Here is a 115,343-nt window from a genome sequence, read left to right as displayed (position 1 = left end):
GTCAAAAGCCCTGTACACCTCCTCGAATGCAAGCCTTGGATGCTTGTCCAACAACGTATACAGCAGTGTTGCCGAGGGAGCTACTTCAGTGGGAATCATTGAGCCATCGGTCAGAGAGCTGATGGCTTGTTGAAAGTCAGCAAAGCCCATATACCCCCGAAGAAGCACGTCCCCCCCCTCTGCATTGCGTATCAAGAAACTTGGAAACACATCAACTCCTGCTTTCTGTGTTTGTCTAAGGTCCTCTTGGAATGCTTGTTGGGCCTCACTGCTCTTTAGTGCACTCATGAACACCGCACTATCAAGACCAACATCAGAAGCAAGCTCAATTAGAACATCCGGATCGCTTGTAACTTTGGCTTCAGTCAGGGTTGCTTCCCGAATTCTTCTGAGTAGGGCATCCGCTTTGAGCGGATCTACCATTTGGGCAGCCTTATACGCGATATTCTGGGGATAGGTGGAGGGAAATTCCTTTGAGAACAAGTGAAAACCCTCGGGCTTGACCGGCATTCCATGTTGCTGTGCTGCTTCCAGCCAATGGGAAACAATTTGGGCGTTTGCCCCATCAGAGCCTGCATCGATACCATTGCCCGGGTCGGCAAAGTTGTCGATGTCATCGACCAAGCCGCCCATTACATAGCGAAATTCAATCTGGTCAGGATAATGGGTTTCCAATGCCCTGAATACCGGTTCGGTTCCCCAGCACCATATACACACTGGGTCGGTAAAATTGGTAATGATGATATTCTTCATCGTATGATCTCCTTCATGTCCTAGTGCACCAGGCAGAATTCTGCAATAGCCTGAGCTGCAGCTGCCTGCTGTTCTTGGGCGGATATATCGGCGATTCCATCCCCTTTTTGGGGACCATAGGCACCGAATCCTGCATGATTTGCCCCTTGGAGCACCAAGGATGTAACATTGCTTGGAAGATTGCCTCCATACTTCTGATATGATTCCTTGCTCAAGACAGAATCCTTGCTGCCATAGATACTCAAAACCCGCAAGCCAGCATAAAAAAGGTCGGCGGTGGAATAGGAGGCAAGCAGGATTACACCTTCAAGGCCATCACTTTTCTTTGCAGCATAGCTTGCCGCCATGCTCCCCCCAAGTGAATGCCCTCCCACATACCAGCTCTCAATTTCAGGGTACAGGGGAATGAATCGGTCGGCAACATCGACATCAAATACCGCCAGGTTGAACGGCATCTTGGGCACGATGCACAACATGCCTTGTTGGGCGATCAGAAGCATCAACGGCTCGTACGCCCGATGGTCAACCTTTCCCCCTGGGTAGAAAATCAGGGCAGTTGTAGCATGGTCAGCTCCAACGATGAGTGCATCCTTCGTATCTGTAATGTGGAGATCGGCATGCAGGGTCCGATTCTCAGTTGCCCCATCTGCACGATAGTAGTCTGAAACATAGAGGTATGCAGAACCAAAAAGGAGGAGCATCGATAGGACAATCCCCAAGAGAACCTTATGTACCGTCTTCAACCTCTTCTGCGTATGCACCGCTTACTCCTTGGACAAGAACACCTTGGTTTGATTATGATGCCAGAGCCTGTATCAATTGCGCAAGCCTGTTGCAGTAAAAGGAAAAGTCGTATCCTTGCTTGCAATGGATTGTGTAGTACAAAACCCTGACATGGTATGTCCTGTTTAGGAAAAACAACGTTTTCTCGCTTTGTGTCGTGTACGGGAGTAAAGCAAAGCGGTACGCTGACATCGAAAGGAGGCCGCATGAATCAGAAAAAGACCGGTGCATTCTTCAAGGAATTGAGGAAAGAAAAGAAATTGACCCAGGAGCAGGTATCAGTTCGGCTCAATGTATCCAACAGGACGGTTTCACGCTGGGAGACCGGCAGTACTATGCCTGATCTGGATGTACTGATGCAGATGGCAGATTTTTATGAAGTGGACCTTCGTGAGTTGTTGGAAGGAGAAAGGAGGGAGGAGAGAATGAATCCAGAACTTGAGGAAACCGTACTGAAGGTGGCCGATTTCAGTACTACGGAGAAGCAAAAGGCGAATCGACGAATGCATTGGATCTTCATTGCGGGCTTGGCGGCATTCATCCTCTATTTCGCAATGCTCATTGTCAATGACGGAAAAGAATCAAACCTGTTTGATTTTGTGCAGGGATTATCCTTGGGAATTGCATGCAGTACAACCATCCTCGGCGTGATTATGACAAGCCGAAATGCAGCGAAAATCCGTACTTTCAAGATGAGGCTCCTGCATCGCAGCAATTACCAAGGGACAGTCTAACCACTACTCTATGCGAAGGGCTTATCAAATCTCTTATCGAAGGCCTTATTATTCTTGAGCATACCGTTCCAGAATATGCCATCCGAGAGGCCTAGTTTCCCCAAGGCCTCAAAGAGGAAGCACTTGCCTTTTGAAAGAGCTTGTATTTTCCCCAATTCCTTGGCAATTTTCTGATCAAACGAACCATTGCTCTCAAAATACGATCCCAGCTGGTTCAACTGGATAAAGAGTTTCTTGTTCATCGATTCCGGCATCATGGAGATCCCGGCAGACCCACCTCTGATCACTGTTCCCAGGTACGTATACTTCAGATCACGGGCAATTGTGGATAGATAGCGTTCAAGATACGCTGATTGTGCTGATTCCATAAAGCCCGATTGCACAATGAATCCCATAGCCTTTCCAGGCACCGGTGCGCTTTCCATGCACTCAATCAACTTCATCACAATGCCGGGCATCGCATGGATGTATAAGGGCATCACAAAGAGTACGGTGTCAGACTGATGCAGGTAGCCGGCAAGTTTGCGATAGTCTTTGTTTGCTGCATAGCACACTTCGCAAGGGACCTTCATGTCTTTCATAAACTGATTGATAATAACTTCGGTATTTCCGTGTTTGGCTTTCGGCGAGCCATTAATGATAATTGTGCTCATCGCTGTATCTCTTCTGTGGGAAATTGGGCTATGGGTTTCACGATGTTGCAGGTGCTGTAGAAATGATAAAAAACCCTATGGATATAATCCACATAGATTTTCTCATCCTCGGGGGAAGAGAATTCCCCCTCATAGTAAAGCTCAACCTCAGGGTATTTTTCATATCGGCGAACATGCATCGACTCCCCACTCTTGAAGGTCAAATACGGAAGGTAGAGACCGATCATGCGGTCGAACAGCGTTTTCAGGTTGCCGCTTACAAACCCATGGGAAACTTTCGAAAAAATGACTACCTTTTGAGCAGATAAATACGCCTTGTAGAACTCATTCAAATCAGAATGTACGCATCGCCCCGGAGTCTTAAGCCAGCATGACCAACATCCGAGACAATCCTTTATATCGGTTTTCCTCAAATCAAGCTCATACTCACAAGGAACACCAATTTCACCGCACTCTCTCACTACGACTCTATGCATATTAGATTCCGTTCTCCATCAGCCACTTCATCACATTCTCCTCTCGTTCCTTGAGCTGAGCCTGCTTAGCGTCGAATTTACCCATGTTCTTTTGTGCAACTATTCTTCCATCGAGCATATAGAGTATTCGCTCGGTTTTTGCTGCTACCTTTGCATCGTGGGTAACCAGCATCGCGGTGGTGCCTGTTTGATTGATATTCGCAAGAATTTCCATAATCTCGGCTGCCGATTTTGAATCCAATGCCCCAGTCGGTTCATCCCCGAATATGATGGCGGGATCGTTGATCAAGGCTCTACAGATACCGGCTCGCTGCAGCTGTCCCCCGGAAGCCTGTGTGATGGTATTATTCTCAAGTGTATCGATTCCAGTCATTTCCAACAGTTTCTTTGCTTTCTGATGGACCGCATCCTTATCCGCTCCCTTTTTTACGAGAGCCGGAAACATAACATTATCGATCACCGAGAGGTTCTTCAAAAGATTGATATCCTGAAAAATGAACCCCATGGTGGTGAGACGAATTTTTGCCAGCTCTTCTTCCTTCAGGCCGCCAAGTTCACGCCCTTGCACGGTGACGCTCCCGCTGGTAAGCCTGTCCATCCCGCTGAGCGTGTACAAGAGCGTAGACTTTCCACTTCCCGAGGGACCCATGACCGATACGAATTCACCCGCTTCAATCACCAAATCGATGTGCTTGAGAATATGAAGTTCATTATTATTGCCCAAAGTTACTTTCTTATTCAGGCCTTTTGCTTCAACTATTGCATTCACCAGTTCTTCCTCCGATTAGTACCTTCATCCAATGTACGCTAACTTCTTAGTACCACAGAAATATCGTCTTCTACCGTAACCCTGCAGCAAACCGATACGGTCAGGCCCACCACCACTAGCAGTATAAGCGGGCACACCAACCAGGTCTGCCAAGGGACCTCGATGAGTTGCATGCTTGCAACCCCCATTGAGGACATTGCCATACTCACAATCAGGCCGCCGAGGTAATGGGAAGCAATCACTCCTACGATGATTCCAAGGACCAGAATCGTTATCGTTCCCGTCATATAGTGGCCCCTGATGGTTTTGGTATTCAGTCCAATGCTTCTCATGATTGCGATTTGGGACATATCCTTTGACAGCAGCATTTTCAGAAAAAGTGCAGTAATCAACACGACAATGAGGATTGCAACCAAACCACCGAATAGAACTACTTTTCCCATCTGATCGATGAGGTTTCCAAGAGTCTGTCTTGTATACTCTCTGATGTCATTAACCTGAGCAGTTGCATACGATTTCTGATAGTAATCCATTTTTTCGCGTATCTCGACGCCTGGAACGACATCGATGTTCACGATGTACCACAGAATGGAGTCTTCGTTCAAACCAAGACTGCTGTGTGCTTTTGCGGTTTTTCCGCCATTGGTAATGTCCTGATAGATACCGCACACCTTCAGTCTTGTATCGACTCCGCCAACCTTTATTACCACCTCATCACCTATGTTCTTATGTAATCCATCTGCTGAGGCATTGGCATAGGAAAGTGCAATTTCTCCCTCCCTCATCGGCGCCCTGCCTTGCAAGTACTGTAAGGGGAAGACCGAGAAATCACCCGTCTCAAGCAATACATAATCCCATGCACCTTCTGTGTTCTGTATCTGGTAGTAACAGGTTACATAGGCTGCAAATGTGTGGATGTCCGAGTCATGTGCCAATTCTTCCTGCAGCCTCTGGAAATCCTGTACGATGGTCTTCGTTTTTCGTACATCAATTCTCATATCGGATTTCCCAATTCCCATGTAGGTTGAAAAATCCGGGGAATTCATGGTGTTATAGACATTCAGGGGAAGAATTACGATGAAGGTACTTACGATAAAAATCCCAAGCAGCAACCGATACAACTTGAAACGCACAGCGACATCACGAAGCGCCATGGAGAGGTTGGTGCCCAAAAACTTGTTATTCATCAGCGAGAACCTATAGTTCTTGCTCTTCCCATTCTCCCGTATATCGGAACGCAAGGCCTGGACTGCCGTGATGGCATCGATTCTTTTCAGTACTTTCTTGCAGTACAGCATGATCATGAGATAGACAAGCAGGGGGGCAACAAGGGAAAGCACAAATTTTAGGTTTCCCGTCAGGTCCGAGGAGAGAAAAAGCCGCATATTGCCGCTGAACAGCTGAACTGCACCAAACGAGAGGAGATAGCCCAGTAATCCCGCAGCGAGTGCCATGACTCTGTATTTGGTCAGGTACACACCCCTGATGTCCCTTTTACAGAGTCCCATCGCCTTCATGACCCCGATTTCTCTCAGGTCCTCATCCATGGTTGCCAAAAACGTAAGTTTGATGCAGAACGCGGAAATAACGATGAGCAGGCTCCCGATTACCACAATTACCATGGCAATTGCCACATCGGACATCGCATTGAAGAGCATGAACACCATCGCCCCGACGGTAGGACCGTTTGCCGGAAGCCCTGCTTCGATATAGGCAGTCTGAACAGCCTGGGCGCTGCCGTTTTCTTTCAGCTTGAATTCAATGATGTATTCCAAGGTACCCGTTTGCTTCTCGAGCATACCCTCATAGTCGGCCGGGTTGACGACAAATCGCTTGGAAGAAGCAATTGCGGCATTCATCTCATAGTCACGTACGTAATCGGAGATGGTGAACGCTTTCGTATACTCTTGTGTTGCCACGGTGAGGGTATCACCGACTTGTAGGTCATGCTCTACCATGAAATGGATGGGAACCGCCACTTCCCCTTCGCCCACCTCGAGCTTCTCATTGTTCAGGTCCAACAGGAAATCGAACTTCTTATTCTGCACGACAAAGAAAATATCCTGGATGGTTCCCCCAAAGGTTTTATTGTCACCATATTGGATATCGAATCCCTCGATGGGCAGAAGCGTCATCGTTTCCTGCATTGCGATATGCTCTTGGTTTTGTTCGGTAAATCTGTCCAAAGAGGCTTGAGAATATTCTCCCGCATGCATCTGAGCAATATCGGCAGGGCTGGCCTTCTCCTTCAGATCGGTTATCGACTGGATCAGGTTTGCGATGATGTTGGTCGCACTGGAGCCCAATATAACTGCCATGGTCATCAAAATAAAAACAGAGAGCGTGATTACTTTTTTTCTCTTGAAGTCATTGAGTACAATTTTCCAAAACATTCTGTTTTTCATTCCTTCCTGTAGTGTTTGAACATACCAGTATCTGACAGTCATCGCGTGGCATGACCGGTTGTTTGCACGGAAGCCGGAGGGCTTTACAAGGTATTTCCTGTGCTTTCTGTTACTTCGATTGAAACGCTCTCATACTGAATTCAAAGATGTTTCTCAATGAATCAAAAGGGGTTAAATCCAGTTCCTGGCGTAAGTATTCCTCATTATAGACGACCATCGAGACAGTTCCCAGAATGAGTGCTTTCAGAAACAAGACACCGCTTTGGACATCAACAGTACTTGCGATACTTCCGTCCAATTTGCCCCGGGATATGCAGTCGGACATGTAGCTGGACAGATTGGCATTCTTGGCAAGTATCTCATCGTAGATTCCCAGGTTCTTGAACTCTCGCAAATCCTTGAGTTGGTAGATCGACATCATTTTTGTGTAGAAAGGCTTCTTCACGGCTATTTCGGTAAATACAATCCTCATTAGATCAAGTTTCTCATACCCGGTCATAGACTCTTTCTCATCGAGCTTCGCTTTGATCATCTGATTGATTTTATTGGCGGCACGTACATAGATCGACGCCATTATTTCGTCCTTGCCCTTGAAATAGGCATAGAGCGTTTGCTTGGTAAACTCGGCTTCCTTGGCAATTTCATCCATGGTCACCGTTTCAAAGGTACCTTGTTCATAGATGCGTTCTACTGCATCCAGTATTTCATTTCGTCGATTTTCAATGTCTTTTTTCTTACGAATGGACTTTGTCATAGACTCGCCTTCCAATGTATTAGACTCTTAGTCTAATCTATCTTACTGCAAGTATTTTGTATAGACACAGAAACAGGAATGTCTATAAATATCAAAACAATTACAATCCTTGCATCAGCTTTACACCGAGCACTGTTGCGGGAATACGGGATTTCGCTGAGAGGTTTGAGAGAATCACCACAGCTATCTGACGAACAGGATCGAAGGCCAGATAGCTGTTGTACTTGCTGGTTGCACCGTTATGCCAGATAAAACCGTTCTCTTCATCGATTATCCAAGCCATTGCGATCCAGTCGAGGCGGATGCCCAGCAGCTCATACTGCTCGTTTGTGGCACCAATGTGCTGAAGGCTTTCCTGGCTTGAACCGATGTAGCCTTGCTTGCCAAGCTGCAGCTGCGCATACGCCAACATGTCTTCAATAGTTGACACCAATCCACCGGCACTCAGGTATGCATCGCCTGCCTTCCACTGCCAATAGTCGCCCAAGTCCCCGTTCTTATCAGAAATGTGCGTATTTGGCAGATGCAAATCGTCGCATGCCAATGCAGTAACCAGTGCTGCATACTCCTGATCGTAGATTTCTTCTAAAACAAGAGCCAAGGTGGCATAGCCGAAGTTTGAATACTCGTATGCATACGTTGTGTCAGGCACGGACAACGAAGCCAATCGATTTCTTACCATGGCTTTCGTAATGCCGAAAAAGTCGTTATCCCTGGTAAAGAAGTTCGCTGCCATCGGCCATGCAAAATAGAGTGACTTGTAGCCTGAGGTGTGCGTCAAAAGCTGTTCGATGGTTGGATACGTGTTGTTGGATGGCAGTGCAATATACTGATCGATGGTATCGTCCAATGAAATCCTTCCTTCCTGAACGGCTTTCGCCACCAGCGTTGCCGTAAAGGTTTTCGTCAGAGAACCAATTTCATAGGTGTGAAGCGTAGGAGGAAGAATAGCCCCATCGGGGCCGTAGACGGTATAGGAAGCTTGTCCGTCCTTGAGTAGGCCTACCGTAACAACCGCCCCTTCATTGTCCTGCAGCGTGTAGTGCAGAGCCTCATCGAATGAGAGAGCCGGAATCTTTCCCATCATTGCCTTGCCATACAACGACAAGCCAAGAAGGGCAATGACAATACTAATGAGAAGCCCTGCAATAAGACCGATTGTAATGATTGTTTTTCGATTCATGTCCAAATACGTGCTCCTCTGTATGTAGCAAACTTCAACCCTATACTACGCAAAGCAGAGAGAAAACCATACCTTGCAGCCGAGTGGGAATCAGCGTTCGCTCATCCTTGATGTACAGGAATTGAAAGAGAGCACGTCTCCCAGCGTCCCGTCATGGTACTTGTTTTCAGGGCATGAACGTCTCACTTCGTATGCCCCGTTCGTATATTCGTTGACTACTTTGTCCCAGAAATACACGGAAGGGGTATTCTTCGGATGGTAGCCTATCTCCCATGTTCCAGGGAACGAATCAAAAAGGTACTTGGCAACATACCTTCCAACACCGCCACGCCGATACGTGTACATCACAAAAAACTCTGCCAGGGAATAATCATAATCCTTATGCACAATGAGGCCTTCCTTGTCAAAGAGAACAAAGCCTGCCCACGTACCATGGACAGAGATCAGCAAGGCATGATACCCCTCTTTTGTCCAATAATCGGATGCGCATGTTTCAAAAGCAAAATTCCCATCCGCATTCACCTCAAGCGTATTGTACTGGGACCATTCATAGCAGTACATCTTCAGCAGATTTCTCAACACAAGGTGCTCATGGATGGTTTCTTTGGTAACCATACCCAGTTTGATATCGCCCATCTGCATGTGCCAACTCCTCTCTTCATAAACCTCTTGGTGCAGTTTCCATCCTTCTTTAGGCATCAAAACTCTGGCTTCACTATGAGCGCTCCGAACAAACATGTCCACCTCTAGAATGCCTCATCACCGAATTCCGTTCCCGCATCCTTGGGTTGCAGGTCAAGGTAGATTCACAGTGGAAGTTCAGCTATAGTAATTGGCATATGAGTATGAACATTCTCGTAACAGGCTCAAGCGGAGGCATGGGATTCGCAACCTGCCAGCTGTTGGCCGCATCCGGATATACCGTGTATGGTCTGGATTATCGTCAACCAAAAGGTCCGTTTTCTTTCCATTTTCTCACAGCCGATGTAACAGACAGCGCCCAACTGGAAGCTGCTTTTCAGAGGGTCAAGGAAGAAGCTGGTTCCATCCAAGCTATTCTTCACTTTGCAGGAATGTACGATTTGAACTCCCTGATCGAAATCCCCGAAGAAGAATTTGTCCGCATCTTCAATATCAATCTCTTCGGGGTGTACCGCATCAACCGCCTCTTTCTCCCGCTCTTGGAACCAAGCGGAAGGATTATTATCACAACCAGCGAATTGGCGCCGTTGGACCCGCTTCCGTTTACCGGAATATATGCAGCAACGAAAACTGCTCTGGAAAGCTATGCGTATGCACTTCGCATGGAGATTCAGCTTCTCGGGTTCAGTGTATCGCTGCTACGTCCGGGGGCTGTCAGTACCGCCCTCTTAGGGGTTTCCACAAACCGATTGGATGCTTTCTGTGAAACAACTGAATTATACTCATGTAATGCACTTCGATTCCGCACCATCGTCGACAAAGTGGAGTCGCACAGCATCCCATCAGAGAAGATTGCGAACCTGGCATTACGGATTCTGAGGGCCAGACGGCCACGGTATGTGTACACTATCAACCGCAACCCTTTACTTCGGCTCTTGAATCTTCTCCCGCCTTCCTGGCAGACGGGAATCATCCGTCGAATATTGCACTAACTGTTTTTCAGCCGGGAACACTATCTTCAGTTGCCTTCACTGCCCCAGTTGTGACACATTTGCAGTGTTTCACTTACGAAGTACTATCGGCTTCGATTCCTCATCCATAGAACGTTCCCTTGGCAATAATCGAAACATTTCCACTGACAAATATGTTTCCTGTTTCTTTCTCTTTCAAAACTCGAAGTTCACTCGGTCTTTCTAGAAATCGCCCTTGGTGAAGGATCATCTCCTCACCTTCTTGGCAGATACCATGCTCACACAGATATGCCCCCACCGGTCCGGCGGCACTGCCTGTGGCCACGTCCTCAAGCCCACTAAAATCCCATGTTCTACCTTCCATTGCATCAATATCAAAGACATAGACAAACTTTGCTCCGTAGGAGAGAACCAGCGATTCGTAGTCCTTTGCAATAATGCCTGTGTTTTCAATTCCATTGCGAATGGGAACGATAAGGTAGGATAAACCGGTTGTAACAACCTCTAAAGGATATGCTTTTGCAAGATCATCCATACTTAACCCAAGCGGCCTTATCAACTTCGCATAGTCGGATGCTGCAATGCATCCGATAGTTTGTGCTGGTCCCTGATTCATACTACAGACATATTCTTGCCCGTATTCGATGGCAACACTGGTAACGGAAACATCCTTGCAATTCAGATGAAATATGACTTCCGCTTGTTCCTTGAGTCCATGCACCAGCTGCACTACAGCAGCGGCGCCAAGGATCGGATGCCCCGCAAAATCGAGTTCTTCATCTTTGGTGAAAATTCTTGCTCTATATTCGCAATCCTGAAGCTTTCTGAGAAAAATCGTTTCATACTGCTTCATTTCCCGGGTAATCTGAAGCATCGTTTCATTTGTTGGAAAGCGGTTGCAAATTAAAACGGTTAATCCATTACCGGTAAGCTTTCCTTTTGAGAATACATCAACATGGTAGTATTGCGTATGAAACCTCCCTCTTGGTTTTCTATCAATCTAGTGCATATTCAGTACTGCCAGCGATAGCAATTCCATCGATTGCAGGAGAACTGATCACAGTAATATGATAAGCCCAACCTGAACTACGACGAAGTTTTCCCAGCCTTATGTAGTGCGATATTCCTGACGACAATCTACAATTGCATCAACATACACAGTATCACCTGAAATGAAGAATACAGCCTTGTATCTCTTTACAAATACAGCCCTTCTATACTTTCCAGCAGGAAGATTCAAATCCGCTTCCAATTGATAGAGATAAGGATTGTCTTCAAAACTTTTCAAAACAAAAGCTACCTCGTTTCTCAGGATTTTTGCAGCAGAAATACTTACCTGTGCAAGAAAACGCACATGAACAACAAGCATCTCATCTGCCTTACGAGACATGATGACTCTATACTTCATAGCTGGCTTCTGCCGCTGCAACAATCAAGTCAAGTTCTTTAAGAATATCATCTGAAGATCGCCCAACATATCCATTATTCCTCTCAGCTTCTGCTGTGAGTAAATCTGCGTACAGCGTGTTTTGAGACGAAAGGGAAAGGCTCAACGGCACTGATTTCTCCCGTACAATCTGGTTCAGCAGCATATTGAATGTTCCGTTCAGGGTCATCCCCAATTGATTCAGTATCTCTTCTGCCTGAGCTTTCAATTCGGTATCTGTTCGTAGACTTATAGTTGTGCTTGCCATCTCTATCTCCTGATACCAAGGATATCACAGTTATCATGCATTGCATATACATTGCAAATAGTATACCGAACGACAATGGGAATTGCTGCTCTCAACGTCAGTTCTACCCCCTTGTCAAAAGCACCATCGTCTCCAGATGAATTGTGACAGTAGTATTGATGCAGTTGCTTTCGGGAAACAAATCAACCCTGTTCTGAGCGTTTGTCAGTTCGTGGGAACATATCCAACAAATCTACGTTTATCGTTCTACCACAACCGTAAGGATAATAAAATCTTCATCACCTTTATTGACTATGCTATGCCGAGATCCCTTATGACACACATAGCAGACACCAGCAGACAGGGATTCTTCTTCACCATTACATAAAGCCTTTCCCCTGCCTGACAATACTTACTAGTCGGCATATTCCCATGAACACATCCGTGTCGAGTTGACTGAATAGGAATCCCAAAAAGACTGTGTGCAATTCAACAGTACCAAACTCTCAACTTGTTCAAGACTGAAACAATTATGTACCTGATACATACGAAAGAATTTTTATTTTATTCGGACCTTCCATGTACCATTCTTCTTGCTTCCTTCTCGTTCGAGGAGCCCCTTTTCCTTCAGAGTGGAAATAATCCTTTGAACAGTACGATATGAGATACTGCATTCTTTTTCCAACTCCTTCGTGGTTGATGTAGGATTCACTATCAACTGATTGACGACACTCCGTTCCTGTTGAGTAATCGAAACACCAGACGCTTCTATCTGTTGAGAGCTTTTTAATGCGCCATTTAATGCGCCACTCAACGAAGCCACTTCCTTGTCATAGGGAATGACAACATTGATGAATGAATCATGAATATCGAACACTCCCTTTCCATATTTACTTATTACAGAAGGAATCCCATGCCCTGTGTGCTCAGTAATTCCAAGTTTTGCAAAGATTTCCATCAAGGAAGAATTCCGAGGCTTACTGATTCCCATGAAGAATTCTTCTCTTGTTAGGCCTACAGGCAAACCTCCATGAGATGTTATTTCCAGTCTGTCATCATAGAATGCAATAAGGGGCTCTGTGATTCTGTAGTCATTGTGAATCAAGGCATTCATGACAACCTCATTTACAGCATCCAGATCAAATAGCCGTCTCTCCACCCTAGGTCTGACTGTAGTGTCTACGACACAAGTATTTTCTGCTTCAAGGCGATTACGGATCTTATCATATGCCAACAAGATAGAGTTATTGCCATAATCCATTCTTTCCGAGATGGAGGACTTATCCTTTCCCCTGAACCTGACTACAATAAAAGGAACAGTATTCTTGTCCGATAGAAGTTCAGCCAACTGATTGTATTGTCCTTCCAGATTACGGAGCTTAAAGTTTTGTTCGAAGAAGTTTTCGTCAAGATGGTATCCCTTTTCAGATAGGAATATCTTCAGCGTGCGGAATGTAATATTACCGAAATACGCTGGCCTTTTTATCATCAGGTCACTATCCATAAAGTTCCTCTGATACCTGACATTGATCATTTCGGAAGACAAGGATTTGCAGGTTGTTCCAACCCTGATATGGCAACCATTAGAAGACAATCCGAATTTCCTAATGCAATAGATTCCAGAACTACCTTTAGAAATATTCAATTTGATGACAATGACCTGTCCCTCATACACAACCTCAGGACGGACACAGTCAATGGCATTCGGTTCTATTTTATCTGTGATGATATCAGAGATTTCTCTCAGGGTTTCATCTATCTTCGGCACGCCAATGACTGTCCCATCATCCTTCACACCGATATAGACACTTCCCCCATCACTGTTCAGAAATGCCTCGATATCCTTTACGAGTGAGTCAGTGACCTTTTCTTTCAGTTCAACCTTTTCAGTTTCGAAGTATTTCAATAAGTCGTCCTCCACTCATAGTGTACCAAATATTTTGCCAAATATCTTTTTTATTACGCCATATTTTGGCGTAATAAAAATTTCCCTGTCTTTCTACTCATTACATCATTACATCAGGACTATAGTCTTCCCCTAGTGTATCAGAGGAAGCAATCTTGATGATAGAGAACACAACTAAGCCTTTTAAAACAATATTTTACAGAAAACATCGCTCCAAAGGCCTTTCTTCGCCATTTTGGGTTGTTTTAATTATCCAGGTCGAATCTTCTAGTCATCAAGACCACAGTCTCAAGATGCTCGGTATGCGGGAACATATCCACCGGCTGGATGCCACTGACTTCATAGTCACTGAACCTGAGTAGGTACCGAAGGTCTCGTTCCAGCGTTTTGGGATTGCAGGAAATGTAGACAATGCGCTTGGGAGCAAGCCGTATGGCCGCTGCCAAAAAGCGTTCGTCACTACCGCTGCGTGGTGGATCGAGGAAAAGAACGTCACAGCTCTGCTTTGCCTTGGACATCTCCTTGAGGTGGGCTGAGGCATCGGCACAGATAAATTCTGCATTGGTCAGGTTGTTGCGCTCAGCATTCAATTTGGCATCTTCGACAGCTTGCTCATTCGATTCTATACCAATAACTTGCTTTGCACCTTCTTTTGCGGCTATCAAAGCAATGGTTCCCGTACCACAATACGCATCCACAACAACGTCATCGTTGTCAATCTGTGCCATGCGCATAGCAAGCGTATAGAGGACTTGGGCCTGCTCGACATTGACCTGGAAGAAGGAGGAGTGGGAGATGCGGAAGGTAAGAGAGCAGAGTTCTTCCTCAATGTAGCCTTTTCCCCACAGGACTTTTATGGGAATCTCACTGAGTACCATGCTGGTCTGTTCGCGATTCATATTCAGTGCGATGGTGGTAATTTCAGGATGCTGCTGCTTCAGTGCTGCAATGAAATTATCCGATGAGGGGATCGGCCACTGAGCGCATACCAGGACCACCATGGCCTCATTCGTCTTGCGGCTGATCTTGATCAGGACATGGCGAAGGTAGCCATACCCTTCATCCTCGTCATAGGCGGTGATCTGGAACCGGGTGGCTAGGTTGCGGATTGTCTTGAGGATGCTGTCAGCAAGCGGGTGCTGCACCATGCACGTACGAATGGGTACCAACAGGTGGGTACCCTCCTGATAGATGCCGCTGACCAGGCTATCTTTCCAATCGTAGCCGAAAGTAGCTTGGACTTTGGTGCGATAGCTGGTGGGATCGTCCATACCTTGTATGGGGGCAATTGGACCAAACTGGCCCAGCAGGTCCTCCAAATAAGCCATTTTCATCTCCAACTGCTTGGAGTAGGAATAATCCATTAATTGACAGGCGCCGCAGGTGCGGGCCAAAGGACATTTTGCATAACGTTTCATACTCTATACGGTGGTGGGAAACGCATACTTTGTCAATTGTCTTTCCTAGCCCTCTTTGCTATGCTTAGCCTATGAAATACCTACGCTTCACTTACCAGGACACAATCAAGTACGGGCTTCTTGAACAGGAGACCATTCAAGTACTCGAGGGTTCTCCCTTCGAGCAATACACAATTACTGACAAGAAACTCAATCTTTCAGAGGTTGAGCTGCTCACCCCTTGTGAGTATACCAAGGCTATTTGCATTGGGCTCAACTATAAGGACCATGCCCAGGAGTTCCAGCTTCCCATCCCTACCGAGCCGGTGGTTTTCATTAAGCCCTCTACGGCTTCGCTGAATCCTAATGGGGTTATCCAGTACCCTGCAATGTGCAAGCGTCTTGACTATGAGGCCGAACTTGCCATTGTCATCGGTAAGAAAGCAAGGTTCGTTCCCATCACCGACGTCAACAAGTATATCCTCGGCTATACTTGTGCCAACGATGTCACCGCCCGTGACCTCCAACCCAAACAGGGGCAGTGGACTGTTTCCAAGAGCTTCGACACCTTCTGCCCTTTCGGGCCCTTCATCAGCGATGAGGTAGATCCCTCCAATCTGGTCATTGAAAGCCGGGTGAACGGCAAAACAATGCAGAAGTCCAATACCAGCAACCTCATTTTCTCGGTTCCCTTCCTGGTAAGCTACCTCTCACAGGTAATGACGCTCCTGCCCGGGGACATTATTCTCACCGGAACACCGGGCGGCATCAGCGGGATGCACCATGGTGATACGGTACAGATCATCATCGAGGGGTTGGGAGTGTTGAAGAATACGATTGGGTAAGCAGGATATCCTCGATGGTCACTACCAGTTTCAGGTAGTGGCCCTTGATTGCCAAGAGATTGACGATTTCTCTATCAGAGTACTTAACAACAGGAAGATGTTAAAATCCGACATCATAGGGAACACTCATAGTTCTTACTCTGAACTACAATCTGATCGAATCTTCTTCCAACAGAAACTGTTCTATCCCTAAATACAAGACACCTGCATTGTCATGCCAAGGAATGATATCATCCTTGATAATGACAATCTTCTTAAATGAATCATGTATGGTTCTAAAAGGTCTTGTCTCCTGGATTCTCTTCTTTTCGTCATCAATCGACAATGCAGACTGGATGTAACATACACGTGATCCATCATTTGCAACAAAATCAACTTCAAGCTGCTTCCTTACAGTCTTGTTTTCTGCATCCTTTTCAAAGGCCTCAAGGTTTCCCACGTCTACACTATATCCACGGAGCATAAGCTCGTTGTATATGACATTCTCCATGATATGGGTCTCTTCCATCTGACAAAATCCCAACCTGGCGTTTCTCAGTCCAATGTCTGTGAAATAATACTTCATAGGCGAACCTATATATTTTCTACCTTTAATGTCAAACCTTTTGGCTTTGGACAAGATGAATGCATCTTCCAAGTACTCAAGATACCTTGATATTGTTACATGGGAAATTTTCTGTTTTTTCAGTGACAAGAACGTATGCTCCAGTCTGGTTGGATTTGTCAAGGAACCAATTGCCGATGCAGTAAAATCCAGAAGATCTTCCAGCGTCTCCCTGTCATTCAAAATTCTGTTCCTTTCAACAACATCGGTTATGTATATCTTTGAAAACAAATCCCTGAGATATTTTGCTTTATCCTCATGGCTTCTTCTGCTAAGAACAAAAGGCATGCCTCCATATGTGATGTAATCCCTCCATGCGTGCCTTTTGTCTTCGCCATACTGAGAATAGAACTCACTGTATGACAGAGGATTCATGCGTATCTCATCCCCTCTGCCACGGAATGCGGTCAGAATATCACTAGAAAGCATTTTTGAATTGCTTCCAGTGACATAAAGGTCGATGTTCTTGATTGCCATAAGACCGAGAAGTGTATCGACGAACGTTATTTTTTCTTCATTGGAAGCAAGATATGGGTTTTTGATTTCAGCAACTTTCTGTATCTCGTCAAGAAACACATACTGCATTTCATGCGATTGTGAAGCTATCTCCCTTATATACTCACCTAGTACAAGTGGATTTCTGTATTTGGCGTTTATGTCCTGATCCAAAGCCAGCATTATGATTTGGGACTCTTTTACACCGCAGTCCAACAGATAGTCATGATATAGAGTGTTCAGAAGAACGCTTTTTCCGCTACGGCGTATGCCAGTAATGACCTTTACGAGCCCATTTTCTCTTCTCTCAATCAGCTTCTTCAGATACCTATCTCTTTTAATTATCACAAACACACTCCGTTTTTGTGTATCCACACACTTCTAGTTCACTTCAATCATATAAAACATGCCTTTTCAAAACAACAAGATTCGTACTTTTTATGTGTATTAACACAAAAACAGTTCATGAATAAAAATTCCACCGCTGCACTGGCCCAAGATGGGGACATCAAATACCCTGCGAGGTGCAAGCGCCTTGCCTGCGAGGCCGAGCTTTCCATCGTAATCGGTATGAAAGCGAGGTTTGTGCCCCCAGCCAAGTCATCGAGGGTCACTACCCGTTTCGGGTTAGTGATCCTTGATAGCCAGAAGATCGGCAATCTCTCTCTATCAGAAGCTTCAGGAAGGCTCCTGCATGCTTGAACATAAAAACCTCATACCCTCTTCTTCTCCGGATTTTTCAAAAGCTAAACTCTGAAAACCAGTGAGCCAAGAATAAGGGCCCTCACCTTGAAGGCCCTTATGAAAAGATACTCTTTCAATCGCATAGTCTATGCAGTAATAATCCTGCACTCCTTCTCGTGGGAAGAGAATGTCACCACGATACCTTGCATTGTCCGGGAAAGCTTACCGGCGGAAACTGATGCAACCTGGTCGATGTTTCTCAGACACAAAGCCCAGTTCTTCATCGCCCCTTCTACCGCAACCTCGTACACAGAGCCGCTTCTTCGTACCTTGCAAACCGCCAGCTCTGTACCATCATGTGCATGCACGCTGGCTTTTGCCTCTTTTGCGTCATCCAAAGCAAAAAGATGGAACGTAACTTGGTCGTTGTAGGCATAGTCGGGTTTCTCTGTATTGCTTCCGATAGCCAGGAGGCTGTTCGGCCTCACAAAGAGAGGAAGACTGAAATAGTCATAGTGCTCTTCTTGATAGGCACCACCCTCCACTTCCTGGTTGCTCAACAGATGGGTCCACCTACCCTTGGGCAAGTAATACACAGCCTTTCCATCGCCTTGGAAAATGGGCGCTACCAACAGACTTTCACCAAGCAGGTACTGCCTATCGAGGTATGCACAAACAGGATCGGAAGGGAACTCCAGAACCATGGCACGCAGCATCGGAAGCCCAGTCTCATGTGTTATGCAAGCTTGGGTGAAGAGGTAGGGCATCAGCGAGCATTTGAGCTCTACAAATGCTTTGAGAACCTTGCAGGCCTCTGCATCGAAGTCCCAAGGCACGCGATACGATTCGTTTCCATGCAGGCGACTATGGGAGGAAAGCAACCCGAAGGCAACCCAACGCTTGAATAAGTCAGCTGTGGCAAGCTTCTCGAAGCCTCCGATATCGTGGCTCCAATAGCCGAACCCACACAAGGAGAGCGACAAGCCTCCGCGGATGCTCTCTGCCATCGACTCATACGTAGCCGAACAGTCACCTCCCCAATGCACGGGGAACTTCTGACCGCCGACGGTTGCAGAACGGGCAAAAACCAATGCCTCGTGTTTACCGCGTTTTTCCTGGAGCAGGGTAAATACCGCTTGGTTGTAGAGGTATGTGTAGTAGTTGTGCATCAACATAGGATCAGAGTGGTCAAAATATTCAACCTGGGTGGGAATTCTCTCACCGAAGTCAGTCTTGAATGTATCGACCCCCATCTCCAGCAGTAGGGCCAGCTTGCCCTGATACCACTTCACCGCCTCGGGATTGGTGAAGTCAACCAAACCCATGCCGGCTTGCCAGCGGTCCCACTGCCACACGCTGCCGTCAGGATTCTTCACCAAATAGCCCTTTGCCATCCCCTCATCAAACAAGTACGATTTCTGGGCGACATAGGGATTGATCCATACGCAGATCTTCAGTCCCCGGTCATGCATCCGTTTCAGCATTGCCTTGGGGTCGGGGAACTGGCGTGTATCCCACAAGAAGTCGACCCACTGGAATTCACGCATCCAGAAGCAATCGAAATGAAATACATGCAACGGAATCTTTCGCTGCTGCATTCCATCTATGAAACTGTTCACCGTCTTTTCATCATAGTTTGTTACAAAGGAGGTAGAGAGCCACAGACCGAACGACCACGGCGGAACCAAGGCAGGCTTGCCGGTAAGCAAAGCATAATTCGCCATCACTTCCTTCAGGTCATCACCGCCGATGATATAGTAGTCGAGGCATTGGCCGGGCACTGAGAACTGCACCGCGGTAACCACCTCCGAGCATACCTCGAAGGAGACCTTGCCCGGGTTGGCAACAAGCACCCCGTAGCCTTTGGAGGAGAGGTAAAAAGGAATGTTCTTATAAGCCTGCTCGCTGCTGGTACCCCCATCCTCGTTCCAAATATCCACTACCTGTCCATTCTTGACAAACGGGGTAAAGCGCTCACCAAGTCCATAAATGGTCTCCCCTACACTGAGGTTGAGATACTCCACCTGATAGGGATCCTGGTCATGCAGGATGGCATGGCCGCCGAGCAGGCCGGCTGAGACGGTCAACGGTTTGCCTTTATACAGAAAGTGGACATCAGCAGGCCCGCTGGTCGCCACCTGTGCACATACATCCTGCGTCCGGGCAGAAAAACCTTCGGGATTGTGTGTTATGTTCAGCTGCCCCGGCTTATCAGCTGCAATCTCAAAGAACGGTCCCTTCTGCAAGGACCCCTTGAAATGATAGGAACGTACATGCAGCACATTCGGAAGCGGAGAGCTCAGCTCTAGGGTAATCATCGGAGTATTGAGGGTTGACCCGCGATGCTCGATCTTCTTGGTAGCAGCGAACACAGAGAGCTTTCCCTGGTTTTCTTCTATATCGACAATAGCAACCTTTGGCAAATGACGAACGTGCTTGTGGATATTCCAATAGCCGTCTCTAAATTTCATAGTCTATCTCCCGTTATGTTTTTACCGCACCGGCGATCATTCCCTTGATGATGTAGCGTTGTAAGCTCAAGTAGAACAGAATCGCCGGAAGAATGGTCAACAAAACCCCTGCCATGGCAAAGTTCCATTCGACCTTGTAAAGACCAAAAAAGTTATAGGCTGCCAATTGGAGGGTCAAGGATTTTTTCGAACCGCTGAGCACCAACAGAGGCAGTAAAAAGTCATTCCACATCCACATCGTATTGATGACGATGACTGAGACGGTCACCGGCTGCAACAAGGGGAAAATTATCTGAAAAAAGGCTCGAAGCGGCGATGCCCCATCGATAAGAGCACAGTCATCGAGTTCCTGGGGTACCGATTTTACTGCGCCATGGTACATGAAGAGGGCTAAGGATGCACCCAAACCCCAGTAAAGAACTCCCAGACCCAAGGGAGAGCCGATAAGGTGCAGTTCCTTGGCCACCTTTACCAGCGAGATCATAAAGGAATGGAACGGAATCATCATGGGAGCGATAAGGACCATGAACATAATGAAGCTGTACCGGGTCTTGGTCCTGGAGAGTTTGTACCCTGCCAAGGAACTCACCAATACAACACCGCAGACACCCACCGTGGTCGCCAGCATGGTATTCATAAAATACCGGGGATAGTTCATGATCTTGAACGCATTCTGAAAGTTCTCCCAGACCAGCCTGGTTGGGAGGGAAAGTACATTGCTGGTAATCTCACTGAACGTCTTGAATGAGTTGATGACCACCAAGAAAAGCGGATAAAGATACCCGATGGCAATCATGAAAAGAATAATCGTTGCCATGGTTGCAGGAAACGAACGCTTTTTCATACTTCCACCTCCCGCTGCTTGAACACCCTGACTTGGATGACTGAGAGGATAAGAATCATCAGAAAGAGTACAACGGACTTCGCTGTTCCATAGCCGAATCGGTTGATGACAAAGGCTGTTCGGTAGATATCCAGAGCAATAGTGGTGGTGGTATTGCCCGGTCCCCCGTTGGTAAGGCTGAAAATGACATCAAAGGCCTTCAGCCCATTGGAGAGGGAATGGAAGACACATACGGTTATAGACGGCATGATCAAAGGCAAGGTAATGCGAAAGAAACGCTTGGTCCGGTTCGCACCGTCGATCATGGAAGCCTCGATCAGGTCGCGGGGAACGGTCTGCAGTCCTGCAATGTAGACTACCAGATAAAATCCCAGTGAGTGCCACAGAGAAACCATGAGCACACTAAAATAGATAATATTCACATCCCCCAGCCAACTGAGCATAAAAACTTCCCACCCCGTTTTCTGGAAGAAGGAGTCAAAGCCGGCGGAGAAAATAAAACGCCAAATGTAGCCGATAATGATCAAGCTGATAATATTGGGCACATAGAACGCCGCACGAAGCACGTTCTTTCCCCGGATATCGCTATCCAGAACAACGGCAAGCAGCAACGCACAGATGTTGATCGCCAGCACACTTCCCAGGGTAAGGCGCAAGGTAAAGCCGAAAGCTTTCCACATGTCCAGGTCGTCAAGAAACAGTTCCTTGTAATTCTCCAGTCCGATGAAGGTTTGTGCCTTGTCCAACCCGTTCCATTTGGTAAAGGAGGAGAACACACTCATCAGAAAGGGAATTTCAACCGAGACAAGGATTGCCGCAAAAGCCGGCAGGGTGAAGAGGAGGAAGATCAGACCTCTATTGAGCTGTTTTCGTTGCAGTTGTGTCATGCTGTCTACCTAGTGGCCGGAATTTCTTCCGGCCACGATCGAAGGTGAAACGTTGTTACTGAGCTGCCTTGGCAATCTTGGCGTAGGCTGCATCCAGAGCATCGAGGGTCTGAGCGCGATCGGTGATACCTGCGCAATAGCCCTGCAGAATAGCCCCAAGCTGTTGCTCGGTTCCGGTGGGGAACATCTGGTAGAACCAGGGATATCCCGGGGTTCCACTTGCAAGCAGAGCGGAAGTTTCCTTGGCAACCTGGGAATCGGGGGCTGCCGCTCCGATAATCGGAGAGAGCTGCTTTACCTTTGCTGGAATCCAGTTCTTGCCATATTCGCTGGTGGTGAGCCATCTCAGCCAATCGAGCGCCGCCTGACGATTCTTTCCGTCCTTGGCGATACGAATAGTCTGGTTGGAATCGAACATAATACCGGCAGTTGCTGCATTGTTTCCCGTCGGACCGGCAAGGAAGCCGATTTCGATTTCTGGATTGGTCTTGCGGATGGAGTCCTCAGCCCAGTTGCCCTGATGGATCATAGCAACCTTGCCTGTTGCCAGGGAGGAAGTTTGGTCGTTGAAGTCTGATTCGTTCGGCTTCGGACCGCCATACTTCTTGATCAAGTCCAACAGATCGAACAGTTGGGCCATTTGGGGAATGTCCTTGAATTTGAGAGAACCGCTGTTGAGCATGCCTACGAACTTCTCATAACCGCCATAGTTTTCGGTCGGCACATTGCCGATGGCCTGCCATGCAGTCTGGGGAAGTACCCAGAATTCCTTGAAACCGGTGGCAAAAGGTTGTACGCCGTTGGCCTGCAGTTTCTTTGCAACAGCCTCAAACTCGGAGAGGGTCTTGGGAAGGGCGGTAATTCCGTTATCCTTGAAGACTTTCTTGTTGTAAATGAAAGAGTGTGACTGAACCAGGAAGGGGTAACCGGTCACTTTTCCATCGCTGATGACACCCTGGAGGGCACCGGGTTCGATCAGCTTAATGAAATCCTCATTGGTCAGGTCGTAGACATAATCCTTGTAGGTGGAGTTGTCTGCATAGGCGCTGCTCATGAAAACATCAGGAACGTCGCCGGAGTTCAGACGGCTGGTCAAGACAGAACGGTAATCAGTCTGCAGAACGGTAATGTCGAGGGTAACACCGGTTGCCTGCTTATACGCAGCAACCATGTCGGTGTACTGCTCGGCAAGCTCAGGGCTGTAGAACAACACATTAAGCGTGACAGGTTCATCCTTCTTCTCCTGTTGTCCTGCTGCAAACAGAGGACTGAAGGCAAGTAGAAGTGCCAGCAATACTAACAGCATTTTTTTCATTTGATTCTCCTTTTTTTAGTACCAATAATCAAATACTATGGTATGTTATACGTATAACACACGGGTATTCGGTTGTCAACAAAATACTTTTTGTGAGAAGATAACCGATATTCTTGCTACAGCAGAGGACGTATGGGCATTACACAGAAAGAAATTGCAAAGAATCTGGGAATCTCGTACATGACTGTGAACCGTGCACTGAACAGCAACGGGTATGTCTCTGATACATTGAAGCAAAGAATCCTCGATTATGCAAAAGAAATGGGATATGAACCGCACCGGGCCAGCCAGGTGTTGGTTCGCAACAAGAAACGAACCATCGCCCTCTTCTCCTCCACCCTTCCCCGCTATTTCTGGGACGAGATCAACAAAGGGGTACAGGTGGCAGCCCAACAGCTGAAAGCCTTCGACTACGAAGTGCACTATCATCGGGTTCCCGAACTCGACACCCAAGCCTATCTCACCTTGCTTGAGCAAGAAATTGAACACGGTGTCGATGCGGTCGCCCTGGTAAACCAGAGAATGTATGACATCGCAACCATACTTGACCGCATTGAGCAGGCAGGGCTTCCCTATGTAACCTTCAACATCGACGCCCCCCAGAGCAAGCGCCACACCTATATAGGATCGGATTATGCAGCAGGGGGTCGGCTTGCCGCCGACTTCATCGCCCGGACCCTTCTCCTCTCAGAGAAGAAGGAGGTTCTGGTACTCCAATGCAATGAGGATAATCTTTCCCAGGCAAAGGGACCGAACATCAACAACATGCGCCTGGAAGGCTTCATGAATCTCATGAAGCAATCATTTCCTCACATTATCGTCCATATCGAATACTTCGATACCAAACTGCAGGCACAAGAGACGGATACTCAGATTTTCAACCTTGTCCAACAATACCAAGGCAAGGTACAGGCAATGTACCTGATCCCGGCCTTCAATACCAACTTCCTGCATGCCTTGGAAATTGTCGGCATGCAGAACACCATCACCGTCCTGCATGACTTGGACAGCACAGCCACCCTCCACCTGAAAACCCGACTTCTCAGTGCCGTCATAGACCAAAGCCCCACACTGCAGGGATACTATACGGTCTTGGCCTTGGAGAAAATCCTTGAGTCAAAGCGAAAGGTGGAGCTTCCCACGCTGCAGATCGACCACAATCTTGTGCTCACCGAGAATAGAAGCCTTATCCACGGCCTGGCAGCGGCGAGGCTGATGTCTTAGAAGTAGGTTATTTCGACATCCTTCCCATCAAAGTAAACCAGATCCCCTTCAGGGTAGTGCCAGGTTGCCTTCAAACGGGTAGGAACTCGCATGCCATCGATGGTGGTGTACTCGGCACACTCGGCAGTCCAGGGAATTTGGGCCAAAGTTCCATCGAATGAGGCGGCCATACGATCATTGGTAGTGAATTTGACCATTTCTCCCTTCTCGTTGAAGGTGAATATCCCGCTGACTTGGATGCCATAGGCTTTCATGGTTGCTTTTACTGTCAGCGCATCCAATTCTTCATAGGTAATATCCTCACGCAAGGCAACCGACGGCAAAAAGAAGGCTTCGGCAAGGTAGGTGACCAAACAAGCCTTGTCCATATAGTCCCCCCTCTGGTTGAAAATCCTGAAGAACTTGGCAAGGTAGCCTTCCATGGCACCTTTTCCCTCAGAGTAGGAGTCCAACCCTTCAAAAGGCAGACCATAGATTCTGCTGCTGATCTGCGCATAGCGCTGTGGCCTTTCTGCACGGTTGAGCTGCGTGTAATCGATGGTGACCGTAGGCTTGTTCACTCCCAAGGAGAAAGGGGTATCAGAGAAAACAGCCTTCAACCCACTCATTTTCTGCTTTCCGATGTATCCACCCTTGATGAAGTAGTTCTGCACTGCCATAGGATACCCTTGCAGCTGTTCTCGGGTGAAAGTCTCACCTGTTGCTTGCTGTGTAGCGATAAAGACTCGCTCGATAGCTCTGAAACGAGTTTTCACCTGCGAAGGGACCAGAACCAAGACAAGTACAGCAACAACCAAGACTGATAGGATGATCAATATCGCCATGTTAGTTCTCCTTCGCATATGACTGCTCCATTCCTTGTAGGTTTTGCATCCACTGAGAAAATCCCTTCTTCACTGCAACAAGGTCCTCGGGTGCAAAGCCTTGATAGAACATCCTGATGAAAGCCTCTTCCTTACCCTCACGTGTCCTAAGATGGTCGAAACACGCCTTGGTAGGAGAAACAAGCAAGGAACGCTTATCCTCTTTTGGCTTATGCAGGGTAAGAAACCCCTTCTGCTGGAGAATCTGAGCCATCTTCTTCACATTCTGCCTGCTCGATCCCATGCTCTGCGCCAATTGGCTGAGCGTACACTCCATTCCGGGCTCCTTGCACAGAACTGCCAGAAGCAGCCACTGCTTGGTGGAAATCTGGTCATCCATCTGGTCGCCCAGAACTTGGAGACGGTTGGCAAGCACAAACAAGGTGCCAAAAAGTTCTGCTTTCAGTTGGTCGGGACCCATAGTTTTACCTCTGTACGTAACTAGTTACGCATATTAGGTAATTGGTTACCTTTTGTCAATGCCCCTTGACTTTCATCCGGATAATTCTTGACTATGATGCACATGCAATCAGTTGTACTCTCTGCAATCGTAGTCTTCATCTCCACCAGCATCGATGACCTGGTACTTCTCATCCTCTTTCATGCACAGGCAAAGACCCGCGCCCAGCGCGCATCGATTCTTGCAGGCCAGATACTGGGTATCGGGATGTTGGTAGCCATCAGTCTGTTGGGCTCATACCTTGCGAGCAGAATGCTCGAAGGATGGGTTATAGGTCTTCTGGGCTTTATTCCCATCATATTGGGAATAAAGGCGATGATGAGCAAGGATGTGGAGAAAAACGAGACTACGACAATCAAAGCGAAAAGCCTCTTTGCGACCGTCACCTTGGTGACCATCGCAAGCGGAGGGGACAACCTGGGTATCTACATACCCTGGTTTGTCACCCTCGACTCCGCCTCAGTTATGGTGACGATGGTTGTATTTCTTGCCCTCATCCTGCTCTTTTGGGCCCTGGGATACCTCTTGGCAAACCAGAGCCATATAAAAGCACTGCTCTCCCGCTTCTCAACGGTACTGGTACCGGTGGTCTTTCTCGTGCTTGGATTGGTCATCCTCAGCGAGAACGGAACCTTTGCGAAGCTGGCAAGCTTGTTCTAGTAGGCAGACTCATGCACTCCGCTTATCGCCCGGCCGCTGGGCTCGTTCATTTTCCTGAACGCCTCGTCCCATTCCAACGCCTTGGCGGTTGAACAGGCGACCGAGTCCTCACGGGGAACACAACGCGCAGCACTTTCACTGGGGAAGTGGGAAGCAAACAGACAGCGATAGTAATACTCCTCCTTGGTGGCAGGGGTATGAATGGGAAAGCGCTTGGAAGCAAGGGCAAACTGTTCATCGGTGACGAGGTTTGCCGTCATCTGCTTGAGCGTATCGATCCAGTTGTATCCAACCCCGTCGCTGAACTGTTCCTTCTGCCTCCACGTAATCTCAGGCGGCAAATAGTCCTTGAACGCTTCTCTGAGCAACCACTTCTCGATCCGCTTGTTCTCCCCGACAATAGGGCAGAGCTTGAGGTCGGGATTCAGGTTCATCGCCACATCCATGAACTCCTTGTCCAAGAAAGGAACCCTGCCCTCCACGCCCCAGGCGGCAAGCGATTTATTGGCCCTGAGGCAGTCATACAGGTGAAGTTTGGAGAGCTTGCGAACCGTCTCCTCATGAAATTCACGGGCATTGGGAGCCTTGTGAAAGTAGAGATAGCCACCGAAAATCTCGTCGCTTCCCTCTCCGCTGAGCACCATCTTGATGCCCATCGACTTAATCACCCTTCCCAGGAGATACATCGGGGTTGCAGCCCTGACGGTGGTGATATCACTGGTCTCCAAATGATAAATGACATCGGACAGCGCATCGAGGGCTTCCTGGATGGTGAAGTGTACCTCGTGGTGCACCGTCTTAAGGTAGGCTGCCGCAATGCGGGCCGCCTTAAGGTCGGGAGAGCCTTCGAGGCCGATGGCAAAGGAGTGGAGCCTGGGCCACCATGCCGTTTCCTGGTCATCGCTCTCCACACGTTTCTGGGCATACTGGGCGGTAATGGCTGCAATAATCGAGCTGTCCAGGCCACCGGAAAGCAATACTCCGTAGGGAACATCGCTCATCAGCTGTCGCTTCACCGCCGCTTCGAGTGCGTGTTTTACTTCCTCGATGCTCCCACCGTGTTCTTTGACTACATCGTAGCTGGTCCAGGAACGTGAATACCACTGCTTGGGCTTTCCATCGGGACTGTAGAAATACTGACCGGGCAGAAAGAGCTCAATGGAGGAACAGACTCCCTCCAGGGCTTTGAGTTCACTTGCCACATAGTAATGGCCCTCATCGTCCCATCCTTGATACAGGGGAATAATACCGATATGGTCGCGGGCGATGAGAAACACATCCTTTTCCTGATCGTAGAGTGCAAAGGCGAAAATACCGTTCAACTCCTCAAGAAAATCAGGGCCCTTGTCTTGGTACAGGGCGAGAATGACCTCGCAGTCGCTCTGGGTCTGGAACTCATAGGTATCGGCGTAGTGCTTGCGAATCTGCTGGTGATTGTAGATTTCACCGTTTACGGCCAACACGATATTCCTATCTTTGCTGTACAGCGGTTGACCTCCCGACAACGGGTCGACGATGGCCAGCCGCTCATGGCTGATAACCGCCTTCTCTGATGCAAACACCCCGGACCAATCCGGTCCCCGGTGACGAATCTTGCGTGACATCGCCAAGACCTGGGAACGCAACTGGGGTGTATACGAGCGAATGTCAAACATACCTACAAATCCACACATCCTCTACCTCCAACAACAAAAAAGACGTTCCTTTCCCGCTAGGGTTAGGAACGTCTTTGTTCTTGGGTCGATACTAGACGCTTCAGAGCAAAGATGCAAGAGCCTGTTCTACAATGGAGAGCGCCTTATCGATATCGGATTGCTGGACCACCAAGGGAGGCACGAAGCGAAGTACGTCGTAACCGGCACTTGCCACCAAAAGCCCATGTTCAAAACAAGCATCGACGACCTTGCGGGGAGGAATCGTCAATACCATGCCGTTGATCAAACCCATACCCCTAACCTCGCCGCAGAGAGTGGGATAGCGTAATGCCAGCTGTACGAGCTTCTCCCGCAGGTAGGAGCCCATCTGCTGGACATGGTCGGTGAAATCAGGATCCATGAGGCGCCTGACCATCTCATTGACTCCGGCCATGGCCAGGGCATTGCCACCGAAGGTGGATGCATGATCGCCGGGGGCGAATACCGTATTAGCCTTGTCACAGGTCAGCATGGCCCCGGCAGGTATGCCGCCGGCGAGTGCCTTGGCAGTGGTGAGAATATCTGGTTTCACCCCGTACACCTGATAGGCAAAGGGTTTTCCGCTGCGTCCCATGCCGCACTGCACCTCATCATAGATGAGTAACAGGTCATTCTGGTCACAGAGTTCGCGCAGGCCTTGGAGGAAGGCAACCGTCGAGGGCACGATACCCCCCTCGCCCTGGATTGGCTCGACGATGATTGCACAGGTTTTCTCGCTCACCAAAGCTTTTACACTCTGTAAGTTGTTGAATTCAGCGTAGCTGAACCCTCCGGGAAGCGGATCGAAGTTCACATGGTACTTATCCTGTCCGGTGGCGGTGATGGCACCATAGGTGCGGCCGTGGAAGGAGTGAACCATCGAAATGATGTCAGTGCGTGCAGGACTGTTCTTATGCCCGAATTTTCGAGCCAGCTTGAGAGCAGCCTCATTCGCCTCGGCACCACTGTTGCAGAAAAACACCCGATCCATTCCTGCAAGGGTGCATAGGCCCTTGGCCGCTTGGAGGGCATGGGTGTTGTAGTAAAGATTGGAACAGTGCAAAAGACCGGTATCGACGACTTCGTTGATGGCCGCAGAAAGGCCGGCATCACGATAGCCAAGGGCGTTTACAGCAATTCCTCCAACAAAATCCAAGTATTTCTTTCCCTGTTCATCGACCAGATACATGCCTTCTCCACCGGCAAAAACCACCGGAACTTGGGCATACGTATCCAAAAGGTACTGTTTTCCCACTGCAATGCTTGCCTGCATACTCATACGCTCTCCTTGTCGGTCACCATGGTTCCGATACCCTTGGTGGTGAAGATTTCGAGCAGAATTGCATGGCTCACCCGCCCGTCCAGAACGTGGACGCTTTCCACTCCCTTTTCCAGCCCGTCGATGCAGCATTGCACCTTCGGGATCATGCCACCCTTAATGGTTCCATCGGCGATATAGGCAAGCGCCTGACCTTTATTGAGGGATCTCAGAATGGAAGCTGGGTCGTCCTTGTCCTTGAGAATTCCTTCCACATCGGTGAGGAACATGAGCTTCTGGGCCGAGAGGGCTCCGGCTACTGCACTTGCAGCGTAGTCGGCATTGATGTTGTAGGTGTTGCCCATTCCATCCACGCCCACCGGCGATACCACCGGAACGAAGTTGTTGGCAAGCAGGGTATCGAGCAACGAGGTATCGACCTTGTCGATCTGGCCGACAAAGCCAAGGTCGCGGCCCTTCTCATCGAGCTTCTTGCTGCACAGCATCGTCCGCCCGTCCTTGCCGCTGATGCCCACAGCCTTGATGCCCACCCCCTCAAGCTCATCAACCAATGCCTTGGCGATGGAACCCGAAAGAACCATTTCAGCTACTTGGGCGGTCTCCTCATCGGTAACCCTCAGTCCATCGAGGAACTCACTTTTCTTACCCAGACGGTCGAGCAGGCTGGTAATCTCCTTGCCTCCACCGTGTACCACCACCGGCTTCAAGCCGATGTACTTGAGCATGGCAATGTCCTGGATGACTGACTTCTTCAGGTTCTCATCCACCATGGCCGAACCGCCATACTTTACCACCACTATGCTGCCGGCAAACCTGCGGATATACGGGATTGCCTCGATGAGAACTTCCGCCTTGAGTATTTCTGTTTCCATTTGGTGTTTCATCAGCTTCTATAGTCTCCATTGATCCGGACGTACTCATAGGAAAGGTCACAGCCCCAGGCGGTACCTTCTCCCTTTCCATCCTTGAGTTGGGCCAACGTTATGATTTCCTTCTCCATCAGAATTCCTTTTGCAAGGTGCTCGTCAAATGCTAGGGGTACTCCGTTTTCCACTACCTGGATGGTACCCTTGGAAGAGGTGAAGTACAGATTAAGCTGTGATGGATCGAATGCCGCGCCGCTATAGCCCATGGCGCAGAGAATTCTTCCCCAGTTGGCATCACTACCGAAGAAAGCCGTCTTGACCAGGTTGCTGGTAATGACGCTGCGGGCTAGCTTTTGGGCGGTCGCTTTGTCCTTGGCCCCTACCACCTTTACTTCAAGAAACTTCCCCGCCCCCTCACCGTCACGGACGATGGTCTTGGCAAGCTCGGTATGCACATACATAAACGCCTCGGTAAAGGCCTCCCAATCAGGATGGGAAGGCGAGAGAGAAGTGGTTTTGCTCATGCCGTTGGCGAGAACCAGGACCGTATCGTTGGTGGAAGTATCACCGTCGACGCTGATCATATTGTAGGTATCGGTGATGGAGGAGCCCAACAAGGTTTGCAACGTCACTTTATCCAGATTCGCATCGGTGGTGATGAAGCTGAGCATGGTCGCCATGTTGGGATGAATCATCCCCGAGCCCTTGGCCATGCCTCCGATGTGTACCGTCTTGCCCTCAATCTGCACACTGACCGCCACTTCCTTCTTGAACGTGTCGGTGGTACAGATGGCCAAAGCTGCTTCACCTGCAGATTCGCGGCTCGCTCCCAGCTCCTTGCTGCACAGCTCGATGCCCTCCTTGATTTTATCCATGGGAAGGGGAACACCGATGACTCCGGTCGAACAGACCAATACCTCTTGTGCCTTGCAACCCAAGACGGATCCGGCAATACCGGCAGTCGCCTCGGTATCCTTGTAGCCCTGCTCGGCTGTACAGGCGTTGGCATTGCCGCTGTTGATGACGATTGCCTTGACCTGGCTCTGGTTTGCCACCAGATTCTGGTCCCAGATTACCGGAGCAGCTTTTACCAAGTTGGTGGTAAAAGAGCCGGCAAACGCACAGCTTACCTCACTAACGACCAAAGCAAGATCTTTCTTGCGTTTCTTGATGCCACAGGCGACGCCATTGGCTGAAAATCCTACACTGGCGGTCACTCCGCCTTCAATAATCTGCATACAAGCCTCCTAGAGGGGGTTGCTGACATTCAGAGGAAGACCCAAGGTCTCCTCGAAATTGCACCGGATATTCATGTTTTGCACCGCCTGTCCGGCGGCGCCCTTGATTAGGTTATCGATCGCACCGATGGCGATGACGCGTTTTGTCCTTGCATCGACCTTCCATCCGATGGCACAGGTATTGGTACCTCGTACAAATCGGGTTTCGGGTAAGCTGGAACCCATAAGCCGGATGCATGGTTCAGAGCCGTAGTGCTTCACATACGCCGCCTCAATATCCTTTTCGGTCACCGCAGCCTTGAGATTTGCATAGCAAGTGGACAGAATTCCCCGGTTCATCGGTACCAGATGGGGAGTGAATTGCACCATCAAAGCCGAGCCATGGATCAGGCTCAGCTCCTGCTCTATTTCCGGGGTGTGCCGATGATTGGTGACCCCATAGGCCTTGTAGGATTCATTGCACTCACAGAACAGCGAATCAATTTTCTCGCTTCGCCCCGCTCCGCTGACCCCGCTGGCACTGTCGATGATCAGGCTGGTCGGGTCGACCAACTTCTCAGCCAACAACGGTGCAAGGGTGAGGATGGAACAGGTGGTATAGCAGCCGGGATTGGCGATCAGGTTGGATTGCTCGATTTCACTGCGATGCAGTTCACAAAGGCCGTACACACTCTGCGTAAGTAATTCCTTGCTGCCATGCTCTGTCTTATACCACGATTCATAGACGCTACTATCGCAGAGCCGGTAGTCGGCTCCCAAGTCGATGATGATGCACCGATTGAGTACTTCTTGTGTGACCTTATTGCTGGCAAGCCCGTGGGGGAGAGCAAGAAAGAGAACGGAACAACGTTTGCTCGCCTCCTCTACCTGCTCTTCTTCCAAGACCAAGTCACACGCGCCCTTCAGTGAAGGATAGATATCGGAAAAACGCTTGCCCACATAGGAATGGGAAGCCACATAGGAAATCTCAACGTTTGGGTGAGCAGATAAGAGGGATACCAGTACAGATCCTGCATATCCTGTAGCACCAATAACTCCGCATTGCAGCATACTATCCTCCCAATCATACAGTATTGGTATAATTATACAGAAAATCGAATGCTTGACCAGTCTCTATGCATATATTTTCAAAACATTATGTATAAATATTAATTAAACCAGTGAATCAGGTGCTTACCAAACGTCATTCCCAGCTTTTTCTGCAAGGCAAGAGAGGCTTCATTGTGCGTCGTAACATGACAAAAAGGAACACGGCCGTGTGCAAGCAGTCGATTGATATACGCCTTTTCCAGTTCCTCACCGATATGGCGTCTCCGATACGCGGGAAGCACTTCCAGAAGTCCTATGGTCAGCTCGGCATGCTGCCCGATAAAGGCGGCAAGCTCTCCGTCGACTTGTGCCCCGATCAGAGAGCCCGATTGCACCCGACCGGTTATGTACGCTTCGTCGGCATTCTTGTAGTTGGCCAGTACGACGGGCAGGTCATCCATGCCAAGCTCACGAATGGTAAGATTTTGGGAAAGAACAAACGGGGTACTCTTGGTGTAGACTGCTTGGAAACAGGGGAAGTGATAGGCCATGCCCATAGCCTTGAGCGTGTCGACAAGGATTCCGTCATGAACGGCGATGGGAGCATCAGAGCCGACAAGTATATCGGTGAAAGTCGAAAGCAGGCGTTCATCGAACAACACACCATCCAAGGCATCATCGTTGATGCGGATCAAGACTCCCTCTTTTTCAGCGATGAGCACCTCGGCCTGACCAAGCCTTAGGGGCTCGATGAGGTCAATGTAGGAAAGCTCATCCTTTTCTTGAAGAAATGCCAGTACATCCATAGTCTGTAGTGTACTACACGATCCAGCCTATTGTCACTTCAGACTCAGTACCCCATGAAGGAGCAGCAGGACCAGTGAAAGGTTATACAGAACCAAGACTACTGCTGCCAGGATTATGGGAGGGTCCGAAAGCAGCATCAGGGCAACCAACGATACGACCAGCAATGCAGCAGTAGAGAGACACAGCACATACGGACCCTTTGCCAGAAAGGTTCCCACCAAGAGAAATACGAGGGCGATCAAGGCAATGGAGCCAAATTCCGCGGTCATAAGGTAATCGAAGTTGAACTCTGCTCTGACAATGAGCGATAGCACTGAGAATACAAAGGGAGCGATAAGGACCAAGGCAAGTAAGAGCGTCCCTATGAGCAGGAACGCTCTAGCACCACCGAGGGCTTTCATGACCCGCTGTCCCCAAGCATGGTTTTGACCAGCTTAAGCAGCACGTCATCAACCACCAGGTCGGCACGGACATGCTTTGCGTCAATGCGGGGTTTCTTCATCAATTGCTGATAGGCATCGCATATCCACAAGCTTGCAGTTTCGGGGGGAACAATGGCGGTATCGACAACCAAATCAAACAGCGAGGCATCGTTCTGATTATACTGCAGGTCGGTTTGTACAAAACTGGTCCTGATCAACTCCTGTTCTATCAGAGCTTTTCTAGCATGCTCGTCAGTACCGCCATACTCTCTCTGCTTACGTTCAAGGCGTACGGCAAGCGGTGCTTTCAGTCGAACATTGAGAATGTCGGTATACCCCTGGAACAGGCCGAACCCTCCCCGACCGAGCAAGACAACATTACCGACCTTGGCAAAAGAGCGCATAGTGGAAAGCAGAAAATCGATGGTTACGGAGCGTTGCAGATCAAAGCGTTCCCAAAAACCGGGGCGGGTGTTGTACACCTCTTCGAAGGCACTGAAGCCATAGGCATGCATGACCTTCTCGATGTCTTCCTTGTCAATAAAAGACAAGCCCAGTTGTTCGGCAACCCGTTTGGCAATGAAGGTTCCCTCACTGCCTATCTGACGGGAAATAGTAATGACTCCCATAGGCACCTCCTTCTGGTATTTTCATGGTATTCCTGAAATTACCTGCTGTCAAGGAAACGGCCTACAGGCTCTCGTAGCTTAGGTTTAGCACCTCTTCAATGAATACTTTTGCAAGAATGGGGTCAAATTGGGTTTGGATGCACCGTTTGATCTCGCGGGCTGCCTGCTCGGAGGTGACTATCTGCCGATATGGTCTGTACGCAGTCATGGCATCATACGCGTCGGCGATGCTGATAATCCTCGACTGCAAGGGAATCTCCTCACCTTTCAAGCCCTTCGGATATCCATTGCCGTCATAGTGCTCATGATGTGCCAGTACATACTGGGCAAGGCTTCCCATGTCCTCAACGGAGTTGAGAATGCGGTACCCGATTTCGGCGTGGCGTTTCATTTCCTTCCACTCTTCGTAGGTCAGCCGTCCTTCCTTGTTGAGAATCGATTCATGGATGGCGATCTTGCCGATGTCATGCAACAGTCCAACCAGCCTGAGTTCGTTCGATGCCATCTCACCCAAACCATACGCCTTGGCAAGGCGTTCACACAAATCACTTACACGCCTCGAGTGATTCTCCTCGCGCTTGTTCTTCTCATGCAGGGTATTGATGATGGCATAGACGGCCTTGCCCCGAGTATGCGGGCTATCCACCAGCTTACGGGTGGCAAGGTCCTTCTCAGCCTGCTTGATTGCCTCGTTGATGCTGCGCTGGGCGGCATCCAAGGAAGAAAGGCCGAAGCTCATCGAGGGAATGACGGAGCCCATCATCTCAAGGGCTGCAATATCGGCTGTTACCGCACCAAGGAGGGCCTCGACTTGGTCCGTGCTGCGATTGAAGAAGAACAGGGCGAACTCATCACCTCCCACCCGGCTAACATAATCGCCCTTGGGTAGGTTTTTTTCCAGAATCCGGGCTATGCGGCTGAGCAGACGATTGCCTTCATCGCGGCCGAATGCCTCATTGAGGATTCTCAGCCCGTTCACATCGCCGAACGCAACGGTAAGCATCTGATCCTCACCAAGTTTCAGGTCCCGCACATACTCCTCAAAGTGCACGCGGTTGTACAGTCCGGTCAATGCATCGTGATTGGAGGCATAGAGAATTTTCTGTTCATAGTGTTTGCGTTCGGTGATATCGACTGTCATGCATAAGGATTCCGATTGTTCCCTATCCTCGGTACTGAACACCGAGAGGGAGAGATTGGCCCAAAGGATTTCTCCATCCTTGCGAAGAAAACGCTTGTCCAGCGAAAGTGGTCCAGCAGCGCCTTTGGCAAATCTATCGGTAGTTGCCTTGCTGACCGCCTTATCGTCCGGATGGGTAAACTCTTCCCATGTCCTTCCCAACATCTCTTCTTTGGTATAGCCGAGCATTGTTACATAGCTTTGGTTGATGTTGGTAATTCTTCCCGTTTTCAAATCAGTGAGGGACATGCCGATGGGAGCTTCCTCGAACATAGTCTTAAAAAGGCGTTCACTTTTCTCAAGTTCAGTAATCGAAACAATGCGCCTTGCCTGGCTGAAAAGCAGGAGGCTGAGCAGATAGGTCCCCACAGGATAGACAACCAGAATCGGGAAGGCCATAGTGCTGATCACCGAGTTACGGATATTCGAAGGGATGAGCAGCATCGCAAGCAGCATGCCGATATGGGTTACCAAACCTACCAAGTAGTATTCCACCCCGAAAACTTCATGCTTGTTCAATACTTTCTGGTACCGTTTTGCATGCCACACAACTCCGACTGTACTGCCGATGAGAATGGTGATCAGACCTGTAAGAAGGCCGCTTCCTCCGATGATCATGCGATAGATCCCCATCATGGAGGCCCCGATGACGGTCGGTATCAGACCAAGCACCATACCCGAAACGGTAAGCAGAATGGTTCGGGAGTCAAAAATCACCCCTTCATAGAGGGTAAGTGGATTGAGCATGACTGAAATACCGATGAAGCCGATAATCATGCCGACCAGCACTTTATGGGAGGTGAGCCGGCGAAGATTCCTAAACGGATAGGTTGCAAAGAAAATGGTGAGAGCCAACAGGAGGGCGATGTTGAATAGGATATTGAACATTACTTCCCCCTTGCAGGGTCAGAGAACAGGCAGACCCGGTTCTTTCCTGCTGCTTTTGCCTGATAGAGGGCACGGTCGGCATCGGCGATCAACTCGCTTTTCTCCAAGTCCTCGAAGCTGAGCTTTGCTATGCCGATACTGATACAAATGGAAAGTACGGTGCTTTGGTAGTAAATCGAAGTCTCTTCCACCCGCTTCCTAAGGCTTTCACCCACCTCATATGCCTGCTCATCGGTCAAGTCCGTCAATGCCATGACAAACTCATCCCCTCCTAAGCGGGCGATGGCGTGATTGTGCTTCAGGACATCCCTGGCAATGCGGGCGAATTCCTTCAGCACCGCGTCACCGGCTAAGTGGCCATATTGGTCATTCACATCCTTGAACCGGTCGATATCGCAGAGCATGATGTGGGCCTCGCCCTTCTCCATCAAGTGGATTCGTACCCGTTCCAGAAAGTAGCGGCGGTTATACAGGCCGGTCAAAGGATCGACATAGGAGAGCTCCCGCAACTTCTTATGCAGGTTTCTCCGTTCAGTGATGTTGATGATCATGGCGGTAACCGCCCGTTGTCCCTTATACGTCTTCTGCAGGGGGAACATCCTGGTTTCAAACCATTGCATTCCTCCTGGTCCATTGAACTCTGGAAGGTTTACCTTGTTTGTTTCCAGCTGATAATCAAAGCTGTTGAGAGCATTAATTTCCAGAGTATGGCGTACCTGCTGCATATAGAAATCGGCAAACTCCTTGGGCATGAACTCGTAAATATTCTTGCCTTGCATGGGTTTACCATCATCATAAAGACTTCGTTCGGTCCCCCCGAATACCTCCAAATAGGTGCCATCTTCGCCGATGACAAAAAAGGGGTCGGGTATGGTGTTGAAGAGAGAGTAGAGTAATTCTGACAGGTTCTCCTGATGCATCCTTCCTCCGAAGATCGAACACTCTTACTCTAGCATGAAAATGCATGGATGATACAGGAAAACCCTCGGTTTTCACGAGGGTTTCCAAAGCTTATGTCATATATTTCAGGTCAGACTGAATAGAGCAAATGCTCATAGGTAGGAATAGGATAGTATTGTTCACCCATCAAGAGCTCGGCTGTATCACTGATCGACCTTACTTCAGCCATAGCTGGGAGCACCTGGTCGTGGTAGTACCTGCTCACCTGAAGCACTTCGCCGGGCATGCGTGCATCCACCACCTTCCTCTCCAATTCTGCTACCGCTGAGGCAAGGCTGTCGGTCAGTCTGCTCAACTCAGTAACGGTATTCTTTTCATAGGAGAGTGAAAGTGCGGGAACCAAAGCAAGCTTGTCCTGTGCAGAGCGGGCAAGTTCTCCGCTGAAGGCGCTGATGGCGGGAAGAATCTGCTTACGAATCATATCAGTCATGGTGAGGGCTTCGATGTTGATCGTCTTGCAGTAATTCTCCAAAACAATCTCATAGCGGCTGTGGATTTCTGTTTCGCTAAGGACATTGAACTTTGAAAAGAGGTCGATGCTCTTTTTGGAAATGAAGGCCGGAAGCGCATCGACGGTGGACTTCAGATTCGACAAACCCCGCCTGTGGGCTTCCTCCACCCAAGCCTGGGCATAGTTGTTCCCGTTGAACACAATTCTTCGGTGCTTCTGATAGGTCTCCTTGACCAGCTTTGAGAGGGCGCAGGAAAAGTCGTTTTCCATTTCCAGCGAATCAGCAAACTGGGAGAGCTTATCGGCAATAATGGTGTTCAATACGAAGTTCGGACCACTGACGGAGAAGGAGGAACCAAGCATTCTGAACTCAAACTTGTTGCCGGTGAAAGCAAACGGGCTGGTTCTGTTCCGGTCGGTGCTGTCCTTGGGAAGCGGAGGAAGCAGGTTCACACCCAACAGCATCGAAGAGGGAGCCTTGCAAGGACAATCCGTTCCGTCCGCAAGCGAGTCGAGGATGTTGGTCAGCTCTTCACCAAGGAACATGGAAACTATGGCCGGAGGAGCTTCGTTCGCCCCCAGGCGATGGTCGTTGCCGGCACTGGCAACCGAAACCCTCAAGAGATCCTGATACTCATCCACGGCAGCAATGACTGCAACCAGGAAGAGCAGGAACTGGGCGTTGTCCTTCGGATTATCACCAGGCTCAAGCAGGTTCACTCCTGCATCGGTTGAGATGGACCAGTTGTTGTGTTTGCCCGACCCGTTCACACCGGCAAACGGCTTTTCATGCAACAGACAAACCAGGCCATGCTTGTCTGCAATCTTTTTCATCATCTCCATGGTCAGCTGGTTGTGGTCGACAGCCAGGTTGCTGGTGGTGAAAATGGGGGCAAGCTCGTGCTGGCTGGGAGCGACCTCGTTATGCTCGGTCTTTGCCAGGATTCCCAGCTTCCACAGCTCCTCATCCAGCTCACGCATGAAGGAAGATACCCTACTCTTGAGGTTGCCGAAGTAGTGGTCCTCCAGCTCCTGACCTTTGGGCGGTCTTGCTCCCAGAAGGGTTCGTCCGGTATGGATCAAGTCCTTGCGCTTGAGATACAAGCTCTTGTCGATGAGGAAATACTCCTGCTCGGGTCCGACGGTGGTAACTACACGCTTCACCTCGGTCTTGCCGAAGAGCTTGAGAATCCTCAAAGCCTGTGTGCTGATAACCTCCATGGAGCGGAGAAGCGGGGTCTTCTTATCCAATACCTCACCGCTGTACGAACAGAAAGCAGTGGGAATACACAGTGTATTTTCCTTTATGAATGCATAACTTGAGGGATCCCATGCGGTATAGCCTCGGGCTTCGAAGGTTGCCCTGAGTCCGCCGGAGGGAAAGGAGGAGGCGTCGGGTTCGCCCTTGATGAGTTCCTTGCCGGAGAACTCCAGCAGGGCGGAGCCGTCTTTTGCAGGGGAAATGAAGCTCTCGTGTTTTTCAGCGGTAATGCCGGTCATGGGCTGGAACCAATGGGTGAAATGGGTAACACCCTTACTCAAGGCCCATTCCTTCATGGCATGTGCAACCTGGTTGGCAATGGAAATATCGAGTTCCTTGCCCTCGCGGATGGTCTGCTTGAGCTCGCGGTAGGTTTCCTTATTGAGATATTCGCGCATCATTCTATCGCCGAATACCGAACACCCGAAATACTGATCAACACGTTCTGTCATACACTGCCCCCTCTGGTGGTATACACGGGTTTTCGGCACTCCCGGATCTTGGCCTTGTCACCTTTCGGCCGCCAAGAAACGAGGTGCCCACCAACCCAATTCCTGCGTGTTCGCTGGAAAAAGAGAAAGGCGCTGTAGCCCATAACGGACTACAGCGCCTTTGCTGATGGTCCTTTGTACACCCAAGGGTCGAATACTGTCAACTAGGGACGCTGCAGATTTTCAAGGAGAGAAAGGATCCCCATCGGTTTCGATGGGAGCCTATGTACAGGTTTTGCTTGCCATCGGAATGGCGGATGACATCCTGCTCATTGCCAAGGACGATATACTGGGAAGGAAATTGCAGGACCTTGCCTTACCTGTTGGCAAGCGGGCTTCGAAGAGGTGATGCCGTAGAACAGGCAATCAGATAAATTTTCCCCACCCCCGTGACAAAGTCTTTCTTCTTGGATACACTAAGCAAAATTACCACAGGGACAAAGGCGTCCACCAACGGTAGCTTCATGGATAAGCTATCGATGGTGGACGCCTTTTTTCATGCCCGGGGAGTACACACCATGGACGGCTATCATCAGCAAATGCCTTTGGAAGGAGAGGTCCGCATTCCCAGTGGATGCGCAATCAGCGGCATCATCGACCGCAGCGGCAAGCGCTTCTCGGCGCGGGATGCCATCACCTCCATTTCGGTCATGCACGACAGAAGCAATGGACTGGGAGGAGGATTTGCAGGTTACGGAATCTATCCTGAGTACAAGGACTATACCGCCTTGCACATTTTCTATTACTCCAGTGAAGCAAAACGGGCATGCGAGGATTTTCTGGAAGAACACTTCGACTTGATCAACCTCTCCAAGATTCCCACCAAGAAGCACCCTGCCATTACCGATGTCCCCCTCATCTGGCGATATTTTGTTACAGCGCTTCCAACCAAGCTCTCCTTCAGCCAGTTGGACGAGGATGAATATACCGCCCGGTGTGTCATCCGTATCAATCGCGAGATCGAGGGGGCTTATGTATTCAGTTCGGGCAAGGACATGGGAGTCTTCAAAGCCGTAGGGTATCCCGAGGATGTGGGTGAGTTCTACATGCTCGATGAATACGAAGGATATAGCTGGACCGTTCACGGCCGCTACCCCACCAACACTCCTGGTTGGTGGGGTGGCAGCCACCCCTTCAGCCTGCTGTCCTACAGCGTGGTCCATAATGGGGAGATTTCCAGCTACGATGCAAACCGCCGCTATATAGAGATGTACGGCTATGCCTGTACGCTTCAGACCGATACTGAAGTCATCACCTACATGATCGATTACCTGCACCGCAGGATGGGCCTCACCCTTGAGGAGGTCTCCCACGTTCTGGCAGCCCCCTTCTGGTCGACGATCGAACGCAAGGATGAGAAGGAGCGAGCGGAGTACACATACCTGCGCAATACCTTTGCCAGCATGCTCATCACCGGCCCCTTCTCGATTATCCTCGGGTTTAAGAATGGTCTGATGGCACTCAACGACCGACTTAAATTGCGTAGCTTGGTGGCCGCCGAAAAAGGCAGCCGGGTCTATCTGGCCAGCGAAGAGGCAGCGATTCGGGTCATAGAACCCAATCCCGACCGCCTTTGGTACCCCAGTGGGGGAAAAGCGGTCATCGTCACCTTGGACAGCGTACAAGAAGGAGAAGAGCATGGGTATCAACTACCTGTATCCGCCCTTTGAGATTATCCGCAACCAGGACAGGTGCATCACCTGTCGGGTTTGCGAGCGGCAGTGTGCCAATCTGGTACATCACTACGACGCAGAAAAGGGACGCATGACAGCCGATGAATCACTGTGTGTGAACTGTCATCGCTGTGTCTCGTTGTGCCCCACCCGCGCCCTGAAGATTGTGAAGACCGACCATACCTTCAAGGAGAATGCCAACTGGAAGACCGAGGTGATCGAGGACATCTACCGCCAAGCCCAAACCGGCGGGGTTCTGCTCGCATCCATGGGGACTCCCAAGGATTATCCGGTGTATTGGGACAAGATGCTGATCAATGCCAGCCAAGTGACAAACCCTTCCATCGACCCGCTTCGCGAGCCAATGGAAACTCGGACCTATTTGGGAAAGAAGAACTCAAAAATTGAGAGGGACAGTGAGGGCCGTATCATCACCAATACAACCGGCCAACTGAAAATGGACATCCCGATCATGTTCAGCGCCATGTCCTACGGCTCAATCTCGTACAATGCCCACAAGAGTCTGGCCATTGCCGCCTCCGAACTTGGCACCTTCTACAACACCGGAGAGGGGGGCTTGCACAAGGACTTCTATCACTATGGCAAGCATACCATCGTCCAGGTTGCCTCCGGGCGATTCGGGGTGCATCCCGACTACCTGAATGCTGGTGCAGCCATCGAGATTAAAATGGGACAAGGGGCGAAACCGGGTATCGGAGGCCACTTGCCCGGATCGAAAATCGGGGAGGATATCTCTGCCACACGCATGATCCCCCTCTATGCTGATGCAATCAGCCCTGCCCCCCACCACGACATCTACTCCATCGAGGACCTCAGGCAGCTTGTCTATGCCCTCAAGGAGGCGACCCGTTATACCAAACCGATTATCGTAAAGGTAGCGGCGGTACACAACATTTCCGCCATCGCCAGCGGTATTGCCAGAAGCGGTGCAGACATCATTGCCATCGACGGGTTCCGTGGAGGCACGGGAGCCGCTCCCCTGCGTATCCGCGACAATGTGGGTATTCCCATCGAACTGGCATTGGCCAGCGTCGACCAACGGCTTCGCCAGGAAGGTATCAGAGGCAATGTGAGTCTGGTTGTCGGTGGTTCGATCCGCAGCAGCAGCGATGTCATCAAAGCCATCGCCCTCGGTGCCGATGCCGTTTACATTGCAACCAGTGCCTTGGTTGCCCTGGGTTGCCACCTGTGCCGAACCTGCCACAGCGGCAAGTGCAACTGGGGTATCGCAACCCAGAATCCCGAGTTGGTCAAACGTCTGAATCCTGACGTGGGCAGCCAGCACTTGGTCAACCTCATCACAGCCTGGAACCATGAAATCAAGGAGATGATGGGAGGAATGGGGATAAACAGCATCGAGGCGTTGCGCGGAAACCGCTTGATGCTTCGGGGTATCGGGCTGAATGAGACGGAATTGAAAATTCTGGGCATCTCACATGCCGGACAGTAGGAGGACTTACCATGAAACGCATCTATGTCAATGAAATGTGGTGCCTCGGCTGTCATCTGTGCGAGTACTACTGTGCCTATGCCAACTCGGGTATCAAGGACATGGTCAAGGCGCTGAAGGACAAACAAATCAGGTCGCGCATCACCGTCGAGCAGAAGGGAACCATCAGTTTTGCCGTCAACTGCCGCCATTGCACCGAGCCGCTTTGTGTAAAGAGTTGCATCGCAGGAGCTATTACCAGCAAGGACGGGGTGATTGTCATCGACCAGAGTCGCTGCGTCCTCTGCTATTCCTGCATCATGGCGTGCCCCTACGGAGCCTTGATGCCCAGCACCGAGGGAGTCATGCAGAAGTGCGAGCTCTGCACCACCAATTCCCAAGAGCAGCCGGCCTGCATCCAAGGGTGCCCGAACAAGGCCATCGTCTTTGAGGAGCGTTGATATGCACTATGTAATGATCGGTAACTCCATAGCCAGCACAGCCTGTATTGAGGCAATCAGAACCCTCGACCGCGAGAGTCGGATCACCGTCATCGGGGAGGAAAACCACCTCTGTTACAGCAGACCTCTCATATCCTACCTTCTGCAAGGAAAAACCGACGAGAACCGTATGACCTATCGCAACCAAGCCTTTTACGAGGAAAACAAGGTTACGGTACTGCAGGGTTCATGTGCTGCAAGCATCGACAAAGCGTCGAAAACGGTTGCCTTGGAATCGGGAATGAGCATTGCCTACGACAAACTGCTTTTGGCAACCGGTTCCTCCCCCTTCATTCCTCCGATCAAGGGTTTGGGGGAAGTGAAAAACTGGTTTACCTTTCTCACCCTTGATGAAGCAAAACGTCTGCAATCCCACCTCAGGCCTGATAGCCGGGTGCTCATTCTCGGAGCCGGCCTTATCGGCTTGAAGTGTGCCGAGGGCATTCTTGACAAGGTACATTCGGTAAGCGTAGTGGATATGGCAAGTCGTGTCCTTCCAAGTGTACTCGATGAACAATGCTCGCTCTTGGTGCGTGAGCATCTCCAGAGCCAGGGCCTTCGGTTCTACTTGGGCGATAGCATTCGTGAGTGTACTGCCAACGAGGCTCTCTTAGAGAGCGGCCATGCCATCGGCTTCGATTTGCTGGTGATCGCGGTCGGGGTGCGGGCCAACATAAAGCTTGCAAAAGAGGCAGGACTACAAACCAATCGGGGCATACTCATCGACGAGGGAGGCAGGACCAGCGAGCCTGATATGTATGCCGCAGGAGACTGTACTGAAGGCACTGAGATGATAGGGGGGCAAAAAGCTGTGTTGGCATTGCTTCCCAATGCCTATTTGCAAGGAGAGACTGCAGGAACGAACATGGCTGGAGGCGAGGCCAGCTTTACCAAGGCCGTTGCCATGAATTCCCTTTCGCTATGCGGTCTCCACCTCATAACCGTTGGCCGGTATGAGGGAGAGTCACACCTCATTGCCTGCAAGAATGGGTACAAGCGACTATTCGTCAAGGACAACCACTTGGTTGGTTGCATTCTCTCAGGGGATGCAATCCATCGTGCTGGTATTTATACATCCATACTACGAAACCAAGTCGACCTCGATTCACTCGATTTCGACCTCATTTGCGAGGAACCCCTCTTAATGGCCTTTGCAAAAACTGTCCGACAACAGCACCTAGGAGGTCCAGTATGACAAGCCTTACGGCAGGTTTTATGGAATACGAAGCCCTGAACAAAGCTATCAGGGCCATTGAGGACGACCAAATCACCCTCGAACAGGTACAAGGGCAGCGCTATATCGGTTCTGCTCTTTCGGATAAGGAGCTGTTCATCAAGGGAACGGCAGGCAACGCTCTTGGATGCTTCCTCGATGGGGGGACCATTACCGTCCACGGCAACGGCCAGGATGCCACCGGCGATACCATGAATGAGGGGAAAATCATCATTCATGGATCGTGCGGCGACGGAACGGGGTATGCGATGCGCGGAGGCTGCATCTATATCCGAGACAGTTCGGGCTATCGCTCGGGCATTCATATGAAAGCATACCAGCAGAAGCAGCCGCTTCTCATCATCGGCGACCGAGCCGGAAGCTTTTTAGGTGAGTATCAGGCAGGTGGAACGATTATTGTGCTCGGGCGCAATCAGGAGGGCAAACCTCCGGTGGGATATTTCTGTGGGACGGGCATGCACGGTGGAATAATGTATCTGCGCTGTGATACACTTCCGGTGAGCTTGCCGCCACAGGTTGCCTCACGGGATGCAACAGCGGATGACAAAGAGATTCTGAGCAGTCTCCTCGATGAATATTGCACGATTTTTTCCTTTGACAAGCAGCAGTTGCTTGATTCACATTTCTTTGTGCTGCAGGCAAACTCTGCTACACCCTATCGGATGCTATACACCCATGTTTGAAAGAGGGAGGTTACGGATGACCAATACCCATAGTGAAGTGATGGCCTTCATCAAGGAACAAGATGTACGGTTTGTACGTCTGGTCTTCTGCGATATCTTCGGGCAGATCAAGAATATTTCCATTTCAGCCGATGAGCTTGATCGGGCTTTCAGCAGTGGCATTTCGTTCGATGCATCGGCTGTGAAGGGTTTTCTGCAGGTGGACGAGAGTGACTTACTCCTTTTCCCCGACGCTTCCACGCTCTCAATTCTTCCTTGGAGACCCGCCCAAGGCCGGGTGGTTCGCTTTTTCTGCTCCATCAAGCGTCCCGACGGTACTCCTTTCGAGGGGGATGGACGATCACTGCTTGCAGAGACTGTACAGAAAGCAGCCCTCCTGGGATACAAATTCGGCGTCGGACCCGAGTGTGAATTCTACCTATTCAAGCTTGATGAGGAGGGGCTGCCCACCTATCGGCCGATGGACAGGGGTAGCTATCTCGATGTCGCCCCCCTGGATAAGGGCGAGAACGTCAGGCGGGAAATCTGCTTGACGCTGGAACAGATGGGTTTCTATACCGAGCGCAGCCACCATGAGTCAGGCCCGGGCCAGCATGAGATCGATTTCAAGTACGGCTCTCCGTTGGAAGCGGCCGACAACTTCATCACCTTCAAATCGGTAGTGAAGACCATTGCCGACAGAAGCGGACTATTTGCTTCTTTCCTGCCGAAACCCTTGGCACAGGAAAGCGGTAGCGGGCTGCATATCAACCTTTCCATCACCCATGAAGGTCAGCAAAGCAAAATCCTCGAACAGCAGATGACAGCCGGTATTCTCAATCGTATCAACGAGATTTCCCTGTTCCTAAATCCGTTGGTCAACTCCTATGAAAGGCTGGGCTGCTTCGAAGCTCCCCGGTATATCGGTTGGGGGAGGGCAAACCGCTCGCTGTTGATACGGCTTCCCCAAACCACCGGCGAATACCGAAGAATCGAGGTGCGTTCGGCCGACCCTGCCTGCAATCCTTACCTTGCCATAACCTTGCTGCTCAATGCAGCCTTGGAAGGGATTCAGAATCATATGGTATCCGATGAGGAGTATATCGGATCGGCCTACCAGAAGCAGTGTGGAAAAACCCTGCCTCCGTCACTCATCGATGCAATTGAACTGGCAAAGAACAGCGAGTTTGTCTCTTCCATTATTCCCAAGCGTCTGCTCGAATATTTCTTGGAGGCCAAGCTCGCCGACTGGCGTGCGTACGAGGATGCAGGCGACAAACACCTGGCAAGCCGCATCCCCTACTTCATGACTACCTAGGGAGGAAACGTGATGCGCGTTCTAGTGGTTTCGTCGACAGAAAAGGGATGTGAATCCCTTTGCAACCTCATCGAAGAGCATGAGGGTCGAGTCGACATCACAAAATGCCAAAGCGCATCCCAGGCCAGACGCATCATTCTTGACTCCGAGCTGGATCTGGTACTCGTCAATGCCCCGCTGGGTGATGAATCCGGCGAAGAGCTTGCCGTCATGGTTACCCAGCAGAGTCTTGCCACCTCGATTCTGGTGGTGAAAGCCGAATATTTTGAACAGGAACAGGCATTATACTCCAACCAAGGAATCCTGGTTGTTTCCAAGCCGGTCATCCGGCAGATGTTCTTTCAGGCCCTGAGTCTTGGCATGTCTATGCGAAAGCGTTTAGGAGCGATGCATAACGAGAATGAAAAACTCCATCGCAAGATTGAGGAGATCAAGCTCATCGACCGGGCAAAATGGGCCTTGATCGAAAACCTTGGCATGGATGAAACCCAAGCACATAGACATATAGAGAAACAGGCAATGGATTTGCGCAAGAGCAGATATGACGTTGCCTCGTTGATTTTGAAAACGTACGAAATGTAAATACCATGAGGAGTGAGCATATGGCCAAACATGTATTTGTGACTGGCGGGGTCGTTTCGGGCCTTGGCAAAGGAATAACCGCAGCTTCATTGGGGAGGCTGCTCAAGGCAAGGGGACTGAAAATCGCTGCACAGAAGCTCGATCCCTACATGAATGTGGATCCGGGAACGATGAGCCCCTATCAGCACGGGGAGGTGTTTGTTACCGAGGATGGCTCGGAGACCGACCTCGATCTGGGTCACTACGAACGGTTCATCGACGAAGACTTGAACAAGTTCTCCAACCTGACCAGCGGAAGGGTCTACTGGAATGTGCTTACCAAGGAGCGCAGCGGTGCCTACCTCGGTTCAACGGTACAGATCATCCCCCATGTGACCGGCGAGATCAAGGAGGCCATTTATTCACTGGCCAAGAAAACTGAAGCCGATGTGGTGATTACCGAAATCGGGGGAACCACCGGCGATATTGAGAGCCAACCCTTTCTGGAGGCGATCAGGCAGATCGGTCATGAAGTAGGCCGTACCAACTGCCTCTTCATTCATGTCACTCTGGTTCCCTTTTTAAAGAGCAGTGCCGAGCATAAGAGCAAGCCCACCCAGCACTCGGTCAAGGAGCTGATGGCCTCCGGGATTTTCCCCGATATCATTGTCACTCGTTCCGATGAGATCCTGGAAGAGAGCATCAAAGACAAGATCGCCCTCTTTTGCAATGTGAAGCGGGACTGTGTCATCGAGAACAGGACAGTACCGGTGCTCTATGAGGCGCCCTTGATGCTGCACGAAGAACAGCTGGACACCATTGTCTGCAGGGAGCTCAACCTCACGACCAAGGAACCGGAACTTGGCGAATGGGAGGCGATGCTCAGTACAATCAAGGCAGCGCAAAAGCATGTACGCATCGCCCTGGTCGGCAAGTACATCCAACTCCACGATGCCTACCTTTCTGTAATGGAAGCACTCAAGCATGCATCTTGGGCTTTGGGATCCCAGGTGCAGATCGACTGGATAGACAGCGAGCAGGTAACCGAGGGTTCAGTAGACCAACTTCTTTCACAGGCCGATGGAATCCTGGTTCCCGGCGGCTTCGGGGACAGGGGAATCGAAGGCAAAATTTTGGCCGCCCGCTATGCCAGGGAGCACAAGGTTCCCTACCTCGGGATTTGCCTCGGTATGCAGATTGCCGTCATTGAGTATGCACGCAGCATACTTGGCTATGCGGATGCCCACTCCAGTGAGTTCAATCCCGACTCCCAGCATCCGGTCATTGCCCTGATGCCCGACCAACGGGGAAATATTCCCAAGGGGGGAACCATGCGGCTGGGTACCTATCCGTGTGTAATTTCTGATAACACCAACATGAGCAAGGCGTATAAGGGTCAAAGGATTATTGCGGAGCGGCACCGCCACCGCTATGAGTTCAACAATGATTTCCGTCAGGAACTTATTGAGAAAGGCTTGATCATCAGTGGCACCAGCCCTGATGGGACACTGGTCGAGGCAGTTGAGCTGGCGGACAATCCATTCTTTGTGGGAGTGCAGTACCATCCGGAGTTCAAGAGCCGTCCGAATAGGCCCCACCCGCTTTTCAGCCTCTTCATTGCTTCTTCGTTAGGCCTTACGAGTTGACAGTTTTGCCGCTCTGCAGTAGGTTTGTGTATGCAAATCTGGGGGCCATAGCTCATCTGGTAGAGCGACTGGTTCGCAATCAGTAGGTGGAGGGTTCGAGTCCCTTTGGCTCCAGTGACACCCGTTTTCCTTACTAGGAAGACGGGTGTTTCTCATTTGATTGGATTTTAGTCTGAACTCAATAGGCCCACGAAATCATCGATCACCTGCAAAGCAGCTGCATCATCCCATGTTTTTGTGAGACCAGCAATCGCTGTTCCATTGGCATCGCCTACGGTTCTGGTGATTCGGAGGCACCAATCACTAGTTGTGCCCCACAGAGCGGCTTTGAGTGTTGCGAAGACTTGAGCTAATGTTGGAGAACTCATTTCATCGAGAGCGTCCATCGCATCAGATAAAGCGACCAATGAGCTGTTTGCAAATGGTCGGACTTCAATGGTTATAATCTGAGGTATTCGTTTGGAAACATTAGTCCCGGTAAAGGCAAGATTCATCACCCCGCTGTACTTCAGCTCCCCGCTTAGTGCTCCCGTAACCGATGGTGTTGTGGTGATATCGGTTTCAATCCCCAGATCTGCAAACAAACTATAGTCATACTGCAATCGTTGGGTGAGAGATGAACCCAGGCCATAGAATGCAGGATCTGCATCTGATGTTACGTTTCCTGAAAGAGCAATATGGCCATCCATCTCCAGCAATTGTTCTGGAGCTCCACTTTCGGCCAAGATATAAATCAATTGAGAAAGAGAGGAAATCTCACCTTCCGAAAGTATATCGAGATAGTTAATAAGAAAATTTACAATAACCCCCGAATCTGTATCAATAGAGAATCCTTCATCCCGAAGCTTAAATTGGCTTTCAGCCTCTATCGACCTAGGATTGAATACAGCAGTTGAGTCGTAATCTGTTACATCAGAAGAATCAAATGCATCAAAAGCATCGAAGGTCATCGCGATACCCTGAAGGAACAAGAGCAAGTTGTTCTTGATAGGATACGCTGTTTCCCAAGTAGAACCTGTGTATGCTTCATATTCACTACCCCAGGCAGGAACATCCGACAAATCTACTGCCTCATAGGCATGTACAACAAATTCCGGTTCCGGCTCCGGTGTAGGATCTGGTGGTTGGGTTTCATTTGAGCAGCCCATAAATGCAAATGCTGCAATCAACATGAAAACAATAAGAATGCTCGCAATCTTTCCGATTCGATTCATAGATTCCTCCAATATTGTGTCCACCTAATGGTGGAAATCATCCAATACAGGAGACGAATACGGCATGTGGTGGACAAGAAGGAGTAAGGTATGGGTCTCAGCACACAAAGTATAGAGCCGATGCGAGTTTTTTGTAAAGAGATTTGTCGCTATTAGCAATTTTCTCATAAACAAAAAGAATTTGCATTAGGGAAACACAATACAGAAAAATGTTTTCTGTTTTGTCTTATATTTCTTTGTAATATAAATTTTTATATAGTGTTTTATAGAGCTCTAACTGCGAAACACATACGCATAATAAAACCCTCCGCCCTGGAGGGTTCTTTGGCTACTCAGGGTTATTTCCTTCGGTTATTCCCCTTCTTCACCACCACAGCCTCATGGTACCACTGAAGAAGAAAACCGTCAATTTTTTCTTTTTGTCTCATATGGTTTGTTCTTGACAATACTGTATGTCATACATTATTGTAGAGCCATGAAAGAAGAGCCTATCCTAACGAACCTTATCACTGAACTGAAACGAGGCACCTTGACCTTGTGCGTACTCAGCCAGCTTGAAGAAAAGCAATATGGGTACTCTCTGCTGCAGGTGCTATGCGACAAACACATCGCCATCGAAGCCAATACGCTGTACCCGTTGCTGCGACGGCTGGAGACCCAGGGTCTGTTGGAAAGCAGTTGGGATACCACCGAAGCACGGCCTAGAAAGTTCTACTCCCTAAGCAGCAAAGGGAGAACCATACTTGGTGAACTTGCCTCTGCCTGGAGAGAACAAAACACACACATCAATGCACTTCTCGGGGAGGAATCATATGCATGATCTCATTACACGATATGTAGAGGAAACAGTACGGAATCTGCCGCCAAAAGACAGAACTGAAGTTGCTTTGGAGCTTGAGGCGAACATCCAGGATATGCTTGGTGGGGATACATCGACAGAAAAAGTCGAGGAAACCCTGCTCGCCCTTGGATCGCCGGCAACACTTGCCCGCCAATACCGGAGCAAGGAACGCTACCTCATCGGCCCCGAAACGTTTGACTTATACCTCATGGTACTCAAGATTGTAAGCTTGGTGGTAGGTCTGGTTACTATGATGATCACCTTCGTCTCAATGTTCTTTGCTTCTGAACCGACGAGCATAGGCCTTATGATTTCCAAGGTACTGGCTTCGGTTTTCTCCGCCCTCACGAGTTCGTTCCTCTGGGTTACCATCACCTTTGCCATTATGTCCTACTACCAAGTCAATACAGCATTGGAGGAGTGGGATATCAAGGCCCTGAGGTCGCTTGAAGCCGTCCCGACACGTCTCATCAAGAAGGGCGACAGCATCGGGGACATGGTCGGACTCTCCATATTCTTCGTGCTGTTGCTAGTGATGTATAACCGTCCAGAGCTCATTGCAATCTATCGCAAGGAAGCAGCTCCCATTCCCCTGTTTATTGCTGATGCTCTCAAGCCGTATATCATTGGATGGATGGTCACAACAATTCTGACATTCAGCGTTGCCGTCATGAAGTACGCCAAGAGAATCTGGAAAACCTCACTATTTGCTCTCAGTGCTCTGGCTGACCTGTTGGGATTGTGTTACTTCATCTTCCTCAGCACCCGCTGGAAGATTTACAACCCTGCATTTCTGAACGTATTTCCCGCTAGCATGGACCGATGGCAAATCATCATCAAGGCAGCCTGTGTAGTACTGTTGATTCTTACGATGATCAGCCTCGGTGATGATGCATATACCGTCTTTAGGCGAACGAGACCGAACGTATCTGAGAAAGCACCTGCTCGGTAATCTGGCGTGACTCCTGGATGAATGGATTGTCATCCAGGCTGCCCAGTACGGCATCGCGTTCTGCAAGGTTGCGGTAGGTACTCTCACGGAAACGGTTGTTGAAATCCTTCTCCTTGGTCTTGAATACCTGGCTTTCAATGTTCAACCGTATTTTGGCAACGTTCTGTACCAAGTCCTGCCACTGAGCGTCATTGATCTGCTTGGTGTCGAGGGCTTGGTAGAGGGTAGCCAAAGCATGGATGGCCCGGTCTTGCTCATAACTGGCAAACCAGACGTCATAGATTTGGTGTACTTCATTCCAGCTGAGAATGGCATTGTTCTTCAAATCGCTCTTCAGCTTCTCCACTCTGAACTCAGGAACAAGCTGTCCCCCCACGTTCAGCCAATCTTCACGTTTGATGGTCTCTTTCTCCTGGAAGCAAGCAATGCTCTGTTTGGTGGCAAGACAATAGGAGGAGAGCGTCTTCACTCCGTAGTAAAGCAACATTTCCTGGTATGCCTGATACGCTTCCACAACTTTCAGAATTTCCACCGGCTCATTGCCGTTCTCAAGACCCCAGGCATATACATGCAGGGAACTTACTTCGGATGGCTTGGAAAGCAAAAGTTCCCTCCCCATTTGCGTCAAATCTTTCTGCTCCTTCGTGGAGGCATGAGCTCGGTTGTAGTTCTGGGCAACCCAAAGACAGATCAGATCGCACGCCTTGAATATCTCGTTGACCGTATCGGGAGCCAAATACTCAGTCTCGATGTGCTGACGAATGACCTTACGCTTGTCCCGCTTGCGGTACTTGTAGCTGTTGCGCTCCAAAGCATAGAGGTTGTACATCCACCAATACGCAGGCATTACAACGCGTCGGCTCTCCTTGGTATCGGCACTGAGCAGGCTGAATGGCAGGGGTATGTTCAGTTCATGCGGATAATTGCCCTTGGTGATCAGAACATAGCTGGCAAATTTGCAGTCGTACTTGAGTGTACTGGAAAGTGCCGGCCAGAAACCGCGGCCCGCAACCATCTCCCCATCGTTTCCCCTACTATTGTGATTCGACCCAATATTGGCTCCGGCAGCCATGTTCGACTGGCCCATGATCAAGCTGGCAATAAGAAATGAGTTGTTGTGGTGCTGTTCATGACCTGAGAACACAAGGTTGCTTAGCAGCTCGCAACAACTAACGGTGGAGTTGTCCCCAAGGAAGGAGTGGATCAAACGCGCTCCATACTTGAGATTGCAGTTGTCCCCCATGATGAATCGGATGGCCTTGCAACCGTAGAAAATGCGCGACCCGGAACCGATGATACCGTTGACCAGTTCCACGCCCTCCCCGATCTGTATCGATTCTGCAAGGGTGGACCGCAGCATCAGGTTCTTCAGCTTGTTCGCTCCCTTTATATAGGAACCAGGGCCCATCCAGACATCCTTGATGGTATCGCAAGACTTGACGACCGACTGTTGTCCAACAAAGCCGTAGTAACCACGCCGCTTGTCCATCGTCTTCTCGGTAAGCTCTTCAAAGGTGCGCATCAGCGCTTGGTCATCACGATAGGTACCCCAGAGAAACGCATCAGAGGGAAGAATGCCATCGAAGGGACGAATGGTTCTTCCTCCCGCCTCATTCATAATATCGATGGTGATGCGTACATCCTCATCCTCACCTTCCTTAAGGATGCCGCTGCCGAACTTGGCGTGGTTGGTGGTCTGCATCTCACCGATGCGATAGAGAATGACATGGTGATCGATAATGTAATGACTGAGGTAGGCACAGTCCAGAATGGCGCAGTGGTCACCGATGTCACAGCTGACAATCCGGCTGTTGGCAATACCGACAGGAACACTGAAATCGTGGAAACTGACTATGCTTTTATCCATTTTACCAATGCGGATCAAGCCATAGAATTCACTGTTGCGAATCAGGGAAGTGTCGAAAGGATCGGTAACCAGCACATCCTCCCAACAAGGCGAAGAGTTAAGGTTGTCTTCCAAATCTTTGATTTCGCTCTCTCGTAAATGTCGGTATGAAGAGCTGCTTCTCTCATTCTGCTGGTCTCTGAGATAATACTCATCCTTTCCTTCAGGGAGAAAGGGAGCTGTAATGAAATCGTAGCCAAACCGTGCCTGGTCGAGGGTGATTACTTTGTCATTCATTGCATAAGTATAGCAACACCTTTTCGACTGCACAATAAATATGGCCTAGGCTGTGCTGCAATTATGTACGTTCCTTATCCTAATCTATGCAAGTAATATTCATTTCCGATTCGATTGCAGCCATGCCGACAATGCGTGTAATTGCAACCGCTTTCTTCTTGAATTTCAAGAAAATATTCACATTGAGTCTGTATCCTCCCGTATAAAGAATACATATTGTATGCAAAAATCATTACAGGTTCTTGGCAGGCGGCTTGCGCGCTGAAGCTGGATATACTACGATGAGTCCACTATGGCTGACTATGACTTATCTCCAAGGATGAAACGGCTGGTCGCCCTGATAAACAAGATCGCTATTACGGATCCTGAAGGGCTGACTCCCAAACGCATCGAAGAGCTGAACGATATATCGATTCCCAATAATATCCTGATCCGCAAACTTCTAGGCAAGAGTGCGAGGAACATTGCGACCAAAACCTTCATCATACCTGTCACCGAGGGAATGGTTACCGGATATTTCTTTGAACGACAAGGCTCGCGGGGTATAAGCGACCTGACCCCCTTGATCATCTTCTACCACGGAGGCGGCTGGGTTTGGGGCAACATGGACCTCTACAACTTCCTCTGTGCCCACCTGGCCGATATCACCGGAGCAGCAGTGCTTTCGGTCGACTACCGTCTGGCTCCAAAATACAAATTCCCCACTGCCGTTGAGGATTGCTATGACACCCTGCTGTGGGCTGCCTCAGGTTGCAGATACTGGAAAACCGACCCTGACCGCATTTACTTGGTGGGTGATAGTGCCGGGGGAAACCTTGCCGCCGTGGTGAGTCGACTTGCCCGTGACCGCAAAGGCCCTGCCATAGCAGGCCAAGTCCTGCTTTACCCTGTCACCGACGGGCGTATGCGGACAACCAGCTATGAGAAGTACAAGGATTCACCGACGTTGACTGACAAGCAGATGGCCTTCTTCATCAACAACTACCAACGAGAGCCGAAGGACATTCTCAGTCCCAGCTTCTCTCCGCTTCTCGGCAAGGATCACAGCAGGCTTCCCCAGACACTGATCATCGGAGCCGAATTCGATCCTCTGCACGACGACGGGATGCTCTATGCCGACGCCCTCGCCTCAGCCGACACCCCGGTCAAATACCTTGAGGTGAAGAAGACCGTCCATGGTTTCATCAACTACCCAAAGGCTACCGGCACCGAGGAGACTGAATGTGCAATCATCCAGTTCATAGGCGGCAGACCAGTCGAGCAAGTATCCCTGATCAGTCGCAAAGAGCTTGCAAAAGCTCAGAAAAAAGAACTGAAGATGATCAGGAAGCAGAGCAAGCTTTATGTGGATGCACAGATAGGTTAGATTAACGTTAATCCTCTTTTTTGGGATTATCTTGGGGTTATTCGCGTACTTTTTCTTGATAACCCCCTGTTGCGTGTTAACCTTAACCCATGAGCATCCTCCTAAAAGACATTGCACAGGCGACAGGCTTTTCCATCAATACCGTCTCAAGGGCCATGCGCGCAGACCCCAAAATCTCTGTGCAGACAAAAGAACTCATCCAAAAGAAAGCCCAGGAATTGGGCTATATACCCAACTCGGTAGCCGCAAGCATGCGCTCAAACCATTCCAAAATGGTAGGTATCATCAGTGCAGACTCTGCCAACCCATTTTTTAGTGAAGTGGTACGCGGCATCGAGGAAGCGGCAACCAAGGCTGACTATCACATCCTGTTGGCAAGTACCGAAGAATCGGTGAAAAAAGAAGCCGACCTGATCAAAATGTTCCTCTGCCGCAAGGTTGACGGCATTATTTCCATGCCCGTCTTTGATAATAGCAATTCGCATCTGGATCTTTATCGCAACCTCAAGATTCCTTTTGTATTCCCCGGCCGTCGTTTGGAAGGTTTGGTGAACCACAGCATCCTGCACAGCGACCGCGACGGACAGAGAAAGGTGATCGAGCACCTGATCGCCAACGGCCATCGCAGAATTCTCTACATTGCCGGCCCGAAGAAGGTGAGCAACACCATCGACCGCCTTGCCGGAGTAGCCGAAGCATATGCAAACAATGCCTTGGAAGTAGACCCCGACTACATCGTCGAAGCCTCCGGCCATATCGAGGACGGGTACTACCTGACCAATCAGGCGCTCAATCGCGGGCTGGGGTTCACTGCAGTGGCTTGCTTCAACGACATGTTGGCCATGGGAGTACTCAAAAGTCTGTATGAGAACAACCTCAAGGTCCCCAACGACATCGAGGTGTTCGGCTATGACAACCTGTACATGAGCCAATTCATGCAACCCAGCCTCAGTACCGTGGATGTACCAAAGTACCGTCTTGGCTATGTTGCCATGGAGACCCTGCTTGCTCACATCCAGGATTCCAACCTGGAGTATATAACCAAGGATTTTCCCACGAGATTGGTCTTTCGGGAGACAACTCGGTAGGAAATATTCGCACTGTATTGTGTTCCAATTAAGGAGGTTCACATGAAAAAGAGACTTGTTTTGGTAGCGCTCGTAGTTTTGTTGGCTTCGAGTGTGCTGTTCGCCCAGGCTGCAGCAGAGCAGAAGAAGGAAGGACCGATCGAGATAACCTTCTGGTCGCTGTTCACCGGCGGTGATGGTGAATTCTTTGACGCCATGGTCGATGAATTCAATGCATCACAGAGTGAGATTGTCATGAAGAATGACATGGTGAAGTTCGACAATTACTACACCAAGCTCACCACTGCCCTTGCAGCAAAAACAGCCCCCGATGTGGTAGTCGTCCATCAGGGAAACTTGCTCAACTATGTTCCCAGCGGATCATTGCTGGCTCTCGACTCGTATGCAAGTGATGCGATGCTCGCCGACTTCCAGAAGGCTCCTCTGGATGCCTGCCGTTTCGATGGCAAGCTCTTCAGCCTTCCGTTCGACGTCCATCCGATCGTCATGTACTACAACAAGGACCTGATGGCGAAGGCCGGTATCAGCAAGGTTCCCCAGACTGCCCAGGAGTTCATCGATGCGTCGATGAAGATCAAGCAGGTTACGGGAAAATGGGGTATGGCAATTGATAATACCACCGGTGTATACAAGGCCTATACCCTTGCCCGCCTGTTCATGTCCATGGTCGCCCAGCAGGGTGGAAGCCTCTTGACCGCCGATGCCAAGGCACCGAACTTCAACAATGCCTATGGTGAGGTAGCTCTGAAGTGGTTGCAGGATCTGGTACACCAGTACAAGGTCAACCCCGGTGAGCTCGACTACGATGCAGCCATGAACACCTTCAAGCTTGGGGATGCAGCTTTCTACTTCAACGGCGTCTGGGCAACCGGTACCCTTGAGCAGACTGCAGGCCTGAACTTCGGCGCTGCTCCGCTTCCGGCCATCATGGGCGGCGAAGCTGCATGGGCTGGTTCACACACCTTGGCAATCCCGGTACAGAAAAACCAGGATCCCAAGCGCGTTGAAGCTGCCATGAAATTCATCGATTGGATGACCTCCCATGGTGAGATGTGGGCAAAAGCAGGCCACATCCCCACCCGCAAGAGCGTTGCCGCCAAGAGCGAAATGAAGGCTCTGCCGTACCGTGCAGACTATGCTGCCGCTGCAGCCTTCGCCCTTCCGACCCCGCGCACTGCTGCTTGGGAGGAAATCTATGGGACACTGAGCGACAAGCTCGAGTTTGCGGTAACCAAGAACCAGAATCCGAAGGCAGCACTTGCCGATATGGAACAAACGGTTAAGAATATTATCGCATCGTACTAAGCATCTTTTCTCCCTTCCCCCTTTTGGGGGGAGGGATTTCCTGTGGAGGGCTTTGCCATGATACCCGGAAATAAAGACACCCGTGATGGAATAGCGTTCAGCCTTCCCTTTCTTGCTGTCTATATCGCTTTCATGATCTACCCCTTGCTTTCAGGGTTGTATATCAGCTTTTTCAAGTGGGATATTCTCTCCACCGCCTCATTCATCGGTCTGGACAACTATAAAGTGCTCTTCAGTGATGAAAAGTTCTATTCATCGCTATGGCACACCCTGCAGTTCGTACTGATGACTACTCCTTCCCTGCTTTTGGTTGGGTTTCTGATGGCTTTGGCCATCACCGGAAAGTCACCATTGAAGGGCTTGATGGAAAATGTATTCTTCTTCCCCTACATCTTTTCCATGACGGTGGTTAGCACCCTGTGGGCTTGGATCATGCAAAAGGACTGGGGTGTACTGAACCAAATTCTCAGGCTGCTGGAAAAAAGCCCCATCAGCTGGCTGACCAATGAGAACTACGCCATGTGGTCGGTAGGCCTGACCACCCTGTGGTGGACTGCAGGCTTCAACATGGTCCTCTTTGGGGCCGGCATCAAGCAAATTCCCAAGGAAATCTATGAATCAGCCTCAATCGATGGCGTAACCTACTGGCAGGGAGTGAGGCATATCACCATCCCCTTGGTTTCATCCACCACGGTTCTCTGCCTGATTCTGCAAATCATTGCCTCGTTCAATGTCTTTGGACAAGTCTATGTCATGACCGGAGGTGGTCCGCATGGAACAACACGGGTATTGGTCCAATATATCTACGAAACCGGATTCAAGTATTACAAAATGGGCTATAGTGCTGCGATGAGTTACATCCTCTTTTTGATTATCATGCTGGTAAGCGTGCTGCAGTACACACTGCTTGGCAGGAAGGAGAGGGCATGAAAACCAAAAAAATCCTCATCAGGAGCATGGAACTCCTGTTCATCGCCCTCTGGGTCTTTCCCCTTGCTTGGATGCTCATCACCAGCCTCAAGCTTGAAGAGGAGGTCATTACCAAGACCTTCACATTCTGGCCGCAGAATCCCAGCTTTGCCAACTACATCAAGGCTTTCACTTCTACCTATATCGTCAACTGGATGGGCAACTCCTTCGTCGTCTCCCTCTTTGCCATGATCCTCACCCTGGCCGTCGACGCCCCGATCGCCTACGCCTTTGCAAAAATCCCGTTCAAGGGACGCAATGTCCTGTTTTGGATTGTCATGGGTGGTATGATGGTTCCCTTCCAGGTCCTCATCGTCCCGTTGTATTTGCAGTTCAACTCCTACGGATTGGTCAACACACTCGCTGCAGCATACCTTCCAAGGATTGCACTACCGATAGGAATATTCATCCTCAAGCAGTTTTATGAGGGCATCCCCTCCGACTTGGAGGAGGCAGCGTTCATCGATGGGGCAAATCGGGCACGGATTTTCTATAAAATCATTCTGCCGCTCGGCCAATCTGCAATGGCAACGGTAATCATCCTTTCCTTCATCAACGCATGGAATGACTTCCTGTGGCCTCTGATCGTCATCAACGACACCATCAAGTACACCATCACCGTTGGCATCGCAAACTTCCAAGGAACCCACGGTACCCAGTACTCTCTGATTATGGCAGGAGCCGCTGTTGCCTCCATACCCCAAATTGTGTTCTATGTCTTCTTCAGGAAGAAAATCATCGCGGGTATCGCAACCAGCGGAATGAAAGGATAAACCGTATGCACATACTCCAAATCTCATCAGAGAAGGTGGAACTATTCACTTCTGAATCGTTTTGCATGCTTAGCTATACCCTGACGTACGAGGGAAAGCGCCAAATTCCCTCCTCCCTCACTCTTCATGAAACCAGCATTACAGCTGAATTCGGGGCATTGGGCACCATCGAGGACCATATAGAGCAGCAAGGGGATTTGCTTATTCTTGCAAGAACCTGGAACTTGCTCAAGAAGGGCTCGTACAGGCTGCAAGCCTCCTTCTCCTATCAGGACGAGGAGCTGGACAACACGTTGTTCATCCCCGCCCTGTGGTATCAGGACAACAGCAAAGGCAAGGGGTGCTTTCCCTCCCTGGAAAAGTCGGAAAGCTGGTCCTTTCTCGAAACGAGAATGAGCATCCCCTGTTGTGCACAGCTATCCAACGGCAAACGCCTCTTCAGCTGTGCAACCGAACCCTCTTGTGATGAAAAGTTTGTTGCTTCGGTGACCACCGAGCGGCATGGACTGATACTCTCCATTCCTGGTAGTGAATGGCCGTTCAGCTACCAAGGCAAGCAATCCTTGGTCGATACTTCCCACGCGCCCCTTCCTTTTCTTGCCGTTCCAGAAGAAGGCTTGACCTATACAAGAACGTTCTACCTCGCCAACCAACACAATAAAAGCAGTGCTGAAGGCTATTGTTCTTTCGTCGAAGAGCTGAACCGCCATAGTACACCCGATACGAGCCGCGGCCTTTGCTGGGAGCTGTGGTTTGAGTACAAGCTCACCCGGCTGATCAATCTTGTACAGAAACATGATCAGGGACTTGCCTACCTTGCTATGGGAGAAGGGAATGCCGAGGTGCAGGATGTCTATGCATTCACCAGTGCCTCTTTTCTGGTTAAAAGCCTGCAGGGGGCCAATGAACTTGCCAGCTTGACATACTACAAGCCCAAGACTCAGGCCCTCACCAGGGCAAGAGCTGATCTTGCTGCCAAGTTCTCAATCCCCAACGACCAATTCCTTCTTGCCGAAACAGCAAAACGAATCGGCGACTTTTTCTTGCAGGCCGAACGCAGCGATGGGGTTTTTCAAGACAACTATGATCTGGTACGCAATATCTGGGGAGGGTATTTGGGCATCGGCGAGCACCCTGAGTTCAAGTCGATGGTCAACAGCCGCTGCAACGGGGAGGCCATGAAGCAGTATGTACTGCTCTCCCTCACCCTTCGCAATCTTGGTTTCGAGGAAGGGGCCTTCATCTCCTTGACGCGCAGGGTCGCCCGTTTCTACTGCGAGGCGCAGCTCTCATCCGGCTCGTTCGGACGCTGGTGGACAGAAAAGGGAAAGCCCGGGGATATCCAGGGAACCAACGGTGCGTACATCGGCTCGTTTTTCTGCACCCTCATTCCCCTTCTCAATGACGACGACCCCTTGAAAGCAGACTTGCTCAGTGCAGTGCATCAGGCATACTCCTACTATAGTGAGTTGGCTTACGAAGGGGCGTTCTATGGTGATACACTGGATGCCGACTCCTGTGACAAGGAAGCAGGGATGGCCCTGCTCTCATTCTTCCTCGACCTCTACAGCCTCGAACACGACAAACGACTTTTAGAGAGTGCAAGACTGGCCGCCCAGTTCATTGTTCAATGGATTTGGCAGTGCAACTCCTTCCTTCCCAAAGACAGCATGCTCGGCCAAAGACACTTTCACACACGCGGAATGACCTCCGTCTCGGTAGCCCACCACCACCTTGACTTCTATGGCATGGCCATCGCCTATGAGTTTTTGCGCTTCGCTTCTTGGACAGGCGATATGTTTTACCAGGACCAGGCCAAGCTTATGATCGAGGCCTGCAGGCAACTGGTAGCAACCGAAACAGACCAACTTGGACGCGACGATACCTTCATTGGATGGCAGCCGGAGCAACTGAACCATACTGCATGGGAGTACTTCAACCGTTCTCACGCCATGCAGGGCTACTACGACATCGACATTGCCTGGGTCACCGTCCTGACTCTCGGCTCTTTTCAAATGATTAAGCAAGAATTCCCCTTCATGCTTGAGGAGTAACAGATGCAACGAATCAGTCTCATTACCTTGAATTTGTGGAATACTGAGTATTGGGAACAACGAAGAACGTGTGTTGTTTCCTTTGTACAGACCTTTCATGCAGATATCTACTGCTTTCAGGAGGTCCGTGAACAGACCTTATGCGTTCTGGACTCTGCTCTCAGCGAATACCAGCGCATCGAGGGACCCGAAGAGGGCTGGAGGTGCGAGAATTCCATCTATGTAAAGAAAAGCCTCTTCACCGTCCTTGACTATGGGAGGGTGGATTTACAGATGCCGGAAATCCATCGGGGCGTCTTCTGGGCACGCCTCAGAACAACCGATAACCGTCCCCTGTTCGTCGCCACCATGCACCTTACCCACCAGCTCAATGCCGATGAACTCAGAACAGGCATAGGCTACCGCCATGGAGAAGCTCATAGGGCAGCCAAGGCTTTGAATAGTCTGATCGGTGATGACGATGCCATCATTTGCGGTGACTTCAATGATCCGGTACATCCTGCCAGAATCTTTTCTCAAGAAGCCGGCTTTACCGAAGTGTTCACCGCTTTGGGGTTGTGTGCCCCGGTCACCTTCCCGTGTCCCTACTTGAGCAATGAAGGCTTTCTGGTTGAGGCAATCGATAAAATCATGCTGCGCGGCAACATCAAACCGGTTCTTGCCACCAGTCCCCAATACACCATTGTGGGGGGAGTGCTCTCCGACCACTGGCCGGTAGCAGCCGTACTGGATATCGGCCTTTAGCGCTTGAGAAAGCCAAAAAGTCTTGCATGAGAAGCCTCCTTCACACTTTCAGAAGGAGGTTTTGGTTTCTCTGAATCACCGAACACCGAGAGGATCAGAGGATACAATGCTTGGGCAAGAGAGGCATGGCCATCCTTATCCATATGCAGTTGGTCGATCGGACTGCTCGCTGCCACTTCGGCTGCATCGAAGAAAAGTACATGCTGCTCTTCTGCCATTGCCTTGATGGGGGCGCTAAGACGTTTGCTCAATACTGCTGAGCGTGCGTCGTAGGAAGCGAAAATTGAAGTCTCAATATCATCTCCGATATGAATCGGGGAAATGACCAGGACTTGGGGAACGGGATACCCGTTTCCATAGGGATGATTTTTTACCGTGGTGATCAACTTCTCCAGCCCCTTGGCGATTACCCGTTCATTGGCGGAGAAGAGGAATTTGCAGTCGTTGGTGCCCAGGCTGAGAATGACCAAGTCAAGCGGACGATGACTCTGCAAGGAGACTGGAAGGTACTCCAAACCATTGCGCTTGGGTTCCAGGGGGTCGTCAAACACCGTGGTTCTTCCCCCAAGACCTTCCTCGATGATGCGGTACGAGGGACCAAGCATCGTAGAAAGAAGGCCAGTCCAGCGGACATCGGCTTCCCACCTTCCCCCGCTGGGGTTGGTACCGAAAGTGTTGGAATCACCATAACAAAGAATTGTGTGCATGCAAGCAGTGTACCAAGAGATGGCTCTTAGCAAAAGTAGGTTGGATACGTTTCTCGAATTGCCTGTTCGTCGATCTTATACCGGGAAAGATGTTTCTCCATCAGTTGCTCTGCCACACTCGTATTCCGGTCGGCCAATGCTTGGACAATCGCCTGGTGGTCGCTCACAATCTTGATGTCCTTTACTGCACTCAGGCTCATGCTGCGCACCCGGTCGAAATGGACGGTAAGGCCTTCCATCATCCACCCGTAGCACTGTACCTTGTCAGCCAGTAAAAACAGCAAGGCATGAAACTGATTGTCCAGTTCGAGTAATTTCTCGGGCTTCGAATGTTCCACATAAAAACTCTGCAGCCTTAGGTTCTCCTGTAGAGAGGACAAGTCGAGCTTCTTTTCACTGCTACAAATAAGTTTGACCACTTCACGCTCAAGAACCAAACGCAAAAAACGGGACTCTTCTACCATGCCGTAGTCGATACAGTTGATGCGGCTACCCTTCTGCGGCAGGATCTCAACGATACCCACGCGGCTCAGTTCGATCAGGGCTTCCCGCACAGGGGTGCGCGAAATACCCAGCTGGGCGGCGATCTCATTCTCGCTGACCATGCTCCCGGGAGCGAGGTCCAGAGAAATGATATTCTCCTTCAATACCCGCAAGGCATATTCAGAGGCTGTTTCCTTCGGTCGTTTCACTTCAACAATCATGACATCTACCTAGCATGAGGGTGCCCTTTCGGACACCCTCGAAACTTCACATAGGTTATTGGATAGCAAGCATCTTATCGATGAAATTGTTCCAGCCTTCACCCTTTGCACGATACTCTGCGAGCATCGGACTGCAGGCTGCGACCCACTTGGCGCGGTCGGTCGGCTGATGGATGGCAACACCCTCGGCTCTCATTTTCTCCAAGGAAGCCTTCTGGTCCTGGTCGTCGATGATTGCCTGGTAGGCTGCGGCCTCATCTGCTGCCTGGCGAACAATGGTCTGCAGATCGGAGGGCAGTGAATTGAACCACTTCTCGTTGAAGAAGTAATACGTGCAAGCGATGATGTGGTCGGTGATGGTCAGGTTCTTTGCAACATCCTGGAACTTCATCGAGTTGATCATGCTCGGGGATGCTTCCATACCGTCAACGACACCAGTCTGCAAAGCGGTGTAAATCTCGTTCCAGTCCATGGTGGTACCGGCAGCACCAAGGTGCTTGAACATGCTGATGTACACTGCATTGGGACCGCGCATCTTCATGTTTGCAAGATCCTCAAGCTTGGTGACAGGCTTCTTGGTCAGCATATGCCTGGAACCCTGGCTCTGGCCTGCGAGGGCGATGAAACCATACGGCTGTACCAGATTGCTCACTTCACCTTCCAGACCCTTGAGAACTCTGCGGTAGTGATCGTTATCCTTGAAGATGTACGGGAACTCGAACATCATCAGCTGGGGAACCCAAGTGCCGGGACCGGTACCGGGAGCCGCAACGACCATCTCCAACGATCCAGTGCGTGCCATTTCAACCTGCTCGGCTTGGTTGCCAAGTTCAGAACCATAGTTGGCGGTTGCTACAATGCGTCCACCACTCTTTTCGTTGACCAATTCAACAAACTTCGTCAAACCACGACCAATCGTACCGGTACCTGCAAGGTTGGTGGAAGCTCGGAGTTTGTACGTCTCTGCTGCACCCTCCTTGGTTCCCTGTGCGAACAATGCTGTGCTAGCTAGGAGCACCAGTGCGAGCACCAAAATCAAGCTTTTCTTCATATCGAATCCTCCTACGTATTTTCTACCCGAAAACTTCGGGTTACGTGACATTTTTATGCGTTGAAATCCCGACCCAAGGTAATCTTGGAAGTCGAAAAGTTATCAACGCTCTTGCCCTTGGTATGGAACCTGGGCATTTTCTGGACCAACCCTTCCTTGGTATAGAAGGGGTCTGTGCTCTCTAGGGGAAGGTCTACCGGCCGTTGGAGCACGGCAGACTTGTAAATGGCATGGATCAACTCAATGGTCTGCCTTCCCACATTCCCGTCAAGGGCAAGTGCTTCTTTCTGCTCAATGGCCCGAAGGAAGTTCAGAAGCTGGGCCGGATGTCCTTCCAATTCCAGGGCAGGGAGCTCTTCATACCGCTTCTGGATCTGCTTCTCAAGCTCCTTGTTTTGCTCCGGAAAGCCATTGGGCAGACTGTTGTAGGAAGAAACACTGAAAGGAATGCTTATACTCGCCTTTTCTCCATTGATGACAATAGCCTGCTTCTCCCCATGTGAGACCAATGAGGAGGTGAAGTTGATCACCTTGTCCTCATACGTAAACACAGCAAAACCGATGTCCTCACACTCACTGTTGGTATGATTGATGTTGCTGATGAACGCCTGCACCTTCTTGGGCATGCCGAAGAGCATCTGCATCAAGTCCAGGTAGTGGACTGAATGACTGGTAAAAACCCCGCCCGCTTCCTGCTCCCACGTTCCGCGCCACCACAGGTCGTAATAGACGGAACCCCGCCACCACAGTGAATCGAAAGAGGCATGCACCACCTTGCCCAAAAGGCCTTCATCCATGATGCGCTTGGTGTTGTTCAGCTGGGTTTTCCACCGATTCTGACTCACTACGCACAGGAGCTTGTTATGCTTTTTTGCAGCAGCAATCATCTGGTCACACTCTTGGAGGCTGCTTGCCATCGGCTTTTCGACAATGACATGCTTGCCGCTCGAAAGTGCTTGGATTGCAACCGTGGCGTGCATATTCGGAGGCAGACAGATGCTGATCGCATCCAGATTTCCCTCATCGAGCATAGTCTGGATATCGGCATACGCCTGGGCATTGACCTTCTTGTCCGTGATTAAGGAATGGGCTTTATCCACAAAGGTATCACAGACGGCAACCACTTCACATAACGATGCAAACTGTAAAAAACTGTCAATATGTACCGCGGCGATAGCTCCCGCTCCTACTATTCCAATACGAATCATTGTCTCTCCTCTGAAATTCTTGTAGCCATTTTCTGGGCTGTAAGAGCCAGTTCCATGACATGCAGCGTATACTCTTGGGAAATAGCCAGTTCAGTATGATCGAGGCAGTCACGGATAAAACGCCCGAAGAAGGGAAACCCTACGGTGTTGTTGGCATCGAAACTGAATTCTCCCTTGCCATTTGCCATATATACGGTGTTGGGCGTATCAGACCGAGCAAGGTCCACATATTTTCTTAATTCTATATGCCCCTCGGTTCCCAGAATAATCGTTCTTCCATCGCCCCAGGCCCTCAGGCCGTCGGGGGTGAACCAGTCCACTCGGAAATACCCGGAGCTTCCATTGTCACAGAGCAAAGATGCATCGCCGAAATCTTCAAACTCGGGATAGTCGGGATTATTGTAGTTGGCAACCTTACTGGCAAGAACTTGGGCATGCTGTGCATTACCGTAGTGAAGAATTTGGTCGATCTGATGGCTTCCAATATCGGTAAGGATACCGCCGAACTTCTCTTTCTGGAAAAACCAGGTAGGACGGGTCGGCTTGCTCAGTCGATGAGGGCCCAAAACGATGGTTTGCACCACTTTTCCAATCGAACCATCTGCTAGTAGGGTATCGGCGAAGCTTGCAGCTTCTACATGCAAACGCTCACTGAAATAGATGCCAAAGCGCTTTCCACTGAGCTGCACTGCAGAACGAACAGCCTCCAGCTGGCTGAGACTCGTCATAGCCGGCTTATCGGAAAATGCATGCTTTCCCGCCATCAAAGCCTTGATGATGATGCTGCTTCGGTCGGAAGGTATGGCTGCTGTTGCCACCAAGTCTATTGAGGGATTATCGTAGATGGCTGCATCGGAACGTACCACCTTCGCCGTTGGGAAAGCTTTGACGAAGGCGGCGATTCTATTCTGGTCAGGGTCCCATACATGGGTGACCGTCGCCCCTGCCTCCACCAGGGCATTGCACATGCCATAGATATGGCCATGGTCAAGCCCGATGACTCCGATGGTGAACTCTCCAGGATTACATACCAAGCAGGATTTTCCTACCGGAGCATACATCTGTCCATCCTTACGTTGCATATAAGCCTCCTTCCTACACAATCAGCTTCGGAAGCAGCGTGACGATGGGTGGAATGAAGAAACTCAGAAGCACCACGATCAATACTGTTGCAATGAAGGGAATAAGGGGTTTCACCGCTTTATCGATAGGCAGGTTCGCCACACCACACGCGACAAACAGGAACGAACCAACCGGCGGCGTAATGGCTCCCACCTGCATCAGGATAACCATGACCACTCCGTAGTGAATGGCATCGAAACCGAAGGCATTACCGATGGCAAGTACGGTAGGAGCAAGCATGGCGATAAGCACCGTGGGGTCGAGGAACATGCCCAAAACAAAGATGACCACCATCAAAAACAGGGTACCTGAGATGGGACTGCCAATGGTATTGACGACAAAGTTCAGGACCTCGTTCTGAAAGCGCATGCGCACCAGAACATTGGAAAGGGCTGCGGCAGCGGCGATGGTAATCATAACGATGGCTGTGGTATGTCCGCTTGAGATCAGAATCTCAGGCATGTCCTTGATCTTCAATTTCTTAGAAATCACAAATCCATACAGCAATCCATAAGCAATTGCGATGACTCCAGCCTCGGTTGCCGTCACAATACCGGTTACAATTCCAACAATGATGATGATGGGCATTAACAAGGCACCAATGGAACCATAGAGGGAATGAATCAGTTTTTTCAAAGAAAATGACTTAGTGGGAATATTGTACTTACGTTTTGCATACACATAACGATTTACTCCCATCTGAAGCAAGGCGATCAGGACACCGGGCAGAACACCCCCCAAAAAGAGCCGGCTCACCGGAATCTCGGTATAGTAGGAATAGAGAATCATGGCGATACTGGGAGGGATGATTGGGCTGAGCATGGACGATCCTGCTGTTACTGCTACTGCATAGTCCTTGTCATAGCCTTGCTTCTCCATTGCAGGAATGAGCATTCCCCCAATGGCCGAGGCATCGGCAATGCCTGAGCCCTGAATTCCCCCAAAAAACATCGAGGCAAGAATATTTACATGGCCCAGACCACCTTTGAACTGACCGACCAAGGAGTCGGAGAGGTCGATGATCTTATCGGTAATATCGGCCTTGGCCATAATGTTTCCTGCAATGATAAAGAATGGAATGGCCATCAGCGAGAAGGAGTTCACTCCGCCAAACATCTTGATGACAACCAGATTCAGGGGAAGGTCCATTCCAACCATGAAAAGTACACTGGTGAGCAACAAAGACAGATATACAGGAAGGCCGGTGAAAATCAAAACAAGCAATACTGCGAATACCCAAAATACCTGCCACATATTAGTTCTGCTCCTTGTTGTTGGTGTTCAAAGCACGCTGTTTGTACGCCTTTCCCCAGACCATGCGATATCCGTACTCGAAGAGGCATAATAATGATCCGACGGGAATTGCCGCATAGAACCAGGCCATCGAGATGTGTATGTTCTGAAGCAGGCTGGTTACGTTGGTGCTGGTATAGAGAAATCCCTGATACGCGATAATGACAAAAACAGCAATGGCCAAGCCATCAAGCAAGTGGTCCGCAAGCCTGCGAATCTTAGCCGAGGGTATTTTATTCAGGAAGAGGTCCACCGCAAAGTGGCTATTTTCCCGGATACCCACCGACACCCCAAGGAAAATCACCCAGATGGAACAGAGCCTTACAATCTCATCACCCCAGGCAAAGGGCCTCATCGAAATGAAGGTGAAATACCGTAAGAAAACTTGTAAGAGGCACAGCAGTACGGTGAAAGCTGTAATCGAAATCATGAGTGTTGTACGTAATTTGTTCACCCATCTATAGACAAGGCTCGCCATGTTGTTCCTCACTTCGCTGTTTAAGTCTCAGAATGAATATAAATATATCCGATATATTATCACTTGTATTCTAGTATGTCAAATAAAAAGACAAATGGTGCTTCGGTAAGTGGTTTCACTAGAGTATTTTACAAAATTGAATTGAAACATACTTATTCGCATTTCGCTGCCAACCCCGGTCAAGACGTGTCGAGAGAAAGAGTTGTTTGCTGCGTACAATACAGAATGAAGGCCAGTGATCGGGAACTATCACTGGCCTAAGGGAGATGTGTTGCAGACGTTGTAGAAACACTGGATGCCGTATATGTTGCAACAAACTAAGAGGAGAACACCCATCTTGAAGTAGAACAAGCAAGTAGAATCTTGAATGGAATCTGAAGTGAAGACTTCCCTATCACGGTACTTCTGTCTTCCTCTTCATCATATCCCTTCCTAGACATAGGATACGCTTGATTATCCGATATTGTCAATAGAGCAATTTTTATACTATTATCTTATATAATTTTATCGATTTCTTTTAGCATTATATCATTACTTTTACAAAGTAAGAATTACCTCTGTCAGAACAAATTATGAAAAATTTGGAAATTTTACAGGTTTTTCCAATAACCCAGATTTTTAACTCTCAGCTATGACACACGAAATCATTCACTCTTTTTTTATCTACATATTGACCAAATGACAAAACCGACACTATAGTTGTTCTTGGCAATTATTGCTGTAAAGAACTATATGGAGATTTGTATGATAGATTTATGTGCCATCCGTAAGTTGCAGACTTCGCTACGCAACTTCGAGGAACAACTCAAGGAACAAACCGGCATGTCATTCAACGACGCACTGCTTGTATGTGCTGTGAACAAGGGCATAGTCGAGCCAAGCGCCCTTGCCAAGGAGCTTGAACTCTCCCCCTCACGCCTTACCCGCATTCTGGACAGCTTGGAAGCCAGGGCCCTGATCAAACGGACACTCAGCAGCTCCGACCGACGGAGTCTTACCGTCTCCTTGACCGAAACAGGTAAGGAGATGGTCAAAACCTACAGTTGCTCCGATTTGCCTATTCCCGAAGAACTCTTATTCACCCAAAACACCCTTTAGGAGGACCTATGGCCAAATATCTCATTGTTGGAGGAGTCGCAGGAGGAGCAGGAACTGCCGCCAGACTCAGAAGAAGGGACGAGAACGCCCAAATCATTATGTTTGAACGCGGACAGTACATCAGCTACGCAAACTGCGGACTCCCCTATTATGCAGGCAATGTCATCACCGAGCGTTCCCGGTTATTTGTCATGACCCCCGAGCGTTTCATGGAATCACTGAACGTTGAGGCAAGGGTGCAGAGCGAGGTGGTCTTTATCAACCGCAAGGCAAAAACCATCCATGTCAAGGATCTGAAAAACAACACCGAGTACGACGAGCGCTATGACACCCTCATTCTCTCTCCCGGAGCCAGTCCTGTCCGTCCTCCCATTCCAGGAATAGAACACCCGGGCATCTATTCGCTGCGTTCGGTTTCCGATATCGACCACATCAAAGAGAAAATTGACAGCCCCGCCACCAAACGTGCAGTAGTGGTTGGAGGAGGCTTTATCGGCCTTGAGATGGCAGAGAATCTGAAAGAGCGGGGTCTTGAAGTCAGCGTAGTGGAAGCCCTCGAGCAGGTGATGAACATTATCGACTACGATCTGGCTGCCGAAGTGCAGCAACACTTGAGGGCGAAAGGCGTCAACCTATTCCTCAAGGACGGGGTTGCCTCCTTCGAGGACCATGGCAGCATCGTCAGCGTCCGCCTTTCCTCGGGAACACTCATCGATGCCGATATCGTCATCCTCTCCATCGGCGTTCGTCCCGATACAGCCTTCTTGAAGGATTCCGGCATCGAGCTGGTCAAGAATGGGGCAATCAAGGTCGATCCTTTTTTCACCACCAACGATCCTAATATCAGAGCGGTCGGCGATGCCATTGAATTCGCAAGCCCTCTGACAAAACTATCCTCTACCGTCCCCTTGGCGGGTCCTGCCAATAAGCAGGCACGCTTATGCGCCGATGCCATCATAGATGGAAACAAACGACCCTATGGGGGTACTATTGCAACCAGCATAGCAAAAATTTTTGACATGACGGTCGCATCGACCGGACTAACGGAAAAGGGAGTCAAAGCAGCAGGCCTTCCCTACCGTACAGCGGTAACCCATGCGGGCAACCATGCCGGCTACTACCCCAACAGCCGTCAGCTCACGCTAAAGATTCTCTACCACCCACAAAGCGGCAAACTCTGGGGAGCTCAGGCAGTTGGATACGATGGAGTGGATAAGAGAGTCGATGTCATCAGTGCCTTCATCGGTAAGGAAGGAAATGTCTATGACCTTGCTGAGTTTGAGCAGGCATATGCACCTCCTTTCTCCAGCGCCAAGGATCCGGTAAACATGGTCGGCTTCATCGCCGTCAACACCCTTGAGGGATTCAGTGATACGATCAGTTGGGATGAAGCACAGAAAGAGAGCAACAATGGTGCCTTCATGCTCGATGTCCGCTCTGAGGAAGAGTACGAACTGGGAACAATCGAAGGTTCGGTCAATATTCCTCACACAGAACTGAGACAGAAGCTGGCAATGGTTCCCACCGATAGGCTGGTCATTCTCTACTGCGCCATCGGCCTCAGGGGGTACCTCGCGGAGCGCATCCTCAGACAAAACGGTTACACCAAAGTACGCAACCTTACCGGTGGTTTCAAGACCTATGACAGTGCGGTTCGTGAGCGCTTTTTGCTTGAGAATAAAAACAAGGTTTCAGTCAAGGAGAGCACGGGAACGATCAACCACCTACATGAGGATGGTTCGTTCCGTAAGAGAACGGAGAACAAGATTCTCTCTGTCGATGCCTGTGGTCTGCAATGTCCGGGTCCGATCATCCGCCTGAAGCGGGAAATCGACAACCTTGAGGAAGGCGATAGAATCGTCATCAGGGCTTCCGACCCAGGCTTTGGAGTCGATGTCCAAGCATGGTGCAAGCTTACCGGCAATGAATTGGTAAGCGTAAAGACTACCGATGGAATTATCGAAGCCGTAGTAGGGAAAGGAAATGCCACCGTCTGCAGCATGCCCGATTCTGCTGGACAAAAGCCAGCCATTTGCAATGCTGACAACGGTGCGACCATGATTGTCTTCTCCAATGACCTGGACAAGGCTCTGGCTTCCTTTGTTTTGGCAAACGGAGCTGCGGCATCAGGAAAACCGGTGACGATGTTCTTCACGTTCTGGGGTCTGTCTGTACTTCGTAAGAAACATGCGCCCAAGGTCAAAAAGGACTTTATGGGGACCATGTTTGGAGCCATGCTGCCCAAGGGCATGGACAAGCTCGCCCTCTCCTCCATGAATATGGGAGGAATGGGAGCGAACATGATGAAAGGCCGCATGAAGAAAAAACATGTCGACCAAGTACAGCAGATGTATGAGGATGCCCGAAAGAGCGGGGTTCGCATGGTAGCCTGTCAGATGTCCATGGATATCATGGGAATAAAAGCAGAAGAGTTGCTCGATGGTGTTGAAATCGGTGGCGTTGCAACCTATATGGGTGCTGCCAGTGAGAGCAAAATCAATCTGTTCATCTAAGTATTACTCTTAATAGTGGGGTGGCCTCTGATCACCGATCATGCCATCCCGCTCCTCGTCCACCAGATCGGTGACTCGTTTTTCCAACTTTTCGAGGCGGGTCAGCAATTGGGCGATTTCCTTGGCTTGATCTGTTACAATCCGGTCGAGGATAGCTATGGTCTGCTCTGCATAGGCTAGTTTCATCTCAAGCTTTGTAAGACGTTCTTCCATGATATCGCTCCTTGTTCCGTACCTGCATCCTAGCACGAGCGGGCCAACGCGACAACACGCCGCGTTGTTGCAATGCTTTACCCGATTTCTACAATTTGTACTTGCCAGATACCCTTGGTGTGCTATACTGACATGTATTTTGTTGCAGAATGGTGCAGATAAGAGGATTAGTATGAAAGGTGAACGAGTTGCGCAACTGGAGTTGTTGCTACACTCCCATCCTGAGGGACTCAGGAGAGCGGAAATTGCACGTCGATTGGGAGTACACCGCTCGACTATCAGCAGGTATGTGGATGAGCTGAAGCAGTATATCGACATCTATGAGGAGAACAACCTCATCAAGATCAAAAATCGGGAAGAGGATGAAAGCATCGCACTGAGTGTGTATGAAAGCTTGGCCTTCAACCTCTCTGCTGAAATGCTTGCAAGCAGCACTGAATTCCAAAATCCCCACCTCGCTTCGGGCTTGAGAAAAATTGCCATGAATATGCGCTCCTACGCACCGAAAATCAGCGAGAATGTCATCGGCCTTGCCGAACAAATCGACAAGCAGCTGCAGGAAAAGAAGGAAAGCAGCAAGTTCAACGCCATCTTGGAAGTACTCATCGACAGTTGGGTATCCGGACGCATCGTGCGTATCGTACAGAGTCTGAAAGGCTTTGACCCGATCGAGACTGAACTGGCCCCCTACTTCATCGGGTTCAGGGAAGAGGACAGCGGAGGGAGAAATCCCATCAGCGTCACCGGAAGGCTCAGGCACACCACCGAGATTGTGACTATAGACATCAGCACCATCACCAGTGCAACCATTCTCAACGAGACCTACACCATTCCCGACAACCTAAAACCCTTCAAGTTCCCCGAGAGCGAAGAGCGGTACGAGAGCATCGATATGATTCCCCTGAGCCTGAAGATTAAGGAACGTTCCGCCATGAACGTATTCAGGTCGGTAGTGCATGGGACTCCGGTATTCGAGAAGCAGAGTGATGGATCACAGATTTGCAATATGGATGTAGAGAATTCCATCGAGTTGTACCTACGTATCATACAATGCGGTGATTCAGTGGAAATTCTTGGCCCTGAGAGTTTCAGAAAGAAGTTCTGCAAACTGCTGAATAAAATCCTGGCTTTGTACCAATAATATTTTTCTTGCCGCTTGGCAGGATTATCGCTATGCTTCAGAATTAGGAGGAAACGACAATGAAAGAGTATGAATGCGATCTTTGCGGGTATGTATATGACCCGACAGTAGGTGATCCCGACAACGGAATCAAACCCGGAACAGCCTTTGAAGACCTTCCAGAAGATTGGGTATGCCCTCTCTGTGGAGCTCCTAAGTCTGATTTCTCACCCCGCGACTAAGTAAGGTCGTAGGTTTACAAGACGGGGATGGCACAGCCTTCCCCGTTTTTTTCATCCCATCAGGAGTATTTCATGGAATTCAGAGCGATGAGAAGAAACGGGCAACTCCTATCCAAAGAGGATACTGAATCGGTACTGAGAAAAGGAAGCCACGGGATTCTGGCCTGCCTGGGTGATGGGGATTATCCGTATGCGGTACCGCTGAACTATCTATACTACGAAGGAAAAATCTATCTCCACTGCGCCCGAGAAGGACACAAGGTCGATGCAATACTCTACCATAACAAGGTCAGTTTCACCGTCGTTGACGAGGATACCATCGTCGAGAAGGAATACACTTCCTACTTTCGCAGTGTGATTGTATTCGGTAAAGCCTCCCTGGTAGAGGGAGAACCTTGGAAGAAGGCGTTCCTCGCCATGACGGACAAGTATTGTGTTTCCCAACCAATCCAGGAGCGCATTGAGAAAATTGAGACATGCCACCAAGCCTTGGGCATTGTCATCGAGATCGAGCACTGCACAGGAAAAGAGGCTATTGAGTTTGTAAGGGCAAAAAAAGCAGATCCAGCTTTGTTTTGATACGAGAGCGCTTCTTTTCCACACGATTGCAAAACTTTGTAGTACATTTACCGTATAGTGGAGGAATTACAGAGCTATGTTGCAAGCAATAGAAAAGAGAAGAGCCTTTCGTGCACTCGATACCAAACCCATCGCACAGGATGTCCTGTTGCGACTTGCCCAGGCTGCCCATACAGCACCTTCAGCTATGAACAACCAACCTTGGCGGTACATCACCGTTACCGATGAGGCAATCCTCTCCAAGGTCAAGGAGACCCTCTCCCCAGGAAATTACTGGGCAAAGAAAGCCCCAGCCATCGTTGCAGTGGTTACCAATACTGCTTGGGGCATGACCCTTGGCAATCGCAACTTTGCCCCTTTTGAAGTCGGTATGGCCACCATGGCCTATCAGATTCAGGCCGTCTCAGAGGGGCTGCATGTACATCCCATTGCCGGCTTCAATGCCGATGAGGCTAAGAATGTCCTGGGAATTGCAGCTGAGGATACCCTGATGATCATGCTCGTGCTTGGCTACCCCGGTTCCGATGCCGAACTGAATGACAAACACAAAGAGAGCGAGAAGGGAGGCCGCATCCGCATGGACCTGAACAAAGTGCATGCCTTCAATAGGTGGGATGAGAGCCTGAGGCCGCAGGCAAAGTAATCAAGAACAAGGTTGTTCATCTACAGAGATTACTGCAGATGAACAATCTCCTGTTCAATTACCCCTTTCAGCCGCTCTTCCTCGGTGACGATCATTTCACTTTCTTTGAGAAACGTGCTTCCGATCATGGAAGCAGCGAGCAAGGCAGCAAGCGTGGAGAGTACCATCGGAGAATATGCATCCGTTGCGATCAAGCTGACCAGCAGGATAACTGCACACGCACCCTGGCTGAAGAGTAGTAGGAAACCTTGGATCACTTCCTCGCTGATCCCGATGCCCAGCTCCGCAGCATATTGGCTGCCAATTGGAATGGATGCCAACAGCGAGAGTCCGACAATAGAGGCTCCGATCAGGGCGATTGCTTCGCTTGAAAGCAGAACGGCCCCGATTTGCTGGCAGAAGACCAGCAGCAGGATGCCGGGTATCGAACAGACGTTGCAGAAAAGAAAGAAAAGTTTGCGCCTTCGGTATCGGTCGGAGAGTCCTGGCAGCACTATGGCTCCCACCATACCACCGGCAAACATGGAGATACCCAAAAATCCATTGGAATCGTTGAAGCCCAAGAGTGCACTTATCTCATCGACCTTGATGAAGAGCGTCATCAACACACCCCATCCAATAGAGAAAATTATCATCAGGCCTCTGAGGGATGCATTCTTGTTCATAATCCGAAACGATGTCCTGAAACTCTGGTTCTTGGGTGTTTGGATGGTGGAAGAGGGTGTTGGAGGGTTCTCTCGCATCAAGAAAGCAGGAATCAGGGCAAGGATGGAGCTTACGAGGGCATAGATGCCCATCATCCTTTCAAAGCCCTCTCCCCAGGAAGGATCATTTGCTCGGGTTGCTACCAAGAGCGGAGTGAGAATCATAACGGCGGCAAGAGAGAGATACTGGCTTGCCGACGTTATGCCTACGGCCATGCCTCGTTCGCGGATGGGAAACCATCGGGATACAATTTCAGTAATGCTGGTGAGTACCAACGCTTGCCCCAAGGCTAGAATGAACTGGCCGAACAGTACAGCTGGGAGACTGGCAAGATAGATCCATTTAGTCAACGATCCGAAGACAATGCAGCCGCTTGCAATCCATACTGCCCAACGGGGGCCCAGACGGTGCAAGAGATACGAAGAAGGAATGCTTGCCACCACAAAGACCAACAGGAACATCAGGGAAAGCAAATCGACCGGTGATGCGTACTTCAATGCCAACTGTCCCTGATAAAAATGATTGGTAACCCTGCCAACCGGGGCCAGGTTCAACCATTGGATCTCCACAGAGAAAATTAGCAGTACAAGACACAGGAGAATTACGTATCGATATCGGTATGCTTTCACGCTCTTCATGGGACTAGGATATACGATACCATGCAATTTGTATATCTTGTCTGGAAAATGGGCATATTTTGTCCTATAATCAATGCATGCATGAAACATTACACCTCCTACATACCCGTCGATCGGTACGCGCCTTTGAGGATCGCGCACTAGAACCACAAGCCCTGTCTCAGCTCAAGGAAGCTACATTACGGGCTCCTACTGCTGGAAACATGGCTCTCTATTCCATTGTCGAGGTCAAGGACCCCTCCAAGAAAGAGAAGCTTGCCCACATCTGCGACGAGCAGAGCATGATTGAAAAAGCGCCCTTGGTCTGGGTTTTCCTTGCCGATATGCAAAAATGGGTCAATTACTTTTATGAGAGCGGTGCAGTAGAGCGAGCCGATAAGGCTAACCTTGCTTCCTTCAGAAAGCCTGGACTTGGGGATTTGCACCTTTGCATGCAGGATGCCATAGTCGCAGCTCAGAATGCGGTTGTCGCTGCCCAGGCCCTTGGTATCGGCACCTGTTACATCGGGGATGTCATCGAGCATTTTGAACAGCTCAGAAGTCTTTTGGACTTGAAACAATATACCATCCCCGCCTGCATGCTCATCTTCGGGTACCCCAAGGGGAAGGACCCTGTCAAATTGACGCCCCGATGTCCCCTAGACAGTATTTTCATGCAGGATCGTTATGAGGAACCTCATATCGAGCAACTGCAGAAGGCCTATGCGGTGCATGAGGAAGATCGACGCAGAACTCAGTCACTGCCGTACCAGAACACCGGAACCTTGGCTGATTACTACTACTTGAGAAAGCACACCTCAGCCTTTATGGAAGAGATGAACCGTTCCACCAACGTAATGTTTGATTGGTGGTGCAACGGGTAATTTTCTTGCGTCTGTGAGCCATTGCCACTACCATGTGAAGTATGCCGTATACGATTCTTTTGGTGGATGATGAGACAGCAGTACGTGAGGGGATTCGCAGCCGCACCCCGTGGGAACGCTACAACTTTCGGGTGGTTGGGGAAGCCGGCAATGGCATCGAAGCCCTGGAGTTGGTAGAGGAGCTGCATCCCGATGTCGTGATAACCGATATCAGGATGCCGTATTTGGACGGAATTGAACTCATTCAGAAAATTCGGCTCTCCCACCCGACTACTACCTTGGTCATCCTCAGCGGGTATGACGAATTCACCTACGCCCAGCAGGCCATGCGCTATGATGTCAATGAATATGTGCTCAAGCCGGTTTCTGTGGAAGATTTATGCAATCTGCTCAAACGACTGGGAAAACATCTGGATGAGGAGATTAAGCGCATCCAGGATCAGGACAGACTCAACCAGGCATATCAGCAAGCGCTCCCCCTCATCAGGGAGAAGTTCCTGGTATCGCTGCTGACTGCGGTGCACCCCTCATCCGATGCTGCCCTGTTGGCAAAAGCTGCCGAGTATGGCTTCAACCTGAACAAGGATGAATTCATGGTTGCCGTTATCGAAACCGACCATGTCATGGAGGACCCCTTACAGTCGATGGCCATGTTTGAAATTGTCGAACAGGTCGTGAAGAAGGATGACGGGGTTCTCCTGTTCCAGTTCGAGAACCAGATTGCCATAATTTTCAGCTCCCAGAGCCACGGGCAAGACCATTATGATGCAGTTTTCCGCAAACAGACCTACCGCAAGGCAGAACAGCTGCAGGCTTACCTGCAGAAATATTCCTTTCATGCCGTATTGGGTATAGGAAATCTTGTACATTCCCCTTCGGCCATCAAGCAGTCCTATCATCAGGCACTTACCGCCCTCAACTACAGCTCCTGCTATCCCGAACAATCGCTTTTGTTCATCAGTGACTTGGAGAAACTTCCTGTTGAGGAGCACCAGCAACAACTCGAGGAATTGAAGGCAAATGTGTTGGTTGCCGTTAAAATGGGAAGTGAGGAGCAGGTGACCGAGGCGGTAAACCAACTGCTTGGGGAGCAACTTGCTTCCTTGAGCCTGCAGGACATGCAGGCTCTCCTTCTGGAACTTACTTTCTTGCTCCAGGATCTTACCCACTCATATGGGTATACCCTCTTCTCAATGGCTGAGGAGGAGGGACGAAACCTTTTCTCCGAACTCGCCACCTTGACAACACTGGGAAAAGCGAAGCGCTACTTTACCCGTCTCTGCCTGATGGTACGGCTCTTGATTGCAGGACAACGGGAGAAATCACATATCCAGTTCATCGGTCAGGCCAAGAGCCTCATCGCCAAGCATTTCACAGAACCCGGGTTTGGACTGGAAGAAATCTGTGAGATGATCGGGGTAAGTCCTTCCTACTTCAGCTCCACCTTCAAGAAAGAGGTGGGAAACAGCTTTGTGAAATATTTGACGAGCTTGAGGATGGATAGGGCAAAAGAGCTGCTTATAAAAACCGAGGGAAAGACCTATGAGATTGCACAAGCGGTTGGTTTTGCCGAGCCGAATTACTTCAGTTTCTGCTTCAAGCGTCATGTTGGGCTCTCCCCCTCGCAATTCCGTCAGGGCAACCGATGAGTAAGCAAAAGCATCCCCACTCCATAAAAACCATTCTCACGTTTGCCATCGCCTTTGTATCCATCTCCTTCACCTTGCTCATCTCGGCAATTCTATACAGCCAGTTTTCCTCTACAATACGAGAGAATGCCACCGTATCTACGAGAGAGATCGTGCGGCAGGTTAATGCAAATCTCAATTACTATACCAACGACATTCTCACCATTGCAGGCTATGCCCGCGACCTCTCCAAACAGACCAATGAACTCTCCCGGATCGAGATTGAGAGAAGACTTTCCTCAATTGTCGACAGCCGGCAGGATATTGTCTGCCTGCTTCTGTTCGACTTGGAAGGAAATGTGTTGCTCTCCACCACCGATGCCCCTCTTCGTTCTCAAGAGGAGATGGTCAAGCAAACTTGGTTCACCCGAGCCCTTGGCGGTGAAGGCAACTTCTATTTCACCGGTCCGCATGTCCAACAGCTTTTCACGTCCAGTTACCCATGGGTCATCACCTACAGCCAGCAGATAAGCTATACCGATGATACCGGTGAGCTGAGTCAAGGCCTCCTGCTCATCGACATGAACTTCAGAACGGTCAGCGAATTGAGCCAGAGTGCCAAGCTTGGAGCTACCGGGTATGTATATTTCATCGACAACAACGGCAAGATCGTCTACCACCCATACCAGCAATTGATCAATTCGGATCTCTTCAGCGAGGACCTTGATTCCGCCCAGGAATATATATTCGGTACTTTCACCAACACCTTTGAGGGAAGGCAACGGCTGGTCATCATCGATACGGTCAACAATGCCCGCTGGAGAATTGTCGGGGTTGCATTCATGGATGAACTGATGGCAGGGTTGGACCAGTATACTGCAGTTATGCTTATCGTCCTGGGTTTCTGCATCATTATTACCATTCTTCTTGCCCGTACGGTCTCTGCCTATATAAGCCGACCCATCAGGGAGCTTGACCGGTTGATGAACAGTGTCGAGCGCGGTGACTTCTCCGCCCCTCCGACGGTTGGGGGAAACCAAGAGGTAGCCGCCCTTTCGCAGACGTTTGCAGTGATGGTCAAGCGGATAAGGCAGTTGATGGACGATATCGTGACCAGTCAGGAGATGAAGCGAAAGTTCGAGCTTGACGCCCTGCAGGCAAAAATAAACCCCCACTTCCTCTACAATACCCTCGACTCGGTGGTATGGATGGCAGAACAGAACGATACCGAGGGAGTAATCACCATGATCACTTCCCTTGCAAAGCTCTTCCGCATTTCCATCAGCAAAGGGCGGGACATTATCACCATCGGCGAGGAACTTGAGCATGTGCGCAACTATCTGATCATCCAACAGATCCGTTATCAGGATAAGTTTGAATTCTCCATCACCATGGAGGAGGGCATGGAAAACCTGCCGACCATCAAGCTGATCATCCAGCCGATTGTTGAGAACGCCATCTATCATGGGATCAAGTACCTGCAGGAGATGGGGCATATCGATATCAAGGTTTTCAAAAGAAAACCAGGGGCTGTGGTTATCGAAGTGAGGGACAACGGAGTGGGAATGGATGAGCAAAAGCTCTCCAACATCCTCAGCTTCGATGGTGTTCATCCCAAGGGAGCCGGTATCGGGGTGAGAAACGTCCATCAGAGAATCCAGCTCTATTATGGTTCGGATTATGGTCTGGAACTTTCCAGTGAACTGGATGTAGGAACGTTGGTCAGGCTGGTGCTTCCAGAGCAAAAGCCCATCCAACCCATCAAGGGGGTGCAATCATGAGGCGGGGCATCCTGTTGCTTGTCATTCTGATGTTGTTGTTTGGCTGCTCGAACAAGAAGAGTGAATCGAGCGCTTCCTACCGGATCGCTGTCATTACCATGATGCAGGGAGGTGAATTCTGGGGTTCCTTGAAAAACGGTGCCCGCAGTGCCCGTAGCTCCACCGGTTCTGTCCTAGAATTCCTTGCCCCGGTCAACGAGTCAGACTATGAAGGGCAGATCAGTGCCGTACAGAAAGCAATAGACCAGCATTTTGATGCAATAGTGATCTCTCCAAGCCATTATTCAAAGCTTGAGGATGTGGTATCACAGGCACGAAGTGCCGGCATTAAGGTTGTCCTTGCCGACACGGCACTTCGCAATCAGGATGGGGATTTTCTTATTACTACCGACTATCGCCAGATTGGCAAGGCGATGGCAGAGCATGCCTTTACCCATTTTGGCGACGATGATTCGATTCATGCCTTGGTACTTGGTTCGATGCCCAACACTACAAGTATGACCAACCTTGTTGAGTCACTGGTTCAGACGTTTTCCGAGCGTCCCAATGCCAAGATTGTCAGTGCAACTTACAGCTTTACCGATGAGGCAATTGCCCGGGATATCACCGTCAATGCTTTGAGAAACGACCCTTCCATTAATCTTATTTTTGCCTTGGAAGAGTACACAGCCCACGGTGTTGCCAATGCTCTGGGGGAAACATCATCGGTACACTTCATTGCGTTTGGGACCACACAATACGAGATTCAGCTTTTGGAAAAAGGGGTCATCGATGCCTTGGTTGTCGTCAACTCCTTCAACCTCGGATACCGCTCGGTAATGGCTGCCATCGACTTACTCAACGGCACTAAACCTGCCCGAAAAATGATTGACTTTGATCTGGTAACCAAGGAATCAATGTTCAGTGAAGAGCATCAGAGGTTGTTGTTTCAGACATTCCAATGAGCATGATGGCTAATTTAGCTAAGATTGTATACAATTACTAAATAATTTATCTAACTTTTTCAAATTATTAATACTTTTAATATATATATTTATATGTTTACAAGTATTAATTAATTAATTATTTATTTTTATGCTTGCAAATTGCATACTGCCATGTTAGCATGCTTCTCAACAACGTACTGACAGGTACGGAATTCTCTAGGAGGCTCTTGATATGAAGAAGCTTGCTTTGTTGTTCATCATTGCATTACTTGCACTCCCTTCTGTATTTGCACAAGGAGAGAAAGAAGCATCGGGACCAAAATCCTACACGGTCAACGTAGCTTCGGCCTTTGCACCCGAAGGACCGATTCATGATGTTATCGTCAATTTTAAGAATCAGGTTGAGAAAGAGACCAATGGACGGGTGAAGGTTGTCATCCATGCCAGTGGATCACTCGGCGGTGAGAGAGAGATTGTCGAAGGTCTTTCTGCAGGCACCATTGAAATGGGTGCCCAGGGAATCATGGACCTGACCCTGTATGCTCCTCAGTTCACCGTATTTGAGGAGCCGTTCGTCATTCGCGATCTTGATCACCTGAACAAGTTCTGGAATACCATCGGTGTGGATCTCAATAACCAAGCTGGCGAGAAAACTGGGATCATCACTGCAGGATATGCAATCCGTGGTGCACGCATGATCACGGCCAACTCCCCCATCAAATCCTCTGCAGACTTCAAAGGGCTGAAGTTCCGTCTTCCTTCCCTCCCTGTCCGCATCAAGGTATTTGAAGCCATGGGTGCTATTCCCACTGTTGTTGACTTCCCTGAAGTGTACATGGCACTGAAGACTGGTACCATCGACGCTCAAGAAAATCCACCTGAGACCATCTACAGCTACAAGTACTACGAAGCACAGAAGTACTTGATTCTGTCCCGCCACGTCTGGTCTACCGCCCGGTATCAGATGTCCAAAAAGTGGTTCGATACCTTGACGGTAGAAGATCAGGCTCTGTTCACCAAAGCATGGGCTGATGCCTCTGCCAAGGTACGTGCTGCAGTACCCGATCCGGACTCTGTCTACATCAAGAAATTGCAGGAAGCAGGCATGACCATCATTGAGCCCAATATGGATGAGTTCAGAAGACTTGCTGAACCGGTAATGGCTGGTTTTGATAAGTCAATGTGGCTTCCCGGCCTTCGCCAGCAGATTATGGCTCTGTAATCTACAGGTACATCGCACGAATTCCGAGGCATATGTACGTACGTGCATATGCCTCAATCTTGAGGAACCCTATGACTAAAAAATTAGAAAAATTCTTGGAACTGCTTGGGGCGATCATGATTGCACTCCTCTTCATTACGGTCATCATCCAGGTTGTTGCTCGAGTCATTCTCTCAACTCCCTCAACGTGGACAGTAGAAGTAGGAAGAGCCCTTTTCCTCGCTGTCGTCTTTACCATTGCTCCTGTCGTGCTCTATCGGAATGCACTGATGATGATCAACTCCTTGCATGACCTTGCCAAGGGGAAAGCAAGAATCATTCTCGATATTGTTAATGATTTCTGTATCGATTTCATCCTTGTGGTAATGGCTTTGGGTAGTTATGAACGCACGGTTGAGACCTGGGCGGTTGAAATCCCGACAGTGGAATGGATGAAATCAGGATACCTCTACCTCGTTATGTTGGTCGGTACGTTGCTGATGTTGTTCTTCAGTGTCCGCAACACCGTCACACGGTTGAAGAAAGGAAACTAAGATATGTTGTATTTTATTCTTACCATAGGACTTATCATCCTTCTAGCCATGGGAATTCCCGTTGGATTCTCTCTGATGTTAACAGGTGCAATCGGGTACATGGTCAACATTGGGGACATTGGTGCATGGATGGAGATGACCATTCTTCCCATGCGAATGTCGTATAGCCTTCAGAACTTTCTTTTGCTTTCAATTCCCCTCTTCATCCTTGCTGCAAAATTGATGAATGGTTCAAGCATCACGGAAAAGCTGTTTGGTTTTGCAAATACGTGTGTCGGCTGGCTTCCCGGAGGTCTTGGACATGCTAATATTTTTGCCAGTCTCCTCTTTGCAGGTATGTCAGGAACCGCTGTCTCCGATGCTGCAGGCCTTGGTCAAATTGAGATTGCTGCAATGACAAAGAATGGATATGAACCGGACTTCAGCGCCGCTGTCACCGCCGCATCCTCGACCATTGGCCCCATTTTCCCTCCGAGCGTACCCATGGTCATGTTCTCAACCGTAAGCGGCGTTTCGGTAGGGAAATTGTTTCTTGGCGGTGTAGTTCCGGGAATCCTGTTAACCCTGGTACTTATGGTCATGGTGTATTTCTATGCAAAAAAACGTGGCTATCCCAGAGAAAAGTTTCCAACCGCATCCATTTTCTGGAAAAGCTTCAAGGGAGCAATTCTTCCTCTTCTCACCCCGATTATCCTTCTTGCAGGTATCTGGAGTGGAACGTTCACGGCAACCGAGGCGGCTGCAATAGCTGCTCTGTATGCCCTCATTGTCAGCGTTTTCATTTTCAAGGAAATGACATGGAAACTATTTGTCCAGATTCTCAAGGAAACTGCACGTGATACTGCCTCGATCGGTTTGGTTACTTCAGCTGCAGCATTCTATGGCTGGGTGTTGGCACGCTCGGGACTGACGGCAGTATTTGCTGATTGGATTTTGGGAGTTACCACCAATCCCATCCTGTTCATGCTTATCATCAACGTTTTCTTTCTTGTTATTGGTTGTTTTCTTGAATCAATTGCAGCCATCACGATTTTTGGTCCGGTAATGCTGGCCCCTGCCCTCCAACTAGGCATTGATCCCTTGTATTTCGGCGTTGTTATGGTCTTCAACTTGATGATTGGCTTAATCACCCCTCCCTTCGGGATTGTATTGTTTATCACTGCAGACCAGGCAAAGATCGACTTCAACCGAATGGTCAAGGCAACTTCACCATTCCTTATCCCCCTTTTGGGAACCCTTATTCTGATGTCCATAATACCTGGAATTATTACGTGGCTTCCCAATCTTTTGATGTGATATAGTTATTCTGATTTTACAGTAGGAGTTGAGTGATGGATTGTACCTTATTGATACCCGATTCGTTAAGAAAAACAGCAGTTGAATTAAATAGGTTCTATGCTGAACGTGTCATTGAGTACAATATCGTTACACTCAATCTCCTACCGGGTCAGATGGTCAGTGAGAAAGATTTGGCAGCTCAATTGGAAATCAGTAAAACTCCGGTACATGAAGCTTTAATTGAGTTGTCAAAGAAATCATTGACAAGCATTATTCCCCAGGTTGGAACAAAAATTGCCCTAATCGATATCAAGAAAGTGGAGGCTGTATGCTTTCTTCGGTTTGCAGCTGAAATCGAAATGCTTGAAAAAGCTTTCAACAACATCACACCGAAAGGAATACAACTTTTGCATCGATTGATCGACCAGCAGATGGAAGATGCAAAAAACCTTGACTATCTTCAGTTTCTCGAGGACGATAACGCCCTGCATGCTTTATTGTTTTCAGAAGCAGGCCTTGAAGAGGTTGGTTTCCTGCTGGAACCTTCCATGCCAATCTTCAATCGAGTCAGAATGTTGATTTATAGGAATTTGGACCTTCCAAGAATTATTAGGGAACACACAACACTTGTTGCTTGCCTTCAATCGCGTGATCTCAAGGGAGCAACAGAAATACTCCATCGACACCTTACACACGATGTAGTTCAAGACTTGAACGCGCTCAAACAGAAATTTCCTGAGTATTTCTTGTTTGCGAGCAATAAAGTGTACTGAAGTAACGATGACCATTGTTGACTTTACTTTCTATACATCCCAAAAACCAAGGATTTTTTCATGAAATACAATCATACTTCTCCTTTCATATATGGGTATAATCCCCTTGTTGTAGATAGTCATTATCCTGAGCTCATGGGGCTGAATTTTGCCATCCTCAAATTGGAACAAAAAACAAATTACTGCTTGTCGCTTCAGAAAGAGACGCTTGCCGTTCTCCTAAACGGTTCAATTACCTATACGTGGAACAACCATATCAGAAAAGTACAACGGGACAATCCATTCCATGAAAGCCCCTCTTTGATGCATTTTGATGGTTTTACCGAGTGTAGAATTATCAATGATGGTGATATAGCTTGTGAAATAATTATTATCTCGACGCATAATTCCCGTCATTTTGATGCGAAATTCTTCTTACCTGAGGATTTGGCATCACAAGAAATTGTGGGAGAGACACTATTGGATGGCAAGACAAAGCGCATGAAGCGAGTCTTTTTCGACCGCTCCAACAGACCTGAAACAAACTTGTTCTGTGGGGAATTAGTCAATTTTCCCGGATGCTGGGCATGCTTCCCCCCCCATCTGCATACCGAGCCAGAAATCTATTATTACAGGTTCCTTCCTGAGATGGGATATGGATTCTCAGAGCAGGGTGATGAGGTTTTCAAGGTCAAGCACAATGAATTAGTGGGTATTCCTGATGGAAAGACCCACTCTCAAGTGACTGCCCCAGGATATGCCGGCTATATTTTTTGGGCTCAGAGACTACAGGACAACGGGAAAAACATAGACTACCAATTGGTGGACGAGCATGCCTGGGTTGAAGAGCCGGGAGCGGTTTTCTTTCCCAATCGATAATTTAAAATTCCAATGAGGCAGGATCACTCCTGCCTCACCCGTCTCCTAATATGCATCCCCAATCCAACCTAGCTGCATGGCGTTCGCCGCTTCGGCATTAAAGCGCTTGCAAGCTGCGGTTATTCCATCCGGTTGCTTGAAGATGGTGAAAATCCCCGTGACGATGACATTCGCACCCCGGACGATGCATGGGGTAAGATTAGGGTAATTTATCGCCCCATCCACGTTGATCAGAAAGTCCTGTCCGCTTTCTTTTCGTACTGTTGCCAGATCTTCAACCCGCTTGAGGGTACGGCTCATGAATTGCTGACCTGCAAAACCGGGCTCAACAGCCATCAGGGTAACCATGTCCAGCAAATCCACATACGGCTCGATACTTCTGACACTTTGGGAGGGATTCACCAGTATTCCGCTCTTCATACCGCTCTTTCTAATCGTCTCCAAGGTTCTAATGACAAAGTTTGTGCTGTCTGAGTGGAAGCTGAGGTAGTCCGCCCCTGCATCGCTAAGCCTTTGGATGTAATCCATCGGATTGGTGACCATCATATGCACGTCGAGGGTCAGCTGAGGGTATGCAGCTTTCAAATCGGAGACGATACGGATGGGAAAGTAGAGATTCGGTACGTAATGACCGTCCATCAGGTCTATGTGCATCCAGGTAACGCCGGCATCGACCAGTTCCTGGACGTTGTCCTTCAGTTCCAACAGATTGCAGTTTGCCAAGGAAGGCGAGTTTATTACTACGGGTTTCATGGGTACTCCTTTCGGTGTTCAGTAATACCTTCATGGTACCCAATCCTATTGAAATTTGCCAGTGCTTCTCATGACGTGAAAAGGAGGCAGGATTGCTCCTGCCTCCAAACGTGGAGGAGAAAAGACTACTTCTTTTGTACGTATTTGCGGATATCGAACGATACCGCCGATACAATAATGGCGCCCTTGATGATGTTCTGCCAGTAGGGGTTCACCCCGATAAAGGTCAGGCCATAGTTGATGAAACTGAAAATAATGACACCGGCAATGACTCCGCTCACCGTTCCCACACCACCGGTGGTTGAAACACCACCGACGACACAGGAGGCGATGGCATCGAGTTCATACCCGTTTCCATAGTTGTTTGTTGCACCTCCGGTACGGGCGGCTTCCAAGACACCGGATAGGGAGATAAGGAATCCACATACGCCAAACAGACCAACCAAGGTCTTGGTGATGTTGATGCCGGAGACTGCAGCAGCCTCAGGGTTGCCACCAACAGCATACACGTTCTTCCCGAAAACGGTCTTGTTCAATACAAACCAGACAATAATCGAAACAAGGGCAGCAAAGAGAACAATGACCGGAACAAAACCGATGGAACCTGAACCAAGATAGGTGAAATCAGCTCGGAGTCCTCCGATCGGTTGGCTGTTGTTGGGAGGCATGTTGAAATAGATTGAGTTAATACCGTAGATGATCAACATGGAGGAGAGGGTTGCAATAAAGGCTGGAACCTTGAATTTTGCAACAATCAGACCATTCATCATGCCAAAGAGGGTGCCAACAAATACCGCAAGCAGAATCGGGATGATGATGGGAATCTGTCCCAGATCAGGGTAGAAACGCCGCACGTAATCCGCTGTCTGCAACATGGAAGCAGACACGACAGCCGCCATACCGACCAAACGGCCGCCACCGAGGTCGACACCACCGGTGAGAATGACAAACATCATCCCCAAGGCCATGATAATCTTCGTCGAACTCATCATCAGGATGTCCCGAAGTACCTGCAGGCGCAGAATGCGGGGGTTGATGATGGCAATCACGATAACCAACATCAACAGGACGAGGAAGATTGCCTTGTCCATAACAAATTGTTTCAGACCTTTCTTATTCAATATCGATTTCCCAATGCCTTGCATGCTTTCCCCCTACCCGATGTACTTTGTCGCCAGTTCCATAATTTCTTCCTGACTTGTTTTCTTGCTATCCACAACGCCAGACACACGCCCCTCGCTCATCACCACGATTCGATCAGTCATGCCCAAGAGTTCAGGCATCTCACTGCTGATCATAATCACACCCTTACCCTGGGCTGCAAGCTCACGCATGATAACGTAGATTTCATATTTGGCACCAACGTCGATACCTCTGGTTGGTTCATCAAGAATGAGAATCTCAGGCGTGGTGAGCAGCCAACGTGCAAAGAGCACTTTCTGTTGGTTTCCGCCACTGAGACTCTTGATCAAGGTTCTCGCCGACGGTGTCTTGATATCCAAATCCTTGATGCTCTTCTTGGTGTCGGCAGCCATTTTTGCCGCGTTCAAGAGCCCATTCTTATTCTGATACGAAGTAATGTTGGCTATAACGAGGTTTTCCTGTACCGAAAGGACGGGGAATATCCCCGTTGCTCTGCGCTCCTCGGTGAGCAGCGCCATTCCCAATTTCTTGGCATCATAGGCACTATTGCAATGTACTTGCTTGCCCTTGACGAATAGGCTTCCTTCACTGTGCAACCTAAGGCCGAATACGGCCTCCATGACTTCGGTACGCTGGGCGCCGACCAATCCACCAATACCCAAAATCTCACCCTTGTGAAGGGTAAACGAGACTTGCTTGAAACTCCTGGGATTCGGAGAAGTGTAGTCCTCTATCCGGAGCAACTCGTTGCCGATGTTGCTTTCACCTGAAGGCGGGAACCGATTTGTAAGATCCCGACCAACCATTCGCTTGATAATGCTAGCGGTAGTCAGTTCTTCTGCAGCCCAAGTGCCGACATACTTGCCATCACGCATGATGGTCACTTCATCGGAAATCTTGAGAATCTCCTCCATTTTATGAGAAATATAGATGATTGCAACTCCACGATCCCTCAGTGAGCGGATGATAGTGAAGAGGTGTTCAACCTCATTCTCGGTGAGAGAGGAGCTGGGTTCATCCATGATGATGATTTTTGATTCGTAAGAGACCGCTTTTGCTATCTCAACACTCTGAGCCTTGGAGACTGAGAGCGTACGCAGCAGATCGGTCGGCTGGATGGTGGTGAGATTCAGTTCCTTCAGCAAGGAAGCCGTCATCTCCTCCATTTTCCTGTGATCCACAATAGGGCTCTTTGCCCCCCCGATGCGGGGATACCGGCCAAGCCAGATATTCTCCATCACCGACCGGTAAGGAATGAGATGGAGCTCTTGGTGAATCATGGAGATTCCCAAGCGCAGAGCTTCTTTAACACTAGCAATGGAGACAGGCTGTCCATTGAAGGAAATTTCTCCTTCATCCATGGAGTACAGGCCGAACAGGCATTTCATCAAGGTGGACTTGCCTGCTCCATTTTCACCCATCAGGGCATGCACCGTTCCCGGCCTTACTTTCAAGGTTACGTCGTCCAACGCCTTTACGCCGGGGAACGACTTGGAAACATGGTTCATTTCTAATACATACATGACTTCCCTCGCCTCCCCGGGGTTGCCGGGGTGTAGTCCCTTTAAAAAACCCTCCGGATCATCGAGCAACCCGGAGGGGGAATTTCAACATTTCAAATCTTATTTGAACTGCTTGTAATTTTCCTTGGTGACCTTCTGATAAGGAACCCATACGTACTTGCCATCAGTGATCTTGTAGCCGATGGATGCGTCGGTGGGGGTAATGCCCCTTGCCAAATCATAGGAAAGCATGAAGGTTGCGCGGCCCTGGTTCACAGCGTCGTTGAGGACGGTGCCGAGCAGAGTGCCTTCTTCGAGAGCCTGGAGAGCGGGAGCGGTGGCATCAACACCAACGACGGGCATGAACTTGCCGTCCTTGAAGTAACCGGCAGCCTTCAGGGCTTCGATTGCACCAAGAGCCATATCATCGTTGTTTGCGAAGACTGCTTCAATCTTGTCGCCCTGGCTGGCGATGAAAGCGGCCATTTTTTCCTGTCCCTTCACACGGTCCCACATGCCGGTATCTTCAGCAAGCTTCTGCACCTTGATTCCGTTGTCCTGCAGATTCTTGATGGAGTACTCAGTGCGCAGCTCTGCGTCCTGGTGGCCGGGTTCGCCCTTGAGCATGACATACTGCAGAACGCCGTCGCCATTCTTATCCATGGCTTTGTTGGCTTTCCAGTAATCGGCAATAATCTGGCCACTCATGGTACCGGACTCTTCAGCACGGGCACCAACGTAGTAGATCTTGTCCCACTTTGCCATATCTTCAGCCAAAGGCTCACGGTTGAAGAATACTACGGGAATGTTGGCTTTCTTTGCCTTGTCGATAATTACACCGGCAGCGGTGCGGTCGACAGGGTTGATCTGCATAGCTTTCATACCCTTGGTGATGAACAGGTCGACCTTCTCATTCTGGGTGGCCTGGATGTTCATGGAGTCGACAACCTCAACCTTTGCATCGGTTTCAGCAGCGGCTGCCGTGATGGCATTGCGGACACCAGTCATGAACGTGTCATCAAACTTGTAGATTGCGCATCCGATTTCAACACCTTTGCTCTCACCTTGCCCTTGGGCGAAGACGGGAGTTGCGAGGACGAGTGCCAAGCACATAACGACCAGTAACTTTTTCATAGATCCCTCCTAAATGGATTTTCTCTGTATCCAGTTTTGCATGGTCCTAGCAAGCCGTACATGCAATTTTTTGCTGACAATCTTGGTTTTTTTTCGATTATGCAAAAAACTGCTATACAAGATTCTGAATCCATCCAGTAGGGAGCAATTATTTATTGCTTTCACACTATGAACCTATGAATAAGCTTCAAGATAAGCAAACGATACGTTCAGCTCACACAGCGTGAACGGCGTTCTTTGAGCTAGGCATCACTGAATCGAGGTTTACGTTGTTATAGGCACGTTAAAGGCAACATACTCACCACTTACTTCTATAGTATATCCCGGGAATTCCACGTTCCCATCATTGATCAAGGTAACATAGGTAGGCAAAGAAGCGTTTACCGGAAAATCGATGGATACTGTTTTGTACCCATAACTCAATTCGTCCCCGAAATCGTATTCGATATCAACAATAGTGCGGTAGACGAAGGGGGAAAGCACGATGCCAAACTGCTCATTACCATCCAAGGAATCTGATTCTCTTAATACATAGGAACCAGACGAATCAATTTTCCTTTGGCCATGGGGGACAGCCTGTATAGAGATTCCAATAACCTGAGTATCAGTAGTACCGTTTATCACAAATAATTCACGATTCTTCGGAAAAGGTTCGGCTTCCTTACACCCGACAAACAAAGCAACCACCAGACATAGCAAGAGCGTAAGAAGCAACCATTTTTTCAAACTCATCAGTATCCATCCTCTGTATTGCTTTACATAGTACTGTATCAGTATGGCAAATCATGTGTATTTTGTATTTTATTTTTCCATTTCAATAATACAATTATTGAAAATTACTCCAACAACCATGGTTTACAAAAAACATTCCTGTCTCCTATCGTGTGATTGAAATCTCCTACAAGTAAGTCCTGGCATGAAACGATTCTCCCCTTCTTGGGGAATATCGGAAAGCGGGCGACTACTTTATACTTTGTACAGATAGATATTTTTATTGACTATTAGTATAAAATGCTTTATCTATTAGACGAATAAAATCACTCAAAGGAAGGTCTCATGAAAAAAATTGTCGTAGCAATGTTGGTTCTTGTGTCGCTGCTTGCCCTCACCGGTTGTGCAACTGTAGTCAGTGACAGCACGTATCCGGTTACCATCACCAGTGAACCGCAGGGTGCGAAGATAACCATTACTGATTCTGCAAACAGAGTCGTTTATGTAGGAAGCACTCCTGCATCAGTGTCCTTGGAAGCAGGATCGGGGTTCTTCTCAAAAGCCTCCTACACCATCAAGTTCGAGAAAGCAGGATTCGAACCATCCCTCTATACCCTCACCAGCACCATCGATGGTTGGTATTGGGGAAACCTGTTGGTCGGAGGGGTCTTGGGCATGGTAATCATCGACCCGATGACCGGTGCCATGTGGAAGCTCGATCCCACGGTCTTCGTCGAGCTTGAGAGTACCCAATCCGGGTTGACTGTCTCGGTAATGGATGTGAACAACGCTCCTGAGAGCTGGAAATCTGCCATGGTTCGTATCAGCTAGTGGTTTTCACGTACAGCAAAGCCTTGGCTCTTTGGAGTCAAGGCATTTTTTTCCCCTGTCGTTTGCATGGATTCAGTCTTTCGTTCTCTCTTTGCTTCACAGCATCTCGGAAGACGCCTGCAAAGAGGGCTGCCTTCCGGCAGCCCTCGTAACAAACAATTGGTGATGAAGCTTACATCAAAGGACCAAGTTTCTCGAAGAAACTCCAGCGCTTGTGTGCATCTTCCTCAGCCAAGGCAAACAGCCTTTCAGCATTCTCAGGGTTGGTCTTGTACAGAGAGGTGTAACGGACCTCGCCCTTGATGAAATCCTGGAAGGAACCGGTAATCGGTTTGGCATCCCAGCTGAATCTCTTGCCTTCCTCCATTGAAGGATTGAAGCGATAGAGCGGCCAGTAACCAGCTTCTACTGCCTTCTTCTCCTCAACCTGGCTGAAACGCATGTTCATACCGTGGTTGATACAGGGAGCATAACAGAAGATGATCGAGGGACCCTTCCAAGCTACAGCTTCCTGCAGAGCCTTTTGGGCATGCAAGCGGTTGGAGCCGAGAGCGATGGATGCAACATAGGCATGTCCGTAGGTCATGCACATGAAGCCCATGTTCTTCTTGCCGATTTCCTTACCAGCATTTGCAAACTTGGCAACTGCTGCGATCGGAGTGGCCTTGGAAGCCTGTCCACCGGTATTGGAGTACACTTCGGTATCGAGCACCAGGATGTTGACGTTTCTGCCGGAGGCAACAACGTGGTCAACACCACCGTAACCGATATCGTAGGCCCATCCGTCACCACCGATGATGAAGACAACCTTGTCAGCAAAGTAGTCCTTCAGCTCCTCGATCTTGACAAGCACTGCCTTCTGCTCGGCATTGGCAGCAGCCATAGCCTCAGGAAGAGCAGCCTGAACAGCCTTCTGAGCTGCGTTGGCAGCATCGGAGGACACATCCCACAGTTCAAGGGACTTCTCGATTGCACTCTTCAGGGCTTCGGTGGTACCGAGGGCAAAGAGCTGGTCGATGTAAATGCGAAGCTGTTCGCGGTTGGAGTCAACGGCAAGGCGCATACCCAAACCATACTCAGCGTTGTCCTCGAAGAGGCTGTTGCCCCATGCCGGACCCTGTCCATCACTCTGCCTAACGGTGTAGGGAGTGGTCGGGAAGGTACCGCTGTAGATGGAGGAACAACCGGTTGCGTTGGCGACAATCATGCGGTCACCGCAAATCTGGCTTACCATCTTCACATACGGGGTCTCACCACAACCTGCGCAAGCACCGGAGAACTCAAAGAGCGGCTGCTTGAACTGCAGACCCTTGATCGAGGTCTCAGGAGCACCATCGAGTACGTCATACGGCAGAGTTTCGAAGAACTCGGCATTAGCAACTTCACCAGCTGCACGCTCGGTTGCAATCGGGCTGAGCTCGAGGGACTTGACCTTGGAAGGACAGGTCTCAACGCAAACTCCACAACCCTGGCAATCCTCGGTGTAGATCTGAATCTTGAACTGGAGGTTTCTGTCATTCTTGGTACCGGACTTCAGAGTCTTGAAGGTTTCTGGAGCGCCTTCGAGATCCTTCGGGTCGATCTGCTTTGCACGAATGGCAGCGTGAGGACAAGACTGTACGCACTGGTTGCACTGAATACAGTTCTCAGAAATCCAGTGAGGAATGAAAGGAGCGACGCCGCGCTTCTCAAACTTGGCGGTTGAGGTCGGCAGGCTTCCGTCGAATGACATCTTGGAAACAGGAATATCATTGCCCTTCAGGTGCATGATGGGTTCCATGATATCCTTTGCAAAGTCATCGGCATCGGCGGGAATCAGGCGGGCAGGCTCATAGCTCTTGGTAATCTTTGCAGGAATGACAACCTGGTGCAGAGCGTCGCTTGCGCCATCGATGGCTGCCCAGTTCTGCTTGACGATGTCTTCACCCTTCTTGATGAAGGTCTTCTTGACATACTGCTTGACCAAGTCAATGGCCTCAGTCTCGGGAAGAACTTCGCTGATCTTGAAGAAAGCAGCCTGCATAACCGTGTTGATACGGCTTCCAAGCCCGGCTTTCTCTGAGATTTCCAGAGCGTTGATGTTGTAGAAACGAATCTTCTTCTCGATGATCTGTTCCTGCATCTCGCGGGTAAGGTGCTCAAACACTTCGTCGGAGGGAATCTGGCTGTTGAGCAGGAAGACACCACCCTTCTTAAGCGGGCCGAGCATGTCATAACGACCGATGTAGGCCGGATTGTGACAAGCAACAAAGTCAGCATGGTCGATCAACCACGGCATATCCAGAGAGCTCTTGCCGAAGCGCAGGTGACTGACAGTAATACCACCGCTCTTCTTGGAGTCGTAGGAGAAGTAAGCCTGTGCATTAAGGTCGGTATTGTCGCCGATGATCTTGATGGAGTTCTTGTTTGCGCCGACGGTACCGTCAGAGCCAAGGCCCCAGAACATGCAGGATACCACACCCTTGGGAGAAACGTTGATGTTCTCACTTACAGGGATGGAACGATTGGTTACGTCATCGTTGATGCCAACGGTGAAGTTGCTGAAGGCCTTGCCTGCGAGGTGTTCATAGACAGCCTTTGCGTGGCTGGGGGTGAAATCCTTGCTGGACAAACCAAAGCGGCCGCCGATAACCTTCATGTCGGTTCTGCCCATCTGACTGAGGGCGGTGATGACATCCTGGTAAAGGGGCTCGCCCAGGGAACCGGGTTCCTTGGTGCGGTCAAGCACTGCAATGCGCTTTACCGATGCGGGAATGGCCTGTACAAAATGCTTTGCACTGAACGGGCGATAGAGGCGTACCTTCAATACACCAGTCTTGCCACCCTTTTCGTTCAGGTAGTCGCTGGCCCATTCGAAGGTGTCGGCACCACTTCCCATAACAATGACGATATCGGTTGCATTGGGATCGCCGACATAGTCGAAGAGGTGGTAGGGGCGACCGGTAAGCTGGGAAACCTGGTCCATATACTTCTGCACCATTTCAGGAAGTGCTTCATAGTAGGCGTTGACGGTCTCACGACCCTGGAAGTAAACGTCCTCGTTCTGTGCAGCTACCTTCAACTTCGGGTGCTCGGGGCGCATGGCGCGCTCGCGGAAGCGACGGACATACTCTTCATTTACCAGCGGCTTGAGCTCTTCATAGGTAATCTCTTCGACCTTCTGCAGCTCATGGGAGGTTCTGAAACCATCGAAGAAGCTGAGGAATGGTACTTGAGCCTCGAGAGTTGCCAGATGAGCAACCAAGGACATGTCCATGGTCTCCTGTACGTTGTTTGCACAGGTCATGGCAAAGCCGGTATTGCGGCAGGACATGACGTCGGAATGATCGCCGAAAATTGAGAGAGACTGTGCAGCAAGAGATCTTGCAGACACGTGAAAAACGGTAGGAATCATTTCGCCAGCAATCTTATGCATGTTGGGGATCATCAAGAGCAATCCCTGACTAGCAGTGAAGGTGGTGGTCAAAGCACCAGCAGACAGAGCGCCGTGAACGGCACCAGCCGCGCCAGCCTCGGACTGCATTTCCATGATCTCTACCTTCTTACCCCAGAGGTTCTTGCGGCCGGTGCTGGCCCAAGAATCAGCAAACTCTCCCATCGGAGAGGAGGGGGTGATCGGATAGATTGCGGCTACTTCACTGAAGGCATATGCAATATGCGCTGCAGCAGTGTTACCGTCAATAGTAACCCTTTTTTTGTTACCCATTTTGACACTCCATAAAACAGTATTTGATGCGACCCTGAAGGGGTCACCCTATGCACACACAAAAAAAAATCCACACAGATTTTCCCAACAATCATAATAAACCAATAAGGATTCGTTTGCAACCTTGTCCAGATTGAATTCCTTTATTAGTAGTCCTTTAGCAGTATATCAATGCTTTAAGTATTTATTTAGTGCAATATAACCGAGCCCAAGCAGAAAACAAAGCCCTGCTGCAAGCATCCACAATTGACGGTAACCGGTGACAAGCAGTACAAAGCCGCCCAAGGTGGGAGAAACCGAGTGACCCAGGCTCGAAAACACATGCAAATAGGCATTGCTCTGCGAGCGCAGGCGCGGGTCGGCATAGGCATTGAGAAATACATTGGAGTTCGTAGCCATCAGAATCTCACCAAGAGTCCAGATGCAGGTTGCCACAAGAAACATAGTATACAGCGAGCAAAAGGCATACATCAAATACCCAGCCACATACAACAGCAAAGCCAAGGCCATAGAAACCAGTTGACCCAACCGATGGGTCCAGGCAGTAAGCAAGGTTGTACACACCAGGACCACCACTGCATTGACCATCATGAGCGTTGCATACCGATTTGCACCCAGAAGTTCTCCATACAAGGAAGTGAATTGCAGCGGAAGCGTAAATGAGTTCTGGGCATACGTCAGTGAGTATACGGCACTGAAGGAGAAGAAAAGCCAAAGAATAGGAGGAATATGAGCCTTGGATTTCCCTGCATCGTCATGTATCTGTACCTCAGTATGCTTGTTGGGCACGGTAATGAGCAGCAACAACGTCGAAAGTAACAACAGAACAGCTGAGAAGCTGAACAGCAGCAACAATGAACGCGCATAGAGCAGCGAAGCAGCCATCGGACCTAATGCCACCCCGATATTGGTCCCAAGATACAACAGGCTGAAAGAGTGGGAAAGCCGTCCCTGCGGGCTGAAATCGGCAACCATGGTATTGGTCAAGGGGGCGGTACCCCCACGGAAAGGACTGGCTACAAGAATGAGATAGGGAATAAGGTTTGGACGGATAACGAATGAAATGGCACACAAGAGATACGAAAGGCTCACCATTATTTGACAAAGCACCAACAACGGTTTCTTGCCCCACTTGTCGGCGGCCATGCCGATAGCCATCTGCCCAACCATGGTTGCAATGACGCTCGCTGAAACAAAGAGTCCGGCATCCTTAGGAGAAAGCCCAAGTTTGCCTGTGAGAATCAGGACCAACAACAACTGTACAAAATCGCCGAACCGGTTGATGATCCGAATGGCAAACAGCGAATAGATACTGGTTCCCAAGCCCTTGTAGACAGAAAACCCCGCCAACAAAGGACGGGGTTGTCGAAATTTGTTCATGCTACCCTACCCGAAATAGAGCGTACGGATAGGACAGCTTTTGGTCAACACTCGCTATGTCCGCAAGAGAAACATTTCTTGCAACCTTCAATATTGACGAAGGTGACATTACCACAAATCGGGCAAATATCCGGCTTCACGCTGGCTGAAGTGGAGCTAAGGCCCAAGTCAAGCTGACCGGCATCCTCTACTTCATCCTCTTCATCGGGAAGACGGGAAGCTTCCTTCTGGCTGTCGGACGAGCCGATATGCTGCTGCAGCACCTGAGCCACAGCATCAGGCAGACTCATGACGCGGTTCTTTCCAAAACCCATCGACCTGCCGCTGCCGATTCCCGACAACTGGGCGATAATCGCCTGGGCTCTCTGGTCCGGTGTCAGCGGAGAAGGCATGCGCAGCATCAGGCTGATCAGCCTGCCCAGGCCCTCTGCATCGGCGGCCACATCGGAACCGACCTTCGCCACGTTGATGAAAACCTCGAAAATATCGCTGGGATCGGGGCCGTCACAGTTGACGGTGATGTACGCAGTCCCGATCGGGGTTGCCTTGCGGTAGGTCGTCCCCTGCAATACCGTAGAGCGCACTCTCGGTTTGGGTTCGGTAGAACGAGAAACCACCAGCTTCTCTTCCTTCAACTCCTCTTTCTCTTCCTTCTTGGCCGTCAAAACTTGCGTGTCTCGTGAACCATCACGATAGGTAGTACCGCCCTTGCATCCCAAATCATAGAGCAACTCATAGAGCTTTCCGGTCTGCTCGATGGTGTATTCCTTGGGAGTGTTGCCTGTCTTGGAAATCGAAGAATCGACCCACTTCTGAATTGCGGCCTGCACCTTCACATGCCCTTCAGGGGCAAGGTCCATAGCGGAAACAAAGTAGGCGGGCTTCTTCTGTCCTGGATGGGCTTTCACCCAATCGTCGTAGACTTTCACCCGTTCGATGTTCGATCCCATTCTGCCGGTTCTTTCCCATTCCCAGAAGTAGTAGGGCTCGATACCGGTGGAGGTATTCACCATCGTACCGGTGGTACCTGTAGGAGCCTGGGTCAAAAGCGTAACGTTTCTGAGGCCCTGCTTGCGTACCTTGGTACAAATTTCCTCGGGCATCTGCTTCATGAAACCGCTCTGAAGGAGCTTCTCGGCATCGAAGAAGGGGAAACTGCCCTTCTCTTTTGCAAGGTCGCTGCTCTCACTGTAGGACTCTATGCAGATGAACTTGTACAGCTCCTCGATGAAGGTCAGCGACTCTTCACTGCCGTACGGCAACTCCATTTTGATCAGCATGTCTGCAAGACCCATGGTACCCAACCCGATTCTCCGCTCCGAGAGCTGCTGCTTCTTGTTCTCTTCAAAGAAATAGGGAGTATCGTCGATGACGTTGTCCAAGAATCTCACTGCTGCACGGACGGCTCTGCCCAAGTCCTTATACAACACCTTCTTGTTCTCAACGAAACGGCTGAGGTTGATTGATCCGAGGTTGCAGACGCCCCAAGGAGGAAGTCCCTGCTCACCACAAGGGTTTGTACTCTGGATGGTGGAGTAGTACCAGGAATTGGACATCTTGTTGTAACGGTCGATGAAGAAAACACCAGGCTCGGCACTTGCCCAGGCGCTCTCGACAATTGCATCCCAGATTTTTTTTGCTTTCTGCGTCTGGTACACCACAACCTTGTGGCCGTTTGCCTTCCATTTGTTGATGTCCCCATCCCACTCAGTGTTGTAAGCCGGATCGGTGGTATCGGGAAAATACGTGTCCCAGTTTGCATCCTTGCGCACTGCTTCCATAAAGTCATCGGTAATGCCGACACTGATGTTGGCATTGGTGATTTTTCCCATCTCGCGCTTGGAATTGATGAAATCAATAATGTCCGGATGCCAAACATTGAGAATCAGCATCAAAGCCCCGCGACGGGACCCTCCCTGCTCAATCAGGCCGGTGACGAAGCTGAAGAGCCCGCCCCAGCTTACCGAACCACTGGACCGGCCATTGACGCCTTTGACATAACTGTGTCGGGGTCTGAGTGAGGATATGTTCATCCCAACTCCGCCGCCGCGGCTCATAATTTCGGTCATCTGTCCCAGTGAGGCAATGATGCCACCACGACTGTCCTTCGGGGAAGGGATCACATAACAGTTGAAATAGGTCAGGTTCTGATCCGTTCCTGCTCCGGTAAGAATCCTGCCTCCAGGGACGAACTTCCAGTCCTCCAGGAGCCAATTGAACTCTGTTTCCCATTGCGTTCGAACCTCCTGCTTCTCGATGGAAGCAATACCTTTCGCTACACGGGCCAGCATCTGAGCGGGATCGATTTCAAGAGGCTTATCCACATCCTCACGCTTGACGTTCAGGACGATGCCATCATCGAGTTTGACCGTAATACCATCGGCAGCCTTCAGCTCGGTGACCACACCGATCTCCCGCTGTCCGGTTTTTGGATTGCTTACGGCAACCACGACATCCCCAACCTTCAGCGTTTCTTTCTTAACATCTTTCAACGCATACCGGTCAAGAAAAATCTTGCGACCCAATGCACTCAATTCATTCTTTGCAGAGCTCATGTAATCCCTCTATATGTAAAATTTAGGTGAATAATTATTCCCATTTCCCGCCCCCTTTTTCAGAGGGTAAGCTAAAGGGTCGACCATCGTCGACCCTCATTTACCATAGCATGGAGAAGTAAAGTTGGCAAGGCATGATTACAACATTTATAGTGCACATAAAGTTGAATAACGCTATATATAGTGTTATATAGGTTTTATAGCACTTAGGTATCGACTCTTAAAAAAAGTGTATCGGAAAGGACGGAAAGGGTCAAATAGGAAAATGATAACTCATGCCAATTCCTTGCAAGCTATACCCCAGACACCCCAAGAGACGTACTGGATTCCTCCCCCTATCAAAGTGATTCTTCAGCACAATCCGATGAGTATCAGCCCCGATATCCATACAATTTTGTCTTGGCCCTAGTGGTTAAAAAGAGAGCCTTCCAAACTGGAAGACTCTCTTGATACACAATCCCAAAGGGAAATTTTCACTAATACCCGAGCTGTACCATGGCATCGGCAACCTTCTTGAAGCCTGCAATGTTTGCACCCTTCACGTAGTTGACGTACCCGTCTTCTTCCTTGCCCTCGGTGACGCACGACTGATGGATCTTGACCATGATGGAGTACAGTTTCTCATCCACTTCCTCAGCGCTCCAGGAAAGATGCATGGCATTCTGACTCATCTCAAGGCCCGAAACCGCAACACCACCGGCATTGGCAGCCTTGCCGGGAGCGAAAGGAATTCGCGCATCGATCAGATAGTTAACGGCATCGGCCTGGCAACCCATGTTGGATGTCTCAACCACATACTTCACACCGTTCGCTACCAAGGTCTTCGCATCCTCAAGACTCAGCTCATTCTGAATGGCACAGGGGAAGGCCAGGTCAACCGGGACCTCCCAAGGCTTCTTACCAGCTACGAACACGGCGCCAAACTTCTTAGCATAGGGTGCGACCACATCGTTGTTGGAGGTGCGCAGATAATTCATGTACGCCCACTTCTCAGCGGTGCCCACGCCATCCTTGTCATAGATATACCCGTCGGGTCCGCTGATGGTCACCACCTTCGCTCCCAGCTGGGTTGCCTTCACGGCAGCCCCCCAGGCCACGTTGCCGAAACCACTGACAGAGACAGTTTTTCCTTCCAGGCTGTCACCTTTGGCTTCAAGCATCGCCTTGGCAAAGTACATCGTCCCATAACCGGTGGCCTCTGGACGAACCAGTGAACCGCCAAATCCGAGACCCTTGCCGGTCAACACGCCGGTATTCTCGCTTCTGATACGCTTGTACTGGCCATACAGGAAACCGATTTCCCTGGCACCCACCCCGATGTCCCCTGCAGGAACGTCGGTATCGGGACCGATATATTTTTGCAGTTCAGTCATGAAGGATCGACAGAAACGCAAAATTTCTGCATCACTCTTGCCGCGGGGGTTGAAATCACTTCCACCCTTACCGCCGCCCATCGGCAGTGTAGTAAGGCTGTTTTTCAAAGTTTGCTCGAAACCAAGGAATTTCAAGGAACCAAGGGTTACACTTGAGTGGAACCTAAGGCCTCCCTTGTAGGGTCCGATTGCATTATTGAACTGCACCCGGTATCCCCGATTAACCTGCAAATTCCCCTCATCGTCTTCCCATTCGACGCGGAACATATACACACGATCGGGCTCAGTCATTCGTTCCAGAATCCGATGTTTTTCATAGACCGGATTGTCATTGACTACATCGATGACACTCTCTAAAACCTCTTTCACAGCCTGAATAAACTCAGGTTGGGCTGGATTCTTCCGCTCTAGTTCTTCCATTAAAGCATCAAGGCTATACATACTTGGATTTGTCTCCTTCGACTCCGCAATAAAAGGCGTTGCTTGTGTAAAAAGGGTAAACCCGACAATTCAATCTGTCAATGTTTAAATTGAGTTAACCATTAGTATATTTTTAATAATTACTCGATTATTCAAATTTCTGTATAGTTTTTGAATTTTTTATCAACTTTAAGCCAACTTCGAAATTCTATTCAAAACCCAAGTGGGCATGCTACACTATTTCGTATGTATACCCTCGATCCGACTTGGTTGCCGTTCACCAACCTCATGCTGAAACATATTTACAACGTATTGCTTATTTGCAATGACTATGACCGCTTCCTTCTTGAAGAGGATGGAAGGGTGGAAGAAGAACTGTATCTGGAATACACCCAGCTCGGTTTGAACAACCCACCAAAGATCACCCATACCAGCAGCGGGGAGGAAGCCCTCAAGCTCATCGGGGAACGCAAGTACGAACTGGTCATCACCATGCTCGATCTCGGCCCTGAATCGGTGGAGCAACTAGCTTCTTCCATCAAGGCTTTGGACAAGGAGATGCCGGTCATCGCCCTTTCTCCCTCATCCAGCCACCGACGCAACAAGTTGATCAAGGGCTCGGACTGCCAGGACATCGACTATTTCTTCTATTGGCAGGGTGACCCCACCATTTTTCTGGCTATGATCAAGCTGGTCGAGGATAGGATGAACCTCGACCACGATACCAACGAAGCCGATGTGCAGGTCATCATCCTGGTCGAGGATTCAATCCGCTTCTACTCTTCCTACCTTCCCATGATGTACACCTGCCTAATCCAACAGAATCGTTCAGCCATCCTGGAGGCACTGAACAACTGGGGAAAAACACTCAGAATGCGCGGTCGTCCCAAAATTGTCCTTGCCAGGACGTATGAGGAAGCGATGCAGCTGTACACAACCTATCGGCACAACATTCTGGGCATTATTACCGATATGTCCTACCTTCACCTAAAAGAGCAGGATAAGTATGCAGGCCTTGCATTGACCCAGGTAGTCCTTGCACAGGATCCCGAGATTCCCATCCTGGTGCAGAGCAGCGATGCCAATGCCCGGGAAATGGCTGAGGACAGCGGGGCTCATTTCATCTGGAAAAACAGTTCCTCGTTGTTGTTCGAACTGAATAAGTTCATGACCAGCCACTATGGCTTCGGCCCCTTCATCTTCCGCGATCCCAAGACCATGGAGGAGATTGCCCGAGCAGAAACCATGCGCGATTTGCAACGAATCCTCCCCTCCATACCCGAGGAGAGTTTTGACTTTCATTGCCGCCGTAATGAGTTCTCCCGTTGGCTCAGGGCGCAGAGTCTGTATACTCTGGCAGCCAGGATCAAAGGACTCCAAATACCTGTGCATGGACATGCCAAAGAAGTCCAGCAGCAACTGATTGAAATCATCCGAACCTACCGAAGCGAGCGGACCAAGGGTGTCATCGCCCAATTCAGCAGAAACAACTATGATGAAACCCTCTTCTTCAGCCGTATCGGAGGAGGGTCGCTGGGAGGCAAAGGCCGAGGCCTTGCCTTCATCGACATGGTCCTCAGGGCTGCCAAATTGCAGGAAAAGTATCCACAAGTCTACCTCTCCATCCCGCGAACGGTAATAGTTACCACCGATCAGTTCACCCAGTTCATCGAGGAGAACAACCTTAAGGACATCACCACTGCAGACCTCCCGGACGAGACCTTGCTGAAAATCTTCCTTTCCAAACCTTTGTCCTCGGAACTGGTACTCAACCTCGCCGAAATCATCCAAGTCATCCATCAACCCATTTGTGTACGCTCCTCCAGCCTGCTGGAGGATTCACACTACCAACCCTTTGCCGGGGTGTATGAAACCTGCATGCTTCCCAACAAAGGCGATGACAGGATTCGGCTCGATGAGTTATGCGATGCAGTGAGGGCTGTATGGGCCTCCACCTACTTCAGAAGTGCTAAGGAATATCTCAAAGCGACCGAGCATATGCTGGAGGATGAGAAAATGGCGGTCGTCATCCAACAGGTCATCGGCAGCGAACACGGCTCGTATTGGTACCCGAATATCAGCGGTGTTGCACGGTCGCTGAACTACTACCCCCTTGGCGGTGAAAAACCGGAGGACGGGGTGGGCATGCTCAGTTTCGGCTTCGGTAAGTCGGTGGTGGACAACGGATCGGCCCTTCGCTTCTCCCCCGCCCATCCCAAACGGCCCGCCCAGTTTTTGGGAGGTGATCAGACCAGCAGCCAACGAACCTTCTATGCCCTGAATCTCCAACATGGATACCACCCTCTTGAGGAAGGCGGACTGGAAAACCTTGAGCTCTTGGACCTCAGTGAGGCGGAACATCATCCCCAGGCACTCAAGTACATAGCCAGCACCTTTGATATGGCCAGCGGAACGCTCAGCGAGTCGGTGAAGGCCGAAGGACAAAAAGTCATAACCTTCAATGGAATACTGAAGTACGACGCATTCCCGCTGGCAAGCATTGTCAAGGAGATTGTAAATCTCGGAACCCAAGCCATGGGAAAGCCGGTGGAAATCGAATTTGCCGTCAATCTCAACCGGGCGGCCCCCAAGAAACAGGAGTTCAGCCTTCTGCAGATCAGACCCATTGCCGCAGGAAATGAAGAAAGTGATGTATGCATTTCCGATGAGGAGAAAAGCCTGGCCGCAGTCTACTCAACCGTCGTAATGGGAAACGGCAAGATTGAGGACATCCAAGATTTGATTTACCTGAAAGTAGACCGCTTCGACGCTTCCAGAATGAAGGATATGGCAAAGGAACTGGACAAGCTCAATGCAGCGATGGTTCTTGCCGAAAAAGACTACGCTCTCTTGGTGGCAGGAAGGCTCGGATCTTGCGATCCTTGGCTGGGAATCCCGGTCACCTGGTCGCAAATTTCCCGCTCCAAGGTAATCATTGAAACCGGGCTGAAAGGATTCCAGGTAGAACCCAGCCAGGGAACGCACTTCTTTCAGAATATGACCAGTCTGGGTTGCATGTACTTGACCATCAATCCCGATCACCGTTCCGGCAGACTTGACTTGGAGAAGCTGAAACAACTGGAAGTCTATGACGAAACCGAGCATTTCATCCATGCCCGCACGCAAAAGCCTTTGATCATCAAGGTAAATGGATTCAAGGGAGAAGGGGTGGTTCTCGCAGATTAACCAGCCCTATGCACAGCCTCGTAGCCGGAAATCCAGATGGCGGTATGCTCTCTGACAGCCTCTACCGCTTTCTCACTGTCACGATCCATGATCGACTGGTGCAGATGCTGGTGCACCTCATCGACTCCGGTGTGGATTGGATTGATGGTTTTGGTAAAGAGCTCGATGACAAAATTGTAGATGTTCTCCACAATGCTGTTGTGCGAAAAACGGGCTAGCAAGCGATGATACCGCAAATCAAGCGAACCGGCATGCTGGGCCGATGCGTCTGGTTTAGCCAGCTCGGCTTGGAACTTCTGCATGGTCTGGTCCAAAAGGACCAGCTCCTCATCGCTCGCACTCTCTATGACAAGCTTGACGATTCCTTCCTCAAGCAGCTGTCTTACCTGGGTCAAGGACTTGTAGTCCCTATCCTGGACCAGAATCTGAAAGAGCTGGGGGTCGAACAGACGCTTGTTGGAGGCACTGGAAACATAGGTTCCATACCCTTGCTTAATCTCAACCACCCCGTAGGCAGAGAGAATTTTCAATGCTTCACGTACCGTACCCCGACCAACCTTCAGGCTTTCTGCAAGGGAGATTTCATTGGGAATCATATCCCCGGGGGTCAATTTCTGCTCGATCAACAGGGCTTTGATCTTCTCGATCACCCCTTCAACCGCAGAAGGACGAGCCTCGCGGACTGCGAAAATATCTTCCATGAGAAAGTCCCCCCCCCTAACGAATAGCACACCCATCATACCAACACCTTGATTCGAAAGCAAGAAAGGCGGCGCTCAGTCCTTGTAATCGTCCCGTGAAGGCGAAAAACACTCAATCAATTCAGTATCCTCAAGGATTTTCGAACCATGGGGATCATTGGAGGCAAAGTAGTAGGCATCACCGGCTGTAAGGTCGAGCACCTCCCCATCACCTTTGATGAAGTGAATGTGTCCCTTGATCACAATACCGCTCTGGCTTTGGATATGCGTATGCATCTCGAGGTTTGAGCCCTTCTCAAGGTAGAAGTAACACATCATGTTGTCTTTGTCATAGGTAAGGGTTACCCGATCGATGCCTTTTGCCCTGCTAACCCGTTTATCGGTTGCGAGATTGCCCCGATGTTTTTTCTCTTGCATTATGCTTTTCTCCTGCGTTCAGCTATCAAAGCCAGCAGCTCGTTCCATCCCTTCTGAAAGGACGTTCTGAACAGCTCCACCCCGCCGTAATCGTAATACTCACCGCTGTGCATCCCATCGACATCAAAGGCTCTTGCATAGTCGGGAAGCTGCTCCCTGAGGATCTGCATCTCTTTTTCACTGAGGTTCTCCCCAATGCGACTGACTGCATCCTTATCTGCCCCAATAAGCGTCTCTGCCGTTCCTGTCCAGTTGATGGTTATATGCAGGTCCCCACCCACGAGTTCGGTAAAGTCCTCCAGCTTGCGCGCCCCTCCCCCGATCAGGATACCGGGGTAGTTTCTGACTTTGAGAAGCTCATATTCCTTTTTGGCAATGGAAAGCCCTGCATACTTGACCAGCTTCTCATCGAGTACCAGATTGTTGGCCTTGATAACCCGCTTGAAGTGGTCGTCCAGAATACCGGTAATGTGGGTGACATAGAAAGCTGGAGTATTCCCGCTCTCTTTGCTTACCCTTTGGTACTCTTCGCAAATCGAGACAGCTTGGGAAAGTCCCATCACCTCGGTTGCCATGGTGGGGATGTTGCGTTCAACCATCGCACTGATGGCTTCAATACCCCAGGTGGTGACCGGAATCTTGATACAGATGTTCTCTCCAATCCTGCGGTTCTCCAAGCCCTCCTCAATAATGAGACGGGTATCGGTCTCCGCAAACGGATCGCCTTGGATGGTGACCAAGCCTTCCTTGCCACCACTTTTTTTATACATCGGTAGAAACAGGTCGGCAAGGCGGGCAACCATCATTTGCTGTACCTTCTGAGCAACCAGACAGTCGTTCTTCTCATAGGGAAGCAGTAAATCGATCGCCCTGAGCACAATTCGCAAATCATCTTCACTACCGAAAAGTTTAGAGACATAGCTCGGGTTTGTGGTACACCCTATCGCCCCGGCCTCAATGGCGAGCTTTGCTTGCTCAAGGGTGGGGTTGTTGATCCAGAACCGGGTGGGAGTCTCTGCCTGTACGCGGTGAAAATACGTTTTGCTCATACATTACCTCGAAGCGAATACAAGATTGGGAAGCCACAGAGAAATCTGTGGGACATAGGTAAGAATCACCAAGGCGCACAACAGGGAGGCCAGATACGGCAAGCATGCTCTAAATACCTTTCCTACCGGCAGTCCTACGATGGGGCTGAGCATATATACGCTCATACCCACCGGCGGGGTGATCATACCAATCATCAGGTTGAAGACCATGACCAGCCCGAAGTGGACCGGATCCACCCCTGCAGCCACCAAAGGAGGCAGGAGAATCGGAGTCAGAATCATGATGGCTGCGGTTGACTCAAGAAACATGCCGGCGATCAGGAGAATCACATTGGCGAGCATGAGCAGGATGATCGGATTGTCAGAGATGCTGAGCATGAGCGCCGAAACCTGCTGAGGCATCTGCTCTACGGTGAGAACCCAGGCGAATATGGCTGCCGAGGCGACGATGAACAAGACGCTCGCCGTCGATCGCAGTGTTTCAATACAGTTATTGATAAACGAAGCAAACGTCAGCTCTTTGTAAGCCAGGCTCAGCACGATGGCGTAAGCCACTGCAATGGCAGCAACCTCGGTCGGACTGAACCAGCCTGAAAGCATGCCGCCCATCATGATGACAGGCATCAACATGGAGGGAAGGCCGCGCTTGGTGATTGCTTTGATCTCAGAGAAAGAAAATTTACGGTCCACACCACGGGGGTAATTGAATTTGCGGGCGAAGATAGCTACCTGTATCATCAATGCCATGGCAATGACCAGGGCGGGAAGAACCCCGGCGATCAGCAGGCGCATCGAGGAGGTTTCGGCGGCTGCTCCATAGATGATAAGAGGGATGGAAGGAGGGAAGATCGGACCGATTACTGCAGAGGCTGCCGTAATGGCCGCTGAGTGGGTGCGGGGATAGTTCTGCTTGTCCATCGCCTCGATCTCGATGTTTCCAAGCCCGCCTACGTCGGCCAGGGCCGCACCGCTGATGCCGCTGAAGATCAAGGAGGCGACAATGTTGACCTGGGCCAAGCCTCCCTTCATCCTACCGACCAACAGCTTGGCAAATTCAAACAGACGCTCGGTGATCCCCGAGCTGTTCATCATGCCGGCGGCAAGGATGAACAAGGGAACGGCAAGCATTGGAAAGGAGTTGAGACTGGTAACCATGCGCTGGATCAGCTGGCTGGGCGGGATGTTTGCCATCATCAGATAGAGAGCCGAGGGAATGCCCATGCTTACGGCGATGGGAAGTCCGGTGGCAAGCAGAAAGAGAAAAAGAATAATCACCAAGGAACCGCTCATACCTCTTCCTCCTTTCCACTGATAGACATCCAGACTCCCAGAAGGGAGAGGACTGTCATTGCGAAAATCCCCAAGGTGATGGGAATGTAGAATACAACGTTGGGCATATTCAGCGCAGGAGTCCTGACACTCCAGTTGCGCTCCATGATGGTTGCAATCGCCCACAGTACGTAGATGCCGAAGCACATGACCAGAAGCTGTGTTGCTGCCGATACCCATCGCTTTACGCTCTTGGGTAGATAGAGGAGCACGATATCGACGATGATGTGCTTCTTTTCAAAGGTGAGAACAGGAATCATGAGAAATACCAAGGAGACCAAAGAAACCCGGGCAAGTTCCTCCAGCTGAATAGAGCCTGCATGGAATACGTTGCGCATGATAATCTGGATGAAGACCGAAAGAAACAGTACCAGCAGGAAAACCACTGCCACCGCCTGATATCCCTTGGTCACCTTTTTTGCGAGGTTGTTCATAGAATTGTTCCTTGCTCATAGAAGGGGCGAGCGTGGATGGAAAGATTTCTTTCCATCCACCACCAGTTACTTATACTTACTTAACAGCGGCAATCATCTCATAGTACTTGCCCCAGGCAGCGCCGAAGCGATCATTCACCACTTTTGAAACAGAGGCGCGGAACTCATCAACCTTCAGCCCGTCTGCCTTGGTGATGATCTTCATGCCCTTGTCCTTGAGTGTCTGCACATCCTTTGCCTCGTTCTGCTGCACATAGTTGGATGCCCAGTCGCGGGTCTCGCGTGCAACTTCAGTGAAGAGCTTCTTGTGCTCTGCACTCAATGCCTGCCAGACTTTCTCGTTTATCACCACAGGCTCGCTTCCCATGATATGGTCGGTCATCATGGCAAACTTCTGCACTTCAAAGATATTGCTGGTCACCAAGGTGCTTACCGGATTCTCCTGGCCATCGGCTACGCCGGTGGAAAGAGCCACGGGGACTTCAGCCCAGTCGATGGGCACTGCTACCGCACCCATGCCTTCGACCGCCGCCAAATAGATGGGAGAGGGAATGGCACGGATTTTCTTGCCTGCCAAATCCTTGGGGGAGTAGACGGCGTGGTTTGCAGTAAGTTCACGGGTACCGAAATAGAAGGAGTAAAGAATTCTCACTCCTCTGGTGTCGATGAGCTTTTGGTTCAGTTCCTTCAAGGCCGGAGAGGTCTCGGGATCGGTGGCCTTCAAGAGGTGGTCGACGTCACGATACAGATACGGGGTGTCGAACAACCCCAAGTCGTTGAGCAGGGGCTGCAGTCCACCGTAGGTGTTGTGGTGCATGGCGATCGAGCCCATTGAAACAGCTTCCGCCATTTCTGAGATCGAACCGAGCTGGCTTGCAGGATACACTTCAATCTTGATGGCTCCACCGGTCTTTTCGGCAATCTTGTCAGCAAAGTAGGTTGCCTGCAGTCCATTCGGGCTGGAAGCCGGGTTCATGTGTGCATAGCGAAGTACCAGAGGTTTGGCGGCCGTCGGTCCGCTGGCTTCAGCCTGCCCTGCTGCAAACAGGACACCAACCAAGGAAACAACGAGTAGCAATGCGATAATCCTTTTTTTCATACAATGTTCTCCTTTTTGATATACGAACTCCGGCAGAGCCGGAAACCGTTACTGTTTTTTATGTGCCATAGCCTTCTTGGCCGCGCTTACAATATCCTCCACGCGCATGCCATAGGCATCAAGCAACTCTTCAGGGAAGCCCGATTCTCCATACACATCCTGCAGCCCAAGACGTACAAGGTACGCAGGATTTCCTTCTGCAATCACCTCGGCGACAGCGCTTCCCAACCCGTTGATAATCGTATGGTCTTCCACGGTCACGGCGCAACCGGTAGCATTCAGCACCGATGCAAGACCGGCGGTATCCAACGGTTTGATCGTAGCCACTTCCACCACCTTGGCGCTGATGCCTTCTTCCTTGAGCTTCTTTGCAGCCTCAAGAACACGACCCAGCACAAATCCATGGGCAAGCAGGGCAACATCATCCCCTTCATCACTAAGAATTCGGATTTTTCCTAGGGAAAACGGTGTACCATCAGGGAATACCTTATCCTCACGACCGCTTCCGATACGGATATACACAGGACCCTCAACATCGACGCTGGCGAGCATGGCCTCATATACCTGACCTCCGTCGGCAGGGCAGAGAATGGTAAAGTTGGGCATACCCCTGAGAATTCCCACATCCTCTATGAACTGATGGGAGACACCCTCACGGTTACCCCCGTGCAAGCCCCCATTCGCCCCGACAAAGCGAACTTTGAGATTCGGGTAGGAGACGAAAGTACGCATCTGTTCACAAGCTCTCATCGTGAGAAAGCCTGCATAGGTGCATATATACGGAAGGAGGCCGCTGGCAGCCAGACCGCTGCATACACCCACCCCGTTCTGTTCGGAGATTCCCAGTTCCAACACCCGGTCGGGAAACTGCTGTAAAAACGGTTCGCCCTTCACCACCTTCAAGGAGTCGGTAGAGACGAAAACCACGTCCTTTCGCTCAGAAGCCAACTTAAGAAGGGCATCGCGAAATCCAATTCTTGTGCTGTCGATTGTGCTCATACTGCTCCTCCCAACTCTTTGATGGCCTGCTTGTACTCTTCTTCAGTATAGACACGTTTATGCCAGGAGTTCTCTCCTACCATGAAGGAGACACCGTTGCCTTTCACGGTCTTGCAGACGATGGCGGACGGTTTGTCAGTAACCAGGTGAGCAATCTCTACAGCCCTCAGAATCTGATCCATATCGTGTCCGTCAATCGTTTGGACATGCCATCCGAAAGCCTGCCACTTGTCCTCGATCGGATAGGGCCCTGAGACTTCACCTACGGTTCCGCCGCTTTGGTAGTTGTTGTTGTCGATGAAAACGGTCAGATTACCAACCTTGTGGTGGCTTGCTGCCATTGCAGCTTCCCAAATCATCCCTTCTCCTAGCTCTCCGTCTCCGGTTATGGCATAGACTTGGTAGTCCTTCCTGCGAATCCTGGCAGCCAAGGCCATGCCCAGACCGATCGATACCCCGTTTCCCAGTGAACCGGTGGTGGCATCCAAGCCTTTGGTCTTGGGTGCATAAGGATGCCCCTGCAAATGGCTGTTGAGATAGCGCAGGGTGAATAGTTCTTCCCGGTCGAAGTAGCCTTTACGGGCAAGGGCGGCGTAGAGGATGGGACAGCTGTGCCCTTTGGAAAGGACAAAACGGTCGCGGTCCTCCCAATCGGGACGGGTGGGGTCCAAACGCATGATAGCAAAATACAGAGCAGTAACAATGTCTGCCACCGAGAAGCTTGGACTGGGATGACCGTCCTTGGTCCGGTACACCATTTCAACCACATCACGACGAAGAGCCAAAGAGATTTCCTGAAGCGCTTTTATATCCATCAGCGGGCCTCCCTCAGCAGGTCCCTGACCATCAGGGCACCGAGACGAGGACTTGAAAGCACGGTCTTACCGGTAAGGGTAGCAAGCGGTTCTTCCATTCTGGCCATCGAACCTTGGGCAAGCAGGATGACTTCACAGCGGTCGGATACTTGCTTCGCAGTCTCGGCGATCAGACGGTCGTGCGTCTGACTGTCGCCTGCGGTGATGGCGCTGAAGGCACCATCGGCCAACGCACTGATGGTGCGAATCGACTTACCCATTTCACTGGCGCAGCGTTCGAGCAAGCGTATGGTGGGGTCCAGTGTAGTAGGAAGGGTCGCCAATACTGCGATTGAATCGGTAAGTTCGATAGCCCTTCTTGCCATCGGCTCGTCGATGCGTACGATGGGAATAGGAAAGAACTCTCGTGCCCCATACACAGCATCCCCGATGGAAGAACAGGTATTGAGGATCAATTCGGCACCGGAGGCACAAGCAATCTCATAGTAACCGTACAACCGTCTTTTCACCGCCTTGGTCAGATAGCCGGTTTCGATGATTTCGGCAATCATGCTGTCGTCAAGGATGTTCATCACCTTGCAATCGGACAACGTCTGTTTCAAAAGGTCGGATAGTGGTTTAACCAGTGCAGCACCGGTATATATTGCGGCAATCGTATGTTCAGCCATGGAATGCACCCCCAAAAATTTTAACATCATACATCATACATATGAAGAATGAGGCACATTTTTCAATCTGTCAAGAAAAAGAATCCACCCCTGTGAGAGGATGGATTAGTGGCTAAGTACGTGATTGTTATTGATGAAAAAGAACCATCATTGAAAATTTCTGCCGCTAACGGTAAAAATTTTCAGTGCCCTTCTGAAACAAATGCATTCCAAAGAGCATCATCGGGCGGTGGGGCTGTGAGGGTGATCTGCTCCTTCTTCACCGGATGCGTGAAGGAAATGGAGCGGGCATGCAGGCATATTCCACCATCGGGGTTGGACCGTGCCGCCCCATACTTGAGGTCGCCCTTGATATGCAAGCCGATGGCAGCAAACTGGGCCCTGATCTGATGATGGCGTCCGGTGTGCAGGTTGACCTCCAAGAGGAAGTAATTCTTGGAAGCAGAAATCAGCTTGTAATCGAGCTTGGCAAGCTTGCCTCCCTTCTTCTCCACTGAGAGGGCCACACTCTTGTTGGTCTTGGTATCGCGCACGATGTAATGGACCAGCGTACCCTCGGTTTGGTTGGGCATATGGTCGACGATAGCCCAGTAGGTCTTCTTCATCGCGCTTCCTTTGAAAAGCTCGTTGAGTCGAATCAGGGCCTTCTCGGTCTTTGCATAGACAACAATTCCGCTGGTGGGACGATCCAAGCGATGGGGGATGCCCAGAAACACATTGCCCTGCTTGTTGTAGTTCACCCTTAGGTACTCCTTCACCAAATCAGCCAATGTTTCGTCCCCTGTTACATCACCCTGCACCAATTCGCCGCAAAGCTTGTTGATGATGATCAGATGGTTATCCTCATAGAGAATCCTATCCTTGATGTCCATCATTCCTCCTGTGTTTCATCATCGAACAATGTAGGTTCGGCACTTGCGCCGTGCACCACTTCCTTGACCGATCGCAACTTCAGTGATGCAACTTCCTTAACGGCAATCCTCACCCCGTTGGCCTTCACATTCTTCACCAAGTAATCGGAGAAATAGAATTTCTCCTCAAGAATCCTCAGTCCGGCTTTGGGCTTATAGGTGATGGTCAATTCGGCATTGGCGTACGTACTGAGCTTGACCAACTTGAAGTTGCCCTCAGGCAACAGCGGGTACACCTTCTTCAATTGGTAACTTACAATCTGACAGCGCTTGAGGAACAGATACTTGTAGGTCTTCTCCTGATAGATGACCGAGAATACAAGATTGGCCAGCTCGGTCTTTTCGGCATATCCGCAATAGAGCAGGCCCTTGCCTACAAACTCCTTCTCAGGAGCGTCGATGACCTGATAGGTACCATCCTTGCGTATGATCAGGACACGGTCGAACGTGCTCACTTCCAAGAGAATGTTTCCCGTCTTGACCCCATACCCGAGATAGCCATTGGCCGGGTCGTACTTGACGGCGAGGTTGCGCTCGGCAACTTCCTTGACGTCGATCAACTCAAACGTCTTGATGGTTGTCTTACGCTGATGTTCCTTAATGCCGAGCATCGTCTTCAGCTCGGCAATATAGGAAAGAGCATACCCGATCAGATTTGCAAGCTTTCGCTCGATTTCGGCAACAGTATCATTGATCTGGTCAATCTCTTCCCTGTTCTTCTCAATATCAAACAAGCTGATGCGCCTGATGGGAATCTTTAAAAGACGTTCGACATCCTCAAGCACTACAGGCCTGAACAATTGCTCCTCAAAAGGCTTAAACCCGGTTATGACCGCCTTGTTCACCTCTTCTGCACTCTTCTTCTGCTCGATTCGTTTGTAGATGCGTTCCTCTATGAAAATCCGCTCCAGGGTTCGGGCATGCAGCTTATCCAGCAGATGGCCTTTCTCCAATTCAAGCTCCGCCTTCAACACAACCACCAAATGCTGGGCATGCCAATCCAGAATCTCATGCACCCCCATGATGGTCGGCACGTTGTCACGAATCACCAACGGGTTGATGGACAGCTTCGTCTCGCAATCGGTATAGGCATACAAGGCGTCGACAATCTCCTGTGCATACGTGTTGCGCGCCAGATTGATTTCGATATTCACCTTTTCAGCGGTGTAGTCGTTGATCGAGCTGATCTTCAGCTTTCCCTTCTTGGCAGCTTCCTCCACCGAACGAATCATTGCCTCGCTGGTTGTGCCATAGGGAAGTTCCTCAATAATAATCCGCTTCGGGTCAGTAGTATTGAGCTTGGCCCTAACCGATACAGAACCTCGTCCATCGCGATAGTCCTCAACGTCAACAATGCCCCCGCCAAGGAAATCGGGATATAATTGATAGCTCTCCCCCTTCAAGGAAGCCGCCATTGCATCGAGCACTTCCAATGGGTTGTGGGGAAGAATGTAGGTACTCATACCTACCGCAATACCACTGACACCTTGGATCAGGACGACGGGGATCTTCGCCGGGAATACTACCGGTTCCTGGTTTCTTCCATCATACGAGTCGACAAATTCCGTCAGTTCAGGGTTGTACAACACCTTCTTGGCGAAGGGAAGCAAGCGACACTCAATATAACGAGCTGCCGCCGCACTATCACCGGTAAGAGAGTTTCCAAAGTTTCCTTGTCGTTCGATGAACAGGTCGCAGTTGGCCAGGTTGACCAAAGCCTCATAAATGGAGGAATCCCCATGCGGGTGGTAACGCATAGCCCAACCCACCACATTGGCAACTTTGTGGAACTTTCCGTCATCCATTTCAAAAAGAGTGTGAATGATACGCCTTTGTACCGGCTTGAATCCGTCACCTAAGTCGGGAATCGCCCTCTCCTTGATGACATAGCTTGCATATTCCAGAAAATTTCGTTTGAAAATTGAGTGTGCCT

General features: G+C 49.8%; 105 protein-coding genes and 1 tRNA gene (2 of these 106 cut by a window edge). 42 read left to right on the top strand and 64 right to left on the bottom strand.

Going from position 1 to position 115,343, the window contains the following annotated elements; translation table 11 throughout:
* Together SPIBUDDY_RS00765 and SPIBUDDY_RS00760 are read right to left on the bottom strand one after the other, a co-directional pair.
* Positions 1–753: the 5' portion of a DsbA family protein gene (locus SPIBUDDY_RS00765; protein ID WP_013605848.1), read on the bottom strand. Its footprint begins 108 nt before the window's first position; only the first 753 of its 861 coding nucleotides appear in the window; it begins with the start codon at positions 751–753; its stop codon lies beyond the left edge, outside the window.
* A 20-nt stretch (positions 754–773) separates the two neighbouring features.
* Complete coding sequence (locus tag SPIBUDDY_RS00760) at positions 774–1,514, bottom strand: alpha/beta hydrolase (protein WP_013605847.1); 741 nt, start codon at positions 1,512–1,514, stop codon at positions 774–776.
* Positions 1,515–1,742: 228 nt separating this feature from the next.
* Between SPIBUDDY_RS00760 and SPIBUDDY_RS00755 the strand changes: the two genes are divergently transcribed.
* The gene (locus SPIBUDDY_RS00755; protein ID WP_013605846.1) at positions 1,743–2,270 is read left to right on the top strand and encodes a helix-turn-helix domain-containing protein; all 528 of its coding nucleotides are present in this window, start codon (positions 1,743–1,745) and stop codon (positions 2,268–2,270) included.
* 8 nt (positions 2,271–2,278) lie between these two features.
* Here the strand turns inward: SPIBUDDY_RS00755 and SPIBUDDY_RS00750 are convergent, their stop codons facing one another.
* The 7 genes from SPIBUDDY_RS00750 to SPIBUDDY_RS00720 all read right to left on the bottom strand — a co-directional run bounded on the left by SPIBUDDY_RS00750 (position 2,279) and on the right by SPIBUDDY_RS00720 (position 9,152).
* On the bottom strand, positions 2,279–2,923 hold the full coding sequence (locus tag SPIBUDDY_RS00750; RefSeq protein WP_013605845.1) for a flavodoxin family protein: 645 nt from the start codon (positions 2,921–2,923) through the stop codon (positions 2,279–2,281).
* Positions 2,920–3,399 (bottom strand): flavodoxin family protein, encoded by a 480-nt coding sequence (locus SPIBUDDY_RS00745; protein WP_013605844.1) that lies wholly within the window; start codon positions 3,397–3,399, stop codon positions 2,920–2,922. Before SPIBUDDY_RS00745 ends, SPIBUDDY_RS00750 begins: the two co-directional genes overlap by 4 nt.
* 1 nt (position 3,400) lies before the next feature.
* On the bottom strand, positions 3,401–4,168 hold the full coding sequence (locus tag SPIBUDDY_RS00740) for an ABC transporter ATP-binding protein (RefSeq protein WP_013605843.1): 768 nt from the start codon (positions 4,166–4,168) through the stop codon (positions 3,401–3,403).
* A gap of 38 nt (positions 4,169–4,206) precedes the next feature.
* On the bottom strand, positions 4,207–6,486 hold the full coding sequence (locus SPIBUDDY_RS00735; protein WP_215904717.1) for an ABC transporter permease: 2,280 nt from the start codon (positions 6,484–6,486) through the stop codon (positions 4,207–4,209).
* Between the two features lie 196 nt (positions 6,487–6,682).
* Complete coding sequence (locus SPIBUDDY_RS15540; RefSeq protein WP_013605841.1) at positions 6,683–7,327, bottom strand: TetR/AcrR family transcriptional regulator; 645 nt, start codon at positions 7,325–7,327, stop codon at positions 6,683–6,685.
* Between the two features lie 100 nt (positions 7,328–7,427).
* The gene (locus SPIBUDDY_RS00725; protein WP_155816021.1) at positions 7,428–8,510 is read right to left on the bottom strand and encodes a serine hydrolase domain-containing protein; all 1,083 of its coding nucleotides are present in this window, start codon (positions 8,508–8,510) and stop codon (positions 7,428–7,430) included.
* A gap of 90 nt (positions 8,511–8,600) precedes the next feature.
* Positions 8,601–9,152 carry a GNAT family N-acetyltransferase gene (locus SPIBUDDY_RS00720; RefSeq protein ID WP_013605839.1) on the bottom strand — a complete coding sequence of 184 codons (552 nt, stop codon included), beginning with the start codon at positions 9,150–9,152 and terminating at the stop codon, positions 8,601–8,603.
* A gap of 197 nt (positions 9,153–9,349) precedes the next feature.
* On the opposite strand from SPIBUDDY_RS00720, the gene SPIBUDDY_RS00715 reads away from it, so the two are divergent.
* Complete coding sequence (locus SPIBUDDY_RS00715) at positions 9,350–10,144, top strand: SDR family NAD(P)-dependent oxidoreductase (protein WP_041380455.1); 795 nt, start codon at positions 9,350–9,352, stop codon at positions 10,142–10,144.
* Positions 10,145–10,244: 100 nt separating this feature from the next.
* Here SPIBUDDY_RS00715 and SPIBUDDY_RS00710 read toward each other — a convergent pair whose 3' ends face one another.
* The 6 genes from SPIBUDDY_RS00710 to rlmD form a co-directional block, all read right to left on the bottom strand.
* A complete protein-coding gene (locus SPIBUDDY_RS00710) occupies positions 10,245–11,123 on the bottom strand; it encodes a PhzF family phenazine biosynthesis protein (RefSeq protein ID WP_013605837.1) in 879 nt (292 codons plus the stop codon).
* A gap of 108 nt (positions 11,124–11,231) precedes the next feature.
* A complete protein-coding gene (locus SPIBUDDY_RS00705; protein ID WP_215904716.1) occupies positions 11,232–11,513 on the bottom strand; it encodes a hypothetical protein in 282 nt (93 codons plus the stop codon).
* 7 nt (positions 11,514–11,520) lie between these two features.
* Positions 11,521–11,817, bottom strand: coding sequence for a type II toxin-antitoxin system RelB/DinJ family antitoxin (locus SPIBUDDY_RS00700; protein WP_013605835.1), 297 nt, complete (start codon positions 11,815–11,817; stop codon positions 11,521–11,523).
* A 238-nt stretch (positions 11,818–12,055) separates the two neighbouring features.
* Positions 12,056–12,205 (bottom strand): cupin domain-containing protein, encoded by a 150-nt coding sequence (locus tag SPIBUDDY_RS16485; protein ID WP_155816020.1) that lies wholly within the window; start codon positions 12,203–12,205, stop codon positions 12,056–12,058.
* Positions 12,206–12,355: 150 nt separating this feature from the next.
* Positions 12,356–13,702, bottom strand: coding sequence for an RNA-binding domain-containing protein (locus SPIBUDDY_RS00695; RefSeq protein ID WP_013605834.1), 1,347 nt, complete (start codon positions 13,700–13,702; stop codon positions 12,356–12,358).
* 245 nt (positions 13,703–13,947) lie between these two features.
* Complete coding sequence (rlmD, locus tag SPIBUDDY_RS00690) at positions 13,948–15,120, bottom strand: 23S rRNA (uracil(1939)-C(5))-methyltransferase RlmD (protein WP_013605833.1); 1,173 nt, start codon at positions 15,118–15,120, stop codon at positions 13,948–13,950.
* A gap of 71 nt (positions 15,121–15,191) precedes the next feature.
* Here rlmD and SPIBUDDY_RS00685 point away from each other — a divergent pair, with 71 nt between their 5' ends.
* Positions 15,192–15,944 carry a fumarylacetoacetate hydrolase family protein gene (locus SPIBUDDY_RS00685; protein ID WP_013605832.1) on the top strand — a complete coding sequence of 251 codons (753 nt, stop codon included), beginning with the start codon at positions 15,192–15,194 and terminating at the stop codon, positions 15,942–15,944.
* A 145-nt stretch (positions 15,945–16,089) separates the two neighbouring features.
* Here the strand turns inward: SPIBUDDY_RS00685 and SPIBUDDY_RS00680 are convergent, their stop codons facing one another.
* Positions 16,090–17,391 carry an ATP-binding protein gene (locus SPIBUDDY_RS00680; RefSeq protein WP_013605831.1) on the bottom strand — a complete coding sequence of 434 codons (1,302 nt, stop codon included), beginning with the start codon at positions 17,389–17,391 and terminating at the stop codon, positions 16,090–16,092.
* Positions 17,392–17,406: 15 nt separating this feature from the next.
* On the opposite strand from SPIBUDDY_RS00680, the gene SPIBUDDY_RS16250 reads away from it, so the two are divergent.
* Positions 17,407–17,745, top strand: a complete 339-nt coding sequence (locus SPIBUDDY_RS16250) for a fumarylacetoacetate hydrolase family protein (protein WP_245523790.1) — start codon at positions 17,407–17,409, stop codon at positions 17,743–17,745.
* A gap of 128 nt (positions 17,746–17,873) precedes the next feature.
* Here the strand turns inward: SPIBUDDY_RS16250 and yicI are convergent, their stop codons facing one another.
* From yicI to SPIBUDDY_RS00655, 4 genes are read right to left on the bottom strand one after another with little or no spacing between them, the layout of a single operon-like run.
* A complete protein-coding gene (gene yicI, locus SPIBUDDY_RS00670; RefSeq protein WP_013605830.1) occupies positions 17,874–20,198 on the bottom strand; it encodes an alpha-xylosidase in 2,325 nt (774 codons plus the stop codon).
* A 13-nt stretch (positions 20,199–20,211) separates the two neighbouring features.
* Complete coding sequence (locus tag SPIBUDDY_RS00665; RefSeq protein ID WP_013605829.1) at positions 20,212–21,042, bottom strand: carbohydrate ABC transporter permease; 831 nt, start codon at positions 21,040–21,042, stop codon at positions 20,212–20,214.
* The gene (locus SPIBUDDY_RS00660) at positions 21,039–21,929 is read right to left on the bottom strand and encodes a carbohydrate ABC transporter permease (RefSeq protein ID WP_013605828.1); all 891 of its coding nucleotides are present in this window, start codon (positions 21,927–21,929) and stop codon (positions 21,039–21,041) included. The genes SPIBUDDY_RS00665 and SPIBUDDY_RS00660 overlap by 4 nt, the downstream gene beginning before the upstream one ends.
* Before the next feature lie 55 nt (positions 21,930–21,984).
* Positions 21,985–23,244 (bottom strand): ABC transporter substrate-binding protein, encoded by a 1,260-nt coding sequence (locus tag SPIBUDDY_RS00655; protein WP_013605827.1) that lies wholly within the window; start codon positions 23,242–23,244, stop codon positions 21,985–21,987.
* 132 nt (positions 23,245–23,376) lie between these two features.
* Between SPIBUDDY_RS00655 and SPIBUDDY_RS00650 the strand changes: the two genes are divergently transcribed.
* Positions 23,377–24,468 carry a LacI family DNA-binding transcriptional regulator gene (locus tag SPIBUDDY_RS00650; RefSeq protein WP_013605826.1) on the top strand — a complete coding sequence of 364 codons (1,092 nt, stop codon included), beginning with the start codon at positions 23,377–23,379 and terminating at the stop codon, positions 24,466–24,468.
* Here the strand turns inward: SPIBUDDY_RS00650 and SPIBUDDY_RS00645 are convergent.
* Complete coding sequence (locus SPIBUDDY_RS00645) at positions 24,465–25,292, bottom strand: DUF6544 family protein (RefSeq protein WP_013605825.1); 828 nt, start codon at positions 25,290–25,292, stop codon at positions 24,465–24,467. The two genes, SPIBUDDY_RS00650 and SPIBUDDY_RS00645, sit on opposite strands and share 4 nt — an antisense overlap.
* 1 nt (position 25,293) lies before the next feature.
* Positions 25,294–25,752, bottom strand: coding sequence for a MarR family winged helix-turn-helix transcriptional regulator (locus SPIBUDDY_RS00640; RefSeq protein WP_013605824.1), 459 nt, complete (start codon positions 25,750–25,752; stop codon positions 25,294–25,296).
* A 102-nt stretch (positions 25,753–25,854) separates the two neighbouring features.
* Here SPIBUDDY_RS00640 and SPIBUDDY_RS00635 point away from each other — a divergent pair, with 102 nt between their 5' ends.
* Complete coding sequence (locus SPIBUDDY_RS00635; RefSeq protein ID WP_041380448.1) at positions 25,855–26,451, top strand: cadmium resistance transporter; 597 nt, start codon at positions 25,855–25,857, stop codon at positions 26,449–26,451.
* Here SPIBUDDY_RS00635 and asnB read toward each other — a convergent pair.
* From asnB to SPIBUDDY_RS00580, 11 genes are all read right to left on the bottom strand, one after another.
* Positions 26,448–28,124 (bottom strand): asparagine synthase B, encoded by a 1,677-nt coding sequence (gene asnB, locus SPIBUDDY_RS00630; RefSeq protein ID WP_013605822.1) that lies wholly within the window; start codon positions 28,122–28,124, stop codon positions 26,448–26,450. The genes SPIBUDDY_RS00635 and asnB overlap by 4 nt on opposite strands.
* An 82-nt stretch (positions 28,125–28,206) precedes the next feature.
* Positions 28,207–29,403 carry an aspartate aminotransferase family protein gene (locus tag SPIBUDDY_RS00625; RefSeq protein WP_013605821.1) on the bottom strand — a complete coding sequence of 399 codons (1,197 nt, stop codon included), beginning with the start codon at positions 29,401–29,403 and terminating at the stop codon, positions 28,207–28,209.
* Entirely contained in the window at positions 29,400–30,287 is an 888-nt protein-coding gene (argB, locus tag SPIBUDDY_RS00620) for an acetylglutamate kinase (protein ID WP_013605820.1), read from the bottom strand. Before argB ends, SPIBUDDY_RS00625 begins: the two co-directional genes overlap by 4 nt.
* Complete coding sequence (gene argJ / locus SPIBUDDY_RS00615; protein WP_013605819.1) at positions 30,287–31,507, bottom strand: bifunctional glutamate N-acetyltransferase/amino-acid acetyltransferase ArgJ; 1,221 nt, start codon at positions 31,505–31,507, stop codon at positions 30,287–30,289. Before argJ ends, argB begins: the two co-directional genes overlap by 1 nt.
* A 9-nt stretch (positions 31,508–31,516) precedes the next feature.
* On the bottom strand, positions 31,517–32,557 hold the full coding sequence (gene argC, locus SPIBUDDY_RS00610; protein ID WP_013605818.1) for an N-acetyl-gamma-glutamyl-phosphate reductase: 1,041 nt from the start codon (positions 32,555–32,557) through the stop codon (positions 31,517–31,519).
* 98 nt (positions 32,558–32,655) lie between these two features.
* The gene (locus SPIBUDDY_RS00605) at positions 32,656–33,342 is read right to left on the bottom strand and encodes a GNAT family N-acetyltransferase (protein ID WP_013605817.1); all 687 of its coding nucleotides are present in this window, start codon (positions 33,340–33,342) and stop codon (positions 32,656–32,658) included.
* 33 nt (positions 33,343–33,375) lie between these two features.
* The gene (locus tag SPIBUDDY_RS00600; protein WP_013605816.1) at positions 33,376–33,744 is read right to left on the bottom strand and encodes a hypothetical protein; all 369 of its coding nucleotides are present in this window, start codon (positions 33,742–33,744) and stop codon (positions 33,376–33,378) included.
* A complete protein-coding gene (locus tag SPIBUDDY_RS00595; protein WP_013605815.1) occupies positions 33,741–34,394 on the bottom strand; it encodes a cytidylate kinase-like family protein in 654 nt (217 codons plus the stop codon). Before SPIBUDDY_RS00595 ends, SPIBUDDY_RS00600 begins: the two co-directional genes overlap by 4 nt.
* A gap of 61 nt (positions 34,395–34,455) precedes the next feature.
* Complete coding sequence (locus SPIBUDDY_RS15965) at positions 34,456–36,462, bottom strand: HD domain-containing phosphohydrolase (protein ID WP_013605814.1); 2,007 nt, start codon at positions 36,460–36,462, stop codon at positions 34,456–34,458.
* Complete coding sequence (locus SPIBUDDY_RS00585) at positions 36,462–37,382, bottom strand: sensor domain-containing diguanylate cyclase (protein WP_013605813.1); 921 nt, start codon at positions 37,380–37,382, stop codon at positions 36,462–36,464. The genes SPIBUDDY_RS15965 and SPIBUDDY_RS00585 overlap by 1 nt, the downstream gene beginning before the upstream one ends.
* A 110-nt stretch (positions 37,383–37,492) precedes the next feature.
* Positions 37,493–39,586 (bottom strand): glutamine synthetase III family protein, encoded by a 2,094-nt coding sequence (locus tag SPIBUDDY_RS00580; protein ID WP_013605812.1) that lies wholly within the window; start codon positions 39,584–39,586, stop codon positions 37,493–37,495.
* Between the two features lie 253 nt (positions 39,587–39,839).
* Between SPIBUDDY_RS00580 and SPIBUDDY_RS16415 the strand changes: the two genes are divergently transcribed.
* The 10 genes from SPIBUDDY_RS16415 (at position 39,840) to SPIBUDDY_RS00530 (ending at position 48,783) form a co-directional block, all read left to right on the top strand.
* Complete coding sequence (locus SPIBUDDY_RS16415; RefSeq protein ID WP_281047958.1) at positions 39,840–39,974, top strand: hypothetical protein; 135 nt, start codon at positions 39,840–39,842, stop codon at positions 39,972–39,974.
* A 115-nt stretch (positions 39,975–40,089) separates the two neighbouring features.
* Positions 40,090–41,295 carry a class II glutamine amidotransferase gene (locus SPIBUDDY_RS00570; RefSeq protein WP_245523789.1) on the top strand — a complete coding sequence of 402 codons (1,206 nt, stop codon included), beginning with the start codon at positions 40,090–40,092 and terminating at the stop codon, positions 41,293–41,295.
* On the top strand, positions 41,264–42,769 hold the full coding sequence (locus tag SPIBUDDY_RS00565; protein ID WP_013605810.1) for a glutamate synthase-related protein: 1,506 nt from the start codon (positions 41,264–41,266) through the stop codon (positions 42,767–42,769). The genes SPIBUDDY_RS00570 and SPIBUDDY_RS00565 overlap by 32 nt, the downstream gene beginning before the upstream one ends.
* A gap of 11 nt (positions 42,770–42,780) precedes the next feature.
* A complete protein-coding gene (locus tag SPIBUDDY_RS00560; RefSeq protein ID WP_013605809.1) occupies positions 42,781–43,209 on the top strand; it encodes a 4Fe-4S dicluster domain-containing protein in 429 nt (142 codons plus the stop codon).
* Between the two features lies 1 nt (position 43,210).
* A complete protein-coding gene (locus SPIBUDDY_RS00555; RefSeq protein ID WP_013605808.1) occupies positions 43,211–44,443 on the top strand; it encodes an NAD(P)/FAD-dependent oxidoreductase in 1,233 nt (410 codons plus the stop codon).
* Positions 44,440–45,165 carry a GltB/FmdC/FwdC-like GXGXG domain-containing protein gene (locus SPIBUDDY_RS00550; RefSeq protein ID WP_013605807.1) on the top strand — a complete coding sequence of 242 codons (726 nt, stop codon included), beginning with the start codon at positions 44,440–44,442 and terminating at the stop codon, positions 45,163–45,165. Before SPIBUDDY_RS00555 ends, SPIBUDDY_RS00550 begins: the two co-directional genes overlap by 4 nt.
* 16 nt (positions 45,166–45,181) lie before the next feature.
* A complete protein-coding gene (locus SPIBUDDY_RS00545; protein ID WP_013605806.1) occupies positions 45,182–46,462 on the top strand; it encodes a glutamine synthetase family protein in 1,281 nt (426 codons plus the stop codon).
* A 12-nt stretch (positions 46,463–46,474) separates the two neighbouring features.
* Positions 46,475–47,044, top strand: coding sequence for an ANTAR domain-containing response regulator (locus SPIBUDDY_RS00540; protein WP_013605805.1), 570 nt, complete (start codon positions 46,475–46,477; stop codon positions 47,042–47,044).
* A 20-nt stretch (positions 47,045–47,064) separates the two neighbouring features.
* Entirely contained in the window at positions 47,065–48,669 is a 1,605-nt protein-coding gene (locus SPIBUDDY_RS00535) for a CTP synthase (protein ID WP_013605804.1), read from the top strand.
* A 41-nt stretch (positions 48,670–48,710) separates the two neighbouring features.
* Positions 48,711–48,783 (top strand) — tRNA-Ala (locus SPIBUDDY_RS00530).
* Between the two features lie 53 nt (positions 48,784–48,836).
* Here the strand turns inward: SPIBUDDY_RS00530 and SPIBUDDY_RS00525 are convergent.
* On the bottom strand, positions 48,837–49,883 hold the full coding sequence (locus SPIBUDDY_RS00525) for a hypothetical protein (protein WP_013605803.1): 1,047 nt from the start codon (positions 49,881–49,883) through the stop codon (positions 48,837–48,839).
* A 475-nt stretch (positions 49,884–50,358) separates the two neighbouring features.
* On the opposite strand from SPIBUDDY_RS00525, the gene SPIBUDDY_RS00520 reads away from it, so the two are divergent.
* Entirely contained in the window at positions 50,359–50,703 is a 345-nt protein-coding gene (locus SPIBUDDY_RS00520) for a PadR family transcriptional regulator (RefSeq protein ID WP_013605802.1), read from the top strand.
* Positions 50,696–51,676, top strand: a complete 981-nt coding sequence (locus SPIBUDDY_RS00515; protein WP_013605801.1) for an HAAS signaling domain-containing protein — start codon at positions 50,696–50,698, stop codon at positions 51,674–51,676. The genes SPIBUDDY_RS00520 and SPIBUDDY_RS00515 overlap by 8 nt, the downstream gene beginning before the upstream one ends.
* On the opposite strand, the gene SPIBUDDY_RS00510 is transcribed toward SPIBUDDY_RS00515, so the two are convergent.
* The gene (locus SPIBUDDY_RS00510; protein WP_013605800.1) at positions 51,630–53,819 is read right to left on the bottom strand and encodes a DUF4954 family protein; all 2,190 of its coding nucleotides are present in this window, start codon (positions 53,817–53,819) and stop codon (positions 51,630–51,632) included. The two genes, SPIBUDDY_RS00515 and SPIBUDDY_RS00510, sit on opposite strands and share 47 nt — an antisense overlap.
* Positions 53,820–54,111: 292 nt before the next feature.
* Between SPIBUDDY_RS00510 and SPIBUDDY_RS00505 the strand changes: the two genes are divergently transcribed.
* From SPIBUDDY_RS00505 to SPIBUDDY_RS00475, 7 genes are all read left to right on the top strand, one after another.
* A complete protein-coding gene (locus tag SPIBUDDY_RS00505; protein ID WP_013605799.1) occupies positions 54,112–55,185 on the top strand; it encodes an alpha/beta hydrolase in 1,074 nt (357 codons plus the stop codon).
* A gap of 89 nt (positions 55,186–55,274) precedes the next feature.
* Positions 55,275–56,273 (top strand): LacI family DNA-binding transcriptional regulator, encoded by a 999-nt coding sequence (locus tag SPIBUDDY_RS00500; protein ID WP_013605798.1) that lies wholly within the window; start codon positions 55,275–55,277, stop codon positions 56,271–56,273.
* Between the two features lie 42 nt (positions 56,274–56,315).
* Complete coding sequence (locus SPIBUDDY_RS00495; RefSeq protein WP_013605797.1) at positions 56,316–57,578, top strand: ABC transporter substrate-binding protein; 1,263 nt, start codon at positions 56,316–56,318, stop codon at positions 57,576–57,578.
* Between the two features lie 57 nt (positions 57,579–57,635).
* Positions 57,636–58,508 carry a carbohydrate ABC transporter permease gene (locus tag SPIBUDDY_RS00490; protein ID WP_013605796.1) on the top strand — a complete coding sequence of 291 codons (873 nt, stop codon included), beginning with the start codon at positions 57,636–57,638 and terminating at the stop codon, positions 58,506–58,508.
* Positions 58,505–59,320 carry a carbohydrate ABC transporter permease gene (locus tag SPIBUDDY_RS00485; protein ID WP_013605795.1) on the top strand — a complete coding sequence of 272 codons (816 nt, stop codon included), beginning with the start codon at positions 58,505–58,507 and terminating at the stop codon, positions 59,318–59,320. The genes SPIBUDDY_RS00490 and SPIBUDDY_RS00485 overlap by 4 nt, the downstream gene beginning before the upstream one ends.
* Positions 59,321–59,325: 5 nt before the next feature.
* Positions 59,326–61,374, top strand: coding sequence for a hypothetical protein (locus SPIBUDDY_RS00480; protein ID WP_013605794.1), 2,049 nt, complete (start codon positions 59,326–59,328; stop codon positions 61,372–61,374).
* A gap of 3 nt (positions 61,375–61,377) precedes the next feature.
* Entirely contained in the window at positions 61,378–62,118 is a 741-nt protein-coding gene (locus SPIBUDDY_RS00475; protein WP_013605793.1) for an endonuclease/exonuclease/phosphatase family protein, read from the top strand.
* Here SPIBUDDY_RS00475 and SPIBUDDY_RS00470 read toward each other — a convergent pair.
* Genes SPIBUDDY_RS00470 through SPIBUDDY_RS00440 form a run of 7 tightly spaced genes read right to left on the bottom strand, consistent with a single transcriptional unit; the run spans position 62,115 to position 68,681 of the window.
* Positions 62,115–62,825, bottom strand: coding sequence for an SGNH/GDSL hydrolase family protein (locus SPIBUDDY_RS00470; RefSeq protein WP_013605792.1), 711 nt, complete (start codon positions 62,823–62,825; stop codon positions 62,115–62,117). The two genes, SPIBUDDY_RS00475 and SPIBUDDY_RS00470, sit on opposite strands and share 4 nt — an antisense overlap.
* 26 nt (positions 62,826–62,851) lie before the next feature.
* Positions 62,852–63,529 (bottom strand): GntR family transcriptional regulator, encoded by a 678-nt coding sequence (locus SPIBUDDY_RS00465; RefSeq protein ID WP_013605791.1) that lies wholly within the window; start codon positions 63,527–63,529, stop codon positions 62,852–62,854.
* Between the two features lie 55 nt (positions 63,530–63,584).
* The gene (locus SPIBUDDY_RS00460) at positions 63,585–64,580 is read right to left on the bottom strand and encodes a TRAP transporter substrate-binding protein (protein WP_013605790.1); all 996 of its coding nucleotides are present in this window, start codon (positions 64,578–64,580) and stop codon (positions 63,585–63,587) included.
* 53 nt (positions 64,581–64,633) lie between these two features.
* Positions 64,634–65,788: a Gfo/Idh/MocA family protein gene (locus SPIBUDDY_RS00455; RefSeq protein WP_013605789.1), complete on the bottom strand. Its 1,155-nt coding sequence runs from the start codon at positions 65,786–65,788 to the stop codon at positions 64,634–64,636.
* A complete protein-coding gene (locus tag SPIBUDDY_RS00450) occupies positions 65,785–66,870 on the bottom strand; it encodes a Gfo/Idh/MocA family protein (RefSeq protein ID WP_013605788.1) in 1,086 nt (361 codons plus the stop codon). The genes SPIBUDDY_RS00455 and SPIBUDDY_RS00450 overlap by 4 nt, the downstream gene beginning before the upstream one ends.
* 13 nt (positions 66,871–66,883) lie before the next feature.
* The gene (locus tag SPIBUDDY_RS00445) at positions 66,884–68,164 is read right to left on the bottom strand and encodes a TRAP transporter large permease (RefSeq protein ID WP_013605787.1); all 1,281 of its coding nucleotides are present in this window, start codon (positions 68,162–68,164) and stop codon (positions 66,884–66,886) included.
* A 1-nt stretch (position 68,165) separates the two neighbouring features.
* Positions 68,166–68,681 carry a TRAP transporter small permease gene (locus SPIBUDDY_RS00440; protein ID WP_013605786.1) on the bottom strand — a complete coding sequence of 172 codons (516 nt, stop codon included), beginning with the start codon at positions 68,679–68,681 and terminating at the stop codon, positions 68,166–68,168.
* Positions 68,682–69,425: 744 nt separating this feature from the next.
* Between SPIBUDDY_RS00440 and SPIBUDDY_RS00435 the strand changes: the two genes are divergently transcribed.
* Together SPIBUDDY_RS00435 and SPIBUDDY_RS00430 are read left to right on the top strand one after the other, a co-directional pair.
* Positions 69,426–69,779, top strand: a complete 354-nt coding sequence (locus tag SPIBUDDY_RS00435) for a MarR family winged helix-turn-helix transcriptional regulator (protein ID WP_013605785.1) — start codon at positions 69,426–69,428, stop codon at positions 69,777–69,779.
* Positions 69,780–69,787: 8 nt separating this feature from the next.
* The gene (locus tag SPIBUDDY_RS00430) at positions 69,788–72,292 is read left to right on the top strand and encodes a DsrE/DsrF/DrsH-like family protein (protein ID WP_013605784.1); all 2,505 of its coding nucleotides are present in this window, start codon (positions 69,788–69,790) and stop codon (positions 72,290–72,292) included.
* 9 nt (positions 72,293–72,301) lie between these two features.
* Here SPIBUDDY_RS00430 and SPIBUDDY_RS00425 read toward each other — a convergent pair whose 3' ends face one another.
* Positions 72,302–72,505, bottom strand: coding sequence for a SlyX family protein (locus SPIBUDDY_RS00425; RefSeq protein WP_013605783.1), 204 nt, complete (start codon positions 72,503–72,505; stop codon positions 72,302–72,304).
* Between the two features lie 172 nt (positions 72,506–72,677).
* Between SPIBUDDY_RS00425 and SPIBUDDY_RS00420 the strand changes: the two genes are divergently transcribed.
* From SPIBUDDY_RS00420 to SPIBUDDY_RS00405, 4 genes are all read left to right on the top strand, one after another.
* Positions 72,678–73,646 (top strand): helix-turn-helix transcriptional regulator, encoded by a 969-nt coding sequence (locus SPIBUDDY_RS00420; protein ID WP_013605782.1) that lies wholly within the window; start codon positions 72,678–72,680, stop codon positions 73,644–73,646.
* Between the two features lie 59 nt (positions 73,647–73,705).
* Positions 73,706–73,867 (top strand): rubredoxin, encoded by a 162-nt coding sequence (rd, locus tag SPIBUDDY_RS00415; RefSeq protein ID WP_013605781.1) that lies wholly within the window; start codon positions 73,706–73,708, stop codon positions 73,865–73,867.
* Positions 73,868–73,939: 72 nt separating this feature from the next.
* Entirely contained in the window at positions 73,940–74,446 is a 507-nt protein-coding gene (locus tag SPIBUDDY_RS00410; RefSeq protein WP_013605780.1) for a pyridoxamine 5'-phosphate oxidase family protein, read from the top strand.
* Between the two features lie 76 nt (positions 74,447–74,522).
* Positions 74,523–75,089: a nitroreductase family protein gene (locus SPIBUDDY_RS00405; protein ID WP_013605779.1), complete on the top strand. Its 567-nt coding sequence runs from the start codon at positions 74,523–74,525 to the stop codon at positions 75,087–75,089.
* A 29-nt stretch (positions 75,090–75,118) separates the two neighbouring features.
* Here SPIBUDDY_RS00405 and SPIBUDDY_RS00400 read toward each other — a convergent pair whose 3' ends face one another.
* Positions 75,119–76,432, bottom strand: a complete 1,314-nt coding sequence (locus SPIBUDDY_RS00400) for an MFS transporter (protein WP_041380872.1) — start codon at positions 76,430–76,432, stop codon at positions 75,119–75,121.
* A gap of 77 nt (positions 76,433–76,509) precedes the next feature.
* On the opposite strand from SPIBUDDY_RS00400, the gene SPIBUDDY_RS00395 reads away from it, so the two are divergent.
* The 9 genes from SPIBUDDY_RS00395 to SPIBUDDY_RS00355 all read left to right on the top strand — a co-directional run bounded on the left by SPIBUDDY_RS00395 (position 76,510) and on the right by SPIBUDDY_RS00355 (position 86,294).
* Positions 76,510–77,295: a nitroreductase family protein gene (locus SPIBUDDY_RS00395; RefSeq protein ID WP_013605777.1), complete on the top strand. Its 786-nt coding sequence runs from the start codon at positions 76,510–76,512 to the stop codon at positions 77,293–77,295.
* 41 nt (positions 77,296–77,336) lie between these two features.
* The gene (locus SPIBUDDY_RS00390) at positions 77,337–78,944 is read left to right on the top strand and encodes a response regulator (RefSeq protein WP_013605776.1); all 1,608 of its coding nucleotides are present in this window, start codon (positions 77,337–77,339) and stop codon (positions 78,942–78,944) included.
* Positions 78,941–80,704 (top strand): cache domain-containing sensor histidine kinase, encoded by a 1,764-nt coding sequence (locus SPIBUDDY_RS00385; RefSeq protein WP_013605775.1) that lies wholly within the window; start codon positions 78,941–78,943, stop codon positions 80,702–80,704. Before SPIBUDDY_RS00390 ends, SPIBUDDY_RS00385 begins: the two co-directional genes overlap by 4 nt.
* The gene (locus SPIBUDDY_RS00380; protein WP_013605774.1) at positions 80,701–81,648 is read left to right on the top strand and encodes a substrate-binding domain-containing protein; all 948 of its coding nucleotides are present in this window, start codon (positions 80,701–80,703) and stop codon (positions 81,646–81,648) included. The genes SPIBUDDY_RS00385 and SPIBUDDY_RS00380 overlap by 4 nt, the downstream gene beginning before the upstream one ends.
* A gap of 214 nt (positions 81,649–81,862) precedes the next feature.
* On the top strand, positions 81,863–82,852 hold the full coding sequence (locus SPIBUDDY_RS00375; RefSeq protein WP_013605773.1) for a TRAP transporter substrate-binding protein: 990 nt from the start codon (positions 81,863–81,865) through the stop codon (positions 82,850–82,852).
* Between the two features lie 71 nt (positions 82,853–82,923).
* A complete protein-coding gene (locus SPIBUDDY_RS00370) occupies positions 82,924–83,385 on the top strand; it encodes a TRAP transporter small permease (RefSeq protein WP_013605772.1) in 462 nt (153 codons plus the stop codon).
* Positions 83,386–83,388: 3 nt separating this feature from the next.
* Positions 83,389–84,681, top strand: coding sequence for a TRAP transporter large permease (locus SPIBUDDY_RS00365; protein ID WP_013605771.1), 1,293 nt, complete (start codon positions 83,389–83,391; stop codon positions 84,679–84,681).
* Between the two features lie 35 nt (positions 84,682–84,716).
* Positions 84,717–85,436 (top strand): GntR family transcriptional regulator, encoded by a 720-nt coding sequence (locus tag SPIBUDDY_RS15530; protein WP_013605770.1) that lies wholly within the window; start codon positions 84,717–84,719, stop codon positions 85,434–85,436.
* A gap of 135 nt (positions 85,437–85,571) precedes the next feature.
* Positions 85,572–86,294 (top strand): 5-deoxy-glucuronate isomerase, encoded by a 723-nt coding sequence (locus SPIBUDDY_RS00355; protein WP_172634175.1) that lies wholly within the window; start codon positions 85,572–85,574, stop codon positions 86,292–86,294.
* A gap of 45 nt (positions 86,295–86,339) precedes the next feature.
* Here the strand turns inward: SPIBUDDY_RS00355 and SPIBUDDY_RS00350 are convergent, their stop codons facing one another.
* The 5 genes from SPIBUDDY_RS00350 to SPIBUDDY_RS00330 all read right to left on the bottom strand — a co-directional run bounded on the left by SPIBUDDY_RS00350 (position 86,340) and on the right by SPIBUDDY_RS00330 (position 91,558).
* Positions 86,340–87,047: a ribulose-phosphate 3-epimerase gene (locus SPIBUDDY_RS00350; RefSeq protein WP_013605768.1), complete on the bottom strand. Its 708-nt coding sequence runs from the start codon at positions 87,045–87,047 to the stop codon at positions 86,340–86,342.
* Between the two features lie 125 nt (positions 87,048–87,172).
* A complete protein-coding gene (gene mglC, locus SPIBUDDY_RS00345; protein ID WP_013605767.1) occupies positions 87,173–88,192 on the bottom strand; it encodes a galactose/methyl galactoside ABC transporter permease MglC in 1,020 nt (339 codons plus the stop codon).
* Between the two features lie 9 nt (positions 88,193–88,201).
* A complete protein-coding gene (locus SPIBUDDY_RS00340) occupies positions 88,202–89,713 on the bottom strand; it encodes a sugar ABC transporter ATP-binding protein (protein WP_013605766.1) in 1,512 nt (503 codons plus the stop codon).
* Positions 89,714–89,812: 99 nt separating this feature from the next.
* Positions 89,813–90,826, bottom strand: coding sequence for a galactose ABC transporter substrate-binding protein (locus SPIBUDDY_RS00335; RefSeq protein WP_013605765.1), 1,014 nt, complete (start codon positions 90,824–90,826; stop codon positions 89,813–89,815).
* Between the two features lie 264 nt (positions 90,827–91,090).
* Entirely contained in the window at positions 91,091–91,558 is a 468-nt protein-coding gene (locus SPIBUDDY_RS00330; RefSeq protein WP_013605764.1) for a hypothetical protein, read from the bottom strand.
* A 324-nt stretch (positions 91,559–91,882) separates the two neighbouring features.
* Between SPIBUDDY_RS00330 and SPIBUDDY_RS00325 the strand changes: the two genes are divergently transcribed.
* Positions 91,883–92,368: a PEGA domain-containing protein gene (locus SPIBUDDY_RS00325; RefSeq protein WP_013605763.1), complete on the top strand. Its 486-nt coding sequence runs from the start codon at positions 91,883–91,885 to the stop codon at positions 92,366–92,368.
* 172 nt (positions 92,369–92,540) lie between these two features.
* Here SPIBUDDY_RS00325 and nifJ read toward each other — a convergent pair whose 3' ends face one another.
* The 4 genes from nifJ to gdhA form a co-directional block, all read right to left on the bottom strand.
* Positions 92,541–96,074 (bottom strand): pyruvate:ferredoxin (flavodoxin) oxidoreductase, encoded by a 3,534-nt coding sequence (gene nifJ / locus SPIBUDDY_RS00320; protein ID WP_013605762.1) that lies wholly within the window; start codon positions 96,072–96,074, stop codon positions 92,541–92,543.
* Positions 96,075–96,242: 168 nt separating this feature from the next.
* Complete coding sequence (locus SPIBUDDY_RS00315; RefSeq protein ID WP_013605761.1) at positions 96,243–97,454, bottom strand: MFS transporter; 1,212 nt, start codon at positions 97,452–97,454, stop codon at positions 96,243–96,245.
* A 44-nt stretch (positions 97,455–97,498) separates the two neighbouring features.
* Complete coding sequence (locus SPIBUDDY_RS00310) at positions 97,499–100,009, bottom strand: adenosylcobalamin-dependent ribonucleoside-diphosphate reductase (RefSeq protein WP_013605760.1); 2,511 nt, start codon at positions 100,007–100,009, stop codon at positions 97,499–97,501.
* Positions 100,010–100,485: 476 nt separating this feature from the next.
* Entirely contained in the window at positions 100,486–101,823 is a 1,338-nt protein-coding gene (gdhA, locus tag SPIBUDDY_RS00305; protein WP_013605759.1) for an NADP-specific glutamate dehydrogenase, read from the bottom strand.
* A 225-nt stretch (positions 101,824–102,048) separates the two neighbouring features.
* Here gdhA and SPIBUDDY_RS00300 point away from each other — a divergent pair, with 225 nt between their 5' ends.
* On the top strand, positions 102,049–104,988 hold the full coding sequence (locus SPIBUDDY_RS00300; RefSeq protein ID WP_013605758.1) for a PEP/pyruvate-binding domain-containing protein: 2,940 nt from the start codon (positions 102,049–102,051) through the stop codon (positions 104,986–104,988).
* Here SPIBUDDY_RS00300 and SPIBUDDY_RS00295 read toward each other — a convergent pair.
* From SPIBUDDY_RS00295 to SPIBUDDY_RS00245, 11 genes are all read right to left on the bottom strand, one after another.
* Entirely contained in the window at positions 104,985–105,689 is a 705-nt protein-coding gene (locus SPIBUDDY_RS00295) for a FadR/GntR family transcriptional regulator (RefSeq protein WP_172634174.1), read from the bottom strand. The two genes, SPIBUDDY_RS00300 and SPIBUDDY_RS00295, sit on opposite strands and share 4 nt — an antisense overlap.
* A 75-nt stretch (positions 105,690–105,764) precedes the next feature.
* Positions 105,765–106,106 carry a cupin domain-containing protein gene (locus tag SPIBUDDY_RS00290; RefSeq protein ID WP_013605756.1) on the bottom strand — a complete coding sequence of 114 codons (342 nt, stop codon included), beginning with the start codon at positions 106,104–106,106 and terminating at the stop codon, positions 105,765–105,767.
* On the bottom strand, positions 106,106–107,155 hold the full coding sequence (locus tag SPIBUDDY_RS00285) for a transaldolase family protein (protein ID WP_013605755.1): 1,050 nt from the start codon (positions 107,153–107,155) through the stop codon (positions 106,106–106,108). Before SPIBUDDY_RS00285 ends, SPIBUDDY_RS00290 begins: the two co-directional genes overlap by 1 nt.
* Before the next feature lie 3 nt (positions 107,156–107,158).
* Positions 107,159–108,445 carry a TRAP transporter large permease gene (locus SPIBUDDY_RS00280; protein ID WP_013605754.1) on the bottom strand — a complete coding sequence of 429 codons (1,287 nt, stop codon included), beginning with the start codon at positions 108,443–108,445 and terminating at the stop codon, positions 107,159–107,161.
* Positions 108,442–108,918, bottom strand: coding sequence for a TRAP transporter small permease (locus SPIBUDDY_RS00275; protein WP_013605753.1), 477 nt, complete (start codon positions 108,916–108,918; stop codon positions 108,442–108,444). Before SPIBUDDY_RS00275 ends, SPIBUDDY_RS00280 begins: the two co-directional genes overlap by 4 nt.
* 76 nt (positions 108,919–108,994) lie before the next feature.
* Positions 108,995–110,017 (bottom strand): TRAP transporter substrate-binding protein, encoded by a 1,023-nt coding sequence (locus tag SPIBUDDY_RS00270; RefSeq protein WP_013605752.1) that lies wholly within the window; start codon positions 110,015–110,017, stop codon positions 108,995–108,997.
* A gap of 48 nt (positions 110,018–110,065) precedes the next feature.
* Positions 110,066–111,016 carry a transketolase family protein gene (locus tag SPIBUDDY_RS00265; protein WP_013605751.1) on the bottom strand — a complete coding sequence of 317 codons (951 nt, stop codon included), beginning with the start codon at positions 111,014–111,016 and terminating at the stop codon, positions 110,066–110,068.
* Complete coding sequence (locus tag SPIBUDDY_RS00260; RefSeq protein ID WP_013605750.1) at positions 111,013–111,831, bottom strand: transketolase; 819 nt, start codon at positions 111,829–111,831, stop codon at positions 111,013–111,015. The genes SPIBUDDY_RS00265 and SPIBUDDY_RS00260 overlap by 4 nt, the downstream gene beginning before the upstream one ends.
* A complete protein-coding gene (locus tag SPIBUDDY_RS00255; RefSeq protein WP_013605749.1) occupies positions 111,831–112,499 on the bottom strand; it encodes an aspartate/glutamate racemase family protein in 669 nt (222 codons plus the stop codon). The genes SPIBUDDY_RS00260 and SPIBUDDY_RS00255 overlap by 1 nt, the downstream gene beginning before the upstream one ends.
* Positions 112,500–112,681: 182 nt before the next feature.
* On the bottom strand, positions 112,682–113,371 hold the full coding sequence (locus SPIBUDDY_RS00250) for an RluA family pseudouridine synthase (protein ID WP_013605748.1): 690 nt from the start codon (positions 113,369–113,371) through the stop codon (positions 112,682–112,684).
* Positions 113,371–115,343, bottom strand: partial view of a DNA topoisomerase IV subunit A gene (locus tag SPIBUDDY_RS00245; RefSeq protein ID WP_013605747.1) — the 3' portion only. Its footprint extends 7 nt past the window's final position; only the last 1,973 of its 1,980 coding nucleotides appear in the window; the start codon falls outside the window, past its right edge; its stop codon occupies positions 113,371–113,373. The genes SPIBUDDY_RS00250 and SPIBUDDY_RS00245 overlap by 1 nt, the downstream gene beginning before the upstream one ends.

The sequence above is a fragment of the Sphaerochaeta globosa str. Buddy genome (assembly GCF_000190435.1).
In the GTDB taxonomy this organism is placed as follows: Bacteria; Spirochaetota; Spirochaetia; order Sphaerochaetales; family Sphaerochaetaceae; genus Sphaerochaeta; species Sphaerochaeta globosa.
This window is presented reverse-complemented; position numbering and strand designations above follow the sequence as displayed.

What these genes read in the sequence shown, in the direction of transcription:
- SPIBUDDY_RS00665 (WP_013605829.1), bottom strand. Translation starts at nt 21,042, where the DNA reads ATGAAAAAGCGTTCGTTTCCTGCAACCATGGCAACGATTATTCTTTTC.
- SPIBUDDY_RS00635 (WP_041380448.1), top strand. Translation starts at nt 25,855, where the DNA reads ATGCAATCAGTTGTACTCTCTGCAATCGTAGTCTTCATCTCCACCAGC.
- SPIBUDDY_RS15540 (WP_013605841.1), bottom strand. Translation starts at nt 7,327, where the DNA reads ATGACAAAGTCCATTCGTAAGAAAAAAGACATTGAAAATCGACGAAAT.
- SPIBUDDY_RS00280 (WP_013605754.1), bottom strand. Translation starts at nt 108,445, where the DNA reads ATGAGCGGTTCCTTGGTGATTATTCTTTTTCTCTTTCTGCTTGCCACC.
- SPIBUDDY_RS00460 (WP_013605790.1), bottom strand. Translation starts at nt 64,580, where the DNA reads ATGAAGAAAAGCTTGATTTTGGTGCTCGCACTGGTGCTCCTAGCTAGC.
- SPIBUDDY_RS00395 (WP_013605777.1), top strand. Translation starts at nt 76,510, where the DNA reads ATGCATGAAACATTACACCTCCTACATACCCGTCGATCGGTACGCGCC.
- SPIBUDDY_RS00275 (WP_013605753.1), bottom strand. Translation starts at nt 108,918, where the DNA reads ATGAACAACCTCGCAAAAAAGGTGACCAAGGGATATCAGGCGGTGGCA.
- SPIBUDDY_RS00700 (WP_013605835.1), bottom strand. Translation starts at nt 11,817, where the DNA reads ATGGCAAGCACAACTATAAGTCTACGAACAGATACCGAATTGAAAGCT.
- SPIBUDDY_RS00490 (WP_013605796.1), top strand. Translation starts at nt 57,636, where the DNA reads ATGATACCCGGAAATAAAGACACCCGTGATGGAATAGCGTTCAGCCTT.
- SPIBUDDY_RS00390 (WP_013605776.1), top strand. Translation starts at nt 77,337, where the DNA reads ATGCCGTATACGATTCTTTTGGTGGATGATGAGACAGCAGTACGTGAG.
- SPIBUDDY_RS00600 (WP_013605816.1), bottom strand. Translation starts at nt 33,744, where the DNA reads ATGAAAGCCCTCGGTGGTGCTAGAGCGTTCCTGCTCATAGGGACGCTC.
- SPIBUDDY_RS00745 (WP_013605844.1), bottom strand. Translation starts at nt 3,399, where the DNA reads ATGCATAGAGTCGTAGTGAGAGAGTGCGGTGAAATTGGTGTTCCTTGT.
- SPIBUDDY_RS00580 (WP_013605812.1), bottom strand. Translation starts at nt 39,586, where the DNA reads ATGACAGAACGTGTTGATCAGTATTTCGGGTGTTCGGTATTCGGCGAT.
- yicI (WP_013605830.1), bottom strand. Translation starts at nt 20,198, where the DNA reads ATGAAATTTAGAGACGGCTATTGGAATATCCACAAGCACGTTCGTCAT.
- SPIBUDDY_RS00735 (WP_215904717.1), bottom strand. Translation starts at nt 6,486, where the DNA reads ATGGCAGTTATATTGGGCTCCAGTGCGACCAACATCATCGCAAACCTG.
- SPIBUDDY_RS00510 (WP_013605800.1), bottom strand. Translation starts at nt 53,819, where the DNA reads ATGAATGACAAAGTAATCACCCTCGACCAGGCACGGTTTGGCTACGAT.
- SPIBUDDY_RS00325 (WP_013605763.1), top strand. Translation starts at nt 91,883, where the DNA reads ATGAAAAAAATTGTCGTAGCAATGTTGGTTCTTGTGTCGCTGCTTGCC.
- rlmD (WP_013605833.1), bottom strand. Translation starts at nt 15,120, where the DNA reads ATGAAACGTTATGCAAAATGTCCTTTGGCCCGCACCTGCGGCGCCTGT.
- SPIBUDDY_RS15965 (WP_013605814.1), bottom strand. Translation starts at nt 36,462, where the DNA reads ATGTTCAATATCCTATTCAACATCGCCCTCCTGTTGGCTCTCACCATT.
- SPIBUDDY_RS00470 (WP_013605792.1), bottom strand. Translation starts at nt 62,825, where the DNA reads ATGCACACAATTCTTTGTTATGGTGATTCCAACACTTTCGGTACCAAC.
- SPIBUDDY_RS00285 (WP_013605755.1), bottom strand. Translation starts at nt 107,155, where the DNA reads ATGAGCAAAACGTATTTTCACCGCGTACAGGCAGAGACTCCCACCCGG.
- gdhA (WP_013605759.1), bottom strand. Translation starts at nt 101,823, where the DNA reads ATGTATAGCCTTGATGCTTTAATGGAAGAACTAGAGCGGAAGAATCCA.
- SPIBUDDY_RS00380 (WP_013605774.1), top strand. Translation starts at nt 80,701, where the DNA reads ATGAGGCGGGGCATCCTGTTGCTTGTCATTCTGATGTTGTTGTTTGGC.
- SPIBUDDY_RS00290 (WP_013605756.1), bottom strand. Translation starts at nt 106,106, where the DNA reads ATGCAAGAGAAAAAACATCGGGGCAATCTCGCAACCGATAAACGGGTT.
- SPIBUDDY_RS00410 (WP_013605780.1), top strand. Translation starts at nt 73,940, where the DNA reads ATGGAATTCAGAGCGATGAGAAGAAACGGGCAACTCCTATCCAAAGAG.
- SPIBUDDY_RS00315 (WP_013605761.1), bottom strand. Translation starts at nt 97,454, where the DNA reads ATGAACAAATTTCGACAACCCCGTCCTTTGTTGGCGGGGTTTTCTGTC.
- SPIBUDDY_RS00755 (WP_013605846.1), top strand. Translation starts at nt 1,743, where the DNA reads ATGAATCAGAAAAAGACCGGTGCATTCTTCAAGGAATTGAGGAAAGAA.
- SPIBUDDY_RS00485 (WP_013605795.1), top strand. Translation starts at nt 58,505, where the DNA reads ATGAAAACCAAAAAAATCCTCATCAGGAGCATGGAACTCCTGTTCATC.
- SPIBUDDY_RS00650 (WP_013605826.1), top strand. Translation starts at nt 23,377, where the DNA reads ATGGGCATTACACAGAAAGAAATTGCAAAGAATCTGGGAATCTCGTAC.
- SPIBUDDY_RS15530 (WP_013605770.1), top strand. Translation starts at nt 84,717, where the DNA reads ATGGATTGTACCTTATTGATACCCGATTCGTTAAGAAAAACAGCAGTT.
- SPIBUDDY_RS00370 (WP_013605772.1), top strand. Translation starts at nt 82,924, where the DNA reads ATGACTAAAAAATTAGAAAAATTCTTGGAACTGCTTGGGGCGATCATG.
- SPIBUDDY_RS00475 (WP_013605793.1), top strand. Translation starts at nt 61,378, where the DNA reads ATGCAACGAATCAGTCTCATTACCTTGAATTTGTGGAATACTGAGTAT.
- SPIBUDDY_RS00400 (WP_041380872.1), bottom strand. Translation starts at nt 76,432, where the DNA reads ATGAAGAGCGTGAAAGCATACCGATATCGATACGTAATTCTCCTGTGT.
- SPIBUDDY_RS00355 (WP_172634175.1), top strand. Translation starts at nt 85,572, where the DNA reads ATGGGGCTGAATTTTGCCATCCTCAAATTGGAACAAAAAACAAATTAC.
- SPIBUDDY_RS00535 (WP_013605804.1), top strand. Translation starts at nt 47,065, where the DNA reads ATGGCCAAACATGTATTTGTGACTGGCGGGGTCGTTTCGGGCCTTGGC.
- SPIBUDDY_RS00255 (WP_013605749.1), bottom strand. Translation starts at nt 112,499, where the DNA reads ATGGCTGAACATACGATTGCCGCAATATATACCGGTGCTGCACTGGTT.
- SPIBUDDY_RS00555 (WP_013605808.1), top strand. Translation starts at nt 43,211, where the DNA reads ATGCACTATGTAATGATCGGTAACTCCATAGCCAGCACAGCCTGTATT.
- SPIBUDDY_RS00660 (WP_013605828.1), bottom strand. Translation starts at nt 21,929, where the DNA reads ATGACACAACTGCAACGAAAACAGCTCAATAGAGGTCTGATCTTCCTC.
- SPIBUDDY_RS00455 (WP_013605789.1), bottom strand. Translation starts at nt 65,788, where the DNA reads ATGATTCGTATTGGAATAGTAGGAGCGGGAGCTATCGCCGCGGTACAT.
- nifJ (WP_013605762.1), bottom strand. Translation starts at nt 96,074, where the DNA reads ATGGGTAACAAAAAAAGGGTTACTATTGACGGTAACACTGCTGCAGCG.
- argC (WP_013605818.1), bottom strand. Translation starts at nt 32,557, where the DNA reads ATGCTGCAATGCGGAGTTATTGGTGCTACAGGATATGCAGGATCTGTA.
- SPIBUDDY_RS00605 (WP_013605817.1), bottom strand. Translation starts at nt 33,342, where the DNA reads ATGGATGTACTGGCATTTCTTCAAGAAAAGGATGAGCTTTCCTACATT.
- SPIBUDDY_RS00685 (WP_013605832.1), top strand. Translation starts at nt 15,192, where the DNA reads ATGAAATACCTACGCTTCACTTACCAGGACACAATCAAGTACGGGCTT.
- SPIBUDDY_RS00465 (WP_013605791.1), bottom strand. Translation starts at nt 63,529, where the DNA reads ATGATTGTTGAAGTGAAACGACCGAAGGAAACAGCCTCTGAATATGCC.
- SPIBUDDY_RS00505 (WP_013605799.1), top strand. Translation starts at nt 54,112, where the DNA reads ATGGCTGACTATGACTTATCTCCAAGGATGAAACGGCTGGTCGCCCTG.
- SPIBUDDY_RS00480 (WP_013605794.1), top strand. Translation starts at nt 59,326, where the DNA reads ATGCACATACTCCAAATCTCATCAGAGAAGGTGGAACTATTCACTTCT.
- SPIBUDDY_RS00300 (WP_013605758.1), top strand. Translation starts at nt 102,049, where the DNA reads ATGTATACCCTCGATCCGACTTGGTTGCCGTTCACCAACCTCATGCTG.
- SPIBUDDY_RS00560 (WP_013605809.1), top strand. Translation starts at nt 42,781, where the DNA reads ATGAAACGCATCTATGTCAATGAAATGTGGTGCCTCGGCTGTCATCTG.
- SPIBUDDY_RS00720 (WP_013605839.1), bottom strand. Translation starts at nt 9,152, where the DNA reads ATGCAGATGGGCGATATCAAACTGGGTATGGTTACCAAAGAAACCATC.
- SPIBUDDY_RS00425 (WP_013605783.1), bottom strand. Translation starts at nt 72,505, where the DNA reads ATGGAAGAACGTCTTACAAAGCTTGAGATGAAACTAGCCTATGCAGAG.
- SPIBUDDY_RS00655 (WP_013605827.1), bottom strand. Translation starts at nt 23,244, where the DNA reads ATGAAAAAAATGCTGTTAGTATTGCTGGCACTTCTACTTGCCTTCAGT.
- SPIBUDDY_RS16415 (WP_281047958.1), top strand. Translation starts at nt 39,840, where the DNA reads ATGGGAGCCTATGTACAGGTTTTGCTTGCCATCGGAATGGCGGATGAC.
- SPIBUDDY_RS00335 (WP_013605765.1), bottom strand. Translation starts at nt 90,826, where the DNA reads ATGAAAAAGTTACTGGTCGTTATGTGCTTGGCACTCGTCCTCGCAACT.
- SPIBUDDY_RS00295 (WP_172634174.1), bottom strand. Translation starts at nt 105,689, where the DNA reads ATGGAAGATATTTTCGCAGTCCGCGAGGCTCGTCCTTCTGCGGTTGAA.
- SPIBUDDY_RS00310 (WP_013605760.1), bottom strand. Translation starts at nt 100,009, where the DNA reads ATGAGCTCTGCAAAGAATGAATTGAGTGCATTGGGTCGCAAGATTTTT.
- SPIBUDDY_RS00265 (WP_013605751.1), bottom strand. Translation starts at nt 111,016, where the DNA reads ATGAGCACAATCGACAGCACAAGAATTGGATTTCGCGATGCCCTTCTT.
- SPIBUDDY_RS00545 (WP_013605806.1), top strand. Translation starts at nt 45,182, where the DNA reads ATGACCAATACCCATAGTGAAGTGATGGCCTTCATCAAGGAACAAGAT.
- SPIBUDDY_RS00540 (WP_013605805.1), top strand. Translation starts at nt 46,475, where the DNA reads ATGCGCGTTCTAGTGGTTTCGTCGACAGAAAAGGGATGTGAATCCCTT.
- SPIBUDDY_RS00440 (WP_013605786.1), bottom strand. Translation starts at nt 68,681, where the DNA reads ATGGCGAGCCTTGTCTATAGATGGGTGAACAAATTACGTACAACACTC.
- SPIBUDDY_RS00250 (WP_013605748.1), bottom strand. Translation starts at nt 113,371, where the DNA reads ATGGACATCAAGGATAGGATTCTCTATGAGGATAACCATCTGATCATC.
- SPIBUDDY_RS00435 (WP_013605785.1), top strand. Translation starts at nt 69,426, where the DNA reads ATGATAGATTTATGTGCCATCCGTAAGTTGCAGACTTCGCTACGCAAC.
- argB (WP_013605820.1), bottom strand. Translation starts at nt 30,287, where the DNA reads ATGAAACACCAAATGGAAACAGAAATACTCAAGGCGGAAGTTCTCATC.
- SPIBUDDY_RS00725 (WP_155816021.1), bottom strand. Translation starts at nt 8,510, where the DNA reads ATGAATCGAAAAACAATCATTACAATCGGTCTTATTGCAGGGCTTCTC.
- SPIBUDDY_RS00350 (WP_013605768.1), bottom strand. Translation starts at nt 87,047, where the DNA reads ATGAAACCCGTAGTAATAAACTCGCCTTCCTTGGCAAACTGCAATCTG.
- SPIBUDDY_RS00570 (WP_245523789.1), top strand. Translation starts at nt 40,090, where the DNA reads ATGGATAAGCTATCGATGGTGGACGCCTTTTTTCATGCCCGGGGAGTA.
- SPIBUDDY_RS00495 (WP_013605797.1), top strand. Translation starts at nt 56,316, where the DNA reads ATGAAAAAGAGACTTGTTTTGGTAGCGCTCGTAGTTTTGTTGGCTTCG.
- SPIBUDDY_RS00420 (WP_013605782.1), top strand. Translation starts at nt 72,678, where the DNA reads ATGAAAGGTGAACGAGTTGCGCAACTGGAGTTGTTGCTACACTCCCAT.
- SPIBUDDY_RS00260 (WP_013605750.1), bottom strand. Translation starts at nt 111,831, where the DNA reads ATGGATATAAAAGCGCTTCAGGAAATCTCTTTGGCTCTTCGTCGTGAT.
- mglC (WP_013605767.1), bottom strand. Translation starts at nt 88,192, where the DNA reads ATGCAAGGCATTGGGAAATCGATATTGAATAAGAAAGGTCTGAAACAA.
- SPIBUDDY_RS00365 (WP_013605771.1), top strand. Translation starts at nt 83,389, where the DNA reads ATGTTGTATTTTATTCTTACCATAGGACTTATCATCCTTCTAGCCATG.
- SPIBUDDY_RS00715 (WP_041380455.1), top strand. Translation starts at nt 9,350, where the DNA reads ATGAGTATGAACATTCTCGTAACAGGCTCAAGCGGAGGCATGGGATTC.
- SPIBUDDY_RS00750 (WP_013605845.1), bottom strand. Translation starts at nt 2,923, where the DNA reads ATGAGCACAATTATCATTAATGGCTCGCCGAAAGCCAAACACGGAAAT.
- SPIBUDDY_RS00375 (WP_013605773.1), top strand. Translation starts at nt 81,863, where the DNA reads ATGAAGAAGCTTGCTTTGTTGTTCATCATTGCATTACTTGCACTCCCT.
- SPIBUDDY_RS00340 (WP_013605766.1), bottom strand. Translation starts at nt 89,713, where the DNA reads ATGTATGTATTAGAAATGAACCATGTTTCCAAGTCGTTCCCCGGCGTA.
- SPIBUDDY_RS00385 (WP_013605775.1), top strand. Translation starts at nt 78,941, where the DNA reads ATGAGTAAGCAAAAGCATCCCCACTCCATAAAAACCATTCTCACGTTT.
- SPIBUDDY_RS00445 (WP_013605787.1), bottom strand. Translation starts at nt 68,164, where the DNA reads ATGTGGCAGGTATTTTGGGTATTCGCAGTATTGCTTGTTTTGATTTTC.
- rd (WP_013605781.1), top strand. Translation starts at nt 73,706, where the DNA reads ATGAAAGAGTATGAATGCGATCTTTGCGGGTATGTATATGACCCGACA.
- SPIBUDDY_RS00640 (WP_013605824.1), bottom strand. Translation starts at nt 25,752, where the DNA reads ATGGGTCCCGACCAACTGAAAGCAGAACTTTTTGGCACCTTGTTTGTG.
- asnB (WP_013605822.1), bottom strand. Translation starts at nt 28,124, where the DNA reads ATGTGTGGATTTGTAGGTATGTTTGACATTCGCTCGTATACACCCCAG.
- SPIBUDDY_RS00550 (WP_013605807.1), top strand. Translation starts at nt 44,440, where the DNA reads ATGACAAGCCTTACGGCAGGTTTTATGGAATACGAAGCCCTGAACAAA.
- SPIBUDDY_RS00705 (WP_215904716.1), bottom strand. Translation starts at nt 11,513, where the DNA reads ATGTCTCGTAAGGCAGATGAGATGCTTGTTGTTCATGTGCGTTTTCTT.
- SPIBUDDY_RS00405 (WP_013605779.1), top strand. Translation starts at nt 74,523, where the DNA reads ATGTTGCAAGCAATAGAAAAGAGAAGAGCCTTTCGTGCACTCGATACC.
- argJ (WP_013605819.1), bottom strand. Translation starts at nt 31,507, where the DNA reads ATGCAGATTATTGAAGGCGGAGTGACCGCCAGTGTAGGATTTTCAGCC.
- SPIBUDDY_RS00645 (WP_013605825.1), bottom strand. Translation starts at nt 25,292, where the DNA reads ATGGCGATATTGATCATCCTATCAGTCTTGGTTGTTGCTGTACTTGTC.
- SPIBUDDY_RS00450 (WP_013605788.1), bottom strand. Translation starts at nt 66,870, where the DNA reads ATGCAACGTAAGGATGGACAGATGTATGCTCCGGTAGGAAAATCCTGC.
- SPIBUDDY_RS00595 (WP_013605815.1), bottom strand. Translation starts at nt 34,394, where the DNA reads ATGGGAGTCATTACTATTTCCCGTCAGATAGGCAGTGAGGGAACCTTC.
- SPIBUDDY_RS00270 (WP_013605752.1), bottom strand. Translation starts at nt 110,017, where the DNA reads ATGAAAAAAAGGATTATCGCATTGCTACTCGTTGTTTCCTTGGTTGGT.
- SPIBUDDY_RS00520 (WP_013605802.1), top strand. Translation starts at nt 50,359, where the DNA reads ATGAAAGAAGAGCCTATCCTAACGAACCTTATCACTGAACTGAAACGA.
- SPIBUDDY_RS00565 (WP_013605810.1), top strand. Translation starts at nt 41,264, where the DNA reads ATGGGTATCAACTACCTGTATCCGCCCTTTGAGATTATCCGCAACCAG.
- SPIBUDDY_RS00515 (WP_013605801.1), top strand. Translation starts at nt 50,696, where the DNA reads ATGCATGATCTCATTACACGATATGTAGAGGAAACAGTACGGAATCTG.
- SPIBUDDY_RS00625 (WP_013605821.1), bottom strand. Translation starts at nt 29,403, where the DNA reads ATGAGTATGCAGGCAAGCATTGCAGTGGGAAAACAGTACCTTTTGGAT.
- SPIBUDDY_RS00500 (WP_013605798.1), top strand. Translation starts at nt 55,275, where the DNA reads ATGAGCATCCTCCTAAAAGACATTGCACAGGCGACAGGCTTTTCCATC.
- SPIBUDDY_RS00330 (WP_013605764.1), bottom strand. Translation starts at nt 91,558, where the DNA reads ATGAGTTTGAAAAAATGGTTGCTTCTTACGCTCTTGCTATGTCTGGTG.
- SPIBUDDY_RS00430 (WP_013605784.1), top strand. Translation starts at nt 69,788, where the DNA reads ATGGCCAAATATCTCATTGTTGGAGGAGTCGCAGGAGGAGCAGGAACT.
- SPIBUDDY_RS00585 (WP_013605813.1), bottom strand. Translation starts at nt 37,382, where the DNA reads ATGCATCAGGAGAACCTGTCAGAATTACTCTACTCTCTCTTCAACACC.
- SPIBUDDY_RS00525 (WP_013605803.1), bottom strand. Translation starts at nt 49,883, where the DNA reads ATGAATCGAATCGGAAAGATTGCGAGCATTCTTATTGTTTTCATGTTG.